The 113825-nt window shown below is 72.0% G+C and carries 107 protein-coding genes and 6 pseudogenes (1 of these 113 running past the window's edge); 36 read left to right on the top strand and 77 right to left on the bottom strand.

The annotated features are described in order from the left end of the window. The 4 genes from hisG to ABGB21_RS20250 all read right to left on the bottom strand — a co-directional run. Positions 1–551: the 5' portion of an ATP phosphoribosyltransferase gene (gene hisG / locus ABGB21_RS20265; RefSeq protein ID WP_347678978.1), read on the bottom strand. It extends 295 nt beyond the left edge of the window; 551 of the gene's 846 nt are visible here — the first part of the coding sequence; the start codon lies at positions 549–551; its stop codon lies beyond the left edge, outside the window. Positions 552–664: 113 nt separating this feature from the next. Next, positions 665–928, bottom strand: a complete 264-nt coding sequence (locus ABGB21_RS20260; RefSeq protein WP_101366712.1) for a phosphoribosyl-ATP diphosphatase — start codon at positions 926–928, stop codon at positions 665–667. Between the two features lie 116 nt (positions 929–1044). Further along, on the bottom strand, positions 1045–2322 hold the full coding sequence (locus ABGB21_RS20255) for a GerMN domain-containing protein (protein WP_347678976.1): 1278 nt from the start codon (positions 2320–2322) through the stop codon (positions 1045–1047). Further along, positions 2319–2906 (bottom strand): SigE family RNA polymerase sigma factor, encoded by a 588-nt coding sequence (locus ABGB21_RS20250; RefSeq protein ID WP_347678974.1) that lies wholly within the window; start codon positions 2904–2906, stop codon positions 2319–2321. The genes ABGB21_RS20255 and ABGB21_RS20250 overlap by 4 nt, the downstream gene beginning before the upstream one ends. Positions 2907–3134: 228 nt before the next feature. On the opposite strand from ABGB21_RS20250, the gene ABGB21_RS20245 reads away from it, so the two are divergent. Genes ABGB21_RS20245 through ABGB21_RS20235 form a run of 3 tightly spaced genes read left to right on the top strand, consistent with a single transcriptional unit; the run spans position 3135 to position 5583 of the window. Beyond that, positions 3135–3995 (top strand): ABC transporter substrate-binding protein, encoded by an 861-nt coding sequence (locus ABGB21_RS20245; protein ID WP_347678972.1) that lies wholly within the window; start codon positions 3135–3137, stop codon positions 3993–3995. Continuing rightward, a complete protein-coding gene (locus ABGB21_RS20240) occupies positions 3992–4837 on the top strand; it encodes an amino acid ABC transporter permease (protein ID WP_347655039.1) in 846 nt (281 codons plus the stop codon). The genes ABGB21_RS20245 and ABGB21_RS20240 overlap by 4 nt, the downstream gene beginning before the upstream one ends. Beyond that, positions 4834–5583 (top strand): amino acid ABC transporter ATP-binding protein, encoded by a 750-nt coding sequence (locus tag ABGB21_RS20235; protein ID WP_347655040.1) that lies wholly within the window; start codon positions 4834–4836, stop codon positions 5581–5583. The genes ABGB21_RS20240 and ABGB21_RS20235 overlap by 4 nt, the downstream gene beginning before the upstream one ends. A gap of 15 nt (positions 5584–5598) precedes the next feature. On the opposite strand, the gene ABGB21_RS20230 is transcribed toward ABGB21_RS20235, so the two are convergent. Next, the gene (locus ABGB21_RS20230) at positions 5599–6075 is read right to left on the bottom strand and encodes a DUF1203 domain-containing protein (protein WP_347678970.1); all 477 of its coding nucleotides are present in this window, start codon (positions 6073–6075) and stop codon (positions 5599–5601) included. An 88-nt stretch (positions 6076–6163) separates the two neighbouring features. On the opposite strand from ABGB21_RS20230, the gene ABGB21_RS20225 reads away from it, so the two are divergent. Further along, the gene (locus ABGB21_RS20225; RefSeq protein WP_347655042.1) at positions 6164–7132 is read left to right on the top strand and encodes a hypothetical protein; all 969 of its coding nucleotides are present in this window, start codon (positions 6164–6166) and stop codon (positions 7130–7132) included. A 26-nt stretch (positions 7133–7158) separates the two neighbouring features. Here ABGB21_RS20225 and ribH read toward each other — a convergent pair whose 3' ends face one another. From ribH to pyrR, 25 genes and pseudogenes are all read right to left on the bottom strand, one after another. After that, entirely contained in the window at positions 7159–7638 is a 480-nt protein-coding gene (gene ribH / locus ABGB21_RS20220) for a 6,7-dimethyl-8-ribityllumazine synthase (RefSeq protein ID WP_347655043.1), read from the bottom strand. 182 nt (positions 7639–7820) lie between these two features. Further along, positions 7821–9020, bottom strand: a pseudogene (locus ABGB21_RS20215) (bifunctional 3,4-dihydroxy-2-butanone-4-phosphate synthase/GTP cyclohydrolase II); the annotation flags it as partial. Beyond that, positions 9017–9646 carry a riboflavin synthase gene (locus ABGB21_RS20210; protein ID WP_347655044.1) on the bottom strand — a complete coding sequence of 210 codons (630 nt, stop codon included), beginning with the start codon at positions 9644–9646 and terminating at the stop codon, positions 9017–9019. The gene ABGB21_RS20210 and the pseudogene ABGB21_RS20215, both read right to left, overlap by 4 nt. A 4-nt stretch (positions 9647–9650) precedes the next feature. Further along, positions 9651–10712 carry a bifunctional diaminohydroxyphosphoribosylaminopyrimidine deaminase/5-amino-6-(5-phosphoribosylamino)uracil reductase RibD gene (ribD, locus tag ABGB21_RS20205; RefSeq protein ID WP_347655045.1) on the bottom strand — a complete coding sequence of 354 codons (1062 nt, stop codon included), beginning with the start codon at positions 10710–10712 and terminating at the stop codon, positions 9651–9653. 468 nt (positions 10713–11180) lie between these two features. Further along, on the bottom strand, positions 11181–12167 hold the full coding sequence (locus ABGB21_RS20200) for a response regulator (protein WP_347678968.1): 987 nt from the start codon (positions 12165–12167) through the stop codon (positions 11181–11183). Between the two features lie 46 nt (positions 12168–12213). Beyond that, the gene (gene rpe / locus ABGB21_RS20195; protein WP_347678966.1) at positions 12214–12894 is read right to left on the bottom strand and encodes a ribulose-phosphate 3-epimerase; all 681 of its coding nucleotides are present in this window, start codon (positions 12892–12894) and stop codon (positions 12214–12216) included. 117 nt (positions 12895–13011) lie between these two features. After that, positions 13012–15126, bottom strand: a complete 2115-nt coding sequence (locus tag ABGB21_RS20190; protein ID WP_347678964.1) for a xanthine dehydrogenase family protein molybdopterin-binding subunit — start codon at positions 15124–15126, stop codon at positions 13012–13014. Positions 15127–15369: 243 nt separating this feature from the next. After that, a complete protein-coding gene (locus tag ABGB21_RS20185) occupies positions 15370–16926 on the bottom strand; it encodes a transcription antitermination factor NusB (protein WP_347655049.1) in 1557 nt (518 codons plus the stop codon). 17 nt (positions 16927–16943) lie between these two features. Beyond that, positions 16944–17870: a methionyl-tRNA formyltransferase gene (gene fmt, locus ABGB21_RS20180; RefSeq protein ID WP_347678962.1), complete on the bottom strand. Its 927-nt coding sequence runs from the start codon at positions 17868–17870 to the stop codon at positions 16944–16946. A 97-nt stretch (positions 17871–17967) separates the two neighbouring features. Beyond that, positions 17968–18495: pseudogene (gene def / locus ABGB21_RS20175) on the bottom strand (peptide deformylase); the annotation flags it as partial. Positions 18496–18689: 194 nt separating this feature from the next. Next, complete coding sequence (locus ABGB21_RS20170; RefSeq protein ID WP_347655051.1) at positions 18690–19679, bottom strand: AAA family ATPase; 990 nt, start codon at positions 19677–19679, stop codon at positions 18690–18692. Positions 19680–19955: 276 nt separating this feature from the next. Then, positions 19956–22034, bottom strand: a complete 2079-nt coding sequence (locus ABGB21_RS20165; protein WP_347678960.1) for a primosomal protein N' — start codon at positions 22032–22034, stop codon at positions 19956–19958. A 59-nt stretch (positions 22035–22093) separates the two neighbouring features. Further along, complete coding sequence (gene metK / locus ABGB21_RS20160; RefSeq protein ID WP_347655053.1) at positions 22094–23287, bottom strand: methionine adenosyltransferase; 1194 nt, start codon at positions 23285–23287, stop codon at positions 22094–22096. Between the two features lie 67 nt (positions 23288–23354). Next, positions 23355–24578, bottom strand: a complete 1224-nt coding sequence (coaBC, locus tag ABGB21_RS20155) for a bifunctional phosphopantothenoylcysteine decarboxylase/phosphopantothenate--cysteine ligase CoaBC (protein WP_347678958.1) — start codon at positions 24576–24578, stop codon at positions 23355–23357. A gap of 20 nt (positions 24579–24598) precedes the next feature. Next, the gene (gene rpoZ, locus ABGB21_RS20150; protein WP_101366725.1) at positions 24599–24862 is read right to left on the bottom strand and encodes a DNA-directed RNA polymerase subunit omega; all 264 of its coding nucleotides are present in this window, start codon (positions 24860–24862) and stop codon (positions 24599–24601) included. Positions 24863–25009: 147 nt separating this feature from the next. Continuing rightward, positions 25010–25522 carry a guanylate kinase gene (locus ABGB21_RS20145; RefSeq protein ID WP_347678956.1) on the bottom strand — a complete coding sequence of 171 codons (513 nt, stop codon included), beginning with the start codon at positions 25520–25522 and terminating at the stop codon, positions 25010–25012. Between the two features lie 26 nt (positions 25523–25548). Further along, entirely contained in the window at positions 25549–25866 is a 318-nt protein-coding gene (gene mihF, locus ABGB21_RS20140; RefSeq protein WP_331216915.1) for an integration host factor, actinobacterial type, read from the bottom strand. A gap of 171 nt (positions 25867–26037) precedes the next feature. Then, positions 26038–26880, bottom strand: coding sequence for an orotidine-5'-phosphate decarboxylase (pyrF, locus tag ABGB21_RS20135; RefSeq protein ID WP_347678954.1), 843 nt, complete (start codon positions 26878–26880; stop codon positions 26038–26040). 40 nt (positions 26881–26920) lie between these two features. Continuing rightward, positions 26921–28201, bottom strand: coding sequence for an adenosylmethionine--8-amino-7-oxononanoate transaminase (locus ABGB21_RS20130; protein WP_347679036.1), 1281 nt, complete (start codon positions 28199–28201; stop codon positions 26921–26923). A 55-nt stretch (positions 28202–28256) separates the two neighbouring features. Continuing rightward, the gene (locus ABGB21_RS20125; protein WP_347655133.1) at positions 28257–29267 is read right to left on the bottom strand and encodes a quinone-dependent dihydroorotate dehydrogenase; all 1011 of its coding nucleotides are present in this window, start codon (positions 29265–29267) and stop codon (positions 28257–28259) included. Positions 29268–29314: 47 nt separating this feature from the next. Continuing rightward, positions 29315–32638 carry a carbamoyl-phosphate synthase large subunit gene (gene carB / locus ABGB21_RS20120; protein WP_347678952.1) on the bottom strand — a complete coding sequence of 1108 codons (3324 nt, stop codon included), beginning with the start codon at positions 32636–32638 and terminating at the stop codon, positions 29315–29317. Then, positions 32631–33815 (bottom strand): glutamine-hydrolyzing carbamoyl-phosphate synthase small subunit, encoded by a 1185-nt coding sequence (gene carA, locus ABGB21_RS20115; protein WP_347655058.1) that lies wholly within the window; start codon positions 33813–33815, stop codon positions 32631–32633. Before carA ends, carB begins: the two co-directional genes overlap by 8 nt. Before the next feature lie 43 nt (positions 33816–33858). After that, positions 33859–35139 (bottom strand): dihydroorotase, encoded by a 1281-nt coding sequence (locus ABGB21_RS20110; RefSeq protein WP_347655059.1) that lies wholly within the window; start codon positions 35137–35139, stop codon positions 33859–33861. Further along, positions 35136–36059, bottom strand: a complete 924-nt coding sequence (locus ABGB21_RS20105; protein ID WP_347655060.1) for an aspartate carbamoyltransferase catalytic subunit — start codon at positions 36057–36059, stop codon at positions 35136–35138. Before ABGB21_RS20105 ends, ABGB21_RS20110 begins: the two co-directional genes overlap by 4 nt. Next, positions 36056–36643: a bifunctional pyr operon transcriptional regulator/uracil phosphoribosyltransferase PyrR gene (gene pyrR / locus ABGB21_RS20100; protein WP_347655061.1), complete on the bottom strand. Its 588-nt coding sequence runs from the start codon at positions 36641–36643 to the stop codon at positions 36056–36058. Before pyrR ends, ABGB21_RS20105 begins: the two co-directional genes overlap by 4 nt. A 290-nt stretch (positions 36644–36933) precedes the next feature. Between pyrR and ABGB21_RS20095 the strand changes: the two genes are divergently transcribed. After that, a complete protein-coding gene (locus tag ABGB21_RS20095) occupies positions 36934–37422 on the top strand; it encodes a transcriptional regulator (protein WP_101366736.1) in 489 nt (162 codons plus the stop codon). A 161-nt stretch (positions 37423–37583) separates the two neighbouring features. Here the strand turns inward: ABGB21_RS20095 and nusB are convergent, their stop codons facing one another. The 5 genes from nusB to ABGB21_RS20070 all read right to left on the bottom strand — a co-directional run bounded on the left by nusB (position 37584) and on the right by ABGB21_RS20070 (position 40706). After that, a complete protein-coding gene (nusB, locus tag ABGB21_RS20090) occupies positions 37584–37994 on the bottom strand; it encodes a transcription antitermination factor NusB (RefSeq protein ID WP_347655134.1) in 411 nt (136 codons plus the stop codon). A gap of 23 nt (positions 37995–38017) precedes the next feature. Then, complete coding sequence (gene efp / locus ABGB21_RS20085; protein WP_347655062.1) at positions 38018–38575, bottom strand: elongation factor P; 558 nt, start codon at positions 38573–38575, stop codon at positions 38018–38020. Positions 38576–38748: 173 nt separating this feature from the next. Further along, positions 38749–39180 carry a type II 3-dehydroquinate dehydratase gene (aroQ, locus tag ABGB21_RS20080; RefSeq protein WP_347655063.1) on the bottom strand — a complete coding sequence of 144 codons (432 nt, stop codon included), beginning with the start codon at positions 39178–39180 and terminating at the stop codon, positions 38749–38751. Beyond that, positions 39177–40265 carry a 3-dehydroquinate synthase gene (aroB, locus tag ABGB21_RS20075; RefSeq protein WP_347655064.1) on the bottom strand — a complete coding sequence of 363 codons (1089 nt, stop codon included), beginning with the start codon at positions 40263–40265 and terminating at the stop codon, positions 39177–39179. The genes aroQ and aroB overlap by 4 nt, the downstream gene beginning before the upstream one ends. Positions 40266–40331: 66 nt before the next feature. Next, entirely contained in the window at positions 40332–40706 is a 375-nt protein-coding gene (locus ABGB21_RS20070) for a helix-turn-helix domain-containing protein (RefSeq protein ID WP_347678949.1), read from the bottom strand. 123 nt (positions 40707–40829) lie between these two features. On the opposite strand from ABGB21_RS20070, the gene ABGB21_RS20065 reads away from it, so the two are divergent. Then, a complete protein-coding gene (locus ABGB21_RS20065) occupies positions 40830–41687 on the top strand; it encodes an SDR family oxidoreductase (RefSeq protein WP_347655066.1) in 858 nt (285 codons plus the stop codon). 158 nt (positions 41688–41845) lie between these two features. On the opposite strand, the gene ABGB21_RS20060 is transcribed toward ABGB21_RS20065, so the two are convergent. Further along, positions 41846–42805 (bottom strand): YafY family protein, encoded by a 960-nt coding sequence (locus tag ABGB21_RS20060; protein ID WP_347655067.1) that lies wholly within the window; start codon positions 42803–42805, stop codon positions 41846–41848. 82 nt (positions 42806–42887) lie between these two features. Between ABGB21_RS20060 and ABGB21_RS20055 the strand changes: the two genes are divergently transcribed. Further along, positions 42888–43631, top strand: coding sequence for an alpha/beta hydrolase (locus ABGB21_RS20055; RefSeq protein WP_347655068.1), 744 nt, complete (start codon positions 42888–42890; stop codon positions 43629–43631). 11 nt (positions 43632–43642) lie between these two features. On the opposite strand, the gene ABGB21_RS20050 is transcribed toward ABGB21_RS20055, so the two are convergent. The 3 genes from ABGB21_RS20050 to ABGB21_RS20040 all read right to left on the bottom strand — a co-directional run bounded on the left by ABGB21_RS20050 (position 43643) and on the right by ABGB21_RS20040 (position 45910). Continuing rightward, a complete protein-coding gene (locus tag ABGB21_RS20050; RefSeq protein WP_347655069.1) occupies positions 43643–44155 on the bottom strand; it encodes a shikimate kinase in 513 nt (170 codons plus the stop codon). Next, positions 44155–45333 carry a chorismate synthase gene (gene aroC, locus ABGB21_RS20045; RefSeq protein ID WP_347655070.1) on the bottom strand — a complete coding sequence of 393 codons (1179 nt, stop codon included), beginning with the start codon at positions 45331–45333 and terminating at the stop codon, positions 44155–44157. Before aroC ends, ABGB21_RS20050 begins: the two co-directional genes overlap by 1 nt. Before the next feature lie 70 nt (positions 45334–45403). Next, positions 45404–45910: a MarR family transcriptional regulator gene (locus tag ABGB21_RS20040; RefSeq protein WP_347655071.1), complete on the bottom strand. Its 507-nt coding sequence runs from the start codon at positions 45908–45910 to the stop codon at positions 45404–45406. A gap of 185 nt (positions 45911–46095) precedes the next feature. On the opposite strand from ABGB21_RS20040, the pseudogene ABGB21_RS20035 reads away from it, so the two are divergent. Further along, positions 46096–47295: pseudogene (locus tag ABGB21_RS20035) on the top strand (multidrug effflux MFS transporter); the annotation flags it as partial. 73 nt (positions 47296–47368) lie between these two features. Here ABGB21_RS20035 and ABGB21_RS20030 read toward each other — a convergent pair. After that, positions 47369–48220 (bottom strand): shikimate dehydrogenase, encoded by an 852-nt coding sequence (locus ABGB21_RS20030; RefSeq protein WP_347678947.1) that lies wholly within the window; start codon positions 48218–48220, stop codon positions 47369–47371. Between the two features lie 93 nt (positions 48221–48313). On the opposite strand from ABGB21_RS20030, the gene ABGB21_RS20025 reads away from it, so the two are divergent. Further along, positions 48314–48712 carry a hypothetical protein gene (locus ABGB21_RS20025; RefSeq protein ID WP_347655073.1) on the top strand — a complete coding sequence of 133 codons (399 nt, stop codon included), beginning with the start codon at positions 48314–48316 and terminating at the stop codon, positions 48710–48712. 52 nt (positions 48713–48764) lie between these two features. Here the strand turns inward: ABGB21_RS20025 and mltG are convergent, their stop codons facing one another. The 15 genes from mltG to ABGB21_RS19950 all read right to left on the bottom strand — a co-directional run bounded on the left by mltG (position 48765) and on the right by ABGB21_RS19950 (position 68777). Next, on the bottom strand, positions 48765–49967 hold the full coding sequence (gene mltG / locus ABGB21_RS20020) for an endolytic transglycosylase MltG (RefSeq protein WP_347655074.1): 1203 nt from the start codon (positions 49965–49967) through the stop codon (positions 48765–48767). Then, entirely contained in the window at positions 49964–50425 is a 462-nt protein-coding gene (gene ruvX / locus ABGB21_RS20015) for a Holliday junction resolvase RuvX (RefSeq protein ID WP_347678945.1), read from the bottom strand. The genes mltG and ruvX overlap by 4 nt, the downstream gene beginning before the upstream one ends. Positions 50426–50594: 169 nt before the next feature. Next, positions 50595–53276, bottom strand: coding sequence for an alanine--tRNA ligase (alaS, locus tag ABGB21_RS20010; RefSeq protein ID WP_347678943.1), 2682 nt, complete (start codon positions 53274–53276; stop codon positions 50595–50597). Further along, entirely contained in the window at positions 53273–53578 is a 306-nt protein-coding gene (locus ABGB21_RS20005) for a hypothetical protein (RefSeq protein ID WP_347655077.1), read from the bottom strand. Before ABGB21_RS20005 ends, alaS begins: the two co-directional genes overlap by 4 nt. Positions 53579–53660: 82 nt before the next feature. Continuing rightward, positions 53661–54131, bottom strand: a complete 471-nt coding sequence (locus ABGB21_RS20000) for a DUF948 domain-containing protein (RefSeq protein WP_347655078.1) — start codon at positions 54129–54131, stop codon at positions 53661–53663. A gap of 143 nt (positions 54132–54274) precedes the next feature. After that, on the bottom strand, positions 54275–54952 hold the full coding sequence (locus ABGB21_RS19995) for a hypothetical protein (protein WP_347655079.1): 678 nt from the start codon (positions 54950–54952) through the stop codon (positions 54275–54277). A gap of 2099 nt (positions 54953–57051) precedes the next feature. Beyond that, positions 57052–58668 carry a replication-associated recombination protein A gene (locus tag ABGB21_RS19990; protein WP_347655080.1) on the bottom strand — a complete coding sequence of 539 codons (1617 nt, stop codon included), beginning with the start codon at positions 58666–58668 and terminating at the stop codon, positions 57052–57054. 75 nt (positions 58669–58743) lie between these two features. Next, positions 58744–58959 carry a hypothetical protein gene (locus tag ABGB21_RS19985; protein WP_347655135.1) on the bottom strand — a complete coding sequence of 72 codons (216 nt, stop codon included), beginning with the start codon at positions 58957–58959 and terminating at the stop codon, positions 58744–58746. Positions 58960–59036: 77 nt separating this feature from the next. After that, positions 59037–60341, bottom strand: a complete 1305-nt coding sequence (locus tag ABGB21_RS19980) for an MFS transporter (RefSeq protein ID WP_347655081.1) — start codon at positions 60339–60341, stop codon at positions 59037–59039. Next, positions 60338–61024, bottom strand: a complete 687-nt coding sequence (locus tag ABGB21_RS19975) for a helix-turn-helix domain-containing protein (protein WP_347655082.1) — start codon at positions 61022–61024, stop codon at positions 60338–60340. Before ABGB21_RS19975 ends, ABGB21_RS19980 begins: the two co-directional genes overlap by 4 nt. Before the next feature lie 172 nt (positions 61025–61196). Beyond that, positions 61197–62222, bottom strand: a complete 1026-nt coding sequence (locus ABGB21_RS19970; RefSeq protein ID WP_347655083.1) for a hypothetical protein — start codon at positions 62220–62222, stop codon at positions 61197–61199. 658 nt (positions 62223–62880) lie between these two features. Next, complete coding sequence (gene aspS / locus ABGB21_RS19965; protein WP_347655084.1) at positions 62881–64689, bottom strand: aspartate--tRNA ligase; 1809 nt, start codon at positions 64687–64689, stop codon at positions 62881–62883. A gap of 175 nt (positions 64690–64864) precedes the next feature. Next, positions 64865–67381 carry an ABC transporter permease gene (locus ABGB21_RS19960; RefSeq protein WP_347655085.1) on the bottom strand — a complete coding sequence of 839 codons (2517 nt, stop codon included), beginning with the start codon at positions 67379–67381 and terminating at the stop codon, positions 64865–64867. Next, the gene (locus tag ABGB21_RS19955) at positions 67378–68100 is read right to left on the bottom strand and encodes an ABC transporter ATP-binding protein (protein ID WP_347655086.1); all 723 of its coding nucleotides are present in this window, start codon (positions 68098–68100) and stop codon (positions 67378–67380) included. The genes ABGB21_RS19960 and ABGB21_RS19955 overlap by 4 nt, the downstream gene beginning before the upstream one ends. After that, positions 68097–68777 carry a PadR family transcriptional regulator gene (locus tag ABGB21_RS19950; protein ID WP_347655087.1) on the bottom strand — a complete coding sequence of 227 codons (681 nt, stop codon included), beginning with the start codon at positions 68775–68777 and terminating at the stop codon, positions 68097–68099. Before ABGB21_RS19950 ends, ABGB21_RS19955 begins: the two co-directional genes overlap by 4 nt. A 99-nt stretch (positions 68778–68876) precedes the next feature. On the opposite strand from ABGB21_RS19950, the gene ABGB21_RS19945 reads away from it, so the two are divergent. After that, a complete protein-coding gene (locus ABGB21_RS19945) occupies positions 68877–69536 on the top strand; it encodes an alpha-ketoglutarate-dependent dioxygenase AlkB (protein ID WP_347655088.1) in 660 nt (219 codons plus the stop codon). Between the two features lie 12 nt (positions 69537–69548). Here ABGB21_RS19945 and ABGB21_RS19940 read toward each other — a convergent pair whose 3' ends face one another. The 3 genes from ABGB21_RS19940 to ABGB21_RS19930 are packed head-to-tail and all read right to left on the bottom strand — an operon-like array spanning position 69549 to position 71238. Further along, entirely contained in the window at positions 69549–69989 is a 441-nt protein-coding gene (locus ABGB21_RS19940) for a hypothetical protein (RefSeq protein ID WP_347655089.1), read from the bottom strand. Beyond that, positions 69986–70492, bottom strand: coding sequence for a hypothetical protein (locus ABGB21_RS19935; RefSeq protein WP_347655090.1), 507 nt, complete (start codon positions 70490–70492; stop codon positions 69986–69988). Before ABGB21_RS19935 ends, ABGB21_RS19940 begins: the two co-directional genes overlap by 4 nt. After that, positions 70489–71238 carry a hypothetical protein gene (locus ABGB21_RS19930; protein ID WP_347655091.1) on the bottom strand — a complete coding sequence of 250 codons (750 nt, stop codon included), beginning with the start codon at positions 71236–71238 and terminating at the stop codon, positions 70489–70491. The genes ABGB21_RS19935 and ABGB21_RS19930 overlap by 4 nt, the downstream gene beginning before the upstream one ends. Positions 71239–71671: 433 nt before the next feature. Between ABGB21_RS19930 and ABGB21_RS19925 the strand changes: the two genes are divergently transcribed. From ABGB21_RS19925 to ABGB21_RS19890, 8 genes and pseudogenes are all read left to right on the top strand, one after another. Next, positions 71672–71974, top strand: coding sequence for an urease subunit gamma (locus tag ABGB21_RS19925; protein ID WP_278062759.1), 303 nt, complete (start codon positions 71672–71674; stop codon positions 71972–71974). A gap of 11 nt (positions 71975–71985) precedes the next feature. Beyond that, entirely contained in the window at positions 71986–72330 is a 345-nt protein-coding gene (locus tag ABGB21_RS19920) for an urease subunit beta (RefSeq protein WP_347655136.1), read from the top strand. Beyond that, on the top strand, positions 72327–74036 hold the full coding sequence (locus ABGB21_RS19915) for an urease subunit alpha (RefSeq protein WP_347678941.1): 1710 nt from the start codon (positions 72327–72329) through the stop codon (positions 74034–74036). The genes ABGB21_RS19920 and ABGB21_RS19915 overlap by 4 nt, the downstream gene beginning before the upstream one ends. 6 nt (positions 74037–74042) lie before the next feature. Next, positions 74043–74744, top strand: a complete 702-nt coding sequence (locus ABGB21_RS19910) for an urease accessory UreF family protein (protein ID WP_347678939.1) — start codon at positions 74043–74045, stop codon at positions 74742–74744. Beyond that, on the top strand, positions 74734–75498 hold the full coding sequence (gene ureG / locus ABGB21_RS19905) for an urease accessory protein UreG (protein ID WP_347678937.1): 765 nt from the start codon (positions 74734–74736) through the stop codon (positions 75496–75498). Before ABGB21_RS19910 ends, ureG begins: the two co-directional genes overlap by 11 nt. After that, a complete protein-coding gene (locus ABGB21_RS19900) occupies positions 75498–76343 on the top strand; it encodes an urease accessory protein UreD (protein WP_347678935.1) in 846 nt (281 codons plus the stop codon). Before ureG ends, ABGB21_RS19900 begins: the two co-directional genes overlap by 1 nt. A 69-nt stretch (positions 76344–76412) precedes the next feature. Further along, the gene (locus ABGB21_RS19895) at positions 76413–77027 is read left to right on the top strand and encodes a transcriptional regulator (RefSeq protein WP_347678933.1); all 615 of its coding nucleotides are present in this window, start codon (positions 76413–76415) and stop codon (positions 77025–77027) included. Next, positions 77024–78436, top strand: a pseudogene (locus tag ABGB21_RS19890) (pyruvate, phosphate dikinase); the annotation flags it as partial. The gene ABGB21_RS19895 and the pseudogene ABGB21_RS19890, both read left to right, overlap by 4 nt. On the opposite strand, the gene ABGB21_RS19885 reads toward ABGB21_RS19890, so the two are convergent. After that, positions 78436–79197, bottom strand: a complete 762-nt coding sequence (locus ABGB21_RS19885) for a hypothetical protein (RefSeq protein WP_347678931.1) — start codon at positions 79195–79197, stop codon at positions 78436–78438. The pseudogene ABGB21_RS19890 and the gene ABGB21_RS19885 overlap by 1 nt on opposite strands. Before the next feature lie 58 nt (positions 79198–79255). Between ABGB21_RS19885 and ABGB21_RS19880 the strand changes: the two genes are divergently transcribed. Then, positions 79256–80062 (top strand): PLP-dependent aminotransferase family protein, encoded by an 807-nt coding sequence (locus ABGB21_RS19880; RefSeq protein ID WP_347678929.1) that lies wholly within the window; start codon positions 79256–79258, stop codon positions 80060–80062. An 89-nt stretch (positions 80063–80151) separates the two neighbouring features. Here ABGB21_RS19880 and ABGB21_RS19875 read toward each other — a convergent pair whose 3' ends face one another. Then, positions 80152–81444: a hypothetical protein gene (locus ABGB21_RS19875; protein ID WP_347678927.1), complete on the bottom strand. Its 1293-nt coding sequence runs from the start codon at positions 81442–81444 to the stop codon at positions 80152–80154. Between the two features lie 314 nt (positions 81445–81758). On the opposite strand from ABGB21_RS19875, the gene ABGB21_RS19870 reads away from it, so the two are divergent. Beyond that, a complete protein-coding gene (locus tag ABGB21_RS19870; protein WP_347678925.1) occupies positions 81759–82076 on the top strand; it encodes a DUF6176 family protein in 318 nt (105 codons plus the stop codon). 198 nt (positions 82077–82274) lie between these two features. Here ABGB21_RS19870 and ABGB21_RS19865 read toward each other — a convergent pair whose 3' ends face one another. Next, positions 82275–83159 (bottom strand): NAD(P)H-binding protein, encoded by an 885-nt coding sequence (locus ABGB21_RS19865; protein WP_347655101.1) that lies wholly within the window; start codon positions 83157–83159, stop codon positions 82275–82277. Positions 83160–83257: 98 nt separating this feature from the next. Here ABGB21_RS19865 and ABGB21_RS19860 point away from each other — a divergent pair, with 98 nt between their 5' ends. After that, positions 83258–84145: a LysR family transcriptional regulator gene (locus tag ABGB21_RS19860; protein WP_347678923.1), complete on the top strand. Its 888-nt coding sequence runs from the start codon at positions 83258–83260 to the stop codon at positions 84143–84145. 9 nt (positions 84146–84154) lie between these two features. Here ABGB21_RS19860 and ABGB21_RS19855 read toward each other — a convergent pair whose 3' ends face one another. Next, positions 84155–84649 (bottom strand): SRPBCC family protein, encoded by a 495-nt coding sequence (locus ABGB21_RS19855; RefSeq protein WP_347678921.1) that lies wholly within the window; start codon positions 84647–84649, stop codon positions 84155–84157. Beyond that, positions 84646–85008 carry a metalloregulator ArsR/SmtB family transcription factor gene (locus ABGB21_RS19850; protein WP_347678919.1) on the bottom strand — a complete coding sequence of 121 codons (363 nt, stop codon included), beginning with the start codon at positions 85006–85008 and terminating at the stop codon, positions 84646–84648. Before ABGB21_RS19850 ends, ABGB21_RS19855 begins: the two co-directional genes overlap by 4 nt. Before the next feature lie 90 nt (positions 85009–85098). On the opposite strand from ABGB21_RS19850, the gene ABGB21_RS19845 reads away from it, so the two are divergent. Together ABGB21_RS19845 and ABGB21_RS19840 are read left to right on the top strand one after the other, a co-directional pair. Continuing rightward, on the top strand, positions 85099–85632 hold the full coding sequence (locus ABGB21_RS19845; protein WP_347678917.1) for a TetR-like C-terminal domain-containing protein: 534 nt from the start codon (positions 85099–85101) through the stop codon (positions 85630–85632). Continuing rightward, positions 85629–86087 (top strand): hypothetical protein, encoded by a 459-nt coding sequence (locus ABGB21_RS19840; RefSeq protein ID WP_347655106.1) that lies wholly within the window; start codon positions 85629–85631, stop codon positions 86085–86087. The genes ABGB21_RS19845 and ABGB21_RS19840 overlap by 4 nt, the downstream gene beginning before the upstream one ends. Before the next feature lie 359 nt (positions 86088–86446). Here ABGB21_RS19840 and ABGB21_RS19835 read toward each other — a convergent pair whose 3' ends face one another. The 3 genes and pseudogenes from ABGB21_RS19835 to ABGB21_RS19825 all read right to left on the bottom strand — a co-directional run. Next, the gene (locus ABGB21_RS19835; RefSeq protein WP_347678915.1) at positions 86447–86635 is read right to left on the bottom strand and encodes a DUF397 domain-containing protein; all 189 of its coding nucleotides are present in this window, start codon (positions 86633–86635) and stop codon (positions 86447–86449) included. Continuing rightward, the gene (locus ABGB21_RS19830) at positions 86626–87189 is read right to left on the bottom strand and encodes a DUF5753 domain-containing protein (protein WP_347679034.1); all 564 of its coding nucleotides are present in this window, start codon (positions 87187–87189) and stop codon (positions 86626–86628) included. The genes ABGB21_RS19835 and ABGB21_RS19830 overlap by 10 nt, the downstream gene beginning before the upstream one ends. A gap of 54 nt (positions 87190–87243) precedes the next feature. Beyond that, positions 87244–87387 (bottom strand): annotated as a pseudogene (locus tag ABGB21_RS19825) (helix-turn-helix transcriptional regulator); the annotation flags it as partial. A 525-nt stretch (positions 87388–87912) separates the two neighbouring features. Here ABGB21_RS19825 and ABGB21_RS19820 point away from each other — a divergent pair. From ABGB21_RS19820 to ABGB21_RS19805, 4 genes are all read left to right on the top strand, one after another. Further along, complete coding sequence (locus ABGB21_RS19820; protein ID WP_347655109.1) at positions 87913–88617, top strand: VOC family protein; 705 nt, start codon at positions 87913–87915, stop codon at positions 88615–88617. Between the two features lie 196 nt (positions 88618–88813). After that, positions 88814–89749 carry a GNAT family N-acetyltransferase gene (locus ABGB21_RS19815; RefSeq protein WP_347678913.1) on the top strand — a complete coding sequence of 312 codons (936 nt, stop codon included), beginning with the start codon at positions 88814–88816 and terminating at the stop codon, positions 89747–89749. 221 nt (positions 89750–89970) lie between these two features. After that, positions 89971–90702: a hypothetical protein gene (locus ABGB21_RS19810; protein WP_347678911.1), complete on the top strand. Its 732-nt coding sequence runs from the start codon at positions 89971–89973 to the stop codon at positions 90700–90702. A 28-nt stretch (positions 90703–90730) separates the two neighbouring features. Then, positions 90731–91630, top strand: a complete 900-nt coding sequence (locus ABGB21_RS19805) for a transporter substrate-binding domain-containing protein (protein WP_347655112.1) — start codon at positions 90731–90733, stop codon at positions 91628–91630. A 112-nt stretch (positions 91631–91742) separates the two neighbouring features. Here ABGB21_RS19805 and ABGB21_RS19800 read toward each other — a convergent pair whose 3' ends face one another. Then, the gene (locus ABGB21_RS19800) at positions 91743–93122 is read right to left on the bottom strand and encodes a cation:dicarboxylase symporter family transporter (RefSeq protein ID WP_347678909.1); all 1380 of its coding nucleotides are present in this window, start codon (positions 93120–93122) and stop codon (positions 91743–91745) included. A gap of 145 nt (positions 93123–93267) precedes the next feature. Here ABGB21_RS19800 and ABGB21_RS19795 point away from each other — a divergent pair, with 145 nt between their 5' ends. The 3 genes from ABGB21_RS19795 to ABGB21_RS19785 are packed head-to-tail and all read left to right on the top strand — an operon-like array spanning position 93268 to position 96394. Then, positions 93268–94980: a sensor histidine kinase gene (locus ABGB21_RS19795; RefSeq protein ID WP_347678907.1), complete on the top strand. Its 1713-nt coding sequence runs from the start codon at positions 93268–93270 to the stop codon at positions 94978–94980. Continuing rightward, entirely contained in the window at positions 94977–95660 is a 684-nt protein-coding gene (locus ABGB21_RS19790; RefSeq protein WP_347678905.1) for a response regulator, read from the top strand. Before ABGB21_RS19795 ends, ABGB21_RS19790 begins: the two co-directional genes overlap by 4 nt. 35 nt (positions 95661–95695) lie before the next feature. Further along, positions 95696–96394, top strand: coding sequence for a DUF998 domain-containing protein (locus tag ABGB21_RS19785; RefSeq protein ID WP_347678903.1), 699 nt, complete (start codon positions 95696–95698; stop codon positions 96392–96394). Here ABGB21_RS19785 and ABGB21_RS19780 read toward each other — a convergent pair. Next, positions 96388–97446, bottom strand: a complete 1059-nt coding sequence (locus ABGB21_RS19780) for a S1 family peptidase (protein ID WP_347678901.1) — start codon at positions 97444–97446, stop codon at positions 96388–96390. The genes ABGB21_RS19785 and ABGB21_RS19780 overlap by 7 nt on opposite strands. Before the next feature lie 235 nt (positions 97447–97681). Here ABGB21_RS19780 and ABGB21_RS19775 point away from each other — a divergent pair, with 235 nt between their 5' ends. Then, the gene (locus ABGB21_RS19775; RefSeq protein WP_347655118.1) at positions 97682–98572 is read left to right on the top strand and encodes an SGNH/GDSL hydrolase family protein; all 891 of its coding nucleotides are present in this window, start codon (positions 97682–97684) and stop codon (positions 98570–98572) included. A gap of 30 nt (positions 98573–98602) precedes the next feature. Here ABGB21_RS19775 and ABGB21_RS19770 read toward each other — a convergent pair whose 3' ends face one another. After that, the gene (locus ABGB21_RS19770) at positions 98603–99091 is read right to left on the bottom strand and encodes a helix-turn-helix domain-containing protein (protein WP_347655119.1); all 489 of its coding nucleotides are present in this window, start codon (positions 99089–99091) and stop codon (positions 98603–98605) included. Between the two features lie 55 nt (positions 99092–99146). Between ABGB21_RS19770 and ABGB21_RS19765 the strand changes: the two genes are divergently transcribed. Both ABGB21_RS19765 and ABGB21_RS19760 read left to right on the top strand, forming a co-directional pair. Next, positions 99147–99695 carry a PaaI family thioesterase gene (locus tag ABGB21_RS19765; protein ID WP_347678899.1) on the top strand — a complete coding sequence of 183 codons (549 nt, stop codon included), beginning with the start codon at positions 99147–99149 and terminating at the stop codon, positions 99693–99695. 25 nt (positions 99696–99720) lie between these two features. Then, complete coding sequence (locus ABGB21_RS19760; RefSeq protein ID WP_347655121.1) at positions 99721–100308, top strand: DUF1684 domain-containing protein; 588 nt, start codon at positions 99721–99723, stop codon at positions 100306–100308. A 24-nt stretch (positions 100309–100332) separates the two neighbouring features. Here ABGB21_RS19760 and ABGB21_RS19755 read toward each other — a convergent pair whose 3' ends face one another. From ABGB21_RS19755 to urtA, 7 genes and pseudogenes are all read right to left on the bottom strand, one after another. Further along, positions 100333–102405 carry a hypothetical protein gene (locus ABGB21_RS19755; RefSeq protein ID WP_347678897.1) on the bottom strand — a complete coding sequence of 691 codons (2073 nt, stop codon included), beginning with the start codon at positions 102403–102405 and terminating at the stop codon, positions 100333–100335. Positions 102406–102475: 70 nt separating this feature from the next. After that, a pseudogene (gene tnpB, locus ABGB21_RS19750) lies at positions 102476–103609 on the bottom strand (IS607 family element RNA-guided endonuclease TnpB); the annotation flags it as partial. A 21-nt stretch (positions 103610–103630) separates the two neighbouring features. Next, a complete protein-coding gene (urtE, locus tag ABGB21_RS19745; RefSeq protein WP_347655123.1) occupies positions 103631–104326 on the bottom strand; it encodes an urea ABC transporter ATP-binding subunit UrtE in 696 nt (231 codons plus the stop codon). Beyond that, positions 104327–105094 carry an urea ABC transporter ATP-binding protein UrtD gene (gene urtD / locus ABGB21_RS19740; protein ID WP_347678895.1) on the bottom strand — a complete coding sequence of 256 codons (768 nt, stop codon included), beginning with the start codon at positions 105092–105094 and terminating at the stop codon, positions 104327–104329. After that, positions 105091–106281, bottom strand: coding sequence for an urea ABC transporter permease subunit UrtC (gene urtC / locus ABGB21_RS19735; RefSeq protein WP_347655125.1), 1191 nt, complete (start codon positions 106279–106281; stop codon positions 105091–105093). The genes urtD and urtC overlap by 4 nt, the downstream gene beginning before the upstream one ends. Then, positions 106278–107159 (bottom strand): urea ABC transporter permease subunit UrtB, encoded by an 882-nt coding sequence (gene urtB / locus ABGB21_RS19730; protein ID WP_347655126.1) that lies wholly within the window; start codon positions 107157–107159, stop codon positions 106278–106280. Before urtB ends, urtC begins: the two co-directional genes overlap by 4 nt. A gap of 27 nt (positions 107160–107186) precedes the next feature. Further along, positions 107187–108383 carry an urea ABC transporter substrate-binding protein gene (gene urtA, locus ABGB21_RS19725; protein ID WP_347655127.1) on the bottom strand — a complete coding sequence of 399 codons (1197 nt, stop codon included), beginning with the start codon at positions 108381–108383 and terminating at the stop codon, positions 107187–107189. 212 nt (positions 108384–108595) lie between these two features. Between urtA and ABGB21_RS19720 the strand changes: the two genes are divergently transcribed. From ABGB21_RS19720 to ABGB21_RS19710, 3 genes are read left to right on the top strand one after another with little or no spacing between them, the layout of a single operon-like run. Further along, complete coding sequence (locus tag ABGB21_RS19720; RefSeq protein ID WP_347655128.1) at positions 108596–109150, top strand: PadR family transcriptional regulator; 555 nt, start codon at positions 108596–108598, stop codon at positions 109148–109150. Then, positions 109147–109851 carry an ABC transporter ATP-binding protein gene (locus ABGB21_RS19715; protein ID WP_347678893.1) on the top strand — a complete coding sequence of 235 codons (705 nt, stop codon included), beginning with the start codon at positions 109147–109149 and terminating at the stop codon, positions 109849–109851. Before ABGB21_RS19720 ends, ABGB21_RS19715 begins: the two co-directional genes overlap by 4 nt. Further along, positions 109848–112199 (top strand): ABC transporter permease, encoded by a 2352-nt coding sequence (locus tag ABGB21_RS19710; RefSeq protein WP_347678891.1) that lies wholly within the window; start codon positions 109848–109850, stop codon positions 112197–112199. The genes ABGB21_RS19715 and ABGB21_RS19710 overlap by 4 nt, the downstream gene beginning before the upstream one ends. Before the next feature lie 52 nt (positions 112200–112251). On the opposite strand, the gene ABGB21_RS19705 is transcribed toward ABGB21_RS19710, so the two are convergent. Further along, the gene (locus ABGB21_RS19705; RefSeq protein WP_347678889.1) at positions 112252–113715 is read right to left on the bottom strand and encodes an RICIN domain-containing protein; all 1464 of its coding nucleotides are present in this window, start codon (positions 113713–113715) and stop codon (positions 112252–112254) included. Positions 113716–113825 lie beyond the last annotated feature (110 nt).

Here is a 113825-nt window from a genome sequence, read left to right as displayed (position 1 = left end):
CGGCGGATCAGCACCGCCGACGAGCGCAGGATCGGCTCACCGATGATCGCCAGGCCGGCCTGGCGCAGGGTGGCCCCGGTGGAGACCACGTCGGCGACCACGTCGGCGACGCCGAGGCGTACGGCGTTCTCCACCGCGCCGTCGAGCCGGATCACGTCGGCGTCGATCCCGTGCTCGGCGAGGTGCCGCTCCACCACCCCGGGGTAGGCGGTGGCGATCCGACGGCCGGCGATCTTGTCGACCGACGCCACCGTCTCCGGCCGGGCGGCGAACCAGAAGGTCGACCCGCCGAAGTCCAGGTCGAGCATCTCCTCGGCCGGGCTGGCCGAGTCGACCAGCAGGTCCCGGCCGGTGATCCCGAGGTCGAGGTCGCCGGAGCCGACGTAGGTGGCGATGTCCCGGGGACGCAGGTAGAAGAACTCGACGTCGTTGGCCTCGTCCCGGCAGACCAGGTCACGGTCGTCGCCGCGTTGGCGGTAGCCCGCCTCACGCAGCATCTGGGCGGCGGGCCCGGAGAGGGTCCCCTTGTTGGGTATGGCGATGCGCAGCATGTCTGGGTGCTCCTCGCGGTCAGCGGAATGGACTGCCGGTCGACTGGTTCGGACTACGGTCAGCGGAATCGGACTGACGCACGCGTTCCCGGCAACGGGAGGCGGCGGGGCACTCACAGATGTCGGTACACGTCCTTGAGCTCCAGACCGGTGGCGAGCATCAGCACCTGAGCCTGGTAGAGCAGTTGGGAGATCTCCTCGGCGGCCCGTTCCGGGCCCTCGTGCTCGGCGGCCATCCACGCTTCGGCCGCCTCCTCGACGACCTTCTTGCCGATCGCGTGCACACCGCGCTCCAGCGCGGCCACCGTCGCCGAGCCGGGGGTGCCGGCCGCGGCCTTGGCCTGCAGCTCGGCGAACAGCTCCTCGAACGTCTTCACGACATCGGATTCTCGCAGCCGGCCGGCCCGGCCCCGGCCGCCGGGTCCGGGTTCCGCCCACCAGGTGGACCGGCGGAGCGGGTCAGGCCCCGTCCACCGGTCCACCGCCGGCCGGCTCAGCGGACCGTCACCAGGTGGTCGTCGTGGTGCTGCTCGCTCCCGTCGGCCAGCGAGGTGGCGTACGCGGTCAGCGTGTAGCGCCCCGGCGGCAGGCTGATCCGCACCCGCTTCTCCCCCTGGGCCGGCCCGGCGACCGACAACGTGACGACCTGCTCGTGGACGGTCCGGCCGTCCTGCGAAACGCGCAGCTGGGCGGTCGCCTCCGGCAGGATGCCCGCCAGGTGCACCTCGAAGCTGCCCGCGACGGTGTCCCCGTGCTGCGGGGAGACCACCCACACCGGGGCGAGTACGTCGACCGCCGGCGCCCGGCGCAGCACCCCGGAGACGTCGACCCGGTTCCAGAGCCGGTCGACCGGGGCGCCGTCGAGTCGCAGCCGTACCCCGGTCACCCCGCGCACCGCGGTGACCGTCCAGACCAGTTGCTGTACGGCGAGCCGCGCCCCGCCCCCGTCGGTCGGGTGCCGGGACGCCCCGGCCAGGTCGACGGTGGCGACGCCGGAGCGGACCGTCACCGCGCGCAGGTCGGTTCCGACCGGCCAGCCCGTGCGGTAGTCCGGGTCGATGCCGGACGGACCGTCGAGCATGTTCCGCACCGCCGCGGTGACCCGGTCCCGGGCCGAACCGTCCCGCACCCAGAGCCGGTGGAACTCCCGGTAGAGCCGGGGCCGGTCGGCGGGGCCGCCCAGGTAGTAGACGGCGAGGTCGGCGCGGCGCTGGCCGGGTGTCGTACCGCTGCTCGGTGGCGCCGACGGCGTGACCGGTTCCACGGTGGCCGGATCCGACGGTGCCGGGGCCGGGTCGGCGGCGCCGGGCGGGCTCGGCGGCGGCTGCGGGGTGGCCGGGCCGGCGACCGGCGCGACGGTCCGCTCCGGCGGGAGCCCGACGGCGAGTCCGACCGCCAGCGCGGCCACGGTCACCACGGCGACCGTCAGCACCCCGGCGGCCAGCGGTGACCAGCGCCGCCCGGCGACCGGTGCCCGCAGCCGGTCCGGTACCGGCCACCAGCCGGCTCGGCCGCCGCGGCGGCCGGCGCGGATCCGACGCTGGATCTCCGGCAGCGCGGCCGGCCCCGGTTCGATCCGCTCGGCGTGTGCCGCGAGGATGCGCCGCAGCACCTCCTCGTCGGCGGGTCGCCAACCGTCGACCGCCGGCCGGTCGCCGGCCGCCAGCCCGTTGTCGGGCCACCGGTTGTCGGCCGGTACTGTCCGGAACCCGTCCACCGGCCGTCCCGCTCCGTCGGCGCCGTCGGTGCCACCACCTGCTCGGATGTTCATCGCTGCGCTCCCAGGCTCTGTTTCAGCGCGGCCAGGCCGCGGAAGGTGTGGCTTTTCACCGCGCCCCGGCTGACCCGCATCAACTCGGCGGTCTCCGCCTCGGAGAGCTCGACGTAGTAGCGCAGGACGACCGCCTCCCGTTGCCGGGGCGGCAGGGCCCGCAACGCGGTGATCACCTCGTCGTGCCGGAGCAGGTCGAGCGCGCCGCTCTCCGCGCTGGGCATGTCGGCCCCGGGCCGGTTCGTCGCGACGTACACGGCGGCGACCCGGCGGTGCCGCAGCGCCGACCGGCACCGGTTGACCACGCTGGTCCGTAGGTAGCCCAGCGCCCGGTCCGGATCCCGCAGCCGGGACCACCGGTCGTGCAGCGCCACGTAGCCGTCCTGCACGATCTCCTCGGCCGCGCCCTGGTCGCGCAGGAGCAGGGTGGCGAGACGTACCAGCGGCCGGTAGTGGGCGACGAAGAGCCGGGTGACGGCCTCGTCCGCCGTCCACCCCGACGGAGGTCCGGGATACGTCATGGTCCTCCCGCCGAGCGGGTCGGAGACCAGGTGGGTTGTCACGCAGAGGTGACGCACGAACACCCGTGGTGGTTTACCGCCCGCCGTGTCGTCTTCCGATCCGCGCTGTCCTTCCGACCGGTGTGCTGCCGCTGTCCTCCGGTGTACCGCCGTCGGGCAGCCGACACCACCACACGGGCCGATACCCGACTAAATCCGGCCTCGTCCGGCAGATCACCCAGGTCCGCGAATATCAGAGGTGAACCGATGAGGATCTATGGATGACCTCGACGTGTGCCTATGCTGTCGGCCATGGCTCGCCGATCTACGTCGCTCGCGTTCGCGACCGCCACCCTCCTGCTCGCGGCCCTCGCCGGCTGCGCGCCCGTGGTCGACCCCGCCCCGCCTCCCGGACAGAACAACGCCTGTACGAAGGAGAACCTGACAACCAAGACCCCCGGCAAACTCACCGTCGCCACCGACGAACCCGCGCACGCGCCCTGGTTCAGCGAGAACATGCCGTCCAACGGCAAGGGCTTCGAGTCCGCGGTCGCCTACGAGGTGGCGGAGCGGCTCGGCTTCGCCCGGATCGACGTGCAGTGGATCCGGGTCAAGTTCAACAACGCGATCGCCCCCGGGCCGAAGGACTTCGACTTCACCGTCAACCAGTTCTCCATCAGCGACGAACGCCAGCAGGCGGTCGACTTCTCCTCGCCGTACTACCTGGTCCGGCAGGCGGTGATCGCGGCCAAGGACTCGCCGATCGCCGGTGCGACCACCCTCGCCGGGCTGAAGGGCGCCAAGCTCGGCGCCCAGGTCGGCAGCACCAGCTACCAGGCGATCACGGACATCATCCAGCCGACCGCGAAGGCCCAGGTCTACGACAACAACGACGACGCGAAGAAGGCCCTGCAGAACGGTCAGATCGACGGTCTGGTGGTCGACCTGCCCACCGCCTTCTACATCACGTCCGCCCAACTCAAGGACGCGGTCATCGTCGGTCAACTGCCCCAGGTGGGGTTGCCGGAGACGTTCGGTCTGGTCCTGGACAAGGACTCGCCGCTGACCGGCTGCGTCAGCAACGCGGTCAACGCGCTCCGCGAGGCCGGCACCCTCGCCGAACTGGAGAAGACCTGGCTCGCCGACGTGGCGGGCGCCCGCGAACTCACGTGAGGTCGACCGACCACCCCCTGTCCCCGGTCGCACTGGAGCGGGCCGCCTACCGGAAACGGCAGACGGTCCGCTCCGTGCTGGTCGCCGCCGCCTCGACCGGCGTGCTCGGCACGCTGCTCGTGGTGACGGTGACCGGCGCCCCCGGCTGGGACCGGGTCCGGCAGTCCTTCCTCGACCTCCGGATCGCCCGGGCGGCGCTGCCGGAGATCGTCACCGGGCTGTGGCTCAACCTCCGGCTGCTGGTCTTCTGCGCCGTCGGCGCACTCGCCGTCGGACTGGTCGTGGCACTGCTGCGTACCCTTCGCGGCCCGGTCTTCTTCCCGCTACGGACGCTGGCCGCCGGCTACACCTACACGTTCCGTGGCCTGCCGCTGATCATCGTGCTCTACGTCTTCACCCTCGGGGTGCCCGGACTGCGGCTGCAGGGCATGCCGTCGGTGTTGGTGCTCGGCGCCGCCGCCCTGGTCCTCACCTACGGCGGCTACCTGGCCGAGGTCTTCCGGGCCGGCATCGAGTCGGTGCACCCGAGCCAGCTCGCCGCCGCCCGGTCACTGGGCCTGACCCACCGGCAGACCATGCGGTACGTCGTCCTGCCCCAGGCGGTCCGCCGGGTCACCCCGCCCATGCTCAACGACGTCGTGGCGCTGCAGAAGGACGTCGGCCTCGTCTCGCTGGCCGGGCCGATCGACGCGGTACGGGCAGCCCAGATCGCGACCGCCGAAACCTTCAACTACACGCCGTACATCGTCGCGGGGGTGCTCTTCGTGCTGCTCGCCGTACCGTTGATCGCCGTCACCGACTGGGTGACGCTGCGCGCCGCCCGTCGGCAGGCGGCCCGATGACACCGCCGGTGCTGAGCTGCCGCAACCTGCGCAAGGTCTACGCCGGCCAGGTGGTGCTCGACGGGCTCGACCTCGACGTCGACGAACACGAGGTGGTGGCGCTGATCGGCGCCTCGGGGTCCGGCAAGTCCACCCTGCTGCGCTGCGTCAACCTGCTGGAGGAACCCGACGACGGCACCGTGCACCTCGACGGCGAGCACATCACCGCGCCCGGCATCGACCCCGACCTGGTACGACGTCGGATCGGCATCGTCTTCCAGGCGTACAACCTGTTTCCGCACCTGCGGGTGCTGGACAACATCACCCTGGCTCCGGTGCGGGTGCACCGGCGGCCCCGCGCCGAGGCCGAGGCGCAGGCCCGGGAACTGCTCGCCCGGGTCGGCCTGGCGGAGCGGGCCGACAGCTACCCGGACCGGCTCTCCGGGGGCCAGCAGCAGCGGGTGGCGATCGTCCGGGCCCTGGTCAACTCGCCCCGGCTGCTGCTGCTCGACGAGGTGACCTCGGCACTCGACCCGGAACTGGTCGGCGAGGTGCTGACAATGATCCGGTCTCTGAAGGCGGAGGGCATGACGATGGTGCTGGCCACCCACGAGATGGGTTTCGCCCGGGAGGTCGCCGACCGGGTCTGCTTCCTCGACGGTGGCCGGGTCCTCGAGCAGGGGCCGCCGGAACAGGTGCTCGGTGAGCCGACGCAGCCGCGAACCCGGCGGTTCCTCCGCCGGATCATCGAGGCCGGCCGGCTCTGACCGGCAGGCCCGAAGCTATCCCGCCCGCTCGACGGTGAAGGTGTAACAGCCCCAGGCGACGTTGCGGCTGTGCAGTTGGACGATCGCCGGGTCGCTGAACAGGTCGGCGATCACCGTCTCCGGGTCGCCGCCGTCGTGCACCCGGGCGGTCCGGATCCAGCCCCGGTTGTCGTACGCGCGCAGGACCTGCTGGCGGCCGCGGAAGGCGGCGGGATAGCCGTCGCCGCCCGGGCCCGGACACGGCTCGGCGTGGGTGTACACCGCTCCGGTTTCCCGGTACGGGCTGGCCGGCATCGGTGGCCGGTAGCCGAACAACAGGATCGGCTCGTCCGGTTCGGCCAGCCGCAGGCAGCAGCGCAACTGTTCGCCGCCCTCGGCGGTCTGCCGCTCGACCGGGTGGCCGGAGGCGTCCCGCCCGCTGGTCCGTACCCGGTCCAGCTCGATTCCGGCGATGGCCCGCACCCTGAACGTGGTGGTGGTCGTGGTGGTCATGTTCCCGATCCTGCTCCGGCCGCCGACCGGATGCTGGCGGGAATCGGTCCTGGCGTCGGCTGTCCGCCCCGGCTGGTAGAACCGTCGCGTGATTCAGGTGACCGACCCGTTGGCTGGACTCGACGAGGTCGGGTGGGATTCGCTGTACCACGCGTACGGGCCGGCGGTCGACGTACCGGACCAGCTGCGGGGGCTGCGCTCGGCGGAGTCGGCGGTCCGGCACGCGGCGCTGTCGGAACTGTACGGCAACGTCTACCACCAGGGCACCCGGTGGGGAGCGAGTCGGTACGTGGTGCCGTTCCTGGTGGCCCTGGTCGACGACCCGGCCACCCCGGACCGGGCGGCGGTGGTCGGCCTGCTCCGTGCGGTGGTCCTCGGCGACCAGCGCGACGACGCGCTGCCGTTCGAGGCCCGCCGGGTCTTCGCCGCCGCCGAGGGGATCACCGACGAGCAGACGGCGCTTGTCGATCGGCATCTGCAGGCGGAGGACCTGTTCGACCACGAGGAGGTGGCGGAACTCGCCGACGGTGTGGCGGTGCGCTGGGCGGCCGACGCCTACGCCGCCGGGGCCCGGCACCTGGACCGGTACGTCGTCTGGCTCACCGACCCGGACGACCTGGTCGCCGCCCTCGCGGCCGAACTGGTCGCCTGGTTTCCGCCCACCGGCCCCGGGCTGGCCGCGCTCCTGGCCGTGCCCGGGACCCGCCGCGACGTGCGGGCCAGCGCGAACCTGACGCTGGCCCGCTGGCCGGCCGGCTCCATACCGGCCGGTCGGCCGCCCGCCGGATCGACGCCGGACACCCGACCCGACGGGTCACCACGGGTCGACTCCGTCCTCGAGGAACTGCTGACGGCCACCGAGCCGGTCGTCCGGGTCACGGCCGCGGTGGCGTTGGCCCTGCGCCTGGCCCGGCGGGACACCGACCGACTGCCCGACCTCGCGCTCGACGCGCTGACCGGAGCCCACGTCGACGACTACGACGCCGACGTACCCGGTTGGGACCGGCCGGTACGCGGCTTCGTCGCGATCGCCCTGCACACGCTCGGCCTCAACTGAGCCACCCCGGTCGACGCGACGGCCGGTCAGGGCCGGACGTTGATCTCCCGGATCGCCACGGCGGCCTCCAGGGCCGCGACGGTCGCGGCCCAACCCTTGTCCTCGGCGGAGCCGGGCAGCCCCGCCCGGTCCCGGGCCTGCTCCAGGTTGTTGACCGTGAGTACGCCGTGCGCGACCGGGGTCGAGGTGTCCAACGCGATCCGGGTGAGCCCCTCGGTCACCGACTGGCAGACGTAGTCGAAGTGCGCGGTCGCGCCCCTGATCACCACGCCGAGCGCCACCACCGCGTCACAACGCCGGGCCAGCGCCTGGGCCACCACCGGCAGCTCCACCGAGCCGGCGACCCGGGCCACCACCACGTCGTCCACGCCGCACGCCTTCGCCGCGGTGACCGCCCGGTCCAGCATGTGGTCGGTGAGTTCACCGTGCCAGCGGGACGCCACCACCCCGATCGTGAGCCCCGACGCGTCCACCGTCGAGGCGTCCGGCTCTCCGAAACCCGCCATCGTCACGCCAACCTTTCCGTAACCTCGGTCAGTCCCGCCAGCCGCGCCGGACCGGCGGCCTGCCCCGCCAACTCCTCCACCGGCCGGGTCGACTGCTCCCCGTGCCGGGTCCGTTCCGCCGGTCGTACCGCGTCGGCCAGCCCGTTGCGCCCCTCCACCCCGACCGGCCCGTCCAGCTCGTCCAGCAGATGCCCCATCCGGTCCCGCTTGGTCCGCAGGTAGCGGAGGTTCTCCGGGGTGGCCCGGACCGGCATCGGCTCCCGACCGGCCACGGTCAGCCCGTACCCCTCCAACCCGGCCCGCTTGGCCGGGTTGTTGGTCAGCAGCCGCATCGACCGGACCCCGAGGTCGTAGAGGATCTGCGCGCCGGTGCCGTAGTCGCGGGCGTCGGCGGGCAGCCCCAGGTCGAGGTTCGCGTCGACGGTGTCCCGGCCCTGGTCCTGCAACTGGTACGCCTGCAGCTTGTGCAGCAGGCCGATGCCGCGTCCCTCGTGTCCGCGCATGTAGAGGACCACGCCGCGCCCCTCGGCGGCGACCCGGGCCAGCGCGGCGTCGAGCTGCGGCCCGCAGTCGCAGCGCAGCGACCCGAAGACGTCACCGGTCAGGCACTCCGAGTGCACCCGGACGAGGATGTCCCGTCCGTCGCCGACCTCGCCGTAGACCATCGCGATGTGCTCGGCGGACTCGAACTCGGCGCGGTAACCGACGGCCCGGAACTCGCCGTACCGGGTTGGCAGCCGGGTCTCCACGACCCGCTCGACCTGCCGCTCGGTCCGGCGGCGGTACGCGATCAGGTCCGCGATGCTGATCAGCGTCAGCCCGTGCTCGGCGGAGAACTTCTCCAGGTCCGGCAGCCGCATCATGGTGCCGTCGTCGTTGACCAGTTCGCAGAGCACGCCGGCCGGCCGGAGCCCGGCGAGCTGGGCGAGGTCGAGGGCGGCCTCGGTGTGCCCGGCCCGGCGCAGCACCCCGCCCGGCTTGGCCCGCAGCGGTACGACGTGTCCCGGCCGGGTCAGGTCGGTCGGGTCGGTGGCCGGGTCGGCGAGCAGCCGGATGGTGTGCGCCCGGTCCGCTGCCGAGATGCCGGTGCTGACCCCCTCCCGGGCGTCCACCGCCACCGTGTACGCCGTACCGCGCCGGTCCTGGTTGGTGTGGTACATCGGCGGCAGTTCGAGCCGGTCCGCCTCCTCCTCGGTGATCGGCGCGCAGATGTAGCCGGAGGTGTGCCGGACCATGAAGGCCAGCAGTTCGGGCGTGGCCTTCTCGGCCGCGAAGATCAGGTCTCCCTCGTTCTCCCGGCTCTCGTCGTCGACGACCACCACCGGGCGGCCGGCCGCGATGTCGGCCAGGGCCTGTTCGATGCTGCCGAATCCCGTTGTCATGCCACGGCCTCCAGTCCGTCGGCCGGCAGTCGTCCACCGGTCGTCAGCAGTCGCTCCACGTACTTGGCGAGCACGTCCACCTCCAGGTTGACCGGCTCGCCGACCTGCTTGGCGCCGAGCGTGGTCGCCTTGAGGGTGGTCGGGATCAGCCCGACCGAGAACGTCTCCGCGTCCAGCGCGGCCACCGTCAACGAGATCCCGTCGACGGTGATCGAACCCTTCTCCACGACGTACCGGGCGAGACCGGCGGGCAGGGTGAAGGTCACCGTCTCCCACTGCTCGGCCGGTTCCCGCCGGACGATCGCGGCCACCCCGTCGACGTGTCCCTGCACCAGGTGTCCACCGAGCCGACTGCCCAGCGTGGCGGCCCGTTCCAGGTTGACCGGGTCGCCCGGACGCAGCGCCCCCAGCGCGGTACGCCGGAACGTCTCACCCATCACGTCGGCGGTGAAGACGTCGCCCTCGACGTCGACCACGGTCAGACAGACCCCGTTGACCGAGATCGAGTCGCCGTGCCGGGCGTCGGAGACGACCAGCGGACCACGGATGGCGACCAGGGCGGAGTCGCCGCCCGTGTCGGTCCGTCGTACCAGTTCGCCCAACTCCTCCACGATTCCGGTGAACATTCGCTCAGCCCTCCGTCTTCCGGGGAAACGCGGTGACCCGCAGATCGGGTCCAACCGGGGTGATGTCGGTGAACTCCAGGTCGATAACCTCGGAGATGGTCGTGGGGCCGGCGTCGGCCAGGGCGGCGGGGCCGGCGCCGAGCAGCTTCGGCGCCAGGTAGCCGACGACCTTGTCGACCAGGCCGGCGGCGAGGAACGCGCCGGCCAGGATCGGCCCGCCCTCCAGCAGGGCCGCGCGGACCCCGCGCTGGTAGAGGGCGGCGAGCAGGGCGGGCAGGTCGACCTTCCCGTCCGCGCCGGCGCCGACCTCGTCGGCGGTCGCCACCCAGGTGGGGGCGGCGGCGTCCCGGACCCGGGCGTCGGCCGGGGTACGTCCCTCGCTGTCCACCACGACCCGCAGCGGCTGGCGGATGGCGAGGCTGCCGTCGCGCAGGTTCCGGACGGTCAGCCGTGGGTCGTCGGCGAGAACCGTGCCGACCCCGACGATCACCGCGTCGACGGTGCCGCGCAGCGCGTGCACGTCGATCCGGGCCGCCTCGGACGTGATCCACATGCTGGTGCCGTCGGCCGCCGCGATCCGCCCGTCCAGGGTCGCCGCGTACTTCCAGATCAGGTAGGGGCGGTTCCGTCGTACCGCGGTCAGCCAGGCCAGGTTGCCGGCCTCCGCCTCGGCGGCCCGGACCCCGAGCTCGACCTCGACCCCGGCGGCCCGGAGCGTCTCGGCGCCGCCGGCGGCGACCGGGTTGGGGTCGGTGACCCCGACCACGACCCGGCGGACACCGGCCCGGATCAGTGCCTCGGTGCAGGGCCCCGTGCGACCGGTGTGGTTGCAGGGCTCCAGGGTGACCACCGCGGTGCCGCCCCGGGCCCGCTCACCGGCCTGGGCGAGCGCCACGATCTCGGCGTGCGGGCCACCGGCGTAGGCGTGGAAGCCCTCTCCCACGATCTCGCCACCCGAGTCGAGCAGCACGCACCCGACCAGCGGATTGGGACTTGTCGTACCCAGACCGCGGGCCGCCAGCACGATCGCCCGGCGCATCGCCTCGTCGGTGGAGACACTCCCCATGCCGATCCTTCTCCCTCTCCCTCGCGCGGTTTCCCGGTGCGCGCGGGCGGGGCGGGGAGGCTGCCGGCCGGTGGGCCGGGCGAACGGAGACGGGCAGGGGACGGCAGCAGCCGACCCCGGCGGACCACGATGGTCGGCGCGGCGAAGCCGCCCGACCGGGCCCGTCCGTCCCGCGCGCTGTCTCCCATCCGGACTGTCTGGGCGTGGGCGGATGCCCGCGCCCAACCGTCGGCCCCGGAGTCTCACCAGGTCCACCGGTCGGCCGTACGGCCGACCGGGTCGCGGGCTTACCGGGAGCTGTCGCCCCGGATCACCGCCGGTTCGGAATTTCACCGAGTCCCGCCAGCGCGTGGTGGGTACCGGTCGAGTGTTACACGAAACGGGGCGGCAAAGGTCAACGAGGCGACGGACTTCACAGCACAGTGACCCCGGTCACGTTCGCCCCGGGGCCGTCCAGGGCGGGACGACTCAGCTGAGTTCGCCACCACCGCGGGTCTTCGGGCCGCGCCGTCGGTCCATCGCGACGAAGGAGCCGGGCTGGCTCTTCGCCACCGTCTTCATCTCGGACGCGGCCGCGATCACCTCGAGCGGGTCGGTGAACCGACGCTCGGGCACCGAGAGCGAGACCCCGATGGAGAGGGTGACCAGGTGGGCCCGCTGGATGTTGCCCCGCCGGTCCTTGAGCTCGACGTAGCCGCGCTTGGCGTCCTCCGGGTCGTACAGTTCGTCGGCGGTCTTCTCGAAGTCGACGACGGCCCGTTCGGTGAGCGGCCGGACCTGCTCCGGGGCGCAGACGATGACAAAGTCGTCGCCGCCGATGTGTCCGAGGAAGGCCGGGGGCAGCCCCACCGAGACGACCGCCCGGTGCAGGCTGCGGGCCAGGGCGCTGATGAACTCGTCGCCCCGGACGAAGCCGTACCGGTCGTTGACGCTCTTGAACCGGTCGATGTCGATGTAACCGACCGCGTAGTCGACGCCGCTGCGTACCCGGTCGCCGATCTCCCGCCGGACCCGGGTGTTGCCGGGCAGCCCGGTCAACGGGGAAACCTCCCGGGCCTCCTTGTTGCGCCGCAGCGTGGAACTGACCCGGGCCACGAGTTCCGCGGTGTCGAAGGGCTTGACCACGTAGTCGTCCGCGCCGGCGGTGAGCCCGTGAACCTTGTCCACGGTCAGCCCCTTGGCAGTCAACATGATCACCGGCAGCGCGGAGGTCATCGGGTTGGCCCGCAGCCGCCGGGTCAGCTCCAGCCCGTCGATCCGGGGCATCCGCAGGTCGACGACGGCGAGGTCGGGACGGCGACGCTCGATCAACTCGAGTGCCTCCTGGCCGTCTCTGGCCTGCATCACCTCGAAACCGTGCAACTTTAGATTGAACGAGACGAACCGGACAATGTCCTCGTCGTCATCGACAACCAGGATCAGGTCGGGCCGCTCCTCGGTCTCGTCGACGCTCATGCCGGCACCCCGACACCGCACCAGCCGATTCGCTCGCTCCGCTCGCTCATGCCCGGGAGGCGGCGGTTTCGGCCAGCTGCCGGAGCCGGGTCACCGCCGCGGCGGGATCCGCGGCGCCGTAGACCGCGGTGCCGGCGACGAACGCGTCCGCGCCGGCCTCCGCCGCCTGCCCGATGGTGTCGGCCGCGATCCCGCCGTCGACCTCGATCCGCAGCTCCAGATGGCCGGCCGCGACGTGGCGGCGGGCGGTCCGGACCTTGTCGAGCAGTTCGGGGATGAACCGCTGCCCCCCGAAACCCGCCTTGATAGTCATGATCAGCAATGTATCGAAGCTGGGCAACAGGTCAAGGTACGGTTCGATCGGAGTGTCCCGGTCGATCGCCAGCCCCGCCTTGGCTCCGGCCGACCGCAGGTCCTTCGCGAGCGCCACCGGGTCGTCGCACGCCTCGGCGTGGAACGTGACGTTGTACGCCCCGGCGTCGGCGTAACTCGGCGCCCAGCGCCGCGGATCCTCGATCATGAGGTGCACGTCGAACGGCAGATCCGTCGCCGCCAGCAGGCTCTGCACCACCGGCAGCCCGATGGTCAGGTTCGGCACGAAGTGGTTGTCCATCACGTCGACGTGCAACCAGTCCGCGGCGGACTCCACCGCCCGGACCTCGTCGGCCAGCCGGGCGAAGTCGGCGGCGAGGATGCTGGGCGCGACGATCGGCGCTGCTACGGTCACCGCGCCAGTGTACGAACGTCGACTGCCCCGACGATCGCCGGATTCACCACCTGACCGAACGGAACCACCCGCTCACCGCACGCCGACCGCGGCTCGTGATGGCCCGCGAGGCCCCGCTCACCGCCCGCTCGGCACCGCCCCGTCGAGGAAGTGGTCCAGGCTCACCGGCAGGTCCCGGACACGTACGCCGGTGGCGTGGTGGGCGGCGTTCGCGATCGCCGCGGCGGTCCCGACGATGCCCAGCTCGCCAATGCCCTTCGAGCCCATCGGGTTGACGTACGGGTCGTCCTCGGGCAACAGGTGCACCTCGACCGAGCCGACGTCGGCGTTGGTGGCGATGTGGTATTCGGCGAGATCGTGGTTGACCACGTGCCCGAACCTCGGGTCGATCACCGCCTGCTCGTGCAACGCCATCGACAACCCCATGGTCATCCCGCCGAGCAGTTGTGAACGGCCGGTCTTCGGGTTGATGATCCGCCCGGCGGCGAAGACCCCGAGCAGCCGGGGCACCCGGATCTCGCCGGTCTCCTCGTGCACCCGCACCTCGGCGAACTGCGCACCGAAGGCGTACATCGACAGGCGCGCCATCTCCGGGTTCTCCGGCATCTCCACGGTGACCTCGAGCCCTGAGGCCGGCACCGTGCCGCCGTACTCGTCGGCGAGCCGACGGGTCAACTGGCGGGCCGCCTCGACCACGGTGGAGCCCCACGAGGTCATCCCGGACGACCCGCCGGCCGCCATCGCCGACGGCAGGTCGGTGTCGCCGATCCGCAGGTCGATCCGGTCGACCGGCACCGCCAACGCGTCGGCGGCGATCTGGGTCAGGCTGGTCCAGGTGCCGGTGCCGAGGTCGGCCGCGCCGATCAGTACCGCGTAGCGGCCGTCCGGCCCCAACCGGATGGTGGCCACCGAACCCGGCAGCCGGTAGACCGGGTACATCGAGGCGGCGACGCCGGTGCCGATCAGCCAGCCCGCCTCCCGCCGGCTGCGCGGCGCCGGGTCGCGCCCGGCCCAGCCGAACCGGCGGGCCCCCTCCTCCAGACAGGCGACCAGGTTGCGGCTGGAGAACGGCCGGTCCAGTTCCGGGTCGACCGCCGGCTCGTTGATGATCCGGAACTCGACCGGATCCCGCCCACAGGCGATCGCCATCTCGTCCATCGCCGACTCCAGGGCGTACATGCCGGGGGTCTTGCCCGGCGCCCGCATGATCGTCGGCGTCGAGACGTCGAGCCTGACCATCCGGTGCGTGGTACGCCGGTTCGACGCCGCGTACATCACCCGGGTCGGCGTCACGGTCTGCTCGGCGAACTCCTTGTTCCGGGCGGTGACCTGGACGGACTCGTGGGTCACCGCGACCAGCCGACCGCTGTCGTCGGCGCCGAGCCGGACCCGCTGGATCGACGGCGTCCGGTAACCGACCTGGGAGAACATCTGCTGCCGGGTCAGTGCCAGTTTCACCGGCCGGCCCGGAACCGCCATCGCGGCCAGCACCGCCAGACTGACGTCGGCGTGCGCGTGCAGCTTCGACCCGAACGCCCCGCCGACGTGCGGCGACATCACCCGGACCCGCTCCTCGGCGAGCCCGAACAGTTCGGCGACCGAGGTACGCAGCCGGTGCACCCCCTGACTGCCGACGTGCAGGGTGAGCCGGTCGTCGGCCCAGAGCGCGGTGGTGGAGTGCGGCTCGATCGGGTTGTGGTGGTAACGCGGGGTGGTGTAGACGGCCTCGTGCCGGACTGCCGCCCCGGCCAGCGCCGCCTCCGGATCGCCGCGTTCACTGTCGGTCGCGAAGCCGCCGTTGACCACCTCCGGGGCGTACCGCTGCGGATGGTCGAAGCGCAGTTCGACGTCGTGCGGCACCGGCAGGTATTCGAACCGGACGAGCGCGGCGGCGTGCCGGGCGACCTCCGAGGTCTCCGCGACGACCGCCCCGACGAGCTGGCCCCGGAACGTCACCTCGTCGGTCTGCAGGAGCGCGATCTCCGGGTCGTCCGAGGAGGCGACCCGGGTCGCGTTCCGGTACGTCAGCACCGCCAGCACGCCGGGCACCGCCTCCGCCTCGTCGGTCCGCACCCCGACGATCCGGCCGGCCGCGATGGTCGACTGCAGCGGGTACACGTAGGCAGGACTCTCCACCGGCTGTTCGAAGGCGTACCGGGCGGTGCCGGTGACCTTCGCCGGCCCGTCGAAGCGGTCCAACGGCGTACCGATGGCCCGCGCCTGCAGCGTCATCGTCGCCCTCCTCCGCCTCGACCGCCCGTCCCATCCCAGCTTTGCGCACGGAAGGGCCCCTTATGAACGTTTTCGGTAGAGGGCGCGCGCCTTCCTCACGTCTGCGCTCAGCCGCGCACCCGCACGCGCGCAGACACGCAGGCGCGCGCACGAACGGGCGGACGGGCGAACAGGCGTACGGACAGCCGTCCGGGCCGGTCGTCGAACCGGGAGTACGGCGACCCGGCTGCGACGGGGGACGGCTCAGTTGCGACGGAGTACGGCGAGGAACATCGCGTCGGTGCCGTGCCGGTGCGGCCACAACTGCACCGTCGGGCCGTCACCCAGACCCGGCATGCCGGCCGGCAGCAGCGGCCGGGCGTCGACGAAGTCGGCCGGTACCCCGGAACGTCGGGCCGCCTCGGTGACCGAGACGTGGGTCTCCACCACGTGCGGCGAGCAGGTCACGTAGCCGACCACCCCGCCGGGGCGTACCGCCCGCAGCGCGGCGCCGAGCAGTTCCCGCTGCAGCCGGGTCAGCGCCGGCAGGTCGGAGGGTTGGCGGCGCCAGCGGGACTCCGGCCGGCGGCGCAGCGCGCCGAGACCGGTGCACGGCGCGTCGACGAGGACCCGGTCGAACGCCTGCTCCGGCAGGTCGGAATCGCTGCCGACGGTCCGGCCGTCGGTGTGCAGCACGGTGACCGGCAGTCCCCGGGTCGCCTGCTCGACCAGCCGGGCCCGGTGCTCGGCGACCTCCACCGCGGTCAGCTTCGCGCCCCGCATCGCCGCCATCGCGCCGAGCAGCCCGGACTTGCCACCCGGGCCGGCGCACAGGTCGAGCCAACGCTCGTCCGGACCGTCCAGCTCGGCGGCGACCAGCGCGGCGGCGACAAGCTGGGACCCCTCGTCCTGGACGTGGGCCCGGCCGTCCTGCACCGCGGTCAGCTCGCCCGGCGCGCCACCGCCGGAGAGGTAGACCGCGTACGGGGAGAACGCCCCCGGGGCGCCGTCCACCTGCTCGGCCACCTTGACCGCGTCGGCCCGCCCGGGCCGGACGCAGAGGTGCACCGACGGGGGCTGGTTGTCCTCGATCAGCAGCCGGGTCGTCTCGCCGAGGTCGCCACCGAGTGCCTCGCTGAACGCCCGCACGATCCACTCGGGATGGCTGTAGGTGACCGCGAGGTGCCCGATCGGGTCGGTGTCGTAGGAGGGCGCCAATTCGGTCAGCCAGGTGTCGGCGTCCTTGCCGGCGACCTCCCGCAGCACCGCGTTGGCGAACCCGGCCGCGCCCGGGGCCAGCGAGCGCACCAGGTCGACGGTCGAGGAGACCGCCGCGTGCGCCGGGACCCTGGTGTACAGCAGTTGGTAGGCGCCGAGCCGCAGGGCGTCCCGGGGTTGCGGGTCGATCCGGGCGACGTCCCGGCCGGCCGCGGCCGACAGGATCGCGTCGAGGGTGCCCCGCAGCCGCAGGGTGCCGTACGTCAGCTCGGTGGCGAACGCCGCGTCCCGGCCGTGCAGCCGTCGGTCCCGCAGGATGCCGGGCAGGACGAGGTTCGCGTACGCGTCGTCCCGGTGCACCGCCTCGATCGCCTCGTACGCCGCGTGCCGGGGCAGGTCGACGGCGAGACGCCCGGGGCGGGGTGCCCGCCCGGCCCGGTCCCGACCGTCCCGACCGTCCCCGCGGCTCCGGTCCCGGCCGTCCCGGTCGGACCGGCCGCGGTCGACGCCGCGACTCCGGTCGGCGCCGCCCCGGGCCGCAGGGCCCCGATCCCGGTCGGACCGGCGCCGGTCGTCGCCCTGGTTACCGCCGACTGTCCGCATCCGTCCGCTGTCCTCGCTCACTCGAATCGCTCTCCGGCCGCCACCCGCAGCCCACGTGCCCAGTCCGGGGCCGGCATGGCTTTCTTGCCGGCAGCCCGGACCTCGCCCAGGACGACCGGGGTGGTCGCCGTCCCGACGAGTACCCGGGTACGTTCCACCAGCAGTTCGCCGGGTTTGAGTTCGGGTCCGTCGGCAACCGGCCGGGCTGGGCCGAGCTTGACCCGGGCATCCCGGAACAGGGTCCACGCCCCTGGTGCCGGCGTCGCCGCCCGGATCCGCCGGTCGACGGCGAAAGCCGGGTCGGTCCAGCGGACCTGACCGTCGGTGGCGGTGAGTTTGGGTGCCACCGACACGCCCTCGGCGGGCTGCGGCACCGCCTCGGCGGTGCCCCGCCCGATCGCGTCGAGGACGGCGACGAGCAGCCCCGCCCCGGCCGCGGCCAGCCGCTCCAGCAGGTCGCCGGAGGTGTCGGTGGGCCGGATCTCCTCGGTCAGGGTGCCGAAAACCGGGCCGGTGTCCAGCCCTTCCTCGAGCTGGAAGACGCTCGCCCCGGTGAGTTGGTCACCGTGCAGCACCGCATGCTGCACGGGTGCCGCCCCGCGCCACGCCGGAAGAAGTGAGAAGTGCAGGTTGACCCAACCGTGGGTGGGGATCGCCAGGGCGACCGGCGGCACCAGGGCCCCGTAGGCGACCACCGGGACGCAGTCCGGTGCGAGGTCACGCAGCCGGTCGAGGAACTCCGGCTCCCGGGGGCGGGCCGGGGTCAGTACCTCGATGCCGCGCTCGTCGGCCCAGGTGCCTACCGGGGAGCGGACCAGTCCCCGCCCCCGCCCCGCCGGCGCGTCGGGTCGGGTGACGACGGCCAGCAGCTCGTGCGACGAGGCGGCGATCGCGTCCAGTGCGGGTAGGGCGACCGCCGGCGTACCGGCGAAGATCAGACGCACTCCGTCGTCACCGACCCAGGCCGAACGGGTTCGCCGAGCGGTCGGAGCCGAGCCCGAACCGGCTGGCCAGCGACTGGCGCCGGCCGGGCGGGGCGTCGTGCGGGCTCACCTTGACCACCGGCGGCGCGGCCTCGTCGTACCAGTCGGCCTGCCGGATGGCCTTCATCGCCTCCTTGCGCGCCTCCGGGTCCAGCCGGTCCAGGAAGAGGACCCCGTCGAGGTGGTCGGTCTCGTGCTGCACACAGCGGGCCATCAGGCCGGTGCCGACGATCTGCAGCGGGTCGCCGTGCTCGTTGAAGCCCTTGGCGATCACGTTGAGCCGGCGTTTGGTGTCGAAGTACAGCCCGGGGATGGAGAGACAGCCTTCCTGGCCGTCCTGTTCCTCCTCGTCCGGGAAGTGCAGTACCGGGTTGACCAGGTGCCCGACCACGTCGTCGACGTCGAAGGTGAAGACCCGCAGGCCGACGCCGAGCTGCGGCGCGGCGAGCCCGGCGCCGTTCTGCTCGCGCATCGTGTCGGTCAGGTCGGCGACCAGCTTGCGCAGCTCAACGTCGAAGTCGACGACCGGTTCGGCCGGGGTGCGCAGCACCGGGTCGCCGAAGAGACGGATGGGCTGGACGGTCACGCGGGGTGGCTCCTTCACGGGTGGCGGAAAACGGCGGTGCCGTACCAGTCTACGGGCGGGACGGCGGTGACCAGGTCACCGCCCGACGCCAGGCGGCGACCGCCGGGACCGCGGCTCCGGGCCGCGCGACCCCGGCCTGGAGATCCGGGTACGACCGCCGGCGCGCCCGGTCACGCCGAGGGAGCGGCTCCGGGCTACGCCGAGGGGCAGCCGGGGTCGCCGGCCAGTACGGTGTCGGTACGGTCCAGGATGTGCTCGGGAAGCGGCAGCTGGGTGCCGTGGGCGGCGTCCCAGTCGTAGATCACGCTCAGCCCGACCTCGGCCCGGAAGTAGTCGATCGCGCTGAGTCCACCGACCACGGTCTCGTCGCACTCGGCGACCAGCCGACCGGGGACCAGTTTGAAGCCGTTGCGGAGCGCCGCGCTGAGCCGTCGGTGGCCGTCGACCACGAAGAACCGCTCGCCGGTGTACCCGATGCTCAGCGGCTCGAGGGCCTCCTCGCCGGCCTGCCCGACCTGGGTGACGAACTCGTCGGAGTCCCAGAGGCCGCGCAGCGACTGGATCTCCACGGTGGGGTAGATCCGGCTTGGGTCGAGCAGCAGCAGCGGGGGCGACTCGCGGAGGATCTCCTGGCCGAAGGTGCCGTCGTACGCGGCGATGACGTGCTCCACCACCTCGAGCGCGGACGCCTTGGTGGTGTCGCAGATCAGGTCGTAGTTGCGCAGCTTCGCCTTGTCGACGCCGTACCGGACGAGGAAGCGGTTCCGTTCGCTGTCGCTGCGCTCCTGGAGTTTGTCCCTCGCCTCCTCGATCGAGGAGTAGCTCTCGGCCGGGCCGGACGGCCGGGCGAGGACCCGGCGGGCCGCCTCGGTCGGCTCGGTGATCATGTGGATCTTGAGAGCGTGTTTGAAGAAGTGCCAGGCGAGCCGGCTGTCGACGATCAACTGTTCACCGGAGTCGGCGATGTCCTGCTGGAGTTGGTCGACGTAGCCGTCGACCGCCTGGTCGAGTTCCGCGTGCAGGTTGAGCTGCAGCGCGGTCATCTGCCGCTGTTGTGCCATTTCCCGGTAGAGATCACCGACACTCACCCGCCGCAGGCCCAGCCGCTTGGCGAGTTCGATCGAAACGGTGCTCTTGCCGCTACCAAGATCGCCATTCAGGACGATCGACTGCCGACCGGTCACGACCTACCCACTCCTGATCCCGGGCTCGTCAAGATCAATAGCTTGAGCGCCGAACCGGCGCGATCACTCACCGTTACGCAACCCCGCGCGCAGCATGAGGGGCGATGGTATCACCCGTATCCTGGCCATCCGGTCGGACACCAAGTCCGTCCCCCCTCGGATACCCCGGATCACCCACAGAGAAAACAACTCTCCGTGAGGGAGATCTCGCAACAGGTGAACCTGATTCGGACCCCGGGGGGTCGGCGACGACGCCGGCTCCGGGATGACAGCCGGTCAGAAGATGGCGTTCGGGTCGACCTGGACGCGTACCGGCTGGTTCGCCTTCCGGGCCGTACGCACCGCCGCCGCGGTGTGCAACGCGGCGGCGAGGGCGGCGGCGCGGGACCGGGGCACCCGGACCAGCATCCGTTCCTGCCCTTCGCCGGCCGGCACCGGACCGAGCAGTTCCGCCCCCTCGGGCAGCCGGGCCGCCTCGAGCAACTCCGCCACCGCCGGTGCCGTACCGGTCAGACTCGCCATCCGGGCCGCTGGCGGGAAGCCCAGCTCACGTCGTTCGGTCAGCTCGCGGGCGGCGAACCAGACCGGATCCCAGCGCAGCAGCGCCTGCACCGGCGCCAGCCCGCCGTCGGCGACCACCACCACCCGGCCACCGGCCGGACCGGGCCGGGCCAGCGCCGCCGCCGCCAGCCAACGCCGCAACGCCTCCTCCCCGGCCCGCAGGTCGGCCCGGGTGAGCAACGCCCAGGAGTCGAGCAGCAGGACGGCACCGAAGCCGCCCGCGGCGACCGGCTCGGCACCCGGGGTGGAGATCACCAGACCGGCGCCGCCGGGTACCGCGTCCAACACCTCCTCCCGGCCCGAGGTCCGCACCGGCACTCCGGGGAACGCCCGGCCGAGTTCCTCGGCGGTACGTCGGGCGCCCACCACCGCCGCCCGCAGCCGCCGACCTCCGCAGTGCGGACAGGCGTACCCGGCGGCGACCCGGGCGCACCACCGGCAGGCGGGGGGCGCACCCGCCGACCGCAGTCCGAGCGGACCGGCGCAGTGCGGACACCGGGCCGGCGCACGGCACTCGGCGCAGGCCACCGACGGCAGGTAACCGCGTCGGGGCACCTGGACCAGGACCGGGGTGTCGGCCTTCAACGCCGTCCGGGCCGCCTCCCAGGCGAGACTGGGCAGACGGGCGGATGCGGCGGCGGGGTCGCGGGCCAGCTGCGGATCGTCCCCGGTCGGCGTCACCCGGGGCGTACGGGACCGCAGGGTCGACCGGTCGGCGACGATCTCCCTCGCCCATCCGGTCTCCACCAGCAGTTGCCCCTCCACCGTCCGGGCGTGCCCGGCCACCAGGGCGGCGGCGTTGCCGAGCTGGGCACGGGTCAGCAGCACCTCCCGGGCGTGCGGGTACGGTGCCCTCGGCTCGGCGTGCAGATCGTCCCCGTCGTCCCAGATCGCCACCAGTCCGAGGTCCGCGACCGGGGCGAACATCGCCGCCCGGGTCCCGATGACCACCGGCACCCCGCCTCGGCAGGCGGCCAGGAAGGCCCGGTACCGCCGGGCCGGGCCGAGCGCCGCGGAGAGCGTGACGTGCCGGCCGGGACCGAGGTGTCGGGTCAGCGCGGCGTCGAGTCGTCCGAGGTCGCGCGCGTCGGCGACCACGGCGACCACGCCCCGCCCGCTGCCCACGGTGGCTGCGGCGGCCTCCGCGAACCGTTCCGCCCACGCCTCGCCGGGCAGGGCGTTCCACACCGCCCGTGGGGCCCGCCCGTCGGCGAGGGCGCGCAGGAACCCCGGGCCGGCCGGATAGTTCCGCCAGCCCGCCCCGTCGCCACCGGACTCCCCGACGCCCACCGGCCCACCCGGCTCCCCGACGCCGGCGGTCACGTCGGCAACCGCCCCGCCCACCGGCCCACCGGGCTCGCTGGCACCGGCATCGACCGCGGCAGCGCCGCCGGACACCGGCCCACCGTCGACCGCCGGCGCGTCAGGAACGTCGGCGACGTCCCCGGCGGCAGCGGCGGGACCGGGATCCGGCGCCTCGCGTTCCACCCGGGCGTGCCGCGGCGGCACCGCCAGTCGTAGGACGTCGGCGAGGTTGCCGGCGTACCGGTCGGCGACCGCCCGGGCCAACCGGGCGACCTCCGGGGTCAGTACCGGCTCCGGGGAGACCAGCCGCTCGAGATAGCTCAGCCGGCCGTCGTGCGCCGACACGTCGGCGCGCTCGATCAGCCAGCCGTCCACCAGCTGGCCGGCGAACCGGACCCGGACCCGGGTGCCGGGCCGGGCCTGCGCGGACAGTTCCTCCGGCACCAGGTAGTCGAAGAGCCGGTCGAGGTGGGCCAGCGGCACATCCACACAGACGCGAGCGACCGGCAGCCCGCTGGCGGGCTGCCGGTCGCTGCGCTTGCCGCTGGTCAGGCTCCCGCGGCCGACTTGAGGTCGGCGGCGCGGTCCGTGCTCTCCCAGGTCAGGTCGGGCAGCTCACGGCCGAAGTGGCCGTACGCCGCGGTCTGCCGGTAGATCGGGCGGAGTAGGTGCAGGTCCCGGATGATCGCGGCGGGGCGCAGGTCGAAGACCTCACGCACGGCGTGCTCGATCCGGTCGACCGGGACGTTCTCGGTGCCGAAGGTCTCGATGAAGAGGCTGACCGGGTGTGCCTTGCCGATCGCGTACGCGACCTGCACCTCGCAGCGCTCGGCGAGCCCGGCCGCGACCACGTTCTTCGCCACCCAGCGGGTCGCGTACGCCGCCGACCGGTCCACCTTCGACGGGTCCTTGCCGGAGAAGGCGCCGCCGCCGTGCCGGGCGTACCCGCCGTAGGTGTCGACAATGATCTTCCGACCGGTCAGCCCGGCGTCGCCCATCGGGCCGCCGATCTCGAACCGGCCGGTCGGGTTCACCAGCAGCCGGTAGCCCTCGACCTGCAGGCCCAGTTCCTCCAGCTCCGGCTCGATGACGTGCTCACGGATGTCCGGGGTGAGCAGCGACTCCAGCGAGATGTCGGCGGCGTGCTGGCTGGAGACCACCACCGTGTCCAGCCGGACCGGGCGCAGGCCGTCGTACTCGATGGTGACCTGGGTCTTGCCGTCCGGGCGCAGGTACGGGATCGTGCCGTCCTTGCGGGTGGCGGCCAGCCGGCGGGCCAGCCGGTGCGCCAGCGCGATCGGCAGCGGCATCAGCTCGGGCGTCTCCGAGCAGGCGAAGCCGAACATCATCCCCTGGTCACCGGCACCCTGCGCGTCCAGCGCACTCTCCGACGAGCCGGAGCGCAGCTCCAGGGCGCTGTCCACACCCTGGGCGATGTCCGGCGACTGGGAGCCGATCGAGACACTGACCCCGCAGGAGGCCCCGTCGAAACCCTTCTTCGACGAGTCGTAGCCGATGCCGAGGATCGTCTCCCGGACGATCGCCGGAATGTCGGCGTACGCCTTTGTGGTCACCTCGCCCGCGACGTGCACCTGGCCGGTGGTGATGAGCGTTTCGACCGCGACCCGGCTACGCGGGTCCTGGTCCAGCAGCGCGTCGAGGATTCCGTCGCTGATCTGGTCAGCGATCTTGTCCGGGTGGCCTTCCGTGACCGACTCGGATGTGAACAGGCGGCGTACCACGGTGCTCCTAAAAGGCTCGAATACACGTTTCGCGGCAGTTTAGTCACCCGCCGCCCTGACCAGTGCACTACAACGTCGCGCCGCGACGTGACGATCCGGTTAAGCGCGTTGTTACCAGATCCCAGACGGCATCGGCGAGATCTTCCTTGGATTGCTCGGAAAAAGCTGTCGTCGACCCGTCAGCGCCCAGTACGACCGCCGTATTGGTGTCGGCCCCGAAGACCTTGTCCGGCCCGACCTCGTTGACGACGATCAGGTCGGCCTTCTTCCGGGCCAGCTTGCCCCGGGCGTTGGCCTCGGCGTCACTGGTCTCGGCGGCGAAGGCGACCAGTACCTGCTCCGGCCGTCGACGCTCGCCGAGCTCGGCGGCGATGTCGGGGTTGGCCACCAGCTCGACGGTGAGCGTGTCGCCCCGGTCCGACTTCTTGATCTTATCGGAGGCGTACGTCGCCGGCCGGAAGTCCGCCGGCGCCGCCGCCATCACCACCGCGTCGGCCGTCTCGGCCGCCTCGAGGGTCGCCTTGCGCAGCTCCTCGGTGGTGCCGACCCGGACCACGTCCGCGCCGGCCGGATCCGGCAGGGAAACGTTCGCGGCGATCAGGGTGACCCGGGCTCCCCGGGCCAGCGCGGTACGGGCGAACGCGTAACCCTGCTTGCCGGACGACCGGTTGCCGAGGAACCGCACCGGGTCCAACGGCTCGCGGGTGCCGCCGGCGGTGACCACCACCCGTCGACCGGCCAGGTCCAGGGGGGCGTCCACTCCCCGGGCCAACACCCGGCGGGCGACCGCGAAGATCTCGGCCGGGTCGGGCAGCCGGCCCTTGCCGGTGTCCACCCCGGTCAGCCGGCCGGTCGCCGGTTCGAGCACCAGAACGCCACGCCGACGCAGGGTCGCCACGTTCTCCACGGTGGCCGGGTGCTCCCACATCTCGGTGTGCATCGCCGGCGCGAGCACCACCGGGCAGCGGGCGGTGAGCAGGGTGTTGGTCAGCAGGTCGTCGGCGAGACCGTGCGCGGCCCGGGCCATCAGGTCGGCCGTGGCCGGGGCCACGACCACCAGGTCGGCGCCCTGACCGAGGCGGACGTGCGGCACCTCCTGCACGTCGGCCCAGACGTCGTCGGCGACCGGCTGCCCGCTCAGCGCCGCCCAGGTCGGGGCCCCGACGAACCGCAGCGCGGCGGCGGTCGGCACGACCCGGACCCGGTGGCCCGACTCGGTGAACAGCCGCAGCAGTTCGCACGCCTTGTAGGCGGCGATCCCACCGCCGACCCCGAGTACGACCGAGGTCATCTCCGACGTCCCGGCCGCCGCTACGGCTGGTCGGTCGGCTCTGCGGTGAGCAGACCCGCGTTGATCTCCCGCATCGCGATCGACAGCGGCTTCTCCTGCGGGGTGGTCTCCACCAGCGGGCCGACGTACTCCAGCAGGCCCTCGCCGAGCTGGCTGTAGTAGGCGTTGACCTGGCGGGCCCGCTTGGCGGCGAAGATCACCAGGGCGTACTTGGAGGTGGTCTTCTCGAGCAGCTCGTCGATCGGCGGGTTGGTGATGCCTTCGGGACTGGCGATGGATCCCACGGGAGAAACCTCTGTGTCTGCGCGACCACCCGAGGGCGGTCAGGTCGGAGTCGTTCTGGAGAGCGGTCGTGCGGGAGTGCGGTCGTTCTGACGTTCGGTGTCCTGAAGTTCGGTGGTGCTGAAGTTCGGGGTCCGTTCAACGTTGCGTCAGCTCGACGTCAAGTGGCACGAACCGAGCAAGCCTACCAGTTCGTCGGCGGCCCGCTCGATGACGTGGTTGACGACCGTTACGTCGAATTCCCGACCAACGGCGCGGACGTCGACTCCCGGCGGGGCGAGGTACACCAACCGGGCCTCCGGCATCGCCGCCCGGACCTGGCGGGCACCTCGGATGTCGATCGTCAGCAGCACCGGGCGGCCGGCGGAGAGCCGCATCCGTACCGGACCGCTCGGCGTACCGTAGCGGTGGACGCCTATTTCCGACCACTCCAGCAACTGTCCGTCATCGAGCAGACGGGCGAATTCCGCCCGGTCGACGAAACGGTGGTGCACGCCGTCGATCTCGTGTTCCCGACGGGGGCGGGTGGTCAGCGGGACCGATCGCCACAGCCCCGGCGATCGCGTCCGGACAAGTTCCGTCACGCTGTCCTTGCCGACCCCGGAGGGGCCGGCAAGGACCGTGAGACGAGCCGACTGGCGGACATCGTCATGCGTACTCACTGCTTGTTTCTACACGGCGACTGGAACTAGTTCGCCGAGAACTCTCCAAGCAGTGCCTTGCGCTGCTGCTCACCGAGGCCACGCAGGCGACGGCTGTCGGCAATCTTGAGCTTCTCCATGATCTGGGTAGCCCGGATCTTGCCGATTCCCGGCATCGCCTGAAGGACGGCGGAGACCTTCAGCTTGCCGACGACATCGTCCGCCTCCGCCCGGTCGAGGACGGCGGCCAGGGTGGTCTTGCCCTGCTTCAGCTCTTCCTTGAGCTTGGCACGGGCTTTGCGGATCTCCGCAGCCTTTTCCAGCGCGGCGGCACGCTGCTCGGGGCTCAGTTGGGGGAGCGGCACCAGTTCTCCTCAGGTCCCTATCGCGACGGGCGGAACGCACCGCCGCATCTGTGAAACGTGGTGTGCCTGGGAACCAAAGGGGTACGTGGTTCCCAGCGCCGGGAAAACTAGCGGTCAACGGAGCTTTCGGCAACGTGGGCGCGCCATGATCATGTCAGCGTGACCACAAGATCACTGACCGGCGGCGGTCAGCGCGGACCGGCAGTCGACCAGAACACGGTCCGCCGCGGCCCGCAACGCGGCCGGATCCGGGCCCGCGCCGAGCACCTCCCGGGAGTACGACGGGAGCACCGTGGAGAGCTCGTCGCCGAAGACCGTACGCAGGTCGGCGGCCCGTCCGCCCTGCGCGCCGAGGCCCGGCGCGAGCAGTGGCCCATTGACCTTGGACAGGTCGTGGCCGGTCTCCCCGATCGTGGCGCCGACCACGAGACCGAAGCTGCCCAGCGGCTGCGCACCCTCGTTGAGCTGGGAAATCTCGTCGATGACGGTCTGCGCCACGGTCCGGCCGTCCGCACTGCGGGCGCGCTGCACGCTCGCGCCCTCCGGGTTCGAGGTGAGCGCGAGCACAAAAACGCCGCCGCCGTGCGCGCGCGCCGCGTCGAACATCGGAGCGAGCGCGCCGACCCCCAGGAACGGGCTCGCGGTCACCGCGTCGACATGGAGAGGACTCGATGGATCAAGGTACGCGTCGGCGTACGCGGCGACCGTCGAGCCGATGTCGCCGCGCTTGACGTCGAGCAGAACGAGGGCACCGGCGGTCCGCAACTGTCGGATAATTGACTCAAGTACCGCGAGTCCCTGCGACCCGAACCGCTCGAAGAACGCGGACTGCGGCTTGACCACCGCGACCCGGTCGCCGAGCGCGTCGACCACGGTCCGGCTGAACCGGGTCAGCCCGGCCAGGTCGTCCGAGAGGCCCCACCGGGCCAACAGGGCCGGGTGGGGATCGATGCCCACGCAGAGTGGTCCCCGCTCCGCCATGGCCCGGTGCAACCGGCTGCCGAAGGTCTCCATCGTCTTCTCCTCTCCCCCGGGCCGCCCGGATGGCGACCCGTCAGCCGGCCGCGGCGGCGGCGCCGATCGCCGTACAGATCCGGGCCAGGTCCTCGTCGTCGGTGACGTACGGCGGCATCGTGTAGATCAGGTCCCGGAACGGCCGCAGCCACACCCCGTGCGCAACCGCAGCGGCGGTCGCCGCCACCATGTCGACCTCGTGGTCGAGCTGCACCACTCCGATCGCGCCCAGCACCCGGACGTCCGCGACCCCGGCAGCGGCCCGCAACGGCGTCAGACCGGCTTCCAGCCCCGCCCGCACCCTGGACACCTCCCCTGCCCAGTTTCCGGCCCGTAGCAGCCCGATGGAGGCGTTTGCGGCCGCGCAGGCGAGCGGGTTGCCCATGAACGTCGGGCCGTGGGCGAGCACGCCGGTCGCCGAGATGCCGTCGGCAATCGCCGGGGTGCAGAGCGTGGCGGCCATGCTCAGATAACCGCCGGTGAGCGCCTTGCCGACGCAGAGGACGTCCGGCGTCACCCCGGCGTGGTCCGCCGCGAAGAGCTCACCGGTCCGGCCGAACCCGGTGGCGATCTCGTCGAAGATCAGCACGATGTCGTGCGCGGCGGTGACCTCGCGCAGCACCCGCAGGTAGGCCGGATTGTGGAAACGCATCCCGCCGGCCCCCTGCACCACCGGCTCGACGATCACCGCGGCGATCTCGTCGGCGTGCCGCCGCACCGCGTCCACCAGGGACGCCGCGTACGCCTCGTCGACCGGGGCGTCGAAGCCGGCGGGGGGCAGGTCGGCGAAGACCTGCCGGGGCAGCACGCCGGTCCAGAGCGAGTGCATCCCGCCCACCGGGTCACAGACGCTCATCGGGTGGAACGTGTCGCCGTGGTAGCCGCCCCGCCAGGTGGCCAGCCGGTGCCGCCCCGGTCGACCCCGGCCCCGCTGGTACTGCAACGCCATCTTGACCGCGACCTCGACCCCGACCGAGCCGGAGTCGCAGAGGAAGACGTGCTCCAGACCGGACGGGGTGATCTCGACCAGGGTCCGGGCCAGTTCGACCGCCGGCTCGTGGGTGAGCCCGCCGAACATGACGTGGCTCATCCGGCCCAGCTGGTCGGTGACCGCCGCGTCCAGCGCCGGATGCCGGTAGCCGTGGATCGCCGCCCACCACGACGACATCCCGTCGACCAGTTCCCGGCCGTCGGCCAGGCGCAGCCGTACCCCGGCCGCGCTGTCCACCACGTACGGGTCGGTACGGGCCGGCATCGGGGCGTACGGGTGCCAGACGTGCGCCCGGTCCGCCGCGACGATGACGATCTCCTCGGGCGTCATGCCCGCCCGGCCCGGCGCCACCGTCTCCACGCCCATCGCCGTCCGCCTTCCGTGGTCAGTTCCGCGCCGCCCTGGCGAGTCCGCGGACCAGCCCCGGCCCGCGGTAGACGAACCCGGTGTAGAGCTGCACCAGCTCGGCGCCGGCGTCCAGCAGGGCGGTGCCGTCGGCCGGGTCGAGGATGCCGCCGACCCCGATCACCGGCAGCCGTCCCCCGGTCTCCCGGTGCACGAACGAGACCACCTGTCGGGCCCGGGCGGTCAGTGGTCGGCCGGAGAGCCCGCCCGCCTCGCCGGCCCGGGGCAGGTCGACCGGGGCCAGCCCGTCCCGTGCCAGCGTGGTGTTGGTGGCGATCACCCCGGCCGCGCCCCGGTCCAGGCAGACCTCCAGCAGCTCGGCGACCGCCGCGTCGGTCAGGTCCGGTGCGATCTTCACCAGCACCGGCTTCTCCCCCACCAGGGCGGTCAGCAGCGCGTCCAGGTGCGACCGGTCCTGCAGGGTCCGCAGCCCCGGCGTGTTCGGCGACGACACGTTGACCGCGAAGTAGTCGCCGTAGGCGTACAGCGCCCGGTAGGAGGCGAGGTAGTCCTCGACCGCCTCCTCGATCGGGGTCACCTTGGACTTGCCGAGCGAGATGCCCAGCGGCACCCCCAGCGGCCGGTCCAGGACGGCCAGCCGGGCGGCCAGCGCCGCCGCGCCGGCGTTGTTGAAACCCATCCGGTTGATCACGGCGCCGCTGCTCGGCAACCGGAACAGCCGGGGCCGGGGGTTTCCCGGTTGCGCGTGCGCGGTGACCGTGCCGACCTCGACGAAACCGAAGCCGAGGGCCGGCCAGGCAGGCAGCGCCCGGCCGTCCTTGTCCATTCCGGCGGCCAACCCGACCGGGTTGGGGAAGTCGAGCCCGAAGACGGTACGCGGGGCGTGCACCGCGTACCGGGCCCGGAGCGCGGCCAACAGCGCCGGCCGCCGGGAGACCCCGGCGAGCCGGCGCAGCGTCCACTCGTGCGCCGCCTCGGCGTCCCCGCCGCCGATCCGGAACAGCGCCGGCCGGACGACCCGGTCGAACAGGGTCGGCGCCGCACCGGCCGGGCCGCCGGGCGTGGTGGTCGGCGCGGTCACTCGCCGGCCCGCAGCACCGCGTGCAGCTGCTGCAGCGGTCGGACCGTCATGTCGCCCCGGATCAGGGCCTCGATCCCCATCACCGCCGCCGCCGCACCCGGCACGGTGGTGATGCACGGGACGTCGGCGCCGACCGCCGCACTGCGGATCTCGTACCCGTCGGACCGGGCGCTGGCCCCCGAACCCTGCGGAGTGTTGATCACCAACCCGACCTCGCCGGCCGCGATCAGCGACACCGCGTCCGGGCCGTCGCCGTCCTCCTCGTAGTGCTTGCGGATCAGCTCGCAGGAGATGCCGTACCGGCGCAGCACCTCACCGGTGCCGACCGTGGCGACGATCTCGAAGCCGAGGTCGGCGAGACGCTTGATCGGGAAGATCATCCCCCGCTTGTCGCGGTTCGCGACGGAGACGAAGACCTTGCCCCGGGTCGGCAGCGAACCGTAGACCGCCGCCTGCGACTTGGCGAAGGCGTGCCCGAAGGCGGTGTCGATCCCCATCACCTCGCCGGTCGACTTCATCTCCGGTCCGAGCAGCGAGTCGATGCCCTTGCCGGTCGGGGTACGGAACCGCTTGAACGGCAGCACCGCCTCCTTCACCGCGACCGGCGCGTCGACCGGCAGTGAACCACCGTCCCCGGTCGGCGGCAGCAACCGCTCGGCCCGCAGCTCGGCGACCGTGGCGCCGAGCATGATCCGGGCCGCCGCCTTGGCCAACGGCACGGCGGTCGCCTTCGAGACGAACGGCACGGTCCGGGAGGCCCGGGGATTGGCCTCCAGGACGTAGAGGACGTCGTCCTTGAGCGCGTACTGGACGTTCAGCAGACCGCGTACCCCGACACCGCGGGCGATCTCCACCGTGTAGCGGCGGACCGCCGCCAGGTGGGAGCTGGCCAGGGTGATCGGCGGCAGCGCGCAGGACGAGTCGCCGGAGTGGATGCCGGCCTCCTCGATGTGCTCCATCACGCCGCCGATGTAGACCTCACCGTCGGCGTCGCAGAGCGCGTCCACGTCGATCTCGATCGCGTCGTCGAGGAACCGGTCGACCAGGACCGGGTGGTCCGGCGAGATGTCGGTGGCCCGGGCGATGTAGTCGCGCAGCGTCGGGTCGTCGTAGACGATCTCCATGCCCCGGCCGCCGAGCACGTACGAGGGCCGGACCAGCACCGGGTAGCCGATCTCCTCGGCGATCGCCCGCGCCTCCTCGTACGAGGTGGCGGTGCCGTGCGCCGGCGAGCGCAGCCCGGCCGCGTCGAGCAGCGCGCCGAACGCGCCCCGGTCCTCGGCCAGGTGGATCGACTCCGGCGAGGTGCCGACGATCGGCACCCCGGCGTCCTTGAGCCGCTGGGCCAGCCCGAGCGGGGTCTGCCCGCCGAGCTGGACGACCACCCCGATCACGCCCGGCCCGCCGGCCGCCTTCCCGGAGCTGTCCTCGGCGTGCCAGACCTCCAGCACGTCCTCGAAGGTGAGCGGCTCGAAGTAGAGCCGGTCGGCGGTGTCGTAGTCGGTGGAGACGGTCTCCGGGTTGCAGTTGACCATCACCGTCTCGTACCCGGCGCTTCGCAGCGCCTGTACGGCGTGCACGCACGAGTAGTCGAACTCGATGCCCTGTCCGATCCGGTTCGGTCCGGAGCCGAGGATCAGCACCTTCGGCCGGTCCGACCCGGTCACCTCGGTCTCGTCGTCGTAGCTGCTGTAGTGGTACGGCGTACCGGCGGCGAACTCGGCGGCGCAGGTGTCCACGGTCTTGTAGACCGGGCGCAGCCCGAGCCGGTGCCGCAGGGTCCGGACCCCGTCCTCGGCGGCGAGTTCCGGGCGGAGCACGGCGAGCTGCCGGTCGGAGATCCCGGCCCGCTTCGCCCGGCGCAGCAGTTCCTCGTCGAGGACGGCCGCGCCGACGATCTCGGCGCGCAACTCGACCAGGCCGGCGATCTGGTCGACGAACCACGGGTCGATGCCGCCGGAGGCGGCCGACACCTCGGCCACCGAGGCGCCGAGCCGCAGTGCCCGCTCCAGCGTGTAGAGCCGCCCGTCGTGCGGGGTGGCCAACGCGGCCAGGGTGCGCTCCAGGGTGACGCCGTCGGGGTCCGGCGTCGTCCAGAAGCCGGCCTCCTTCGTCTCCATCGAGCGCATCGCCTTGTTCAACGCCTCGGTGAAGTTGCGGCCCAGGCTCATCGCCTCACCGACCGACTTCATCGTGGTGGTCAGTTCCCGGTCGGCGGCCGGGAACTTCTCGAAGGCGAACCGGGGGATCTTCACCACCACGTAGTCCAGGGTCGGCTCGAACGCCGCCGGGGTCTGCAGGGTGATGTCGTTCGGGATCTCGTCCAGGGTGTAGCCGATGGCAAGCTTGGCGGCGATCTTCGCGATCGGGAAGCCGGTCGCCTTGGAGGCCAGCGCGGACGACCGGGAGACCCGGGGGTTCATCTCGATCACGACCAGCCGGCCGTCGCGCGGGTTCACCGCGAACTGGATGTTGCAGCCGCCGGTGTCCACGCCGACCTCGCGGAGCACCGCGATGCCGAGGTCACGCAGTCGCTGGTACTCCCGGTCGGTGAGGGTCATCGCCGGGGCGACCGTGACGCTGTCGCCCGTGTGCACACCCATCGGGTCGACGTTCTCGATCGAGCAGACCACCACGACGTTGTCGTTGCGGTCCCGCATCAGCTCGAGCTCGTACTCCTTCCAGCCGAGCACACTCTCCTCGATGAGGACCTCGTGCACCGGGCTCTCGGCCAGACCGGCGCCGGCGATCCGCTCCAGGTCCTCGTCGGTGTGCGCCATCCCGGAACCGAGGCCGCCCATCGTGAACGACGGCCGGATCACCACCGGCAGGCCCAGCTCGGCCACGGTCTCCCGGACCTCGTCCATCGAGTGGCATACCCGGCTGCGCGGGGTCTCGCCGCCGGCCCGGGCGACGATCTCCTTGAACAGCTGGCGGTCCTCGCCCCGGCGGATCGCGTCGATGTCCGCGCCGATCAGCTCCACGCCGTACTTGGCGAGCACCCCGGACTCGTGCAGCGCGACCGCGGTGTTCAGCGCGGTCTGCCCACCGAGCGTGGGCAGCAGCGCGTCCGGGCGTTCCTTGGCGATGACCAGCTCGACGAACTCCGGGGTGATCGGCTCGACGTACGTCGCGTCGGCGAACTCCGGGTCGGTCATGATGGTCGCCGGGTTGGAGTTGACCAGGCTGACCCGCAGCCCCTCGCTGCGCAGCACCCGGCAGGCCTGGGTGCCGGAGTAGTCGAACTCGCAGGCCTGCCCGATGACGATCGGGCCGGAGCCGATCACCATCACGTGCTTCAGGTCGCTCCGCTTAGGCATGCTTGCCGCCTTCGATCAGTTCGGCGCCGCGTTGGCCCCTTCGTTCCACAAGTTCCACGAAACGGTCGAACAGGTAGTCCGCGTCATGCGGGCCGGCCGCCGCCTCGGGGTGGTACTGCACGGTGAACGCCGGCACGTCCTTGGCCCGCAGGCCCTCGACCACGTTGTCGTTGAGGCAGACGTGGCTGACCTCGACCCCGCCGAAGTCGGTGTCGATCACCTGGTCCGGCACCACCAGCCCCGCACCGGCGCCCGGCACCTCGACCGCGAAGCCGTGGTTGTGGCTGGTCACCTCGACCTTGCCGGTGGTCCGGTCCAGCACCGGCTGGTTGATGCCGCGGTGGCCGTACCCCAGCTTGTAGGTGCCGAAGCCGAGCGCGCGGCCGAGGATCTGGCTGCCGAAGCAGATGCCGAAGAGCGGGATCTGCCGCCGCATCACCTCCCGGGCCAGCCCGACCGGGTGGTCGGCGGTGGCCGGGTCACCGGGACCGGGCGAGAAGAAGACCGCGTCCGCGCCGGTGGCGACCAGGTCGTCGATGCTGGAGTTCGCCGGCAGCACGTGGGTCGTGACGCCGCGTGCGGCGAGCCGGCGCGGGACGTTCCGCTTGATGCCGAGGTCCAGGGCGGCGACGGTGAACCGGTGCTCCCCCTCGGCCTCGACCGTGTACGGCTTCGCCGTGCTCACCTCGGCCGACAGGTCCGCGCCGACCATCTTCGGCGCCTCGCGTACCCGGGCCAGCAGCGCCGCCGGGTCGACGTCGAGGCTGGAGACCCCGACCCGCATCGCGCCGCGGTCCCGCAGGTGCCGGGTCAGGGCGCGGGTGTCGACCCCGCTGATCCCGACCACACCCTCGCTGGCGAGCCGGTCCTCCAGACCGCCGGTGGCCCGCCAGTTCGAGCCGACCCGGGCCGGGTCCCGGACCACGTAGCCGGCGACCCAGATCCGGCCGGACTCGTCGTCCTCGTGGTTGACCCCGGTGTTGCCGATGTGCGGCGCGGTCTGCACCACCACCTGCCGGTGGTACGACGGGTCGGTGAGCGTCTCCTGGTAGCCGGTCATCCCGGTGTTGAAGACCGCCTCGCCGAAGGTCTCCCCGACGCTGCCGTACGACTCGCCGCGGAAGGTCCGCCCGTCCTCCAGGACCAGGATCGCTGGTCGCCTTCTGTTGCTCACCACAGGCCTCCGATCCGGGTCGTGGGGTTGCGGAACTCGGTTCGGATCACTTCACGGCCTTTCCGTCCAGCACCGTCGGCTCGCCGCGCAGGAAGGTGGCGACGATCCGACCGGGCAGTGTGATTCCCGCGTACGGGGTGTTGCGGCTGCGGCTGGCCGTCTCGTTCGGGTCGATCGTCCGGCGGGCCGCCGGGTCGACCAGGGTCAGGTTGGCCGCCACGCCCGGCGCCGGGTCCCGACCGTGCTCGGTCAGGCCGGCGATCCGGGCCGGGGTACGGGACATCCGCTCGGCGATCAGGTCCCACCGCTCGCCGACGACGCTGAGCAGCACCGACAGCGCGGTCTCCAGGCCGAGCATGCCGGGCCGGGCGTACGCCCACTCGCACTCCTTGTCCTCCAGCGCGTGCGGGGCGTGGTCGGTGGCGACGATGTCGATGACCCCCTCGACCAGTGCCTCGCGCAGCGCGGTGACGTCGGCGGCGGTACGCAGCGGCGGGTTGACCTTGAAGACCGGGTCGTACGTCTCGGCCCGGGTGTCGGTGAGCAGCAGGTGGTGCGGGGTGACCTCGGCGGTGACCCGTACCCCACGTGCCCTGGCGTGCCGGAGCACCTCGACGCTGCCGGCGGTGGAGACGTGGCAGACGTGCAGCCGGCTGCCGACGTGTTCGGCGAGCAGCACGTCCCGGGCGATGATCGCCTCCTCGGCCACCGCCGGCCAGCCGGTGAGGCCGAGCCGGGTGGAGACCTCACCCTCGTGCATCTGGGCGCCCTCGGTCAGCCGGGGCTCCTCGGCGTGCTGGGCGATGACGCCGTCGAACGCCTTGACGTACTCCAGCGCCCGGCGCATCAGCCGGGGGTCGGCGACGCAGTGCCCGTCGTCGGAGAAGATCCGGACCCGGGCGGCGGAGGAGGCCATCGCGCCGAGTTCGGCGAGTCGCTCGCCAGCCAGTCCGACGGTGACCGCGCCGATCGGCTGCACGTCGACCAGGCCGGCCTCGCGGCCGAGCCGCCACACCTGCTCGACCACGCCTGCGGTGTCGGCGACCGGGGAGGTGTTCGCCATCGCGCAGACGGCGGTGTAGCCGCCGAGCGCGGCGGCCCGGGATCCGGACTCGACGGTCTCGGCGTCCTCCCGGCCCGGTTCGCGCAGGTGGGTGTGGAGGTCGACCAGGCCGGGCAGCGCGACCAGCCCGTCGCCGTCGACCACGGCGGCGCCCCGGGTGTCCAGGCCGCGGCCGACCTCGGCCACCACGCCGTCGCGCAGCAGCAGGTCGGTCGGCTCGGCGCCGAGCACCCGGACCCCCCGGATCAGGTACGACTCGCTCATCGGTTCATTCCCCCCAGCAGCAGGTACAGGCAGGCCATCCGGACGGAGACCCCGTTGGTGACCTGTTCGACGATGGTGGACCGGGGTGAGTCGGCGACCTCCGGAGCGATCTCCATGCCCCGGTTCATCGGCCCGGGGTGCATCACGATCGCGTGGTCCGGCAGCCGGCGCATCCGGGGTCCGTCCAGCCCGTAGCGGCGGGCGTACTCCCGGGCCGACGGGAAGTAGGAGTCGGCCATCCGTTCCCGCTGCACCCGCAGCATCATCACCACGTCGGCGGTCGGCAGCACGGCGTCCAGGTCGTACGAGACCTCGGTGCCCGGGGCCAGTGCCGGCCCGATGTCGACCGGGATCAGGGTCGGCGGCCCGACCAGGGTGACCTTGGCCCCGAGGGTGGCCAGCAGCAGCACGTTCGAGCGGGCCACCCGGCTGTGCAGCACGTCCCCGACGACCGCGACGTGCAGGCCGGCGATCCGGCCGAGCCGGGACCGCATCGTGTACGCGTCGAGCAGCGCCTGGGTCGGGTGCTCGTGGGTGCCGTCGCCGGCGTTGAGCACCGAACCGTCCACCCAGTTGGCGAGCCGGTGCGGGGCCCCGGAGGCGGGGTGGCGGACCACCACCGCGTCGGCCCCCATCGCCTGCAGGGTCAGCGCGGTGTCCTTGAGGCTCTCGCCCTTGGAGACGCTGGAGCCCTTCGCCGAAAAGTTGATCACGTCGGCGGAGAGCCGCTTGGCCGCCGCCTCGAACGAGATCCGGGTCCGGGTGGAGTCCTCGTAGAAGAGGTTGACCACGGTCCGACCGCGCAGCGCGGGAAGCTTCTTCACCTCGCGGCCGGCGACGGTGGCCATCTCGGCCGCGGTGTCGAGGATCCGGGTGGCGGTGGCCGCGTCGAGGTCGGCTCCGGAAAGTAGGTGTTTCATTGGGGTGCGGTACCTCCGATGAGCCGGACCTCGTCGCCGCCGTCAGTCTCGGCGAGGGTCACCTTGACGCTCTCGGAGAGCGCCGTCGGGATGTTCTTGCCCACGTAGTCGGCCCGGATCGGCAGTTCGCGGTGTCCCCGGTCGACGAGGACGGCGAGCTGGACCGAGCTCGGCCGGCCGATGTCGTTCAGCGCGTCCAGGGCGGCCCGGGCGCTGCGGCCGGAGAAGAGGACGTCGTCGACGAGGATGACCCGCTTGCCGTCGATGCCACCGGAGGGCACCTCGGTCGGGCCGACCGCCCGGACGGCGTGCCGCCGGAGGTCGTCACGGTAGAGAGTGATATCGAGCACACCCACCGGTACGTCGATTCCCTCGAAGGCACTGATCCGCGCCGCCAGTCGGCGGGCCAACGGGGCTCCCCGGGTCGGGATACCGAGCAGTACGGTGTCGGCGGCGCCCTGGGTCTTCTCCAGGATCTGGTGGGCGATCCGGTCCACCACCCGGGCCAGCTCGACGCTGGTCAGGATCACCTTCACGGACGGTGGTGGGGCTGGCTGCGGCTGGGCAGCCTGCGGGTACGCCACGGCGGACCCCCTTCCCCGCCTCACGGGACGGGTCGTTAAAGGACGTCGGATTTCCGGCGCTCGCCATGGCGGCACGGGCCGGGGCTCCAGCCACGTTACCACTGGCCACGGGGCCGACCACGACCGGTGGCTGACCGGGCGGTCAGCTGACCGAAACCGGCACTTGGAACAGGATCTTTGGAATAGGTAGGTAACTAGCACTTGACCCCGTGTCGCATTCCCCGTACCGTCACGCTCCGTAGCGATCGCTGGGGAGATCCCCGACCAGCAACCAGCACTGGGAGTGCCGAATGCCCTCTGAATACGCCAAGTCGTTGGGCGCGCGTCTGCGCTCGATCCGTCAGCAGCAGGGACTCTCCCTGCAGGGGGTGGAGGAGAAGTCGAACGGGCGGTGGAAAGCCGTTGTCGTCGGCTCGTACGAGCGGGGCGACCGGGCCGTCACGGTGTCGCGCCTCGCCGAACTTGCCGACTTCTACCGGGTGCCCGTATCGGAGCTGCTGCCCGACGGCAGCGGGGTTCGTCATGAGCCGACGAACAAGATCGTTCTCGACCTGGAGCGGCTGTACGACGAGGCCTCCGAGGACCTCGCCTACGTCGCCCGCTATGCCCGGGCCATCCAGCAGCAGCGGGGTGACTACAACGGGCGGGTGCTGTCGATTCGCGCGGACGACCTGCGGGCGCTCGCGATCGTGTACGACTCGTCCCCCTCCGGTCTGATCGAGCGGCTCACCGAGCACGGTGTGCTCGTCGCCGACCCCCGGGCGCTCTTCGCGTCCTGATCCGCCCCTGACGCGGGGCCCGTACCTTCCGGTACGGGCCCCGCGTTCGTATCCGGAGTCGACCGGTCTGGGCCGACGGTGCCCTGCTGGGCGGGGATGACCGGATCACGGCCGGCCCCGGCTGCGGCGGGCAGCCGGGGCGGAAGAAGGGCCCTGACCCGTCAGCGGGTCGCGTACTCGGCGATCCGGCCCAGGATGCCGTTGAGGAAGCGCGGCGAGTCGTCGGTCGACATCTGCCGGGCCAGCTCGACCGCCTCGCTGATCGCCACCGCGTCGTCGATCTCGTCGACGTGGAGCAGTTCGTAGATGGCGATCCGGGCGAGGTTGCGGTCGACGACCGGCATCCGGTCCAGCGTCCAGCCCTCGGCGTAGCTGTCGATCAGCTCGTCGATCCGGGCCTGGTGTGCCGCGACGCCCTCGACCAGCCCGATCGCGTAGCCCATGTGCTCCGGACGGGGTTGTTCGAGCCGCTGCAGATAGCCGGCCAGCACCTCGACCGCCGGGCGGGACCGCAGGTCCGCCTCGTAGAGGACGTCCAGTGCCCGTTTGCGCGCCTTACGGCGGGCCGGCATCTGCTGCTTGGGGCCCTCGGCCATCAGGCTCGGCCGAGGTAACGACCGTCGCGGGTGTCGACCTTGATCTTCTCACCCGTGGTGATGAAGAGCGGCACCTGTACGGTCGCACCGGTCTCGACGGTCGCCGGCTTGTTGCCGCCGGTGGACCGGTCGCCCTGCAGGCCCGGCTCGGTGTAGGTGACCTCCAGCACGACGCTGGTCGGCAGCTCGATGTAGAGCGGCACGCTCTCGTGGGTGGCGACGATCGCCTCCGCCTCGGGCAGCAGGTAGTTGGCGGCCTCGCCAACGGTGCCGCCGGGGACGGTGATCTGGTCGTACGTCTCCAGGTCCATGAAGACGTAGTCCTCGCCGTCGGCGTAGAGGTACTGCATGTTGCGCTTGTCGACGGTGGCCGTGTCGACCTTGGTGCCCGCGTTGAAGGTCTTGTCGACGACCTTGCCGGAAAGCACGTTCTTGAGCGTGGTACGGACGAACGCGCCACCCTTGCCGGGCTTGACGTGCTGGAACTCGACGACGGCCCAGAGTTCACCGTCGAGGTTGAGAACCAGGCCGTTCTTGAGGTCGTTGGTGGTGGCCATTTCCTGCCTTGATCTTCAGGTCGGCGGACAGACCCGGCAAGTCTACAAGCCGCGTCCAGTTGATCTTGTCCTGGTGCGTCCGACCACCTGATGAGGCAAACCGCGACCGGGCGAAACGCGACCCTCCGTGGCGGCCGAAGATCAGCTCCACCTGGCGGCCCGGCGGCCGGAGATCAGCCCCGCCGGCCCGCCAGGTGGAGCAGGGCCAGCCGGTAGCCGTCCACGCCGAGGCCACAGATCACCCCGGTGGCGATCGCGGAGACCACCGAGTGGTGCCGGAACTCCTCCCGGGCGTGGATGTTGGAGATGTGCACCTCGACCAGCGGGCCGCGCAGCATCGCGCAGGCGTCCCGGACCGCGTACGAGTAGTGCGACCAGGCGCCCGGGTTCAGCACCACCGCCGCCTCCTCGTCGGCGGCGGCGTGCAACCAGCCGAGCATCTCGTGCTCGGCGTCGGTCTGCCGCACCTCGACGTCCAGCCCGAGTTCCCTGCCGGTCGCCTCGCAGCCCGCCACCAGGTCGGCGTAGCTGGTCACCCCGTACACGTCGACCTGGCGGGAGCCGAGGCGGCCCAGGTTGGGCCCGTTCAGCACGTACACCCTCACGCGACGACCTCCTCCGCGACCGCCGCGTACGCCTCGCGCAGCAGGGTGTCGTCCGGGCCGTCCAGGATGGCGGTCCGGGCCAGCCCGTCGAGCACCACGAACCGCAGCCGGTCGCCCCGGGCCTTCTTGTCCACCCGCATCGCGGCCAGCAGGTCCGGCCAGGCGTCCGCCCGGTACGAGGTCGGCAGACCGAGGATCGTCAGCAGGCGGCGGTGCCGATCGGCGGTCGGCTCGTCCAGCCGTCCGGCCCGGCTGGCCAGCGCGGCGGCGTAGACCATCCCGACCGAGATCGCGTGCCCGTGCCGCCAGCGGTAGCCCTCGACCTTCTCGATGGCGTGCCCGAGGGTGTGCCCGTAGTTGAGGATCTCCCGCTGGCCGGCCTCGCGCAGGTCACCGGCGACCACGTCGGCCTTCACCCGGATCGCGCGCTCGACCAGTTCCCGGACCACCGGGCCGGCCGGGTCGACCGCCGCCGTCGGATCCGCCTCGATCAGCTCCAGGATCACCGGGTCGGCGATGAAGCCGCACTTGACCACCTCGGCCAGCCCGGCGGTCAGGTCGACCGCCGGCAGCGAGTCGAGCATCGCCAGGTCGCAGATCACCCCGGCGGGCGGGTGGAAGGCGCCGACCAGGTTCTTGCCGGCGGCGGTGTTGATCCCGGTCTTGCCGCCGACGGCGGCGTCGACCATGCCGAGCAGCGAGGTCGAGACCGGCACCCAGCGGACCCCGCGCAGCCAGCAGGCGGCGACAAAACCGGCCACGTCGGTGACGGCGCCGCCGCCGATCCCGACCACCGCGTCGGTACGGGTGAAGCCGGCCGCGCCGAGCTGCTCCCAGCAGCGGGCGGCGACCTCGACGTTCTTGCCGGCCTCAGCGTCGGGCACCTCGACCGTCAACGGTCGGATGCCGGCGGCGCCGAGCCGTTCGGCCAGGTCCTCGGCGTGCGCCTTGAGCGGCGGGGCGTGCAGCACCGCGACACGGTCGGCGCCGTCCAGCAGCGGCGGCAGGCCGGCCAGCAGGTCACGCCCGACGAGTACGTCGTACGGCCGCTCGCCACCAACGGGAATGCGGGTCAGCTCGGTCATCGATGCAGAGCCTAGAGGATTTCCGGCACGTCCCCGCACACCCGGGCCGGTGATACCGGGGACCGGTCAGGGGCGGCCGGCGTCGACCTCGGCCTGGACCAGGTGGATCAGCTCGACGATCGTGGCGGCGACCCGTTCGCCGAACGGGGTGAGGCTGTACTCCACGTGCGGCGGGATGGTGGTCTGCACGTCGCGGCGGACCAGTCCGTCGCGTTCCAGCCCCTGCAGGGTCTGGGCGAGCATCTTCTCGCTGACCCCGTCGACCCTGCGCCGCAGGGCGTTGAACCGGTACGACCCCTCGTGCAGGGCGGCCAGGGCGAGCATGCCCCACTTGCCGGCGATGTTCTCGACGATCCGACGGGACGAGCAGTCCTTGGCGAAGACGTCCGCGACCATCGTGTCGTCGCCGTCGTACCCGTCTGCCGGGATCCCCTCCGCCATGGCCCTTACGGTATCCGGCACCGCCATACTTACCGTTGTGATGGCACTCACCATAGCGTTGCACTTTCGAAAAGTTAGTGCAGTCTTGGCGGAAAGCGCGGAGAACCGCCGAAGGAGCTGAGCATGATCGTCGTCACCGGAGCGACCGGCCACTACGGGCCGCTGGCCATCGAGGAACTCCTGGCCCGGGGCGTACCCGCCGGTCAGATCGTCGCCATCGCCCGCGACCCGGGCAAGGCCGCCGGCCTCGCCGAGCGGGGTGTCCAGGTGCGCCAGGCCGACTACACCGACCCGGAGAGCCTGGCCGCCGCCTTCGCCGGCGCCGAGAAGCTGCTCTTCGTCTCCGGCAGCGAAGCCGGCCAGCGGATCCCCCAGCACCGCAACGTCGTCGACGCCGCCCGCGCCGCCGGGGTCCGGCTGATCGCCTACACCGGCATCCTCAACGCGGACACCACCACCATGGTCCTGGCCGGCGAGCACAAGGCCACCGAGGCGATGATCCGCGAGTCGGGGCTGCCCTACGTGTTCCTGCGCAACACCTTCTACCTCGAGGTCTACACGGCCAACCTGGGCCAGGCGGTCGAGCACGGCGCGATCGTCGACGCCGTCGGCGACGGCCGGATCTCCGGCGCCACCCGGGCCGACCTCGCCGCCGCCGGCGCGGTCGTGCTGACCACCGAGGGACACGAGAACCAGGCGTACGAGCTGGGCGGCGAGCCGGCCTTCACGCTGACCGAACTGGCCGAGGAGGTGAGCCGGCAGTCCGGCCGGACGGTCGCCTACCGCAACCTCTCCCAGCCCGAGTACACCGACTTCCTCACCAGCGTCGGCCTGCCCCGGCCGGTGGCCGAGATCTTCGCCGACGCCAGTGTCGGGGCAAGCCGGGATGAACTCTTCACCGACAGCGGCGACCTGCCGCGCTTGCTCGGCCGCCCCACCACCCCGCTCGCGGACGCGGTCGCCGCCGCCCTCAAGGGCTGACCGCCGGGTCTGCTGCGTCCCCACGTTGCCCGGTCCGTCCCGGTGCTCGGGACGGACCGAAAACAGGCCGGCCAGACCGGGAACAGGCCAGACCGGGAACAGGCCGTCAGGCGATCGCCTCTCCGGGAGCGGCGTCGCGAACCGCGTCCGGCACCGGGTCAGCGCCGGTCCGCGTAGCCGGCGAGCCGGGCGGCGTACGCGCTGACGGCGTCGCGCAGTTCGCCGGGGCGTACGACGGTGAACGCCCAGCCGAGTCCGGCGAGCATCTGTGCCATCCCGGTCAGCTCCTCGGCCCGGGTCCGCAGCAGGACGCCGTCGGCGGTGCCGGTCAGCTCGGCGACGCTCGGCGGGATCCGCTGCCGGGCCTGGGCGAGATCGGTTTCCAGCAGCACCTCCACCTCCCAGCGGTACGCCACGCCGGCCAGTGACCGGGTGACGTGCCCGACCGGGTCGAAGTCCTCGGGTGCCTCGAAGGTCACCGAGCCGGGCGTGACCGAGGTGATCCGGTCGAGCCGGAAGGTCCGCACCTCGCCTCGCCGGTGGTCGTGGCCGGCGACGTACCACCGGCCGGAGTGGAACACCAGCCCGTACGGGTCGACGTCGCGCACCGACGCCTCACCGGCCCACGATCGGTAGCCGACGGTGACCCGGCGTCGCGCCCGGGTCGCCTCGCCGAGCGCCAGCAGGGTGGCGGTGGCCGGCCGGGGCGCCTCGGCCCGGGGCCGCAGGCTGAACCCGAGGGTCTGCTGTACGGCGGCGAGCCGCTCGGCGAGGGGCGCGGGCAGCACCCGACGGATCTTCGCCTCGGCGAGTCCGGCGGCTGGCGCGGCGGTGCCGAGCCCGAGCTGCTCGGCGGCGACCAGGCCGAGCATCACCGCCACCGCCTCGTCGTCGGTGAGCATCAACGGCGGGAGTTTGTAGCCGGGCTGGAGTCGGTAGCCACCGTACCGGCCCCGGGTGGCGAGCACCGGAATGCCGAGGTCGACCAGGGTGGTCGCGTACCGCCGTACGGTCCGTTCGTCGACGCCGAGCCGGGCGGCGAGGTCGGCGCCGGTGAGCCGGCGGTGGGCCTGCAGCAGTTCGAGCAGACCGAGCACCCGAGTGGCCGGATGTGGCACGGGTCACCATTCCAATCCGGGCGGAAGCTGTCCGGATTCAACCCTACCGTTCACGGCACATCGGCACGACGGAGGAAAACAGATGGCCACGTACGTACTCGTTCCCGGATTCTGGCTCGGCGCCTGGGCCTGGCAGGAGGTGACGGCCGGGCTGCGGGCGGCCGGTCACGAGGTCCACCCGGTCACCCTCACCGGACTCGCCGACCGGGCGCACCTGGCCGGTCCGGACGTCGGCCTGGAAACCCACACCACCGACATCGTGCGGCTGGTCGAGGAGGCGGACCTGCGGGACGTGGTACTGGTCGGACACTCCGGCGGGGCGATGCCGGTCCAGCAGGCGGCGGAGCGGATCCCGGACCGACTGTCCCGGGTGGTCTATCTGGACAGTGGGCCGCTGCCGGACGGCATGGCGCAGTTCGACACCCACCCGCCCGAGGAGCAGGAACGGCTCCGGAAGTTGATCGGTGACGGGCACCTGCTGCCGCCGCCGGCCTGGGATCCGGCCGAGGATCCGGCCAACCTCGCCGGACTGGACGACGAACTGCTCGACGTGCTGCGGACCCGGACCACCGGTCAACCGCTGCGCACCGCCACCGACCCGGTCCGGGTCGGCGGGGGCCGGGCAGTGCCGACCGCACTGGTCGTCTGCACGTTTCCGGTGGAGTTCGTCCGGGACATGGTGGCCCGGGGCAACCCGTTCTTCGCCGGGCTGGCCGGGGCCGAGCTCCACGGCCTGCCGACCGGACACTGGCCGATGCTCAGCGAGCCGAGGGCGCTGACCGACCTGCTGGACCGGCTCGGCCGGAAAGCCGTGCCGGTCGGCTGATCCGGTCGGAGCTATCCCGCGTCGCTGGCGAGACCCGCGAGGATCTCGTCGGCGACCTGCTCGGGGGTCCGGCCGTCGGTGGAGACCGTCCAGGTGGCCACCTCCGCGTAGAGCGGCCGGCGTTGGTCGAGCAACTGCTTGAGGGTGGCCCGGGGGTTGAGCGCGAGCAGTGGGCGTCCGGCGCCGAGGCCGACCCGCCGCACCGCGTCCGACAACTCCACCGACAGGTGGATCACCCGGTGCCCGGCCAGCGCCGCCCGGGTCTCCTCGGCCAGGATCGCACCGCCGCCGAGGGCGAGCACCCCGTCGAACGACGCCAGCGCCGCCGCCACCGCGGTCCGCTCCAGGGTACGGAAGTACGCCTCCCCCTCGTCGATGAAGATCTCGGGGATGCTCTTCCCGGCCGTCGCCTCGATGTCGCCGTCGGTGTCCCGGAAATCGACGCCGAGCCCCTTGGCGACCAGCAGCCCGGTGCTCGTCTTACCGGCCCCCGGAGCACCCACCAGTACGCAGACCGGCGCCATCAGTGGATCACCAGGTTGTCGAGGTAGCCGGCGAGGTTGCGGCGGATCTCGGCGACCGAGTCGCCACCGAACTTCTCCGTCGCCGCCTCGGCCAGCACCAGCGCGACCATCGTCTCGGCGACGATCGCGGCGGCCGGTACGGCACAGACGTCGGACCGCTGGTTGATCGCGGTCGCCGGCTCACCGGTCGTCACGTCCACCGTGGAGAGGGCGCGGTTCAGCGAGGAGATCGGCTTCATCGCGGCCCGGACCCGGAGCGGCTCGCCGGTGGTGATGCCACCCTCGAGGCCACCCGCCCGGTCGGTGACCCGACGCACCCCGGTCGCGGTCGGGACGATCTCGTCGTGCGCGACCGAGCCACGGGACCGGGCCTGCTGCCAGGCGTCACCGATCTCCACACCCTTGATCGCCTGGATCGACATCAGCGCGGCGGCGAGCCGGGCGTCGAGTTTGCGGTCCCACTGGACGTGACTGCCCAGACCCGGCGGAACCCCGTACGCCAGCACCTCGACGATGCCGCCGAGGGTGTCGGCGTCGGACTTGGCGGCGTCGACCTCGGCGACCATCCGGGCGCTCGCCTCCGGGTCGAGGCAGCGCAGCGGGTCGGCGTCGATCCGTTCGGCGTCCTCCGGGCGGGGCTGCAGGCCGGGCTTGGCGGCCACCGACCCGAGTTCGACCACGTGCGAGACGATCTCGATGCCGAGCGCCTGCTGGAGGAACGCCCGGGCGACGGTGCCGACGGCGACCCGGGCGGCGGTCTCCCGCGCGCTGGCCCGTTCCAGGATGGGCCGGGCGTCGGTGTGGCCGTACTTCTGCATGCCGGCGAGGTCGGCGTGCCCGGGTCGGGGCCGGGTCAGCGGGGCGTTGCGGGCCTGTCCGGCCAGCACCTCGGGGTCGACCGGATCGGCGGACATCACCGTCTGCCACTTGGGCCACTCGGAGTTGCCGACCCGGATCGCCACCGGGCTGCCCAGGGTGACGCCGTGCCGGAGCCCGCCGACGATCTCGACCTCGTCCCGTTCGAAGGACATCCGGGCGCCCCGGCCGTAGCCGAGCCGACGCCGGGCCAACTGTCGGACGATCTCCTCGCTGGTCACCTCGATCCCGGCGGGCACCCCCTCCAGGAGCGCGACGAGGGCGGGACCATGGGACTCTCCTGCGGTCAACCAGCGCAACACGAACCTAACCCTCTCCTCGCCGCGGCCGGGTCGGCCGGTCGCGGGTCAAGTTTGGCACGGACCGGGTCGGTCACCCCGCCCCGCCCGCACCGTCCCGCTCTGCGGACCCGGACTGGTCGCCGGGTTCGGGTTCGGCAAGCAGGTCGGCGAGCCGCCGCAGGTGCGGTGCGGCCCCGATGATCTCCCGGCGGGCCGGCCCGTCGAGCCGGTCCAGGGCCCGCAGCAGCAGGTCGCGACGTGCCGCGGTGACCTCGGCGATCCGCTCGTGCGCGGCCGGGGTGAGTCGGAGCCGGACCAGGCGCCGGTTGTCTGGGTCCCGCTCGCGCTCCAGCAGACCGGCGGTGACCAGGTCACCGACGAGGGTGCTGACCGTGTTGGCGGCGGTGCACAACCGCTCGGCCGTCTCCTTGACGCTGATTCCGGGACGCCGCTCGACCAGCCGCAGCACCTCCACCTGCGCGTCGGGCAGCGGCGGACGGCCGAGCCGTCGGCTCATCGAGCGACGCAGAACCCGCTGCACCTCGGCCAGGCCGGTGCCGAGCACGGCGACCGCCTCGGACGTCGCCTCGTCCGCCATCTCGTCTCCCCTGTCCTGTCGACCGCCGGGTCCGCGCTGTCGTGGGTCCCTCACGCTGTCGGTGGTCCGACCGGCGCACCGCCCCGGCTTGCCTTCCCCCGGCGCGACGGCGTCTACTTCACATCGCAATAGCTCTGCCAACAGAGCTAATGTCTCCGTTCGATGACAGAGCCTAGGGGGACGTCGTGGACGCACCACGCCCGGTAGCGCCGACCGGTCGGGCCGCCGTCGGCCTGCTGGTACTGCTCGGCATCCTCACCGCGGTGGGTCCACTCTCGCTGGACATGTACCTGCCGGCGTTTCCCGCGATGACCGGCGCGCTCGACGCCGCCCCGGCACAGGTACAGCTCTCCCTCACCACCTTCCTGCTCGGCCTGGCACTGGGCCAACTCGTCACCGGGCCGGTCAGCGACCGCTGGGGGCGGCGGCGGCCCATCCTGGTGGGGGTCGCCGCCTACACGGTCTGCAGCCTGCTCTGCGCGTTCGCGCCGTCCGCCGGCGCACTCGCGGCGCTGCGGCTGGCCCAGGGCATCGCCAGCGGCATGGGCGTGGTGGTGGCCCGCGCCATCGTCCGGGACCTCTACTCCGGACGGGCCGCCGCCAAGTACTTCTCCCAACTGATCCTGATCTTCGGGGTCGCACCGGCGGTCGCCCCCGCCCTCGGCAACCTGGTACTGCAGTTCGGCGACTGGCGGCTGACCTTCGTCGCCCTGGCCGGCATCGGGGTGCTGCTCCTCGTCGCGGTGGTGTGCTGGCTGCCGGAGACGCTGCCCGCGCCGCACCGCGCCGTCGGAGGCCTGCCGACCACCCTGCGGGTGCTGCGGACCCTGCTCACCGACCGGATCTACCTCGGCTACGTCCTCGCCCAGGGCCTGGCCTTCTCCGCCCTGTTCGCCTACATCTCCGGGTCGTCGTTCGTGCTCCAGGAGGTCTTCGCCGTCTCCGCCGGCTGGTTCAGCCTGCTCTTCGGCCTCAACGCCGTCGGGATGACCGCGGTCGGCCAACTCAACGCCCGACTGCTCGACCGGTTCCCCACCCGCCGGTTGCTCACCGTCGGCCTGCTCGGTGGCATCCTGGCTGGGGCGGTGCTGCTGACCGGCGCGACGACCCGCAACCTGCCGGCCGTCGCGCTGGCGCTGCTCGTCTTCGTCTCCAGCATCGGCATGACCCTGCCGAACGGACTGGCCCTGGCGCTCGACCGGCACCCCGGGTACGCGGGCACCGCCGCCGCCCTGCTCGGCTCCCTTCAGCAGGGCATCGCGTCGGTGATCGCCCCGCTCGCCGGGCTCGGACCGGACAACAGTGCCGTCCCGATGGCCGTGGTGGTGCTCGGGACCACCGTGCTCTCGCTTGTCGCGGTCCGCACTCTCACCCGGGACCGACGTACCGCCGAGCCGGGAGAGCAGGAATCCGGAAATGTCAGTGGGTCGGAGCGTCCCGACAGCGGGGCCGGAAACCTCAGCGGGCCGCCCAGGCCGCGGTCAGCGCGGCACGCATCGCCGACACCGGGGCGGTCACCCCGGTGAACTGCTCGAACTGCCCGACCGCCTGGGCCAGCAGCAGGTCGAGGCCGGAGACGATCCGACAGCCGGCCGCCGAGGCGCCCGCCGCGAGCGGAGTCGGCCACGGGTCGTAGACGACGTCGAAGACCACCGTCCCGGGTTGCCAGGACCGGGCCGCGCCCGCGAAGTGGTCGGCGGCGCCCTTCGGCACCGTGGAGATCAGCACGTCGGTCCAACCGACGTCGGCCGGGTCGGCCCAGTCCTGGACCTCGAACCGCAGCCCGAGCGAGTCGGCCAACCCGGCCAGTTCCTCGCCGGCGGCCCGGCGGCGGACCCGGCAGCTGACCCGGCCGGCCCGCAACCGGGCCGCCGCGGCGAGCGCCGCCCGTGCGGTGCCGCCGGCGCCGAGCAGCGTCACCTCGGCCCCCTCGGTCACCCCCGCCCCGGTCAGCACCTCGACCATGCCCGGCACGTCGGTGTTGTCGGCGTACCAGGAGCCGTCGGCACGACGTACCAGGGTGTTGGCGGCGCCGATCGCGGCGGCGACCGGCGAGACGTCGCCGGCCACCGCGAGCGCCGCCTCTTTCAACGGCATGGTGAGCGACAGGCCGGCCCACTCGGGGCCGAGGCCGGCCACCCGGTCGGGCAGCTCGGCCTCGGCACACTCGATCGCCGTGTACGACCAGCCGATCAAACCGGCGGCGGCGTAGCCGGCATTGTGGATCACCGGTGACAGCGAGTGGGCGATCGGCTTGCCCAGCACCGCTGCGCGGATTCCTTCACTCTGAGGAGCCGTGGAGCCACTCATATACCACCATCACTGTTTATCATCAAGATCTTGTGCGCTACGCAGTCGCCTGGAGGCATTGAGTTATCACCAATTCGTTCGGGGAGGCCACCTTTGCGGCAAATCAAACCAACAATCACTGCGGGGCTCGCACTCGCGGCACTCGCCACCGGGATCGGGGTCGTAGCCGCGACTCCCGCGAGTGCCGACACTCTCTACGCCGGCGCCACCCCGAGGTCCGGCAACTCGGCGGTGAAGGTCCGGACCGGGCCAGGAGCCAGCTACACCGCGGTCGGGCAGGTCGGGACCGGACAGTACGTCCCGTGCTGGTATCCGGTCACGGCCGACTGCAACTCGGGCGGCAGCGGTGTATCCACCGGCAGTTCCTACACCTGTAACGGCGCGACCAGCAACAGGTGGCTGAAGGTCAGCTGGGCCGGCACCATGCGATACGCCGCCCTCGGGTGCCTCAACATCAGGCAGATACCCAACGGCGCGGACATCGTCCCGTGAGCTTGCGGGGGCCGTCCGGTCGGACGGTCCCCCGCAAGCCTCCGCTCAGCGATCAGAGGACGCCGTTCTCGCGGGCCTTGGCCTCGTTGCGCAGCTGATCGTTGTAGTTGTCCGCGAACGCCGAGTTGCCGTCCTTGTCGATGGCGACGAAGTACAGCCAGTTGCCCTTCGGCGGATCCATCGCGCCCTCCAGGGCGTCCTTGCCCGGATTGTCGATCGGCGTCGGGGGCAGCCCGGCATGGGCGTGGGTGCTGTACGGGTTCTTTTCGTCGTACATCTCGTCCCGGTTGAGGTCCCCCGACTTCTTGGTCTCCTCCCCCGTCAGCTCCCAGTAGTAGTTGAGCGTCACGTCGAACTGGAGACAGTTGCAGGGAAAGTCCCCGTAGAGCCGGTTGTAGGCAACCCGGGAGATCTTGCCGAGGTCCTTCTTCACACCAGCCTCGGCCTGAGCCAACGACGCCACGATCAACGCCTCGTACGGGGTGATGCCACCACGCTTGGTCTCGACCGTCTTGACAAAGTCGATCTCCTCGGCGGTGTTGAGGAAGCCCTGCACCATCTTCTTGAGAACACCCTCGGCCGTGGAGTTCGGCGGGAAGTCGTAGGTGTCCGGGAAGAGGAAGCCCTCGATCGACTTGGTGGCCTTCTTGCCGTCGCTGCGCTTGAACCAGAAGTCCGGTACGCCGAGTTCCTCCGGGTCCTTCGCCGCCGCCTCGAAGTCCTTGATCGGAATCTTCGTGTGCTCGGAGAGCTTCTTGAAGATCCACTTGGCGGTGTGACCCTCCGGGATGGTGAGCAGGTTCGTCACCTTGTTCTTCGGGTCGAGCAGGGCGGTCAGCGCCAGGGCCGCACTCATCTCCTTGCGGACCTTGTAGAGACCCGGCTGGATGTTCTGGCTGCGGGAGTTCTCGTCGGCCGCCTCGATGAACGCCTTCGTGCTCTTGACGACACCGGCCTCGACCAGGGTGCCGGCGATCTGGGCCAGGCTCTCGCCCTCGGCGATCTGGATCCGGACCTCACCGCTGCCGTTGCCGTCGTAGTCCGGCGTGATGAAGTAGCCCTGGACCCGGTCGAAGCCGTACCAGCCGACCCCGCCGAGCACGCCCAGCAGGACAAAAGCCATCAGCAGCGCGGCCACCGTCCGGCCACGACTGCTCTTCCGCTTTTTCTTCTTCTTGCCGTTCCGCTTGCGCTGTGCGCCAGGCCGGTGCCGTCCCTTCTCCATGTCCTCGTCGAACGCGAAATCGTCGATCATCCCGTCCGCCTCCGCTGCCTCTCCAGCCAGCTCTGCAGAATCTCCACCGCGGCCGCCTGATCGACCACCGCCCGTTGACGCCGACCTCGGACGCCCCGCTCGGCCAGCCTACGAGACGCCACGACCGTCGACATCCTCTCATCCACGAGTTCCACCGGCACCGGTGCGACCGCCTCGGCCAGCCGCGTGGCGTACGCCTGCGCGTGTGCCGCCGCGGGTCCGTGCCCACCGGCCAGGTTCACCGGCAGACCGACCACCACCGTCACCACCTCGTGAAGTTCGACGAGTCGTGCGACTTCCGAGATATCGGTCGGCACCTGGTCCGTACCGGTCCGTACGTCCCGGGCCAGGGTGACCAGGGGGGTGGCGAGGATGCCGTCCGGATCGGAGAGCGCGATGCCCACCCGCACCTGGCCGACGTCCACGCCGAGTCGCACACCACGGGACCATTCGGTCATCCGAATCCTCCGCGTGGCCCGTCCGTCGGTAGGCCTGCCCCGCTGCGGGGGCGGGCCGTCGTGGCTGGAAATCCAACCACAACGGCCCAACCCCGGGCAACCGAACCCGGCGTGGCGCCACGGTCACCGGAGCACACCGTCACGACCGTCTCTCCCGGCGTATCCGGCATCAGGCCTCGGCCAGCGACTTCTCGACCGCGAGCAGCAACGCGGGCGCCTCGCCGGCCGGCAGTCCGCCGCCCTGCGCCAGGTCCGCGTTGCCGCCGCCCCGACCGGAGAGCGCACCCTTGACCAGGGTCGCCGCCGAGACACCCCGCTCCTTGGCGGCCGGGTTCACCGCGACCACCAACGACGCCTTGCCACCGGACCGGGCGGCCACCGCCACCACCGCCGGACGCGCCGGGTCGATCTTGCCCCGGATCTCCTGGGCGAGGGTACGCACGTCGTTGCCGGCCGCGCCCTCCGGCGCCTCGGTGCCGACGTAGGCGACACCCCGGATGTCCCGGGCCTGCTGGGCCAGGGCCGCCGCGCCGCCGAGCACCAGTTGCGCCCGGAGCTTCTCCAGCTCCCGCTCGGCGTCCCGCAGCTGGGCCACGGTCTGCTCCACCCGGTCCGCAACCTGCTCGCTCGGCACCCGGTACAGCTCGGCGAGCCGGGAGACCAGCAGGTGCTCCTTGGCCAGGAACCGGAACGCGTCGAGGCCGACCAGCGCCTCGACCCGGCGTACCCCGGAGCCGATCGACGACTCGGAGAGGATCTTGACCAGGCCGAGCTGCGCCGAACGGGCCACGTGCGTACCGCCGCACAGCTCACGGGCGTAGTCGCCGACCTCGACGACCCGCACCTCGTCGCCGTACTTCTCGCCGAACAGGGCCATCGCGCCGAGCCGGCGCGCCTCCTCCTGCGAGGTGATGAATGCCCGCACCTCCAGGTCGGCGAGAAGCACCTCGTTGATCTGCTGCTCGACGTCGGTGAGCACACTCGGCGCCACCCCGGTCGGGGTGTTGAAGTCGAACCGCAGCCGGCCCGGCGCGTTCAGCGAACCCGCCTGGGTCGCCGACTCGCCGAGGAAGTTCCGCATCGTCTGGTGCACGAGGTGGGTGGCGGTGTGCGAGCGGGAGATCGCCCGACGCCGGGTGATGTCGATCTCGGCCAGCCCGGCCTCGCCCCGGCGCACCTCGCCCCGGACCACCCGGGCCCGGTGCACGATCAGGCCCGGGATCGGCTGCTGCACGTCGAGCACCTCGACCTGCCCACCACCGACCGTGATCAGGCCGACGTCCGGCTGCTGGCCACCGCCCTCGGCGTAGAACGGGGTGGCGTCCAGCACCAGCTCGATCGTCTCCCCCTCACCGGCCGCCTCGACCGGGGTGCCACCGGTGCCGAGCAGCGCCCGTACCGCCGACTCCCGGGAGACCTCGGTGTAGCCGGTGAACTGGACCGGGCCACCCGCGTCGAGCACCGACCGGTACGCCGACAGGTCCACGTGCCCGGTCTTGCGTGCCTGCGCGTCCGCCTTGGCCCGGGCCCGCTGGTCGGCCATCAGCCGACGGAAGCCGTCCTCGTCGACCTGCAGCCCCTGCTCGGCGGCGATCTCCAGGGTCAGGTCGATCGGGAAGCCGTACGTGTCGTGCAGCTGGAACGCCTTGTCACCGGAGAGCCGGGCACCGCCCGCCGACCGGGTCTGCTCGATCGCGGTGTCCAGGATCGTCGTCCCCGCCCGCAGGGTGGAGAGGAACGCGTCCTCCTCCGCGTACGCGTACGACGAGATCCGGTCGAACTCCTCGGCCAGCTCCGGATAGGACGGGGACATGCAGTCCCGGGCCACCGGCAGCAGCTCGGGCAGGGCCCGCTCCTGCCAGCCGAGCAGCCGGATCGCCCGGATCGCCCGCCGCATGATCCGGCGCAGCACGTAGCCCCGGCCCTCGTTGGACGGGGTCACCCCGTCACCGATCAGCATCAGCGAGGTCCGCACGTGGTCGGCGATCACCCGCAGCCGTACGTCGTCCGGGTGCGACTCCGACGCGGCGTGCCCGGAGTGCGCGCCGTACCGCTTGCCGGTCAGTTCCGCCGCCCGGTCCAGGATCGGCCGCACCTCGTCGATCTCGTACAGGTTGTCGACACCCTGCAGGATCGAGGCCATCCGCTCCAGGCCCATGCCGGTGTCGATGTTCTTCGCCGGCAGCTCGCCGAGGATCCGGAACTCCTCCTTGCTGCGCACGTCGCCGATGTCGTACTGCATGAAGACGAGGTTCCAGAACTCGAGGTAGCGGTCCTCGTCGACCTCCGGGCCACCCTCGCGGCCGTAGGCCGGGCCACGGTCGTAGTAGAGCTCGGAACACGGGCCGGCCGGGCCGGGGATGCCCATCGACCAGAAGTTGTCCTTCTTGCCCCGCCGCACGATCCGCTCGGCCGGCACCCCGGTGCGGAGCCAGATCGCCTCGGCCTCGTCGTCGTCGAGGTAGACCGTCACCCAGATCCGCTCCGGGTCCAGCCCGAAGCCGCCCTGGTCCACCGACTTCGTCACCAGGTCCCAGGCGAACGGGATCGCCCCGGCCTTGAAGTAGTCACCGAAGGAGAAGTTGCCGTTCATCTGGAAGAACGTGCCGTGCCGGGAGGTCTTGCCGACCTCGTCGATGTCCGGCGTACGGATGCACTTCTGCACCGACACCGCCCGCTGGTACGGCGGCGTCTGCTGACCGAGGAAGTACGGTACGAACTGCACCATGCCGGCGTTGACGAACAACAGGTTCGGGTCGTTGATCGCCGGCAGCGGAGCGGACGGCACCACCGTGTGGCCGTTGGCCTCGAAGTGCGCCAGGTAGCGCCGCTTGACTTCCGCCGTTCTCATCTGGTGCCTTCCTCCGGAAATAGCTCACGGTCGCCGAGCCGGGGGTCTTCCCGCAGCTCGGCGAACTGGTCGTCGAACGCCACGCCCTCGGCGAACGCCTCATGGATCTGTTGCTCCCGCTCGGCCATGCCGTCGCGGACGTCGTCCGCGAAGTCCCGCAGCGCCTGGACCAGGCCACCGGCGGACTCGGTCAGCGAGTGGGCTATCCCGCCCGGGGTGTACGCCTGTGCCGTCCGGGTCACCTTGCGGACGACCAGCGCACCGACGGCGAGCCCGATGCCCAACCAGAGCAGTCGCTTCATGGCCCCATCCTCTCTCCGTGCCGGGGTGCCGCACCCGGCGGGTCCACCGCCGGCCACGGCTGGTCCAGGTGCGGGCCCCCGGTCACCGCCCGCCGCGCCGGCTGGCCCGACGCTGCTGCTTCAACGTGGCCCGGACCTCACGCTCGGTCTCGGCGTTGCGGCGGGCGGCGGCGGCCCGGCGCACGCCGTACCCGAACGCCGCGACCTTGACCAGTGGGTTCGCCGCGGCGGCGGAGATCACGGTGGCCAGGTTCGCGACGTTGGCGGTGACGTTCTGGGCGTGCCCGGTCATCGTGTCGATCTTGGCGAGCTGGATGTTGACCCCGTCGAGCGAGGTGTGCACCTGTCCCAGTGCCGTGTTCACGTTCTCGATGGTGACGTTCATGTTCGTGAGCAGTGGCGCCGTACGCTCGTTGATGTCGTTGATCGTCCGGGTCGCCGCGTCGACGGTCCGGCCCAACTTCCAGATCGGCCTGGCCATCACCAGCACCAGCATCAGGAACGCCCCGGCCGCGACGAGCGCGGCGATCTGGCCGATCTCTCCAGCGTCCACCCGTGTCCTCCTCCATGCACCGTCTCGAAACGCGCGACCGTCTCACTCGGACACCGGCGGGTCACCGCTTCACCACGGCCACCCGCCGGAACGCCCATCGGAGTATCAACCGCCAACCCTACCGTCGGTGACGACCGCCGGCCTCACGACGGGGTCGCCGTGGGAATCAGGTCGTCCGGCAACGGCAGGTCGGGGTCGACACCGGGCAGTGACGGCGCCGGGTTCGGCTTCGGGCCGAGCCGGTCGTCCGCGATCGCGTTGCGTACCTTGATCGAGATCCTTGACCCCTGGCAGTCCTCGCCCGTGGTGCCGCCGGCCGCCGGATCGCCGGGCTCGGCGCCCTCCACCGGTGGCACCTCCGGGGACTCGCCCGGCAGCACCTCCGGACAGGCTGGTGGGCGGACCCAGAGGTCGAGGGTCAGCTCGTCCCGCCGCCAGCAGCTGTAGTGCTGGTTCTCCACCGGCTGCTCCGGGCAGAGCGCCACCTTCCAGGGCTGCCAGCCCTCGCCGGTCAACGCGGACTCGTAGGTCCGGGCGGTCTCCTCCCAGGGCCGGTCGGACGCCATGGTCCGTTCCCGGAACCGACACTCGAGCAGGCACCACCGGCTGCCGCTGACCCCGTCCACGATGTCCTGCTCGGCCCAGGTGGGCACGGCCAGGGCGTCCAGGGAGTTGAAGACGGGGTCCCGGGTCGCGGCCCGGACGCCGAAGTACGTCGGCAGTGCGCCGAGCACCAGCAGGCTCGCCAGCAGCAGGGCGATGGTCCGCAACCGACGTTGCTCGCGGATCTGGTTACGCAGCTCCGACCGGGTACCCGGCACCGGCTCCGACGCGTCGGACGTGCTGCCGGACCGATCCTCGGGATGACCGGGCTCGTCCGGCCGCCCGACACTTGGCCCGGTCCGCGGCTCGACAGCGTCCGGTCGGGCGACCCCGGCCACCGGGCCGGGGCCGCCCGACGGAGATTCGCCCGGCGGTACGGCCACACCGGCCCGTGCCGGAGCACCCGGCGGCGGTACCGCCACACCCCCGCGCGCCGGAGCACCCGGCGGCGGTACGGCCGCACCGGCCCGTGCCAGAGCACCCGGCGGCACGGCGGCGCCCCTGGCGGCCGTGGCCGGACCGGGCCGGTCCGACGGCAACGGCGGTTGCGGTGGCCCGACCTGACCCGGTGCCTGCCGGGACTCGGGCCCGGGACGGCCACCTTCCCCCGGTGCTCCCGTGGGCTGTCCGGAAACCGGGCGGGCCCGGCCCGGAGTCATCGGCGCCCGGGCCGCGGCGGCGGGACGGCCAGCCTCCACCGGACCGGTCGGACCGTCAGGACCGCCAGGCCAGGGACCCGCCCCATGCGGAGTGGGCGGAACCGGTGCGGCGCCCGCTCGTACCCCACCGACCGGCGGCGGCCCGTCGACTCGCGGTCCGGCGTCCGCCGGGGTCACCTCCCCCTGTCGGCCCGGCACCACCGGCAGTCCGCCACTGTGCCGGCCGACCGGACCGGGGCCGGCCGGACGGAGGACGGACGGGGGTTCGGCACCGGGCCGGACCCGCGGGCCCCGAGGTGGCGCGACGGCGCCGTCACCCGGCGACGCCTCGTGCCGCCCGCCGCCGTGTCGGATGCCCGGTCGTTCCGCGTCGAGCCCCGGAGCAGCCGTCGACGCATGGGTCGCCGGCGGCACCCCCGGCTCCTGGCTCGCCGGAATGACACCGGTTGCCGGATCACCGAGCGGCGATCCGGGCGGGCCGGCGACACCGGGACCGAAGCCACCGGCCGGAACGATCGGTCGGCCGCGCTCCGGCCGCCCCGCCGGCCGGAACCGGTCCGCCAGTGAAGCGGCGTGGCCAGGTCGGGTCTCGTCAGCGGCACCGGCGGGCCGTAGCGGCGGCGCACCGGGTACGACACCGGACGCTCGGACACCGGGTACGGCCTGCGCGCCCGGTGTCACGGGCGCACCGGGACCAGGCGTGACGCCGGACGGCTGGACACCCGACCTGGGCATGCCTGCCGGGTCGGCCGGCCCTGGGCCGCCGGCGGCCGGGCGGGCGACGCCGGGCCGGGCCGGCGCCGCCGGCGGGCCCGAGACGCCGGGCAGCGGCGGCGCGTTGCCCGACGCGGGGACGACAACGTCGCCGGGCGACGGCGGTTGGCTGTGCCGCCCTCCCCCGGTCGGCGTCGCCGCGGGCGTCGGAGGGTCGTGTCGACCACCGGACCGGTCCTCGGGCCGGGTTCCCGCCGACCGGGGTCCCGGTGGTGGCTCAACCGGTCCGGCCCCGTGGCGGGGCTGGTGGATCCCGCCGGTCGGCGGCTCGGCACCCGGGTCGGTACCCGGTCGACCGTCGGGTCGGGGGCCGGTCGGCGCGGTCCGCTGGTCCGCCGTGCCCCGCTCCACCGGGACCCCCGGCCACGGGCCGGGGCGCACCGGGCCGGCGGAAGGTGGCACGGCCGCCGACGGGGCGCCCGTGATGCCCCCCGGAGGAGGGCCGGCCGGCGGACCGCCCGGGCGGTCCGGATGCTCGGCGGGGCCGATCGGGGAGCCCGGAGGCGCCGGTGGGAAGACCGGGGCGGTCCGGCCACCCGGGGTGGCCGGATCCGACGGATCCATCCGGCCCGGCGGAGGTTCGGTCCCGCCGGCCGCCGGCTCCACCCGACCGGGCGACGGGTCCGAGAGTTCCGCCAGGGCACGGTCCCGGGCACTGTTCGACAACCCCTCCGGCGGCGCGGCGGGGATCCCGTCACCCGGGCCGATCGCCGAACGCTGTTCCTTGGCGGTACGCAGGTCGGCGATCCAGCCGAGCTCCTCGCCGCTCACCTCGGGCTGCTCGGGCGCCTCCTCCGACTTGCCCCGGCCCCAGCGGCGCCCCTTGCCCCGTGGGTCCCGCCGCTCGTCGTGGCCGTCCTCGCCCGGGTCCGAACCGCGCGATCTCACTGGTCTGCCTCCCCGACCGACGTTCCGCCGTTGTCCTGCGCCACTCTGTCGTCCCCGATCCCGTCCACCGGCCGGCCGTTCGAGGTGGTGTCCCCGGTACGCCCGTTCTGGTCCGTCCTCGTCGCGGCCGCATCCGGTCCGCCTGCCGTACCGCCGCCGTTGCCGGGCGCCGGGCCGCCCCCGGATGTCGGACCGCCCCCGCCGCCGTTGCCGGGCGCCGGGCCGCCGGAGGGTGGCGCGGCCTGACCCCGGACGATCCGGCGGAGCAACGGCAGCCGGGTGCTCACCGCGCGCTCGGCACCGTGTCCGGTCGGTTGGTAGTAGTCCACCCCGACCAGGTCGTCCGGCGCGTACTGCTGGGTCACCACACCCCGGTGGTCGTCGTGCGGATAGCGGTAGCCGATGCCGTGCCCGAGCCCCCGCGAACCCGAGTAGTGCGCGTCGCGCAACGCCCGGGGCACCGAACCACCACGGCCGGCCCGTACGTCGGCGATCGCGGCCCCGATCGCGGTGGTCGTCGAGTTCGACTTGGGTGCGGTGGCCATGTGGATCACCGCCTGGGCGAGGTTGAGCTGCGCCTCGGGCAGGCCGACGTACTCCACCGCGTGGGCGGCCGCGGTCGCCACACTCAACGCGCTCGGATCGGCCATGCCGACGTCCTCACTGGCGAAGATCACGATCCGGCGGGCGATGAACCGGGGATCCTCCCCGGCCACCAGCATCCGGGCCAGCCAGTGCACCGCGGCATCCACATCGGAGCCCCGCATGCTCTTGATGAACGCGCTGGTGACGTCGTAGTGGGCGTCGCCGTCCCGGTCGTAGCGCACCGCCGCCACGTCGACCGCCTGTTCGGCGGTGGCCAGGTCGATCACCGTACCGCCGAGTGCCGTCGCCGAGCCCGCGGCCGCCTCCAGCGCGGTCAACGCCTTGCGTACGTCACCGCCGGCCAGGCGTACCAGGTGGTCCTCGGCGTCCGGTGCCAGGGTGAGCGCGCCGGCGAGGCCGCGCTCGTCGGCGGTCGCGCGGCGCAGCAGGCCGCGGACGGCGTCGTCGGTGAGCGGTTGCAGGGTGAGCAGCACACAGCGGGACAACAGCGGCGAGATGACCGAGAAGTACGGGTTCTCGGTGGTGGCCGCCAACAGGGTCACCGTCCGGTCCTCGACCGCCGCCAGCAGCGAGTCCTGCTGGGTCTTGCTGAACCGGTGCACCTCGTCGATGAAGAGCACGGTCGGCGGGCCGCCGGCCCGGCGCTCCCGGCGAGCCGTGTCGATCACCGCACGGACGTCCTTCACCCCGGCGGAGAGCGCGGACATCGCCACGAAACGCCGCTCGGTGGCCCCGGCGACCAGGTGCGCGATCGTCGTCTTGCCGCTGCCCGGCGGCCCCCAGAGAATCACCGACATCGGCGCCGCGCCGGTGACCAGTTGACGCAGCGGCGAACCCGGCGCCAGCAGATGGTCCTGCCCGACCAGCTCGTCGAGGCTGGTCGGACGCATCCGGACCGGCAACGGCGCGTCGACGGCCGGTACGGTGAATCCAGCGACGCCGGTCCCGGTCGACGCGGCAGACCCGCCACCGGGATCGACAAGCGAGAATAGGCCGTCGGACTCCATCACGAAGACACTACCGGCCCGGTTTCCGGTGCCGGAAATGCACCGATGACCGGGCCGGTCGTCACGGGGTACGGATCAGCCGCGACCAGGACGGCGGCCCCGGTACCACCGTCCGCCACCGCCCGCGGCGCCCGGACCCCGGCCCACCCCGGCCAGGTAGAGCGCGAGACAGAGCAGGCCGATCACCAGCAGGGTGTGGACGTTGAACAGGTCCGGCGCGCCGAGGTCGGAGTCGAGAAGGTCGAGCAGCAGGGCAAAGCCGAAGACGCCGGCGGCGACGTAGGCGAGCATGTTTTCCTCCCGGTGGGGGTCCCAGTAGGTCGGCCAGGTTGTACCCACCGCCGTCACCGGCCAATCCCGGCCGGGGGTCAACCGGCCGGACCTGGCGCAACCGCCGGCGTGGGTGTCGAAACGCCGTCCGGGTCGGCAGAGTCGGCGGACCGTCGTCCGGCCAGCCAGGCGGGCAGGTAGAGCGGCGCGGCTACCGCGAGCACCACGGCACCGACCACCATCGCGGTACCGACCGAGGTCGCCGCGGCGAGGGCGGTCAGCAGCACCCCGCCGAGCGCGGCCGCGGGCTGGGCCATCATCGAGTTCAGCGAGATGGCGCTGTTGCGGTACGGTCCGTCCACCTGGCGGTGCAGCAGTCCCATGTGCAGCGGGTTCGACGCCCCGTGGATCGCGTAACAGAGCAGGTAGGCGGCGATGATTCCGGCCGGGCCGGCGAGCAGCGCCATGCCGACCACGGTGGCGCCCTGCAGGACCCGCAGCAGTCCCGCGGCCAACGGCGCCCCCAGCCAGCGGGCGACATAGGTGATCAGTGCCGCCCCGCCGGCCGAGGCCAGCCAGGCCGCCGAACCGGTGGGGCCGAGCAGCGCCGCCGCCCGGTCCGGGTCACCGACCACCTCGGAGAGCCGTACCGGCAGCAGTGTCTCGAAGGTGACCATGCCGAATCCCCAGAACAGTTCCACCGCGACCAGGGCGAGGACGATCCGGGACCGGCGCAGCAGTCCGAACGCGCCGCCGATCGCCGTCGGCACGGCACGTACCGAGGTGCGCAGCGTGGCGGCGCCACCCGGTGGGCGTACCTCGACCAGGAGCAGCAGCAGGGCGACCAGTGCGACGACCTCCAGCAGCACGGCCACCAGCACCGGCACGGTGAGGGCACTGAACGGGCCGATCGGGCCGAGGGCCACCAGGCCACCGGCGAGCAGCGCTCCGGCCGCGATGCAGACGCCGAGCACCACTCCCCCGGCGTGGAGGCCGCGCTCGTACTCGGTCTCCGGATCGGCGGCCAGCATGGCGTCGACGTACCAGGATTCGAGCGGACCACTGTCCAACGCCCGGAAGATCCCCTGCAGTACGAAGAGCAGGAAGAACAGGACGAAGGAGTCGGCGAGGACGAGGAGCACCAGCGAGCCGAGGTTGATCAGGGTCGCGGTGACCAGTACCGGTTTGCGCCCCAGCGCGTCGGCGAAGCCACCGGTCGGCAACTCCAGGGCCAGCACCACCAGGCCCTGGGCGGCGGCGACCAGCCCGACCTGCGGCAGGGTGAGGCCCCGTTCGAGCAGCAGCAGGGTGATCACCGGGATCAGCAGGCCGATCGGCAGCCAGCGCAGGCCGTGCAGAATCAGGTAGCGGCGCCTGACCTGGACGGCGGTCAAGGTGCTCACGGCGCCTCCTCCTCGGCGTGGTGGCCGTCGGGTCGGGGTGCGGTGAGTGGCATCGGGCCACGGACCGGGAAGGCGTGCAGATAGAGCAGTACGCGCTCGGTCCCGTTCGGTTCCCCGGTCCCGTCCTTCTCCGCGAGGTTGTCCGGGTCCATCGAGACGAGGCTGTGCCGGTAGCGGTCCAGGACGGCGTGCAACTCGTCGGAGAGTTGCCGGAACTGCCCAGGGGTGAGCCGGAACAGGAAGTCCGAGAAGCCGGCTGTGTCCCGCCACTCGGTCGGGAAGTCGTGCTGGTTTTCCAGCCAGCGCTCGGTTTGGTCGGCGTGGACCCGCAGGGCGTACCGGAACAGCCAGTCGGCCGCCGCACGGGCGTCCGGATGCTGGTCGAAGTCGCTGTTCCGCCAGTGGCTGACCTGGTGCGCCGCCCGCCACCACCGCTGCCGGCCGGTGCCCCGCTCGGCCTCCTCCTCGACGAGCCCGGCGTCGGCGAGCTGGCGGAGGTGGTAGCTGGTGGCGCCGGTGTTCGTGCCGAGCTCCTGGGCGAGCCGGGTCGCGGTGGCCGGGCCCTCGCTGCGCAACGTGGCGAGGAGTCGGGCCCGGAGCGGATGAGCCAGCACCCGGATCTGGGCGGTGTCGAGGTGGACCTGGGACGGTTCAGGGTCGAGGGGCGGCGGGGAGGCGGACATATGATGCACAGTAATTGTGCACAGAGCTTGTGCACAAGTTCTGTGCAGAGAAATTATGCGAGCGGCTCCCGTGCCGCAGGGCAGCAAAGAGCCCGCCCCGGCCGCACGCGGCGGTCGGGGCGGGCTCGGTGTTCGCTGTGTCCTGGAGCGAACCGGCGCCGGGGCGCGGCGGTCAGCCGGGGAAGTCGCCCGGGTCCACGTCGCTGGTACGGGCGTTGCCGCCCGCCGTCGGTGTCAGCGTGATCGTCCAGATCGTGTACTGCGAGGAGGTGGTACTGAACTTGAAACTGTCCTCGAAGCGCTGGAAGTTGCAGTCCCGCCCGAACGCCTTGGCCTTGCCGTCCCAGTCCTTGCCACCGGTCATGTAGATCCGGTACGTGCCGTCACGGACACCGCCGACCGTGATCTTGCCCTTGGCCCGGACGTAGACGCTGATCGCCGCGCTCTTGGACCCGTTCCGGACGACGTTGATGACCGCGTCGGTGCTGCCACCGTTCTCGATCTTCAGCTCGCCGAGCCCGCTCCGGTTCCGCTTGAGGAACTTGCCGTTGCTGAGCCGCCGGTTGGTGTCCGAGGTCTTCTTCGGTACGAACTTCCCCACCTGGTACGCCTGCGCCGGATCCGCGGTCGCGAGCGCCTGCTGCGCGGCGCGCACGTCCTCCGCGGCGGCCTCACGGCTGAGCCGGGCAAGCGCTGAGTAGCCGAGGCACACCTCACCGGCCCCGGCCGCCGACCCGGTCTCGGCCAGCGAGTCGCTCAGGCCCTCCAGCCCGCTGAGCAGGTCGGCGTGCGCGGTGGCGACGTTCGGCGGCGGCACGACCCGGCTCAACGCCTCGATCTGCTGCTCGATGGCGGACTCGATGCCGTCGACCGCCGACCCGACCGCCTTGGGGTTCTTCGCCCCACCGAGCTTGCCGAAGGCGTCGCCGACCGACTTGTCGACCGACGCCAGCAGGGCCTGGTACTCCGGTGGGCTCATCGGTGCGGCACTGGGCGACGCCCCGCCGGCCGGACCCGAACCCGCCGTGTTCTTGGGGTCGCCGGAGTCACGGTTCAACCAGAGCAGCACCGGCACCGCCAGGACGACCAGCAGCACGACCGCGACCGCCCCGCCGACGATGGCGAGAATCTTCCCCCTGCCCGAGCCGCCCGACGGCGCCGGTACGGGCGGGTACGGCCCGAACGGGGCGGGGCCCATCGGCGGACCGGACGCCGGCGGACCCGACATCGGCGGCCCACCGTACGCCCCAGCCGGCGGACCCGACATCGGCGGCGCGCCATACGGTCCAGCCGGCGGACCCGACATCGGCGGCGCGCCATACGGTCCAGCCGGCGGACCCGACATCGGCGCACCATACGGTCCGGCTGGCGGACCGGACGCCGGCGGAGCCGACATCGGCGGCGCGCCATACGGTCCGGCCGGCGGGCCGGACGCCGGCGGCACCGCGCCGAACGGGGTGGTCGGTGGCACCGGGGTGGGCGGCGGCGCGCCGAACGCGGTGGTCGGCGGCACCGCACCGGCGGGCCCGGGGACGAGCCGGACCTGGAGGTAGGCGTCCCGCGGCGACTCGCCGGGCGCCGTCACCGGGCCGAGCCCCGGCAGCTGCAGAACCGCCCCGTCGGTCATGCCGGCCGGAATCCGGACCGGCACACTCTGTCCCGACCACGGCAGGGTGACGGTCCGGACGGTCTCGGACCCCACCTCACTCGGATCTATATCAATGATCAAATCAGGAGTCGGCGCCATGCTCCGAGTATGCGTGGCGGTGGCAACCCCATTCCCGATGGGTCCCCGGCGATATTCGGCCGGAGACCCATCGGGTGTCGAATCAGTGGAAACCGACCCGAACCACCGGTCAGGAGGGTTCGACCGGAGCCGCGACCCCGGCGGTGCCGCCATGTGCCGGAGCCGTCGGCTTCGGCTTGGCGTCGATCCCGGCCTCGGCCCGCTGCTGCCCGGTGATCGGGGTCGGGGCACCGGTCAGCGGGTCGAAGCCGCCCCGGGTCTTCGGGAACGCGATCACCTCACGGATCGACTCCGCACCGGCGAGCAGCATGCAGACCCGGTCCCAGCCGAAGGCGATACCGCCGTGCGGCGGCGGGCCGTACTTGAACGCCTCCAACAGGAAGCCGAACTTGTCCGTCGCCTCGTCCGGGGTGATCCCGAGCAGGTCGAAGACCCGCCGCTGCACGTCGCCCCGGTGGATACGGATCGAGCCGCCGCCGATCTCGTTCCCGTTGCAGACGATGTCGTACGCGTAGGCGAGCGCCCGGTCCGGCGCCTCCTCGAACCGGTCCACCCACTCGGCGTTCGGTGAGGTGAACGGGTGGTGCACGGCGGTCCAGCCGCCTTCGTCCGTCTTCTCGAACATCGGCGCGTCGACCACCCAGCAGAACGCCCAGGCGCTCTCGTCGACCAGGTCGGCCCGCTTGGCGATCTCGATCCGGGCCGCGCCGAGCAGTTCCTGCGCCTCCCGGGTGTTGGCGCTGGCGGCGAAGAAGATCGCGTCACCGGGCTTGGCCCCGACCACGTCGGCCAGCCCGCCCAGGTGCTCCGCCGACAGGTTCTTCGCCACCGGTCCCCGGGCCTCGCCGGTCTCGGCGTCGAGCACCACGTACGCCAGACCGCGGGCGCCGCGCGCCTTGGCCCAGTCCTGCCAGCCGTCGAGTTCCTTACGGCTCTGCACGGCCCCGCCCGGCATCACCACCGCGCCGACATAGCCGCCGGCGTCGATCGCCCCGGCGAAGACCCGGAACTCGGTGCCGCGCAGGTAGTCGGTCAGCTCGGTCAGCTCGACCCCGTACCGCAGGTCGGGCTTGTCGGAGCCGTACCGGGCCATCGCGTCGTGCCAGGTGATCCGGGGAATCGGCCGGCTGATCTCGTGTCCGGCGAGCTCGCGCCAGAGGGTGGCGACGATCTCCTCACCGAGGTCGATCACGTCGTCCTGGGTGACGAACGACATCTCGATGTCGAGCTGGGTGAACTCCGGCTGCCGGTCGGCCCGGAAGTCCTCGTCCCGGTAGCAGCGGGCGATCTGGTAGTACCGCTCCATGCCGCCGACCATCAGCAACTGCTTGAACAGCTGCGGCGACTGCGGCAGGGCGTACCAGGTGCCGGGCTGCAGACGTACCGGGACCAGGAAGTCGCGGGCACCCTCCGGCGTCGACCGGGTCAGGGTCGGGGTCTCGATCTCGAGGAAGTCGCGGTCGTGCAGCACGGTCCGGGCGAGCTGGTTGGCCTTCGACCGCAGCCGCATCGCCTTCGCCGGCCCGCTGCGCCGCAGGTCCAGGTAGCGGTACTTGAGTCGGACGTCGTCACCGGCCTCGACCTGGTCGTCGACCGGCAGCGGCAGCGGGGCCGCCTCGGAGAGGATCTCCAGTCGGTCGACCGTCACCTCGATCTCGCCGGTGACCAGCTCGGGGTTGTCGTTGCCCTCGGGGCGACGGGTCACCTCACCGGTGACCTGGACGCAGTATTCGTTGCGCAGCGCGTGCGCCGCCGCCATCCCCTCGCGGAACACCACCTGGACCACGCCCGAGGAGTCGCGCAGGTCGACGAAGATCACGCCGCCGTGGTCCCGCCGCCGGGCTACCCAGCCGGCGAGGGTCACCGTGCTGCCGGCATGCGTCGCGCGCAGGGTGCCGGCGTCATGGGTACGGATCACGACAAGTGTCTCCTCACGTGGTACGGGCGTCCGGGAACCGGGCGGTCTGCCCCGACATTCTGTCAGGGCCACCCGATGCTCCCGGCAGCCCACCCGGCCCGCCCTCGGGTGGAGCAGGCCGGCACGGCCGCGCCGGGCCCCGGCGGTTCGGCCCGGCACGGCCGGGTGGGACGGTTCAACCGGCCCGGCGCGGCGGCACCGGCCGACTCCGCGTCAACGTGCCGGCAAGCACGGTCGCCACCAGCGGTGGAACGACCAGGATCAGCAGCAACGACAGCCACGGGGTACGCCAGTGCGCGCCGGTGTGGAACGCGACGTACCCGGCGGCCGGGCCGAGACCGGCGAGCAGCCCGAGCGGCGTACCGAGGCCGACGACCACCGCGGCCTGCGCGGCGGTGATCCCGCGCCGTACCCGGGGACCGGCACCGACCGCGGTCATCGTGGCGAGATCGTCGCGCAGCTCGGACATGGTGAGTCCGACGGCAACCCCGCTCGCCAGCACCGTCACCATCCCACTGACCACCCCGAGCAGCCAGAACATGGTCCGGCTCTCGGTCGGCCCGGTCCGGACCCGGGCCGGCTCGACCAGCATCGGGGTCGCCGGGACCGGTTCGGCGGCGAGCTGCGCGCGGAGCAGCGCGGTGGTCGCGGCGGCGACTTCGTCCGGTCGGGGCATCCGGGTGGTGTCCACCAGCAGGTCTCCGGGCGTCACGGTGAGCCCGGCCCGTCGTGCGGTGGCCTCGGAGACGAGCACCCCGGGCAGGTCCCGGAAGTACTCGCCGCGCACCGCCACCACCGCCGGTACGGTGACCGGCCCCGGTACGCCCAGCGCGATCGCCACCCGTCCGTCGGCGGCGAGGACGTCGTTGAAGAGCACCGCTCCCCCGCCGCCCAGCGCGTCGAGTTCGGCGGGGCTCGGCTCCCGGCCGGTGACCGCCCGGATCGTCTCGGCGCCGCCGACCGCGATCCGGATCTGGTCGCCGGCCACCCCCATCGGCGTCAACCCGGGCAGGGGGTTGAAGACGCTGCCCGGTGGGACGTCCGGGTCGCTGGCCACCCGAAGCGCGACGGCGCTCCGGGTGGGCAGGGTGGCGGCGAGGCGCGCGATCCCGTCCGCGCCGAGTACGGTCGCGGCCTCGGCGGGCAGCAGCACCTGTCCGTCCCGGGCGTCGCGCCAGACCGCCGCCGCCTCGCCGCGGGCGGCGCCGACCAGTCCCAGGGCCACGCTCCCGGCGACCGCGGCACCGACCGCCGCCACCGCCGCCCCGGTGCGCAACCGGTGCCGGGCGGCGTGCCGGAGCGCGAGCCGCCCGGCGACCGGCAGCAGCGGTGCGACCCGACCGACCACCCGGACCAACGCGGGTGCGGCGGCGGCGACCCCGAGCGGCAACAGCAGACCGCCGACCGCGATCAGTTCGCTCCGTCCGTCCGGGTGCGCCGACCGGAGCAGGATCACCGCGCCGACGCCGAGCAGTACCAGGCCGACCGCCAGCCAGCCCAGATCTGCCCGGGACCGGTCCCGTTGACCGCCGAGTTCGGCCCGGACCGGGTTCCGGGAGACGGACCTGGCCGGCAGGTACGCGGCGGCCATGCCGACCAGGATGGTCACCGCCGCCACCCCGACCACAGACCAGACCGGTACGACAATGTTCCGCAGCGGATGGTCGGAGATCCGCTCGATGACCGGCGCGGCCACCAGCAGGGTGCCCAGCCCGAGCAGCGTGGCGGTCCCGGCCGCGACCGTCCCGAGCAGCAACCCGCCGGCCAGCACGACCCGGCCCACCTGTCGGGGGCTGGCGCCGGCCGCCGCGATCAGGGCGAGTTCCCGGCGCTGCCGTCGGGCGCCGACCAGGAACGCCGCGCCGACGAGCAGCCCCACCTGTGTCGCGGCGAAGCTGACCACCAGTGTCGCGGCGGTCGCCTGGATCGCCAGGTACTCCGCGGTCGGTGTCCGGGTGGCGCGGTCGATGATGCTGAACTCGATGCCGAGCGGGACGATCTCCCCGTCCGGCCCGATCTCGTGCCGCGCTCCGGGCGGCGGCCCCGGCCAGCCCACCCCGTCGGGCAGGTCGACCAGCAGGCTCCGGGTGACCCCGCCGGACAGCGGCGCGTCGGCCGGTACGACCAGCGCGGGCAGCCGCAGTGACCGACTCAGGTCGACGATGCCGACCACGGTCAGCGGACGCAGCGGCAGTCCTGCCTCGATCCGGTCGCCGACCGTGACGTCGAGCTGCTCCGCGAGGGTGCGGGTCAGCGCCACCTCGGTGGCCGCCCGGGGCGCGACGCCGGCTCGGACGACGTACCTGCCGTGGTTGAGCGGGTCGGTCGGATCCGTCGCCTCGTACTCGTAGCTGGTCAGTGCACCGTCGGGAGCGGCGACCACGGTCCGGCCGGTGCCGTGCGGGGCGGTCCGGCCACCGGCGGGTACGAGGTCGGCCAGCGTCTCCAGGTCCGGCTGACCCGCCGACAGCACGAGGTCGGCGGTACCCATCTTGAAGCCGGCGTCCCGGTCCAGGGTGCCCAGGTTGGCCCAGCAGGCCAGCAACACGGTCGCGGCGTAGGCGGGCAGGAACAGCATCGACAGGATCAGTACGCTGCGCCCACGGTGGCGGCGTGCCGACCGTCCGGCGATCCGCAGCGCGGTACGCCACGAGCCGGTGAACTCGCCGGTCATGCCCGTCCGCCCGGTCATGCCCGTCCGCCGAGGAGTTGGTCCGGGGTGGCCCGGGGACCGGTGGAGTCGATCAGCCGACCGTCGCGGAGGAAGATGGTGCGGTCGGCCCAGCCGGCGTACCGGGGCTCGTGGGTGACCAGCACTCCGGCGGCGCCCGCGTCGACGTGGGCCCGGAGCACCTCGAGCACCGCCTCACCGGTTTCCGAGTCGAGCGCGCCGGTCGGCTCGTCGGCGAGGACGAGCCGCCGCTGGCCGATCAGTGCCCGGGCGATCGCGATCCGCTGCTGCTGTCCACCGGAGAGCTGGTCGGGAAAACGGTGGGCCAGTTCGCCGAGGCCGACCCGGGCCAGCGCGGCGATCGCCTCCCGACGGGCAGCCCGGGGGCGTACTCCGGCGAGTTCGCGGGGCAGTGCGACGTTCTCGGCGGCGGTGAGGTCGTTGACCAGGTTGTAGTCCTGGAAGACGTAGCCGATGCGGTCCCGGCGCAGTCGGGCCAGCGCGACGGCGGCCAGATCGGTGAGCGCGGTCCCCTCGACCTCCACGGCGCCCCGGGTGGGAGTGTCGAGACCGCCGGCCAGGGCCAGCAGGGTTGACTTGCCGGAGCCGGATGGTCCCATCACCGCGACCAGTTCGCCCGCCTCGACGTCGAAACTCACCCCGTCCAGCGCCCGTACGTCGGAGTCGCCGGAGCGGTAGGTCCGGCTCACTCCGGTGAACCGCAGCACGACGTCGGTCATCGGACCGGCTCGGTTCCGTCGGTGGCGGGCGTTCGGTGCTCGGCGGACGCGGCGCCGCCACCGGTGACCGCCCCGCCGACGGAGCCGGTGGCGGGACCGGTGGCGTCGGGCGTGGCCGGCCGGGCTGCCCTGCCGGCCGTCCGCGTGCGTCGCTGCCGGCGCAGCATGGTGGCCTCCACGTGGTCGAGCCAGCGGATCTCGCTCTCCAGTCCGAAGACCAGGTGGTCGAGCAGGAGCAACCAGGCGATGTCGTCGCCGTCCCGGTCGGCGTTGCGCCGCAGGTCGGTGAAGTCCCGCATCTGCCGCATCGACTCGGTGCGCTGCGCCTGGACGACGGCGGCCACGTCGACGTCCGGGGTGGCCGCCGCCATGGCGAGTTTGATCGCCAGTTCGCTGCGCGGCCGGTCGGTGTCGGTGACCGGGGTGGCGAACCATTCCGCCAGCGCGCTCCGGCCGGCGTCGGTCATGGCGTAGACGGTGCGCCCCTCGTCGTTGGTGCCCACCTCGGCGACCAGGCCGTCCCGGTCGAGCCGTTCGAGGGTGGTGTAGAGCTGGCCGACGTTCAGCGCCCAGGTGCCGCCGGTCCGCGCGTCGAACTCGGTTCTCAGTTGGTAGCCGTACTTGGGACCGTCGGCGAAGAGGGCGAGCAGTCCCCAGCGCACTGCGTTTCGTTGCATGCCGAGGAACTTACTCGACAAGTACTTACTGAGTAAATAACCACCGCCGACGACACAAAAAATCGAACTGGCGTTCGATCACGGGTTAGGATGGCGGGCATGCCACAGGCCGCCTACCAGCCCTCGATGCTGGACTTCGGGGCCGGGGCCGGGGCTGGCGTCGCGGGCGACGGCGCCGCCCTCGGGCCGCTCGCCGGACGGGTCCGCCGCCACGAGCTCACCCGGGGCGCCTGGGTCGACCACCTGCCCGGCTGGGTCCAGGGCTCGGACGCCGTGCTGACCACACTGCTCACCGAGGTCGACTGGCAGGCCGAACGCCGCCGGATGTACGACGACGTGGTCGACGTACCCCGGCTGCTCCGCTGGTACGGCGCCGGGGAGCCGCTGCCGCATCCGCTGCTGACCGCCGCCCGTACGGCCCTGACCCGGCACTACGCCGCCGAGTTGGGTGAGCCGTTCGTCACCGCCGGCATGTGTCTCTACCGCGACGGGCGGGACAGTGTCGCCTGGCACGGTGACACCCTCGGCCGCTCGGCCACCGTCGACACGATGGTCGCGATCGTCTCCTTCGGGTCGCCACGACCGCTGCTGCTCCGGCCACGCGGCGGCGGGTCGAGTCTGCGCTTCCCCCTCGGTCACGGCGATCTGGTGGTGATGGGTGGCTCGTGCCAACGCACCTGGGAGCACACGATCCCGAAGACCTCCCGGCCGGTCGGCCCCCGGGTCAGCGTGCAGTTCCGGCCCGTCGGCGTCGCCTGAGCCCCGGCATCCTCAGCGCGGCCGGGGAACGTCGTCCGCCCACGGCCCGTCGCCAGGCGTGCGCTCCGGCGCGCTGCTGCTGGAGACGAGGACCCGAAGCTGGTCGATGGTCGCGGACGGGGCGAGGATGGCCGCCCGCCACCGTCGGATCATCGCGGTGGCCTCGCGGACCACCGACCGGAGTTCGCTGATCTCCCGGGTCGCCGCCTCGACCTGGCGACGCGCGCGGACCGTCTCCGCCTCCAGCTCGGCGACCCGCGCCTTCAACGGTTGGACCAGGATCAACGCGGTGTCGGTCAGGACGTCGGCGGCGTCGGCCTTGAACTTGCGGCGTTGCACCAGCACGGTGGCGACGGCCGTGATTCCCCCCGCACCGCCGAGCACGCCGATGACGGAAACCAGGATCTCGACCCAGGGCGGACCGGACGGAGGAGGTGGGCTGGGCGTGGTCACGGTGGATCTCTTTCTACGAGTTCTACGAGCACCGGTACGTCGACCGGGACGTCCGCCTGGTCGGGCCGGGCGAGCCGGCCGAGGTCACGGATGATCTGCACGCCGCGCCACCAGGCGGCGACGGCGACGGCGGCGGTGAAGCTGGCCGCGACGATCCCTGGCGTGCCGACGGTGACCGCCAGGGCGATCGCGTACATGCCGGTGACCGCCCCGAGGCCGACGAGCCCGCCGAGTTCCACGCCGAGCGCGGTGCCGAGTCGTCCCGGCCAACCGAGGCCGAGCAGCCCGACGATCCCCACGGCGACGAGTCCGAACTCCCAGAGCGGTTCCAGGTCACCGGGGATGACGGCGGAGACCGACGGCGGGCTGCCCTCGATGACCGCGAGGACGATCCCGCAGAGCAGCGCGGAAGCCAGGGCCATCACCTCGAACGGATGCCGCGCCGGGCCGATCCGGCCAGGCCGGTCCCGCCCCGGACCGGCGCCGACCAGGAACCGGTTCATGGCAGCACCGGTCGACCGGTGTCGCACCAGACGTTGCTGCCGTGCCAGAGGACGCCAGGCTGCGTCGACCGGAGGACAACTCCGAAGCGGTGGCTCCGACCGAAGACGTTGCGCCTGAAGACCACGTTGGACGCGACCAGCCCGGGACGGAACGTGACCGTGTACGCGCCCCCGTCGCAGTAGTTCTCCTCGAACCGCAGGTGGTGTACCGCGCCACCCACCGACAGACAGGAGTTCACCGACGCCCCCGTACCCGGTTGGTAGCGGCCCAGCCGGTTGTGCCGGACCAGGATGTCGGTCGCGTCGGTGACCTGCAGGCAGTCGTTGTGTGAGCCGGCCGCTCCCACCAGGTCATGGATCCAGCAGTCGACCACGCTGGTCCGCGAGCCGAGCCGGAGCCCGTCCTGGACGTGGTGGATGTTGACCCGCCGGAGGGTGTAGTCGTCGAGGTGGAGGCCGGCGGGCGCCCGGCCCCGCCCATCGATCTCGACATCCTCGACCAGCAGGTTGGCTGCGGAGCCGAGGGTACGGATCGCGAAGCCGGGCCCGTTCGACGTGATCTTCGAGCGGCGGATGACAACGTTCCGGGCGTACACGTTGATGTGGCCGGTGACGTGCAGGTTAGTCACCACCTGGCCGTCCTGCTTGAGCTCGAGGGGTCCCGACGGGGTCAGCACACTGCCGGGTGGTACGCCGGTGCTGGTCGGGCCGGGCCACTGGGTGAGTGGAACGAGTGGTGTGGGCATGGGCTCTCCCGTGAAGACCGTGACGGGCAGGGCATGTGCCGGGCGATTGCCCAACGCCGCTCCGCCCGCCCACTGGTCTTCCGGGGCGCCGCCCCGGGGGCCACTGGCCGGTCCGCCAGGCCGATGATCAAGGATCCCGTCTCCCCGGATACCCCAAGTGTTACAGATGTACCGAGTGCGAGACGTGTGTCGATCAGACGGATCCCGGACAGATCAGTGGCCCCACCCGCTCAGCTCACCGGCGAATAGCCGGGCGGGTGGCCGCCGGGGGCGGACATCCGCGGCGACCGACCGCCGCACCGGCCCGCTGCCGTGTCCGAGCCGCTGCCACGCCGGCCCGCCGCCGTGCCGAACCGCCGCGAACCCCGCGTAACCTCATCGAAATATCTGACTGACACGATCCGTTCAGTTCGTCGCCGTCACGGAGGTGTTGATGTTCCTCACCCGTCACGAGCAGGAACGGCTGATGGTCCACGTGGCGGCCGATCTGGCGTGGCGCAGGCGCGAGCGTGGGCTCCGGCTCAACCATCCCGAGGCGGTCGCCGTGATCACGGCGTTCCTGCTGGAGAGCGCCCGGGACGGGCGTACCGTCGCCGAGCTGATGGAGGCGGGACGGACCGTGCTCGGCCGCGACGACGTACTCGACGGGGTGCCGGAGATGATCGCGGAGGTCCAGGTGGAGGCGACCTTCCCCGACGGCACGAAGCTGGTCACCGTGCACGAGCCGATCCCGTGACCGGGGCGGGCATGATCCCCGGCGAGGTGCTGCCCGGATCGGGCGAGGTGGTTCTCAACCCCGGCCGTCCGGTTCGGACCCTCGCCGTGGTCAACACCGGTGACCGGCCGGTCCAGGTCGGCTCGCACTACCACTTCGCCGAGGCCAACCTTGCGCTGCGCTTCGACCGGGCCGCCGCCTGGGGGCACCGGCTCGCGGTGCCGGCCGGCACCTCCGTACGCTTCGAGCCCGGCATCCATCGTGATGTCGACCTGGTGCCGCTCGGCGGCGCCCGGGTGGTCCCCGGGCTACGCGGCGAGTGCGCCGGCCCGCTCGACGGCGCCGACCCGTCCGGCGACCCCGGGGAGCCGGCGTGACCAGTATCGACCGGCGCCGGTACGCGGCGCTCTACGGTCCCACCGTCGGTGACCGGGTCCGGCTCGCCGACACCAACCTGCTGATCGAGGTCGAGCAGGACCACTGCGGGTACGGCGACGAGGCGGTCTTCGGCGGCGGCAAGGTGATCCGCGAGTCGATGGGGCAGTCCCTGGTCACCCGGGCGGACGGCGCTCCCGACACGGTGATCACCGGTGCGCTGGTGCTGGACCACTGGGGTGTGGTCAAGGCCGACGTCGGGATCCGGGACGGCCGGATCGCCGCACTCGGCAAGGCCGGCAACCCGGACACCATGGACGGGGTCCACCCCGACCTGGTGATCGGGCCGGGGACGGAGATCATCTCCGGAAACGGGAAGATCCTGACCGCCGGGGCGGTCGACAGCCACGTGCACCTGATCTGCCCGCAGCTGCTGGAGACCGCACTGGCCAGCGGAATCACCACGATCATCGGCGGTGGCACCGGGCCTGCCGAGGGGACCAAGGCGACCACCGTCACCCCGAACCCGTGGTACCTCGGCCGGATGCTGGAGGCGCTCGACCCCTGGCCGGTCAACGTCCTGCTGCTCGGCAAGGGCAACACGGTCAGCGAGGACTCGCTCTGGGAGCAGCTGCGTGGCGGGGCCGGCGGCTTCAAGCTGCACGAGGACTGGGGCACCACCCCGGCGGCGATCGACGCCTGCCTGCGGGTCGCCGACGCCTCCGGGGTGCAGGTGGCGATCCACACCGACACGCTGAACGAGGCCGGTTTTGTCGAGGACACCCTGCGGGCGATCGGCGGGCGGTCGATCCACGCGTACCACACCGAGGGGGCGGGCGGTGGGCACGCGCCGGACATCATCACCGTCGCCGCCGAACCGAACGTGCTGCCGTCGTCGACGAACCCGACCCGGCCGTACACCCGCAACACCCTGGACGAGCACCTCGACATGCTGATGGTCTGCCACCATCTGAACCCGACGGTGCCGGAGGACCTGGCGTTCGCGGAGAGCCGGATCCGGCCCAGCACGATGGCGGCCGAGGACGTCCTGCACGACCTCGGGGCGATCTCGATGATCGGCTCGGACTCGCAGGCGATGGGCCGGATCGGCGAGGTGATCATCCGTACCTGGCAGACCGCGCACGTGATGAAGGCCCGCCGGGGGGCGCTGCCCGGCGACGGTGCCGCCGACAACCTGCGGGCCCGCCGGTACGTCGCCAAGTACACGATCTGCCCGGCGGTCGCGCACGGCATCGACGGCGAGGTCGGCTCGGTCGAGCCGGGCAAGCTCGCCGACCTTGTCCTCTGGGACCCGGCGTTCTTCGGGGTACGCCCGCACCTGGTGCTCAAGGGCGGCATGATCGCGTGGGCGCAGCTGGGGGACGCGAACGCCTCGATCCCGACCCCGCAGCCGATGCTGCCCCGGCCGATGTTCGGGGCGTACGGCGTGGTGCCGGCCGCGACCAGCCTCGCCTTCGTGGCCCCGGCCGCGATCGACGCGCTGCTCGCCGACCGGATCGGGCTGCGGCGGGCGCTGGCCCCGGTCGCCGACACCCGGTCCCGGGGCAAGGCCGACCTGCCGTTGAACGACGCACTGCCCCGGATCGAGGTCGAGCCGGACACCTTCACGGTCCGGATCGACGGCGAGGTCGTCGCACCGGAGCCGGTCACCGAGCTGCCGATGGCCCAGCGCTACTTCCTGTTCTGAGGCATCGTGACCACCCCTACCGGGTCGCCCGCCCTGGCCACCCTGCTCGTCCTCGCCGACGGGCGGCTGCCGGCCGGCGGGCACGCCCACTCGGGTGGCCTGGAGGCGGCGGTCACCGGCGGCCGGCTCACCGACCTGCCCGGGCTCGCCGGGTTCCTGCACGGCCGGCTCGACACCACCGGCCGGATCGGCGCCGTCTTCGCCGCCGCCGCCTGCACCGCAGCCGTGCCGGGCGGCGCCGTGGCGGGTGCCGTCGACCGGCGTCGGCTGGACGAGTTGGACGACGGGTTGGACGCCCGCACCCCGTCCCCGGCACTGCGCCGGGCGTCCCGGGTGCAGGGTCGGGCACTGCTCCGGGCCGGTCGGGCGATCTGGTCGGTCGACCCGGCACACCGGGACCGGCACCATCCGGTCGCGCTCGGCATCGTGGCGGCGGCGGCCGGGCTCACCCCGGTCGAGGCGGCGGTCACCGCGGCGTACGGCTCGGTCAGTGGTCCGGCCAGTGCCGCCGTACGCCTGCTCGGCCTCGACCCGTACGCGGTGCACGCGTTGCTCGCCGTACTGGCCGGTGACTGTGACCGGCTCGCCGTCGAGGCGGTCGCCCGGGCCACCGAACCGGTCGACCTGCTGCCCGCCGACTCCGCGCCGCTGCTGGAGATCGGTGCCGAGATCCACGCCAGCTGGGAGGTGCGTCTCTTTGCGTCCTGAACCGCACGAGCACGAGCACGGGTCGGCCGCGCCGCACGGGCATCCCGCCGACGAGGTGCCGCACTCGCATCCGGATCCCGGAGTCGCCCCGCATCCGCCGTTGGCCCCGGCGCCGGCCGGCGGCCCCCGGCCGCTGCGGGTCGGCATCGGTGGCCCGGTCGGCTCCGGCAAGACCGCACTGGTCGCGGCGCTGTGCCGGGCACTCGCCGACGAACTGCGGCTCGCCGTGGTCACCAACGACATCTACACCACCGAGGACGCCGACTTCCTGCTCCGCAACGGCGTCCTGCCCGCCGACCGGATCCGGGCGGTGGAGACCGGCTGCTGCCCGCACACCGCGATCCGGGACGACATCTCGGCGAACCTGGACGCGGTCGAGGAGTTGGAGGCGACTCTCGGTCCGCTCGACCTGGTGCTGGTGGAGAGCGGCGGCGACAACCTGACCGCGACGTTCAGCCGGGGCCTGGTCGATCGGCAGATCTTCGTTGTCGACGTCGCCGGTGGGGACAAGGTGCCACGCAAGGGCGGCCCCGGGGTCACCTCGGCCGACCTGCTGGTGGTCAACAAGACCGACCTGGCGCCGCTGGTCGGCGCCGACCTGTCGGTGATGGCCCGGGACGCCGCCGCCCGGCGTGGTGAGCTGCCCACCGTCTTCCTCTCCCTGGTCGGGGACCCGACCGCGACCGAGGTCGCCCGGTGGATCCGGGGACTGGTGGCCGGCCGGCCCGGTGCCCCCGCGAAGCTGCCGGGCTGATGCGGGCCCGGGCCCGGATCGTGGTCGTCGCCGACCCGTCCCGGGGCAGCCGGCTGGCGACGGTCCGGGGCGAACCGCCGCTGCTGCCGCGCCGTACCCTCTCCGCCGACCCGGCGGATGGGGTGCAGCTGCATCTGGTCGGCGGGGCGGCCGGGCCGCTCGGCGGCGACGACCTGGGGTTGGAGATCGAGGTCGGTCCGGGTGCCCGGCTCTGCGTACGCGGTGTCGCGGCGTCACTGGCGCTGCCCGGGAGAACCGGTGGCGCGTCCCGCCTGCACGTGACGGCCCGGGTGGCGGCCGGTGGTGTGCTGCGTTGGCTGCCCGAGCCGCTGATCGGGGCGGCCGGCTGTGACCACGTCACGGTCACCGAGGTCGAGTGTGCCGAGGGCGCCGCCCTGTGCTGGCGGGAGGAACTGGTCTGCGGCCGGTACGCGGAGCCGGGCGGCGACGTACGGATCTCGACGACGCTGCGGTACGGCGGCCGTACCCTGCTCCGCAACGACCTCGCGGTCGGGCCGCGGGCGCCGGGCTGGTCGGGCCCGGCGGTGCTCGGCGGTGCCCGTGTGGTCGGCTCGGTCCTGGTGGTCGACCCCGCCTGGGCGCGGACCGGCCTGCCACCCGCCGCCGGCTGTCCGCCGACGGCCCGGCCGGGTGTCGTCTCGGCGGCCCGGCCCGACGGTGTCCCGGCCGACCTGCCCACCGACGTCTCGGCAGCGGTGCTGCCGCTGGCCGGTGGTCCGGCGGTGCTGGTCAGCGCGGTCGGCTCCGATCCCCGGGCGGTACGCGCACAGCTCGACCTGCTGTCCGCGATCGAGAAGCCGGACAGGTCGGCGGCACTGGCGTAGCGGGAGCCAGCTGCCCGACAGGAGACCCGGATGTTCCTACCATCCGGATGTTGAGAGTATCTTGGCCCGGTGACCGTCCTGACCGACCAGCGGTGGCTGGTGCTGCACGCCCTCCGGTGCATCGGGTTCGCCAACCTCGCCCGGATCGCCACGGCGACCGGGCTCGACGCGGCCGACGTGGAGTCGGAGCTGATCGACCTCGCCGTCGCCGGACTCGTCCGACACGAGGCCGGCGACTTCGGTGGCTGGGGGCTGACCGGGGCCGGCCGGAACGCCGACACCACCCGGACCGCCGACGAGCTGCGGACCACGGGCACCCGGGCCGCCGTCACCGAGGCGTACGACCGCTTCCTGCCGCTCAACACCGAACTGCTCGACCTCTGCACGGCGTGGCAGACCCGACTGGTCGACGGCATCGTGACGGTCAACGACCACCACGATCCCGGGTACGACGCCCGGGTGCTGGACCTGTTCGTCACCTTCGACCGACGGGCCGAGGTGGTCTGCACCGCCCTGTCGACCGTCCTGCCCCGGTACGGCCGCTACCGCGTCCGCCTCGCCGACGCCCTCGCCCGGGTGACGGCGGGCGAACGGGAGTACCTGACAGACCACCTGGAGGCGTACCACACCGTCTGGTTCCAACTGCACGAGGACCTGCTGGCCACCCTCGGCATCCCCCGATGAGCTGGATCCGTCCACTGTCGACGGAGGTCGACGAGCCGGCCGACGTACTCGGGGCCAAGGCCGCCGGCCTGGTGCTGCTCCGGCGACTCGGGTTGCCCGTACCGCCGGGTTTTGTCGTCACCACCTCGGCGTACCGGGCGTTCCGGCAGGCCGGGCGACTGCCTGACGGGTTGGACGGCGAACTCGCCACCGCGATCGCCGACCTCGAACGCACCACCGGACGCACCTTCGGTGGCCCCGGGCGGCCACTGGTGGTCTCGGTACGCTCCGGCGGCGAGGTGTCGATGCCCGGCATGATGTCGACAGTCCTCAACGTCGGCCTCACCACCGGAGCCACCGCCGGGCTGGCGGCCGAGACCGGCGATCCGCGGTTCGCCCTCGACTCGCGGCTGAGCCTGCTCACCAGCTTCGCCGCCGCGATCGCGGAACAGGGCGGCCCGCCGCTGCCCGACGAGGCGGTCGGGCAGCTCAGGCTGGCGGTGACGGCGGTGCTGGACTCCTGGGACACGCCCCGGGCCCGTACCTACCGGCAGCTGCACGACATCCCAGACGATCTCGGCACCGCCGTGGTCGTGCAGGCGATGGTGTTCGGCAACCGCGACCCGGACAGCGGGACCGGGGTCGCGTTCAGCCGCGACCCGGACACCGGCGAACCGGTGCCGTTCGGCGAGGTCCTGTTCGGACGGCAGGGCGACGAGGTCGTCTCGGGACGGTCACTGACCCGGCCGCTGGCCGACCTCGCCGAACGGCTCCCGGCGGTGTGGGCCGCTCTCCGGCAGGCGATGGAGCGAATCGAGCGGCACTACCGCGACGCCTGCTACCTGGAGTTCACCGTCGAGGCCGGGCAACTGTGGCTGTTGCAGGTCCGTCCCGCGCGGTTCGTCGGCGCCGCCGCCGTCCGGCTCGCGGTCGACCTCGCCGACCAGGGCGTCATCGGACGGGACGAGGCCCTGCTACGGATCTCTCCCCGGCAGCTCCGCCAGCCGCGTACGCCCCGGCTCGCGGTGGTCGACGAGGCCGACGTGCTCGCCCGTGGTCGGGGCGCCGGTCCCGGTGTCGCGGTCGGCCGCGTCGCGACCACCGCCGACCAGGCGGCCCGGATGGCGGCGACCGGCCCGGTGATCCTGGTACGCCCGGAGACCTCCCCGCTCGACCTGCACGGGCTCGCCGCGGCGGTCGGGGTCGTCACCGCGCGGGGCGGCCCGGCCAGCCACGCTGCGGTGGTGGCCCGGGCGCTGGGCAAGGCCGCCGTGGTCGGGGTCGCCGACCTCGTCGTCGCCGACGACACCATCCGGGTCGGGGGACGGACCATCGCCGACGGTACGGTGATCGCCGTCGACGGCACTGCCGGGATCGTCGTGCTGGGTGATCCTCCGGTCACCGGGACCGGGGCCGATCCACACCTGCGTCAACTGCTCGACTGGGCCGACGACGTGTCGGGCGACTCCTCGGACCGGCCCGGAGACGTACGCCTCGAAGCGGCCCACGCCGCCCTCGCCCGCCACCGGGATCCGCCACCGGGCCCGGCCTGAGCACGGTAGGCGAACCGGGAGAGGAAGAGCTGTGCGGTCGGGCCGACCGTGACCGCGTACAGCACGGTGCCGACACCGACCGTGCCACCCAGCAGCCAGCCCAGCACGAGCACGCTCAGCTCGATCAGGGTCCGGACGAGTCGGATCGAACGCCCGGTCACGGCGGCGGCGCCGGTCATCAGTCCGTCCCGGGGGCCGGGGCCGAACCGCGCACCGACGTAGACGGCGATGGACAGCCCGTTGAGCAGCACACCCCCGATCAGCAGACCGGTCCTGGCCGGCAGCGCCAGCCCGGCGGGAACGATCAGTAGGCCGAGATCGGACGAGCAGGCCAGCACGACGATGTTGGCGACGGTGCCGAACGTCGGCCGCTGCCGGAGCGGGATCCAGAACAGCAGCACGAACAGACCGACGACGGCGCTGAGCGTGCCGAAGCTCAACGGGGTGTGCCGCTGCAGTCCCTCGTAGAGCACGCTCCACGGGTTGATGCCGAGTTCCGCCCGGACCATCAGCGAGAGGCTGAAGCCGTACAGGGCGAGGCCGACGAGCAGTTGGGCGAGTCGTCGTACCGGACGTTCGGCGAACGGGACGTAGTCGAGCGGTGGCGTGGACGGAAATGGCTGGGAGGACGCGGTCACGGCGACGAGTCTGTAGGGTGATTGGCCCAGACCGCAGGGCCAATCCGGGGAGAATGGCATGGTCGAGCCGATGCCGCCGAAGTCCACGGACCGGAGCGGGCGCGCCGAGCCCAGTCTCGGTAGCCGGCAGCTCGCCGCCCTGCTGCCCGACCCGGCGGGAGTGCGGCCCGCCTACCGGCAGCTCGCCCAGGCGATCGGTGGGCTGATCCTGGACGGGCGGATCGGACTGCACGTCCGGCTGCCGGCCGAGCGGGAACTGGCCGCCGCCCTGCACACCAGCAGGACCACCGTCACCGCCGTCTACGACCTGCTGCGGGAGAGCGGCTACGCGCACAGTCGACAGGGTTCCGGCACTTGGACGGCCCTGCCGCCGGGACGTACGCCACGTGGTGTGAGTCGGATCCTCAGCCCTCCGGACACCGCGATCGACCTGGCCCGGGCCGCTCCCGGCCTACCGGAGCGAACACTCGGCGAGGCGCTCGGCGAGATCACTCCCCGACTGGCCGAGCACCTGCCCACCCCCGGATACCACCCGTACGGCCTGCCGGAACTGCGGGCCGCCGTGGCCGAGCGGTTCACCCGGCGGGGCCTGGCCACCCGGCCCGAGCAGATCCTGGTGACCTCCGGCGCACAGCACGCCCTCACGCTGATCCTCGGCCTGCTCTGCGCGCCCGGCGACCGGGTCGTGGTGGAAAACCCGTCGTACCCGAACGCACTGGAGGCGATCCGCCGCGCCCGGCTGCGTACGGTGTCCGTGCCGGTGACCGACGCCGGCTGGGACATCGAGATCGTCGAGTCGACACTGCGGCAGGTGGTGCCGCAGTTGGCCTACCTGGTGACCGGCCCGAGCCGTTCGAGGAAGTAGGCGTGCAGCGTCTCGAAACCGGGACTGCCAGCCGCCATCGTCCGATCGCCGGGCCCACTGGACCTCGGCGGACCCGTCCCGTCCTCAATTCAGCCAGCCTGGGTCAGCACATCGTTGAGAATCTTCAACACGTCGTCGCGGCTCTCGGCTGGAGACGAGACGTAGACGCCGATCTGCCAGTGCTCCGACCCGCCGCCGGGATCGCGGAAGAAGTGGCTGGCGACCACCTCGTACAGGCCCTGCGGGTTGCGCTTCGTCTCGACGTAGTAGGTGCGCTCCCGGACCACGGTGGCCCGGCCCGGCTGCTTCATCCAGGCCTCGTTCATCGCCCGGCGTTCGGTTGCCGTACAGGTGGTCTCGCACGGGCGCAGCAGCAGTTTGGCCTGCTGCCGGCTGCCGGGGTTCCCCTCGTCGACGCAGACCCATCCCTTGCTGTCCGGAATCTCCGACCGGCCGCCCAGGCAGCCCCAGGTCTCCGGGGTACGAAACGCGAACGGCCAGTCCGGGAACGTCATCGTGTACGTCGGCTCGCCCGGGGCGTAGGACGGGCCGAGCACCCTGACCGGCGGTACGTCGCGCAGACTCGGCTCCCCCGGCGCGGCAGACGGCTCCCCCGTCGTGGGCGGCTCTCCCGGGGTGGCGGAACCCTGCCCCGGCCCGGCGGAGGGTTCACCCGTTCCCGGCGCCCCGGCCGGTTCCGTCGGCGCCGGAACCGTCGTCGGCCCGGCGACCGGCTTCGGGTCCGGCCCCGGAAGCAGACTGACGACGGCGAACACCCCGGCCACGACCACCAGGAGCAGAACCACACCGCCGGCGATCAGCGCCGTCTTCGCACCGGTGGAGATGCCACCCGACGGGCCGGGCGCGGGCGGATGACCCGGACTGGGCGGCTGACCGGGCCCGGACGCCCAGCCCGGGATGCCACCCGGCACTCCCGGGCTCGGAGGTCCGGCCGTCGGCGGTACGGCGAACGGCGCGCCGTGCGGTGGCATGGCCAGCGGTGTGCCGGGCAGGGGCGCGGCGAAGGACGGGGAGCCCGGGACCGAGCCGCCCGGCAGCCCGGACAGCAGCCGTTCGGCGCCGGGTTGATCCGGTCGCTGGAGCACCGCCGCCCACGGTCGCGCCCCCGACAGGTCGGCCGCGTGCACCGGCAGGTCACCGGCGTACGGGGCGTAAGTGCTGCCACCGACCGCCGCCAGGAACCCGGCCCGTACCTGCGGGTCGGCCGCCGCCGTCCCGGTCAGCACCGCCACGCTCACCGGGACGCCGGAGCGGTCACGTCCCACGTACAGCTCGGCGACGGCGGTCCGGCCCGCCAGTCGCAGGCCGGTGAAGTGGACGGACAGGATGCCGAGGGCGTCGGAGCCGGAAGGGTGGGCCACGATCGGTGACCCTATCGCCGTCAGTCAATCCGCGACGTCCCCGCACGCGGCGCGATCACCAACCTGCGGACGCCGGGTGTCGCCCGACGGTTCCTCCCGGTCGGCGGGAACCACTATCTGATTCGGGTATGGAAATGAGGGTAGGTGACGCCACGGGACGTTGCGCGTACCCATTCTGACGTTAACCTGCGTCACAACCCACGAGTAGGGCAATGAACGTGATCTACCCTGGCCGGGGCCGGTCGGGCGCGCTCGTGGACTTTTCCAGCCACCTTCCCGTGTCGGCCCGACACGGACAGCACGGGGAGATGTCGATGATCAAGATCAAGGTGTCGCGGATCCGTCCGGGCAAGGTTGACCAGCTCAAGGCGTGGCTCGCCGAGGGCATGCGCCGCGCCGACGAGATCCGGGAGACGTTTGCCAACGAGGGCGTCACCCACGAACAGGGCTTCATTCTCGAAACTGCGGACGGGCCGCTTTTTGTCTATGTCGTGGAGTCGGCCGACTACGACGCGGCCGTGCGTGCCTTCCAGGAATCGCCGTACCCGATCGACGCCGAACACAAGGCGGTGCTGGCCGAGGTGCTCGACGGCGAGGTGCCGGTACCACTTCTTCTCGACATCCATATCTGACCGATCGGCCCGACGGATCCTGCCCGACCTGCCGCCACAACAGGTCGGCTCCCGTTTCGACGAGTTTCGGCGTACGGTCTGGGCGGCGAACGCCGTCAAGCAGATCATCGACGACGCCGAGTCGATCCGACGGGCCGCGACGGTCGCCGCCGCCACCGGGTAACCTCCGGCGGCGACCGGGCCAGAGCCACCTCGGCGTCAGGCGTCGACGGCCGGCTTCAGCACGTCGACGCACCACTGGTGGAACGTGGTCGGGGTGCTGGATTCCGGCGTACGCGTGACGCCGTTGTCCAGGCCGTTGTTCTTGGCGACAGCCATGTCGAGCAGGGCCTGGGCCATCGGCTCGGAGTACCCGGCCCGCATCATGTTCGCCTTGTACACCTCGCCTGGAATCTGCTGGTAGCGCACCTGCCGACCGAGCACGTCGGAGATGATCGCGGCCATCTCGTCGTAGGTGAGGTCCTGCGGGCCGAGCACCGGCACCTCCGCGAACCCGGTCCAGGTGTCGTCGCGTAGCAGCCGGGCGGCGACCGCGGCGATGTCCCGGGTGGCGACCAGCGGCGCGGACAGGTCGGGCAGGGACGGGCCGTAGAGGACACCCTGGGCCGCGATCGGGCCGACCTGCCACACCGTGTTGTCCATGAAGGACGGCATGGTCAGGGCCCGGTACGGCACGCCGGTGTCGACGATCAGGTCGTCCATGGCCAGGGTCGCGGTGACGTGCCCGGCGCGCCCGGCCACCGGTGTGCCCCGACCCAAAGCCGAGATGCCGACCACCCGCCCGACGCCGGGTGCCATGAACGCTTCGATCACCGGGCGGGTGAAGCCCGAGAACGCGGCGTCGACGCTCTCCGCACGGTGGTCGGCCGCCACGAGCCAGAAGACGGCGTCGGCACCGGCGAACGCCTCGGTCACGACGGCCGGGTCGCGGTGGGAGCCGCGCACGATCTCGACCCGCTCGGCGACGCCCGGCGCGAGCCGCGCCGGATCCCGGACCACAACGCGGACCGGCGCGCCGGCGTCGAGCAGATTCTGCACCAGCCGGCTGCCGATGTTGCCGGTCGGAGCGGTAACCACGATCATTTTTCCTCGATTCGGTGACGAACTTGACGAGGTCCAGTGAACGCGGGCCAGACGCTGGACAGAAGGATCATCTCCGTCCCGATTGATACTCTGGCGGTATGAGTAACCTGGAGACGCGGCAGCTGCGGTACTTCGTGGCGGTGGCCGAGGAGCGGCACTTCGGGCGGGCCGCCGAGCGGCTGGGCATGGCGCAGCCGCCGCTGTCCCGGGCAATCCGTGATCTGGAGCGACAGCTCGGCGTGCAGCTGCTGATCCGCACGACGCGCCAGGTCACGCTCACGTCGGCCGGCGAGACGCTGCTGGCCGACGCCCGGGTGGCGCTGGACGCGGTCGCCGCGGCGGAGCACCGGGCCCGCAACGCCGGGCGGCCGGTGCCGACGCTACGGCTGGCCCTGAAGGCCGACTACGACGCCGGACTGCTGCCGAAGATCATGGACGCGTACCGGACCCCGCCGGTGGAGCTGCTGCTCGGCGGGCACGGCGAACAGGTTCCGGCGCTGCGTGACGGGCGCGCCGACGTGGCACTGCTGCCGACCCCGTTCGACGAGCGCGGACTGGACACGGAACCGCTGGTCACGGGCCCACGCCTGGTGGCGCTGGCGGCCGCCGACCCGCTGGCCGCGCGGACCACCGTACGGCTGTCCGACCTGACCGGGCGGCGACTCCCGGACGGTACGCCGGCCGAGGCGGGCGGCCCGCAGCCGCCGCCCGCGGACCGGCGGAGCAGACTCGACCTCTCCCAGATCTTCAACCTGGTCGAAGTGGGCAACATCGTCTGGTTCCTGCCCGACTGGGTGGCCCGGCGCTTCCCACGGTCGAACATCGCCTATCGACCGGTGGACGGACTCGAGCCGACGACCCTGGCGGTGGCCTGGCCGGCCGAGTCGCGGTCAGCTGCGGTGGCGACCTTCGTCCGTACCGTCAGGGAGCTCGCCGAAGCCACCTTCGACAACGAGTCGCCGACGCCGCTGACCAGCCCGGTGTGACGGAGGGCCTTACTCGACGTTCGTCGGTCGCTGCGCCTCGAAGTGCTCCTTCATCGCCGGGTAGTAGTCGTCGAAGTTCGGCGCCGGCCGGCCGTCGCGCGAGGCGACCAGCGCGTCCAGGTAGTACTCCCAGCCCGGTCCGACCTCACCGACAACCTCCGTACCGGTCAGGTGTTGGGTGAACCGGAGTTCGGTCACGCCCGCACTCTCGACCAGCGTCAGGTCCAGGTGCCAACTGCCGTATTCGTCCACGGCAGAGAGCGCCAGCCGGCGCGGTGGTTCACACGCCTCGATGGTCATGTCCATCCAGGGCTGGTCCTCCTCCTGCGCCATCTGGACCTTGATCGTGTTTCCGGGCGCCGCGTCGCCCTGCCACGGGCCGAACCACCGGGCCGTACGCTCCGAATCGGTGAGACTCGCCCAGACGTCGTCGATCGGCGCGCGGAACGTACGGGTCAGCACGAGGTCGTCGCCGAACAGTCGGCCTGTCGGTGTCGGGCTCATGCAATCTCCTTCTGTGATGGGCGCCGCCCGGCGGCCGTGTGCCGCTCGCGGCGGGTGCGGTAGACCTCGGTCTCCAGCGCGTCGAGGCGGTGCTGCCAGTCGGAGGGGCGCATCAGTCGCCCCAGCCAGCCGACCAGTTCGTCGAGCGGCGCGGTGACGAGTGTGTAGACCCGCCGGCGCCCGTCAGCCGTGTCACGTACCAGGCCGGCTTCCCGCAACACCCGCAGATGACGGCTGATCGCCGGTCGGCTGATCTCGAACCGGTCGGCGATCTGCCCGGCCGAGAGCGGTTCGTCGCGCAGCATCAGCAGGATCTCCCGCCGTACCGGATCGGCGATCGCTCCCGCCACCTCGTCCACATCAGAAAGCGTAACCTATAGGTTACGCTTTTGGCGACGTCGGCTTCTGAGCGGCCGTGCCCGCTCTCCGATACCGGAAGCCGGTAGAGCGTGTCCCGCTCCGAGCGGAAGCGTGGCCAGGTTGATCACGGGTTCGACGAATCGTCACAGCCGACCTCGTCGCAGTCAAAGACCGCAATGTCGTGTGGATGGCCCTCCGCCGTCGAGGTCGGGGCGGGAAGCCGTACGACGCCGGAATCCCGAACGGGTACCAGTCACGTACCAGAGAGCCGCGCCACACGAGGTCAGCAACGCCGGCTGCTGCGGCGCCTCTACGGCGCGATCGAGGACGATCCCGAACTCGCTCAGACCTACCAGAGTCAGTTCGGCAGGCACCGCGACCACACCCGGCGAGACGTGCTCACCAGGGCCCGCGAAGCGGGACAACTGCCCGAGGACACCGACATCAACATCCTGCTCGACCTACTTACCGGCGCGGTCTGGCAGCACCTGGCCGTGTACCCGGATACCAGCACGCCAACCGAGGTCGAGCGGTTCCTGCGCGCCGCACTCCACCAGGCCGGTTACCGACCAGAAGGCGGGCCAGCCGAACGCCACAACCCCACAGACACGGAGCGATCATGACAATCACAAGCATCGAGGCACAGCAACGCACCCGCGCGTTCGCCCGTGTCATCGGCCCCTACGTCGCGGTCTTCACCACTGTCCTCGCGATCCGCCTGCCCGACCTGGGAAAGCTGGTTGGCAACCTGTTCGACCAGCCGTCCATGGTCTGGATGCTTGGCGCGTCAATGCTCGGGGGAGGCCTGATCATCATCGGCGTACACCGCAACTGGCGCGGTCCGCTGGCGATCACCGTGTCGCTGTTCGGTTGGTTCGTGGCCATCCGAGGATTTCTGCTGATCGCTGTTCCTTCGACGGTCCAGTCCAGTGCGGACGCCACTCTGCAGTCGCCGACCGCGACGCTGCTCTTTCGGCTCTTCTTCGGCACCCTGGCCGTGGCCGGCCTGGTGCTCACCTACGCCGGCTGGTTCAGCCGGGCCGACAGGTGCCGCGTTGGCGTCGCGTCGCGCCGGTGACAGCAACGTCGATGATCCCGATCGTGACCACTACCACGCGTGTCGAACTCGGGTCAGGGTTTGAACCGGTTCGAGGAATCCTCGTGGGCCGGAGGTCGTGATGTGGCGAGGTCTCCGGTAGATGGTTCAGCGACCCAGCAAACCCCTGAACCGGAGACCTCGTGGACACCCCGGCGGTGCCGGGCGGTTCGACCTGACCGACGCCCAGTGGGCAACGCTGGGGCCGTTGCTGCCCACGCCGAAGCGGCCAGGTCGACCGTCATTGTCGAACAGACGCCAGTTGATCGGGGGAATCCGGCGGGCCGAAGGCTGCTCTCCGCTGTGGAGCACGAGCCTGACACAAGACGTCGAGGCGTCGACTACCGCGACTTGACGGCGCGGACAAAGGACCGCCAGGCGGTCGGGTCGAAGGTCAGGGCCGGGCCGGTCGGGTCCTTGCTGTCCCGTACCCCAACCACCCCGGTCAGGTTGTCCGCCACCTCGACACAGTTGCCGGCGTTGGCGTTGCTGCGGCTGCTCTTGCGCCAGACCGCGCCGGTCATTTCCACGACTCCGCCGCCTTCACAATCAGCTCGATGGACTGCTGGTAGGACAGTGCCTCTCCGCGGATCGTATCCCAGATCCGGACCGCCACCACGTCGACCTCGCGCTCGACCAGCCGCCCGTCGAGCTGGTCGTCGAGGAAGACGAGCTGACCACTGCTGGGCAGGGTCGCCATCACGAACGGCCCGTTCAGGCCGGCGTACGCCCCGACGCTGGTCGGCACCACCTGGACCCGGATCCGGGGATGCTCCGAGCAGAGCTTGGCGATGTGCAGGAGTTGTTCCCGCATCACCGCCGGTCCACCGACCGGCTGGTGCAGCACCCGCTCGTCGATCACGGCGGTGTACAGCGGCGGCTTGTCCCGGGTCAGGATCTCCTGCCGGGCCAGCCGGGTCGCCACGTGCTGATCCACCTCCTCGGGGGTGAAGAGTCGACCACCGGTGAGCAACGCCCGGGCGTACGCCTCGGTCTGCAGCAGACCGGGGATCACCGACAGTTCGAACGAACGCAGCTCGACCGCCTCCTGCTCGTTGACCGCCCACTGCCGGAACCAGGGCATCACCGGCCCCGGACCGAGCACCTGCTGGATCCGCGCGAGCAGTCCGTCGGAGTCCAACACCAGGTCGCAGCGCTTGGCGAAGTCCAGGGTCGGTCTCCGCTGACACAGCTCGACCTTGGCGACCATCGCGGGCGAGAAGTTGATCCGCTGGGCCAGTCCCTCCTGCGACAGACTGGCGAGACCCCGGAGCCGACGTAACTCGCCGGCGAAGAGGCTGTGGGTGGACGGCTACTCGGTCACGGACAGGCTCCTCACCTCGGGCGTACCGGCTCCGGACATCGACAGCACATCGATGGGACATCGACCCGGTCGCCGCGTGAACACTTCCGACCGTAGCGGTTTCCACACCAGACTGTGAACCGGGAAACGCGCCAAACCGGACCCGATCGGTCGGCGCGTACCGGGTCTCCCCTCGACCCGGTGACCCGCCCCGGGGACCGCTCCCCCACTCGCCCACCGAGCCGGTCCCCGGGGCTCCCCGTCCCCAACCCACCACGTCCGTCGAGCAGGAGTTCCCATGTGGTCACCCTGGCGACCCCGGGTCCAGCCGATCCGGTACGCCCCACAGCACCGTCGCGACGGACGCCGCGATGAACCAGCCGCCGACCGGTCGCGCGGCCCTCCACCTACCGCTGCGTCCGCTCTGGCTCTGCCGGCGGCGTTCCTCGGCTGGGCCCGGCAAAACGCGTTGTCGCCCCGACGGCCTGTATCTACTGTCGGGTGATGCCCTCTCGACTGCTGGCACTGACCCTCGACGCGCACGACCCGGATCGCCTGGCGCGGTTCTGGGCCGACCTGCTCGGCAGGAAGGTCGTCGAGGACGGCGGCGGCGCCCTGCTGCCCGGCGACGACACCCAGGTCGGCCTCCGGTTCGTCCGAAGCGCCACGGAGAAGGTGGGGCTCGACCGCGTGCACCTGCACCTGACCAGCGACCGCGACGACGACCAGGAGCGCACGGTGGCGAGGGTGCTGGAGCTCGGCGGCGCCCACCTCGACGTCGGGCAGCTCCCCGAGGAGGGGCACATCGTCCTGGCCGACCCCGAGGGCAACGAGCTCTGTGTGATCGAGGCGGGCAACAACTACCTCGCCGGGTGCGGCTTCCTCGGGGAACTCGCCTGCGACGGTACCCGGGCGGTCGGCCTCTTCTGGAGTGAGGCGCTGGGCTGGCCGCTGGTGTGGGAGCACGACGAGGAGACCGCGATCCAGTCGCCGCACGGCGGCACGAAGGTCGCCTGGGGAGGCCCGCCAGTGGCGCCGAAGACCGGACGGAACCGGCAGCGCTTCGACCTCGTTCCGGACGGCGGCGACCAGCGGGCCGAGGTCGACCGCCTGGTGTCCCTCGGGGCCACCCGGCTCGAGGTCGACGAGGACGGCACGATCGTGCTCGCCGACCCCGACGGCAACGAGTTCTCCGTGCGGCGGGCCTGACCGCGACCCGAGAGTTAATCGGTTGCAGGTGGACCGGACCGGCACGTAGGTTTCGCGGCCGTACAGATCATCACGGCCGAACACAAGAAAGGAGGGCTGGGCCATGTACGCCACGCACACCGCGTCCACGTCCTCCCGGGGCAGTCAGCAGAGCTGAACCCCGGCACGGACAGGTCGCCCTCCTCCGGAGAATGCCTTGACGACTCAGCACCACACCGACCTGACCCTGCGCCCGATCACCGGGCCCGACGAGCTTGACCTGTTCAACAGCCTGCCGTACGTCCTCAACAAGGAAATCGCCAAAGACCTGGCGGAGGGTCGACGCCGCCCGGAATGGCTGTGGCTCGCCCTGCGCGGCGACCGTCTCGTGGCCCGGGCCGCCTGGTGGTCCCGCCCGAACGACGAGCACCCGCTGGTGCTGGACATCCTCGACATCGTCGACAACACCGACGACGGCGTAGGACTGCTCAGTGCGGCGCTGCCCACGGTGGTACCCGCCGGGGCGACACCACCGGAGTACACCCGTTTCGTCCCGCCGGACTGGCGTGACGACAACACCAGTCGCCGGATCGTCCAGGACCGGATGGAGGTCCTGGAGCGGACGGGTGCCAAGCTCTTCGTCGAACGGCTGCGGCTGGAGTGGCGACCCGGAACCCCGATTCCCGAGCCCACCGGCCGGCTGGTCTTCCGACCGATTCGCGAGCCCGGGGAACTCGTCGACCTGATGACCCTGGTGATGGACGGCAGCCTCGACGCGCACAGCCGGGACGAGCTGACCCGGATGTCCGCCCGGCAGGCCGCCGAGGAGCAGTATCAGACCGAGCTGCTGCGCTATCCCAGCCCCCGTGACTGGTGGCGGATCGCGACGCTGCCGGACGGCGAGCCGGTCGGCTTTGTCATCCCCGCGCACAACGGCTACAACCCGATCATCGCCTACATCGGGGTGGTGCCGGCGCACCGCGGCCACGGCTACATCGACGAGGTGCTGGCGGCGGGGACGCGGCTGCTCGCCGAGCAGGACGTACCGTGGATCCGGGCGGCGACCGACGTCGGCAACGTACCGATGGCGAAGGCCTTCGCCCGGGCCGGTTACGTCACCTTCGAACGCCAGATCGACATGACCTGGAGCTGAGACCGCAGGCGTCGGGTCCGGGCCGCCGGCGGTCCGGACCCGACGCCGACCACAACCTGGCCGACCATCCACGGTGGTGCGTCGCTCCGGTCCCCGCTCGGCCGGCTTGCCGATGTTCGGTGCCAATTTCCGGTCACAGCGAGGTATACCTTGGAATCGGTACGGCCGACATCGCTTGTCGGAGATGTCTCCGCAACCTGACAACTGCTAGCCTCGCTGCCGTGAGCAGCGCTACCGATCGATCCGGACGGCTCCGGACCTTCGTCGTCCGCGAGCTGAAATGGTTTCTGCCGACGCTCCTGATCGGTCTGATCGCCGCCGTTCTGTACACGCTCGGCGAGGAGCGGGCAGGCTGGCTGATCGAGATTCTGGCGCTGATCGCCGCAATCGTCACGCCGTTTCTGGTCGAACATCTCCGGCCCCTCATCGGCTCCCGGACCGGCCGGAGGGGTGGACCATCCGACGAGGCGACAACCCCGCAGGACCAGGTCCACCAGGCCGGCGACCTCGGCCGGGCCCGGTGGATCCGGGGAACCCTGGCGCTGGCGTCCCTCCTCCTGCTCGTCGTACTGCTGAACGCCGTGCAGTGGTGGCACGACAACCGATCCGACCTGCACGTCGAGTTCGGTACGCCCACCCGGCTGAGCCCGGAAGGATCCGCGGCCCTGGTTCCCGTCATCGACGGCGAGCCGCTACGAGGATCGCTGACGTTCACCCCCGAGATCAGGGCGCTCAGCACTGCCGGCAACTGCGTCGTCCCGGCGGTGCTGGACATCAGACCGGTCGTCGACGGCAGGCCCGGCGGGCTCGTCCGGGCTCGACACGACCAGTTTGTCGAGATACCGGTCGGCTCCGACGTACGGAGCGTGGAACTGGAGATCACGTATCGGGGCGTCGTCGATCCGAGCTGTCTCATCGAGGTGACGCTCGCCGACGGCCACCTCGACCGTTGAGTCGTACACCCGAACAGAGGTGGCCGCCATGAAGATCAGCTCCATCCTTCCCCGTCCGGTCCGCCGGCCAGTCTCGGCGGCGCTGGTCGGCGTCCTGGTGACGGGGGCCGCTGTCGCCTGCTCCATCGGAGGCACCGCCCCCGAACCGAACCCGGACGACCCGGCGCGCTACCTCAGCGGCACGGTGGCGATCGGCATCAACCCCGAACAGCCCGGGTTGAGCGAGTACGACAACGGGACGTGGACCGGGTTCGACGTGGCCTTCGCACACTGGCTGGAAAGGGAGATCGGCTTCGAGGCCAGCTTCGTTTCGATACCGCTGGACCAGCGCGAGTCGAGGCTGGTCAACAAGAACGTCAAACTGGTGATCTCGACGTTCTCGATCACAGACACGCGGCGCGAGCAGATCGACTTCGCCGGACCGTACTTCCTGGACAGCCAGGGCATCCTCACCCAGGGAGATCAGGAAATCGAGGACTTCGACAGTCTGCGAGGAAAGAGCGTCTGCGTCCCGAGCGGTTCGACGTCCGCGGAGCGGCTCAGGGAAATGGGAATCGCGCCGGCGGAGGAACCGAGCCTGGAACGCTGTGTGCAACGCGTCGTCGACGGCGAGGTCCTGGCGGTGTCCACCGACCGCGTGGTGCTGGAGGGGGCGGCGGCGGCCCCGCAGTGGGCGGGCTACGACCTCCAGGTGCCGAAGAACTTCCGGTACGGTCGCGACGCGTACGGCATCGGACTGCCGAACAACTTCCCGAAGACCTGCGCCTTCCTCACCGAGAAGATCAAAAAGTTCATCCTCGACGAGTGGCAGCCGAAGTTCGACCAGAACCTCAAATTCGCCTCGGCCGACGATCGTATGCCCGACGTCAACGGCCTCGATCCCTGCGAGCAACCGACGGGTGCGGCCGGGGCCAGCACCCCGAGGTGAGCCATGCCCGCGTCGCCACCGCGCACGTGGTCGCGGCGCCCGGCGGGAAACGGATTCCCACCGGGCGCCCGCCATCCGTGGCTGCCTGACGACGCTGGTTCAGCGGCGTCCGCTACCCGGAGACCTTCGCCAGCCGGGTGTCGTCGGCCGGAGAGTCGGCCGACGGCTCCGCGTCGTCGGCCGACTCGTCCTCGTCCAGCATGGTCGCCTCGTCGAACGGTCGCTGCCCGGCGAGTACGGCCCGCGCCTGCCCCCGGTCGAACTCCCCGGTCCAGGTGCCGATCAGCACCGTCGCCACCGCGTTGCCGGCGAAGTTGGTCAGCGCCCGGGCCTCGGACATGAACCGGTCGATGCCGACGATCAGGCCGACGCCGTCGACCAGGTCGGGGCGGTGGCTCTGCAGACCGCCGGCCAGGGTGGCCAGTCCGGCACCGGTGATCCCGGCGGCACCCTTCGAGGCGATGATCATGAAGACCAGCAGTGAGATCTGCTCGCCGATGGCCAGCGGCTTACCCAGGGCCTCGGCGACGAAGAGCGAGGCCATGGTCAGGTAGATCGCGGTGCCGTCGAGGTTGAACGAGTAGCCGGTCGGAACGGTGATGCCGACGACCGGCTTGCTCACCCCGAAGTGCTCCATCTTGGCGATCAGCCGGGGCAGCGCCGACTCGGAGGAGGAGGTGGAGAGGATCAGCAGGAACTCCCGACCCAGGTACTTCAGCAGGGAGAAGATCGAGATCCGGGCGATCAGCCAGAGCAGCAGACCCAGGAAGACGATCACGAAGATGGCGCAGGTGACATAGAAGCCGACCATGATCTGGGCCAGGCTCTTCAACGCGTCGACACCGGTCGCGCCGACCACCGCCGCGATCGCCCCGAAGGCGCCGAGCGGGGCCAGCCACATCACCATCGCCAGAATCTTGAAGACCAGCCGCTGCGCCACACCGACGGCACGCAGCACCGGCTCGCCCCGGCGGCCCATCGCCTGCACGGCGAAGCCGACCAGGAGCGCGACCAGCAGGGTCTGCAACACCTCACCCTCGGTGAGCGCCGAGAAGAGCGACGTCGGGATGATCCCGAGCAGGAAGTCGACGGTCCCCTCGCTGTCCCCGCTGACCTGGGCCTGACCGGCGGCGGCCTGGGCGGCGCCGAGGTGCAGGCCGGAGCCGGGGTGCACGATGTTGCCGACGACCAGGCCGATGGCGAGCGCCACCGTCGACATGATCAGGAAGTAGCCGAGGGCCAGGCCACCGACCTTGCCGACCTTCGCGGCCTGGCGGACCGACCCGACCCCGAGCACGATCGTGCAGAAGATGACCGGGCTGATCATCATCTTGATCAGCGCGACGAAGCCGGTGCCGATCGGCTTCAGTTCCTTGGCGGCGTCGGGCGCGACGAACCCGACGACGATGCCGGCGACAACGGCGATGATGACGGCGAGATACAGGAAACGGGTCCGGTCCCGTCGCGGCCGGATGCTGGTGGGGGTGTGCATGGGGTCACAGTGACCCGCGACCCGTCCCGAGGCAGCCTTGCGTTCATTGTGTTCACCGGCCAGACTCCGAACGGCCCCCCAATCCGGCCGTGACCTCGTACAACGGCCAGCCGCGCACCCCGGAGAGAGCAGAGCACCGCAGCCCATGTCCAGACGGTGGAGCATCGCCGGGCAACTCTTTGCCCTGCAGGTCCTTGTCGTCACCCTGCTGGTCGTGGCCGGCATGGTCGGCGCGGTGCTGCTCGCCCGCACCGACGTACGGACCGCGGCGCGGGAACGGGTCCTCGCCGTGGCCGAGGCGGTCGCGCACTCCCCCGACGTGGCGACCGCACTGCGCTCCGCCAGCCCGGCCAGCCGCCTCCAGCCGTACGCGGAGGCCACCCGGCAGGCCACCGGGACCGACTTCGTGGTGGTGATGGCGCCGGACCGGACCCGCTACTCGCACCCGAACCCGGACCGGATCGGCCAGCCCTTCGTCGGCGAGATCGGCCCGGCGCTCGCCGGTCGGGCGTTCACCACGGTCAACGTCGGCACCCTCGGCGAGTCGGTGCGGGCGGTGGCGCCGGTACGGGACGCGGACGGCGAGGTCGTCGGCCTGGTCTCGGTCGGCATCACCACCGAGGCGATCAACCGGAAGCTGCTGGCGCAGGCACCGGCGCTGCTCGCCGCCACCGCCGCCGCGCTCGCCCTGGCCGCCGCCGGCTCGTGGCTGCTCAGCCGCCGCCTGCGCCGCCAGACGCACGGCCTGGGACCGGCCCAGATCACCCGGATGTACGAGTACTACGACGCCGTCCTGCACTCGGTCCGGGAAGGGCTGGTGGTGCTGACCCCGGACCGCCGGGTCGCCCTGGTCAACGACGAGGCCCGACGGCTGCTCGGGCTGGCCGGGACCAGCCTCGCCCAGGACCGGCGGGTGACCGAGCTCGGGCTGCCGCCGGCGGTCACCGAACTGATCGTCTCCGGTCGCCCGGCCCACGACGAACCGGTCATCGCCGGTGATCGCATGCTGGTGGCCAACCAGCGGGAGACCACCTTCCACGGCCGGGCCGCCGGGACCGTGCTGACCCTGCGCGACCACACCGAGCTGCGGACGCTGGCCAGTGAACTCGACTCGGTACGCGGACTCACCGAGGCGTTGCAGGCCCAGGCACACGAGTCGGCGAACCGGCTGCACACCGTACTGACCATGGTCGAGTTGGGGCGTACCGAGGAGGCGGTCCGGCTGGCCACCGCCGAGCTGAGTCTGGCCCAGCAGCTCACCGACCGGGTCGTCGGCGCGGTCACCGAACCGGCACTGGCCGCCCTGCTGCTCGGCAAGTCCGCCCGGGCCGGCGAACGTGGCGTGGACCTGACCGTCGACCCCGGTTCCCGGCTCGACGGGCACCCGCTGCCCATCGGCGACCTGCTCACCGTCGTCGGCAACCTGGTCGACAACGCCCTGGAGGCGGTCGCCGGCACCACGCCGCCCCGCCGGGTCCGGGTCCACCTCGGGGCGACGGAGGCGGAGGTGACGGTCCAGGTCACCGACAACGGGCCCGGGCTCGACCCGAGCCAGGTCACCGAGGCGTTCCGCCGGGGCTGGTCGACGAAGAGCCCCGGACGCGGGCTCGGCCTGGCCCTGGTCGGCCAGGTGGTCGCCCGGTACGGCGGCACCGTCGAGGTGACCCGTCCCGCCGAGGGCGGCACCCTGTTCAGCGTCCGGCTGCCGATCCCCGGCCGGTCCACCGTTCCCGGACAGCCGGCGGACCAGGGACGGGCGGCGGACCAGGGACAGGCGGCGGACCAGGGACAGGCGGCGGAACCGGGCGACCCGACCGGCCCGGAGCAGGCTGCCGCCGCACCGGAGGTCGGCCGGTGAGCGCCATCCGGGTGCTCGTCGTCGAGGACGAGCCGCTGCTCGCCGACGCGCACCGGGCGTACACCGAACGGGTGCCCGGGTTCCGTGTGGTCGGCGTCGCGCACACCGCCCGGGAGGCGATGGCGGCGCTGCGCGCCGACGGCGGGGCGGGCGTGGACCTCGTACTCCTGGATTTCCGGCTGCCCGACCTGCACGGCCTGGACGTCTGCCGGGCGTTGCGGGCCGCCGGCAGCGTCACCGACGTGCTCGCGGTGACCTCGGCCCGGGACCTCGCCGTGGTGCGGGCCGCGGTCGCCCTCGGGGTGACCCACTACCTGCTGAAACCCTTCACCTTCGCGGCGTTCCGCGACAAACTGGAACGGTACGCCGAGTACCGTCGGCAGGCGTTGGTCGACGGTACGGTCGACGCCCAGCACGAGGTGGACCGGATGTTCGCCACGCTGCGCGGCGCGGACGCCGACACCCTGCCGAAGGGTCTCGGCACCCAGACCCTGGACGCGGTACTCGCCGCACTGCGGGCCGAACCGGGGCTGTCCGCCACCGAGGTCTCGGCCCGGACCGGCATCTCCCGGGTGACCGCCCGGCGCTACCTGGAACACCTGGTCGACGTCGGTCGGGTGGCCCGCAGCCCCCGGTACGGCGCACCGGGCCGACCGGAGATGGAGTACCGGCCGACCTGACCTGTCGCGACCAGCTGGACACGTAGGGTCAGGTCATGCCTGTGGTGCCCTGGTGGGGGGTGCTCTCCTCGGTGGCCGCCCCGGCGCTCCTGGCCGTCGGGTGGACCCTGGCGGCGGTCCGCGAGCCGGACGGCTACGACCCGGTCGCCGACACCATCAGTCTGCTCTCCTCCTACGGGCCGGTCGACAAGCTGATCCTGGTCACCTGCCTGGCCGGGCTCGGGCTGGCGCACCTGGTGACCGCAGTCGGCCTGCGTTTCGTGTCGCTCGCCGGACGGCTGGTGTACGGGCTCGGCGGCGTCGCGACCATCGTGGTGGCGGCGGTACCGAAGGTCGACTCGGTCACCCCGCCCGCGCACGGGATCGCGGCGGTGGTCGCCTTCGTCGCGCTGGCCGCCTGGCCGGCGGTGGCCGCCCTGACACCCGGCCCCCGACGCACCGCCCCGTCCCCCGGCTCCCGACGCACCGACCGGTCGGACCGCCCGTGGGTGCTCCGCCGGCCGGCGGGGCTCGTCGCGAGCGGGGTGATGCTCGGGGCCGGACTGTGGCTGGCGCGACAACTGCCGGACGGGCCGACGGCCGGCCTCGCCGAGCGGGTGGCCGCCGGGACGGAGGCGGTCTGGCCCCTCGTCGTGGTGCTGGTCGGTCTGCGCTGGTACCGCCACCGTCGAGCAAACCGGGCCGCCGTCCCGGACGGGGACGGCGGCCCGGTCAGGGGACGCGCGGTTCAGTAGACGCTGACGCCGTACGCGTTGAGCGCCTCGACGACCGGCTGGAAGAAGGTGACCCCGCCGGTGGAGCAGTTGCCGCTGCCGCCGGAGGTCAGCCCGAGCGCGGTGGTGCCGGCAAAGAGCGGACCGCCGCTGTCACCCGGCTGGGCACAGACGGTGGTCCGGATCAGGCCCGAGACCGTACCGCTGCCCTGGTAGGTGACGGTGGCGTTGAGCGCGGTCACCCGGCCGCTGCGCACCTGGGTGGTGCTGCCGCTGCGCTGCACCGACTGGTTGACGCTCGGGTTCGCCGCCCCGGTGATGTCCCGGAAGCTGCCGTTGTAGAGCGTGACGTCGCCGGGCTGCTGGGCGACGCCGCTGGCGTACCGGACGATGCCGTAGTCGTTGCCCGGGAAGCTGCTGCCGGCCCGGGTGCCGATCACCGAACCGCCGGAACTGGCCGACCAGTTCGCCCCGGCGTTGGTGCAGTGCCCGGCGGTCAGGAAGTAGTAGGTGTTGCCGCTGCGGACGTTGAAGCCGAGCGAGCAGCGGCTGCCGCCGGTGTAGATCGCGTTGCCGCCGGAGATGGTGGTGCTCAGCATGCCGGGGATCGCCTGGACCCGTACCGCGCCGCCGAACGGGGCGACGACCGATTTGATCTTCGCCAGTTTGGCGCCGGCGACGGTGCTGTCCACGTCGACGACCACCTGGTTGCTGACCGGGTCGACGTACCACGCGGTGCCGGGGATCCGGGCCGACCGGTCCAGTTCGGCGGTCACCCCGGCGAGTTCGGCGGCACCGCGGGCGACGATCCGGGGGGTGGCTCCGGAGGCCCGGACCTCACGGGCGGCGGCCTCGTCGGTGACGGTGACGATCATCTTTCCGGTGGCCTCGTCCAGGTACGTGCCGGCCGAACGGGCGCCGAGCCGGTCGGAGAGCGCCGTCGCGGCGTCCGGGGACGCGGGGGCCACCGGCGCGGCGGCGTACGCCGGCGCACCGGACATCATCCCGGCGACAAGGGTGCCGGCGCTGAGGACGACCGCGGCACGACGGATCGGGGACCTCGTGGGTCGCATGGAGCCTCCCAAGGGGGGTTTGGAGGGTTCTGCGCCGCCTTGCGGCACATCTTCCACGAGTATTCAGACATATAAGATCATGAACAAGACTCGTAACATATCGACTACAGCAGGACGTACGCCTTATGGATGAGCCTTGGCAACCGGCCGGTAACCACCGTTGTCCACACTGAGGTCTGTCTATATGCTCTGGCGCACCCCCACTGGCCCAGGCACCGTGATCCGGAGGCCGTCGATGTCCCGTACCACCGCCCCCCGCCCGATCCGGAAGACCCGCTCCCCGATCCGGAGAGCCCGTTCCGTCCTACTCGCCGCCGCCGCGCTCGTCACCGCCGCCAGCCTCGGCGCCGCCAGCCTCGCCGTCCCGGCGAGCGCCGACCCCGGACCCCCGCCCGCCTCGATGGCCAGCATGGGTGACTCGATCACCCGCGGCTTCAACGCCTGCGGCTGGTACGTCGACTGCCCGTCCCGCTCGTTCAGCACCGGCACCGACTCCTCGGTCAACAGCCACTACCTGCGGATCCGTACGACGAATCCGGCGATCAACGGCAACAACCACAACGTCTCGGAGTCCGGGGCGGAGTCCGCGGACATGCCCGGCCAGGCCGACGCCGCCGTCGCCCGCACCGTCGGGTACGTCACCATGCTGATCGGCGCCAACGACGCCTGCGCCAGCTCGGAGTCGGGGATGACCCCGGTGGCCACCTTCCGGGCCAACATCGACACCGCGCTGGGCCGGTTGAAGGCCGGACTGCCGAACGCCCGGGTGTTCGTGATCAGCATCCCGGACATCCAGCGACTCTGGTCGGTCGGACGCGGTGACCTCGCCGCCCGGACCGCCTGGTCGCTGTTCGGCATCTGCCAGTCGATGCTGGCCAGCCCGACCTCCAACGCCCAGGCCGACGTCGACCGCCGCACCCGGGTGCGGCAACGGGTGATCGACTACAACACCCAGCTCGCCCAGGCCTGTTCGGCGTACGGCGCCAACTGCGCCTTCGACGGCAACGCGATCTTCAACTACCCGTTCAGCCTCAACCAGCTGTCCGGCTGGGACTACTTCCACCCGAACACCGCTGGCCAGCAGGTCCTCGCGAACGTCTCGTACAACGCCGGTTTCGGCTGGTAGCGGCGCCCGCGACGGCACCGGGTCCGGGCGTCAGCCGGCGATGTCCCGTCGGCGGGCGCCCGGGCCCGGACGCGGCACGACCTCCCGGGGGTTGGTCACCTCGTGGCCGGCCGCGCAGTGCAGCACCGCCCGCACCTCGGCTCCGCAGTCCCGGTGCACCGTGGTCAGCGGTGAGCCCTCGGGGTCGGCCAGGTGGCGGTCACCCCACTCCAGGATCGCCACCAGCACCGGCCACAGCTCCAGCCCCATCGTGGTGAGCCGGTACTCGTGACGCACCCGGGCGCCCGGTTCCCGGTACGGCTCCCGCCGCAGCACGCCCCGCTGCACCAGCATCGCCAGCCGGGCGGTGAGCACCTGGCGGGGGATGCCGGTCCGCTTGCGCATGTCGTCGAAGCGCCGGATGCCGCTGAAGACCTCCCGCAGCACCACCAGGGTCCACCGTTCGCCGAGCACCGACATGGCCCGGGCGATCGTGCAGTTCTCCACGGACCAGTCGAGCGCCTCGGGTGCTGTTGTCATGCCGCCAGGCTAAGTCTCATTGACAGACCCAGCAAGCGCCTGCCAGGCTGCATCCATGACCCAGACGCAGCCCGTCACGCGCCATCGCTCGTTCTCCTGGTCCGACCCGGCCGAGAGCGCCGCCCAGCTCGGCCGACGTGACGGGCTCGGCCTGCTCCGCGCGATGATCGCCGGTGAGGTGCCGGCACCGCCGGTGATGCAGATGGTCGGGCTGGACCGGATCACCGCCGACCCCGGCCGGGTGACGCTGGAGATGACCGCCCAGGAGTTCCACTACAACCCGCTGGGCAGCGTGCACGGCGGGGTGCTCTCCATCCTGCTGGACACCGCCGCCGCGTGCGCCGTACACAGCACGCTGCCGGCCGGGACCGGTTACACGTCACTGGACCTCAACGTGAAGTTCCTCCGGCCGGCCACCGTCGCCACCGGCGTGCTGCGCTGTGAGGGCACGGTCATCCAGCGGGGACGCCGCACCGCGCTCGCCAAGGCGAAACTCACCGACGACCAGGGCCGGCTGATCGCGTACGCCACCTCGTCGTGCCTGCTCTTCGACTCCGAGGCGAGCCTCGCCGAGCGGCCGTCCGCCCGATCCGCGCCCGCCTGACCACCCGCGCGCTAGCCTGGGCCGGGTGGATCAACTGGACCTGGCCGACTGGCGCGAGCAGGTTGCCCGCCTCTACCTCGGCCCGGGCGACCTGGCCGCATTCCGGGCCGCCCGCGACGACCTGTTCGCCCGACACCCGCAGTCACCCATCCCGGTCGAGCGGCGGGCCGGGTTCACCGGGCTGCGTTACTTCCCGCCGAACCCGGACGCCGTGGTCGAGGTGCCGGTGGAGCCAGCCGAGGGCGATCACCAGATCGACACCGGCGGCCCGGACGGGGTGCTCCGGTACCGGCGGGTCGGCATCGCCCGTACGCCCTGGGGTCCGCTGACCCTGTGGTGGCTGAACGCCTACGGCGGCGGGCTGTTCCTGCCGTACCGGGACGGCTCCTGCGGGCCCGAGTCCTACGGTGGTGGCCGTTATCTCACCGACACGGTGAAGGGCACCTTCGGACGTGGCGTGACCGTCCTGCCCGGCAACCGGCTGCGACTCGACTTCAACTACGGCTACAACCCCTCCTGCGCGTACGACGACCGCTGGGCCTGTCCCCTGGCCCCCCAGGAGAACCGGGTGGCCGAGCCGATCCGGGCCGGAGAACTGCGGTACGAGCCGTAGACCGGCGCCCGGCACCCGCCGGAGTCAGCCTCGTAGCGGGCCGGGGACGCCCAACCGGTAGCCGACCAGGCCGTCTGCGGTCGCCACGACCAGCGCCTCCGGCAGCGCCAGCAGGTCGGCCACCGGCGTGCCGAGCCCGGTCGTGCGCCGAGGTGTGTCGTCGTCGCCGAGGGAGGTCCAGAGCAGCGTCGCACCGTCGGCCGCCACCAGCCACGACCGCGTACCTGACCGGACCACCGCGAGCGACCGCACGGGTCCGGTCGCGGTCAGCACGACGACCGGTTCGGGCAACCCCGGCCCCACCCCGCCGTCCGGCCCCACATCCTCCGGTGCCCGGTCCGGTGGCCGCACCGCGGCCAGTTCCGCCTGGACCAAACCGGTCACGTCGACGCTGCGGACCGCTCCGCTCCGGTCAGCGCCGAACAGCAGTGTCCGCCCGTCGACGGTCGCCGCCGTCACGGCGGAGGCGGTCCCGCCGTGGCCGGTCAGCACGACGCCGAGACCTCGCCCGGAGCGCAGGCTCCAGAGGCGTACGGTGTCGTCCCCGGCGACGGTCAGCGCGACCGGCAGATCGGCCAGTTCGGCGGTGACCACCGTGTGCACCGGTCCGGAGTGCCCGGTCCACGACCCGACGACGGCCCCGGTCGCGCCGTCGACGACGAGCACCTGCTCCCCCACCGCCACCAGCAGAGTCCACACCCCGCCCAGCAGTGTCGAGGCGAGCGGCGGATCGGGCGGCCCCGGGGCCCCGGGCGGGCGGGGCACGGTCCCGACCCGGTCCCCCGTCGCCGGCTCCCGGAGGGTGAGCCCGTCCGGTCCGACCTCGGCGAGTACCGGCCGGTCGCCCGGCACCAGCAGCGGGACCGCCCCGCGCCCGTCGACCGGCACCTCCACCTCGCTCCCGTCCGTCGGGTCCACCGCCCGGACCGCCCGACCGGGTTGTCCCACCAGTACGACCGGCCGGCCCGCGAACTCCACGGTGGCCAACCGGACCGGACCGGGCCCGGCGGGTGGCTCGTCCCGTCCCGACGGCGCCGCACCACGTCGGAAGGGGTACGGCCACTCCGGCTCCCACACCCACACCATGCCGGCGGTGTCCCCGCTGACCACCATCGGCCGTCGGTTGATCCGCACCACGGTCAGGCTGGTGAGGGCCGCCTCGTACGGGTACCGGAAAGGCTCGCCCAGTTGCTCACCGGTCTCCGGGAGCCACGCCCGGACGGCCACGTTGTCGCTGCTCCAGATCGCCGGCCGGGCCTCGAACCGACCCGACGCGACCGAGTTGACCGGGCCGGCGTGCCCGACGAACGACGGCCCGAGCGGCTCGCCGCCGACCGCGTCCCAGACCCGGGCCAGCCGGCCGGCCGCGCCGAGCAACACCTGCCGTCCCCGCCAGGTCGCGAACCGCAGGAAGCTCACCAGGCCCGGTTCCTCGAACCGGAACTCACCCACCGGCTCGACCCGCACCCGGCCGGGGGCGACACCGGTCAGCCGCCAGGTGGTGACGCGGCCAGCGGTACCGCCGAGGGCCACCAGGACGTCGTCGTGCCGCTCCGCCGCGGCCAGCGCGGCGATCCGACCGTCGTCCACCCGTACCGTCGCCAGCCGTTCCCCCTGTTCGGCCGCGAGCGACCAGACCTGCAGCGGGGACGACCCGCCGGCCAGCACCGCGACCGGGTGTCCACCGAGCACGGCGGTGGCCAGCACCCGCACGTCACCGCACCACCGCCGCCACCGCAGGCGTCCGCTGGCCAGGTCGCTCACCTGCAGGTGACCGGTCCCGCCGCCGGACACGATCACGGGTTCGCCGTCGATCCGGACAAGCGCGCAGACGCTCGCGTAGGGCCGGTCCTCCGGCGGGCCGATCAGCCGCCCGTCCGCGAGGTCGAGGAGGGCACGCGTTCCGGCATAGCTGGTGACCAGCACCCGGGGCCGGCCGTCGCGTTCGTCGGAGTGGTCGACCAGCCCGGTCACCCAGGCCGGCACCGGGTGGTGCGGTCCGAGTCTGGTCGGCGACGCCCCGAGTCGTCCCTGGGACCACGCGGGCCGCCACCCCCGGTCACCCAGCTCATCGAACCTCGTCGCATCGACGGCCATGTCCAGCCATGCTAGTCGGGGTCATTCCCGCCGCAGTGCCCTCGGCAAGGAGCGGCATCCGTTACCTCTCTCAGTGCGCTTTGGTGGGCGCACGGTTGGTAGTCCCGCCTTGCGGTGGGACGGTCCCGGTCTGACCCGTTGACACGGTGCCGGGTTCACGTTTCACTGCCACCTGCCCGCCGGGGCGGGTCTTCTGGTCGGCTCCACGTGCTGCCACCGGGCCACTCCCGGCGGTGTCACACTCGGCCGCGAGGGCGGCCAGGTTCACGGCGGCGTTGCGGTCGCGGTCGATGACCAGACCGCACGCCTCGCACTCGTACACACGCTCGGACAGGGCGAGCTTGGTTTTCACCGTGCCGCAGCCCGAGCAGGTCTTCGAGGACGGATACCAGCGGTCGGCCACGAGCAGCCGGCCGCCGTTCCACACCGTCTTGTACGCCAGTTGGCGGCGGATCTCGGCGAACCCGGCGTCGGCGATGTGCCTGGCCAGCCGTCGATTACGCAGCATGCCGGTGACGTTGAGGTCTTCGACCACGACGGTGCCGTGCTCGCGGGCGAGGCGGGTGGTGAGCTTGTGTAGCCCGTAACGGCGCAGGTTCGCCACCCGGGCGTGCGCCCGGCCGAGGCGGGCCGCTGCCCGCTCCCAGCGTTTCGACGCACGCTGGCCGGTCCGTCGGTCCGGTCCGGTCTTACCCGACAGCGCCCGGCCGAGTGCCCGCATGCGTTGCCGCGCGGCGGTCAGGTGGCGCGGGTTGTCGACCAGCTCGCCGGTGGACAGTACGGCGAGGTGCGTGATCCCGACATCGACGCCGACCACCGACTGCGGCCGGGTCGGGCGACGTTCGACCCGCGAGATCTCGACGGTGAACGCTACGTGCCAGCGTCCGCCGTCGCGGCGCACGGTGGCGGACATGATCCGCGCCGTGCCCGCCTCCAGACGCCGGGCCAGTTTGCGGGCGGACTCGTGCAGCTTCAACCGGCCCAGCCGGGGCAGCACCACATGCATCCGGTCAGGCTCGACCCGGATCGCCCCGGTCGTGAACCGCACCCTGGGCGTGGTGCGGCGGCGGGACTTGAACCGGGGGAAACCGACCGGACGTCCGGCCCGTTTCCCGGTGCGGGAGTCGGCCCAGTTCCTCAACCCGCGCGCGAGTGCGTCCAGGCCGGTGTTGAACGCCTCCTTGGACACCTCGCCCCACCACGGCGCAACCTTGGATGACGGTCGTCAGACCGACAACAGGGTGTGCACCGACGGGTCCTGCAGTTCGGTCCGGTCGCCGGAGCGGACCACCTCACCGGCGTCCAGGATCACGAACCGGTCCGCCAGCCTCAGCGCCAGCTCCAGGTACTGCTCGACAAGCAGGATCGCCAGGCCGAGGTCACGGTGCAGCCGCTGCACCGCCTCCTCGATCTCCAGGATGATCGACGGTTGGATGCCCTCGGTCGGCTCGTCCAGCAGCAGCATCTTCGGTCGGCTGACCAGGGCGCGGGCGATGGCGAGCTGCTGTTGCTGGCCGCCGGAGAGGAAACCGGCCCGGCGTCGCAGCAGGCCACGCAGCGCCGGGAAGAGGTCGAGCGACTCGTCGACCGCTCCCCGGCTGGCCGGGCCCGCCGCCTCGGCCGCCACCTGGAGGTTCTCCGCCACGGTGAGCTGCGGGAAGGTCGGATGTCCGGGCGGCACGTAGCCGAGACCGAGGCTGACCCGCTGGTGGGTCTTCAGTGTGGTGATGTCGCGGCCGTTGAACAGCACCCGGCCGGACCGGACCGGCAGCACACCCATGATCGCCTTGAGCAGGGTCGTCTTGCCGACCCCGTTGCGGCCCATCACGCAGACCAGGTCGCCGGCCGGGGCCACCAGGTCGACCCCGAAGAGCACCTGCGCCCGGCCGTACGCCACGTCGAGGTTCCGCACCGTCAACATCTAGGACGCCTCCTTGACCAGTTCGGCGGTCTCCCTGCGGGTCCGACCGAGGTACACCTCCTGCACCCGGGGGTCGGCCTGCACCTGCGCGACCGTCCCCTCACAGAGCAGCCGCCCCTCGTGCAGCACGGTGACGGTGCTGGCGAACCGGCGAAGGAAGTCCATGTCGTGTTCGACCACGATCACGGTGTGGTCCCGGGCCACCTGGCGCAGCAGTTCGCCGGTCCGGGCCCGTTCGTCGCGGCTCATCCCGGCCACCGGTTCGTCGAGCAGCAGCAGCCGGGGCTGCTGGGCCAGCAGCATGCCGATCTCCAACCACTGCCGCTGGCCGTGCGAGAGCACCCCCGCCGGGCGGTACGCCAGGTCTGCGAGCCCGGTGGTCTCCAGTGCGGCGGCGACCTGGTCCGAGACGTCCCGACGGCGGCGAAGTCGGGCGGCGAGCGGTCGGCGGAAACTCGCCGCCAGGTCCAGGTTCTCCAGCACGGTCAACTGCTCGAAGACGACCGAGGTCTGGAAGGTGCGGCCGATGCCCAGCCGCACGATCCGGTGTTCCCGCCGGCCGACGAGTTCCTCGCCGGCGAACCGTACCGACCCGGAGGTGGGCCGGGTCAGGCCGGTGATCACGTCGATCAGGGTGGTCTTGCCGGCACCGTTCGGACCGATCAGGAACCGCAGTTCTCCGGCGGCGACGGTGAGGTCGAGGTCGGTGATGGCCCGGAAGCCGGAGAAGGCGACGTTCAGGCCGCGGATCTGGAGCAGCCCGGTCACGCCCGTACCTCCTCGCGTTGCGCCCCGGCCGGCGGCGGGTCGGTCGCTGACGGGTCGGCGGCCGGCGTGGCGTCGGTCGGCCGGGTGGCCGCCGGTGCCGGGCGGGGTCGCCACCGGTGCCCCAGCGCGGCCCGGACGTCGGTGAACACCCCGGCGAGGCCCCGGGGCGCCCAGAGCATCACCACCACGAACATCGCGCCCTGCAGGTAGACCCAGTTGTCGGCGGACTGCTCGCTGAAGATGGTCTTGGCGTAGTTGACCAGCAGCGCCCCGCCGACCGCGCCGGCCAGCGAGAACCGACCGCCGACCGCCACCCCGATCAGCAGCTCCAGCGAGGCGACGATGCCGAGGTTGGCCGGGCTGAGCAGGCCGACCATCGGCACGAAGAGCGCACCGGCGATCCCGGCCATTCCGGCGGAGACGGCGAACGCGATGGTCTTGACCACGGCCGGGTCGTAGCCGAGGAACCGTACCCGGTCCTCGCCGTCCCGGACCGCGACCAGCAGCTGGCCGAAGCGGCTGCGGGCGAGCTGCCAGGCGACCAGGAAGACGACCCCGAGCACCCCGGCCACGACCAGGTACAGGATCCGTTTGTCGCCCGGCTGGTAGAGGTCGAGCCCGAAGAACGTCTGGAAGTTGGTCAGGCCGTTGGTGCCGCCGGTCAGCCCCTGCTGGCCGACCAGCAGGATGACGAACGCGGCGGCGAGCGCCTGGGAGAGCACCGCGAAGTAGGCGCCCCGGACCCGCTGCCGGAAGACCAGCAGGCCGAGCAGGACGGCCACGGTCACCGGCAGCAGCACCACCATGGCCAGCGCGAAGACCGGGTTGGCGAACGGTCGCCACAGCGCCGGCAGGCTCTCCACCCCGCTCCAGACCATGAAGTCCGGCAGCCCGCCGGGCCCGGCCTCGCGGAGCTTGAGGTGCATGCCCATCGCGTAGCCGCCGAGGCCGAAGAAGACGCCCTGGCCGAGGGTGAGCATGCCGCCCCGGCCCCAGGCCAGGCCGATGCCGACGGCGACGATGGCGAAGCAGAGGTACTTGCCGAGCAGGTCGAGCCGGAACGGCGAGAGCACCGCCGGCGCGATCAGCAGCAGCACCGCCGCACCGGTGAAGAGCGCCGGCCCGGCCAGCCGCCACCGCCGTGCCGCGCCGGCCCCCTTTCCGGGTACGTCCACGGCGGCGCTCACGACAGCGCCCGGGTACGGACGACGAACATGCCCTGCGGACGGAGCTGGAGGAATCCGATGATCACGGCGAACACCACCACCTTGGCGAAACTGGCTCCGTTGTCGACCCAGAACTCGACGAAGCTGTTCAGGATGCCGAGGGCGAAGGCGGCGATGACCGCGCCCCGTAGCTGTCCGAGACCGCCGGCGACCACCACCAGGAAGGCGTCGACGATGTAGTTGGTGCCCAGGGTCGGACCGACCGGGCCGATCAGGGTGAGCGCCACCCCGGCCACCCCGGCCAGCCCCGACCCGATGAAGAAGGTGAGCTGGTCGACCCGTTCGGTGGCGACCCCGCTGGCCGCGGCGAGCTGCCGGTTCTGCATCACCGCGCGCATCCGGCGGCCGTGCTTGAGCCGGGTCAGGTAGACCCAGATCGCCAGCACGCAGCCGACCGCGAGCAGCATGATGAAGATCCGGTTGTACGGCAGTCGTACACCGCCGAGGTCGAGTCCGCCGGTCAGCCAGCCCGGCGCCCGGACCTGCACGTTCGGCGCGCCGAAGATGTCCCGGGCGACCTGTTGCAGGATGAGGCTGATCCCCCAGGTGAGCAGCAGGGTGTCCAGTGGTCGACCGTAGAAGTGCCGGATGGCCAGCCGTTCGAGGATCAGGCCGAGCAGTCCGGCGACGCCGAAGGCGATGGGCAGGGCGACCAGCACCGACTGGCTGCCGACCAGCGGCTGCAGCAGGTACGCGGTGTACGCCCCGGCCATGATGAACTCGCCGTGGGCCATGTTGATCACGCCCATCTGACCGAACGTGAAGGTCAGCCCGAGCGCGATCAGGAGCAGCACCGCTCCGATGCTCGCGCCGATGACCAGTTGGTTGAGCGTCGCCATGCCCGCCTCACCTCCGTCCGGCGCCGGTCAGGACAGGCCGGTGGCCCACGGGTACCCCTTGAGGTACGGGTCCGGCTTGATCGGCTGGCCGGAGTTCCAGACCTCCTTGATCTGGCCGTCCGGCTGGACGAGGCCGATCCTGGCGGTCTTGTAGACGTGCTGGTTCTCACCGTCGATGATGACGGTCCCCTCGGGTGCCTCCAGGGTGATGCCGCCGGCCGCCTTCTTCACCGCCTCGACCTCCACGGTGCCGGCCTTCCTGACGGCCGCCGCCCAGAGGTGGACCGCGTTGTAGCCGGCCTCCATCGGGTCGGAGGTGACCTTTGTGGTGCCGTACTTGGCCTTGAAGGCCTTCACGAAGGCGTCGTTACGGGCGCCGGTGGTGGTCTGGTAGTAGTTCCAGGCGACCAGGTGGCCGGCGACGTTCTCCGGGCCGATGCCGACGACCTCCTCCTCGGCGACGCTGACCGAGACGGTCGGCATCAGCTCGGCGGTGATTCCGCTGCTGCGCAACTGCTTGAAGAAGGCGACGTTGCTGTCCCCGTTGAGGGTGTTGAAGACCGCGTCGGGCTGGGCCTGCTGGAGCTTGTTCACCACGGTGCTGTACTCGGTGTGGCCGAGTGGGGTGTACTCCTCGCCGAGGATGGTCATGCCGTTCGCCGCCGCGTACGCCTTGATGATTTTGTTTGCGGTACGCGGGAAGACGTAGTCGCTGCCGACCAGGAAGAGGCTCTTCGCGCCCTGCTGCTTGAGGTAGTCCAGACCGGGCACGATCTGCTGGTTCGTGGTCGCCCCGGTGTAGAAGATGTACGGCGAGCTCTCCAGCCCCTCGTACTGCACCGGGTACCAGAGCAGCGCCTTGTTGCGTTCGAAGACCGGCAGCATCGCCTTGCGGCTGGCCGAGGTCCACCCGCCGAAGACGGTGGCGACCCGGTCGGCGGAGATGAGCTTCTGCGCCTTCTCGGCGAAGGTGGGCCAGTCGGAGGCGCCGTCCTCGACCACCGGTTCGATCTGCTTGCCGAGCAGTCCGCCGGCCGCGTTGATCTCCTCGATGGCGAGCAGTTCGGCGTCTCGTACCGTGACCTCGCTGATCGCCATGGTGCCGCTCAGTGAGTGCAGGATGCCGACCTTGATGGTGTCCCCGCCGCCCGCACCCGACGCCGCCGTCGGATCCTTGGCACAGCCGCCGGTAGCCAGCAGCACCGCCGCCGCCGCGGCCAGCATGACCGACCGTCTTCTCGCGCCTCGTGGCATCCAACTACCCCTTTCGACGAGGGCCGCTGCGTAGTGCCACGAACCGTAGGAATGAAGGATTTCATGAATCTGAGTTCCTCGATGTCTGTCGTGTTAACGAAACCTCACAGATAGATCGATCTCCATCAACTACACACCCCAGCTATACACGCCATGTATACGCGTCATGTAGAGTCCGATTCATGGCGATCGGACAGACTTTCCTGGGCCTGCTCGAGAGCAGCCCCCGGCACGGCTACGAGCTGAAACGGCTCTACGACGAACGCTTCGGCCAGTCCCGGCCACTGCACTACGGGCAGGTCTACTCGACCCTCGCCCGGCTGCTGCGCGGCGGCCTGGTCGAGGTCGACGGGGTCGAGCCGGGCGCCGGCCCGGAGCGCAAGCGCTACGCGATCACCACCGCCGGGGTGACCGACGTCGAACGCTGGCTGGCCCAGCCGGAGAAACCGGACACCTACCTGCAGAACACCCTCTACACCAAGGTGGTGCTCGGCCTGCTGACCGGCCGCGACGCCGCCGACATCCTCGACATCCAACGCACCGAGCACCTGCGGGTGATGCGCGAACTGACCCGGCGAAAGGCCGACGGCGACCTCGCCGACCACCTGATCTGCGACTTCGCCCTCTTCCACCTCGAGGCCGACCTGCGGTGGCTGGAACTGACCGCCGCCCGGCTCGACCAGCTTGCCGCGACGCTGCGGATCCCGGCGCCCCGGCTCGACAGGAGCACGCCATGACCAACACCCCCGGCCCCGACGACCGTCCGCTGCTCTCGGCGGTCGACCTGCACAAAACGTACGGGACGACCTCGGCGCTCGACGGCGCCAGCCTGCACGTCCGGGCCGGTGAGATCGTCGCGGTGATGGGCTCCTCCGGCTCCGGAAAGTCGACCCTGCTGCACTGCATGGCCGGCATCGTCCGGGCCGACGCCGGCCAGGTGCGCTACCGCGACCGGGACCTCACCACCATGTCCGACGCCGAACGCAGCGCGCTGCGCCGCAGCGACTTCGGGTTCGTCTTCCAGTTCGGCCAACTCGTACCGGAGCTGACCTGCCTGGAGAACGTCGCGCTGCCGCTGCGGCTCGGCGGCGTCCGGCGCCGCGAGGCGGAACGCCGGGCCGCCGAGTGGCTGGGCCGGCTCGAGGTCACCGACGTGTCGGGCCAGCGTCCCGGCGAGGTCTCCGGCGGGCAGGGACAGCGGGTCGCGGTGGCCCGGGCCCTGGTCACCGCCCCCCGGGTGGTCTTCGCCGACGAGCCGACCGGCGCCCTCGACTCGCTCAACGGCGAACAGGTGATGCGGCTGCTGACCGAGGCGGCCCGGCACACCGGCGCGGCGGTGGTACTCGTCACCCACGAGGCCCGGGTCGCCGCGTACGCCGACCGGGAGGTCGTGGTGCGCGACGGCCGCACCCGCGAGACCGTCCTGGCACAGCGGTGAGCGCCGCTCGGCGCGGCCCGGGCTGGGCCGCGGACCTCGCCCTCGGCGCCCGGCTGGTCTTCGCCGGCGGGCGCAACGGGCTGCTCCGGACCCTGATGACCGCCGTCGGTGTCGGTCTCGGCGTGGCCCTGCTGCTGACCAGCTCCTCGATCTCCACCATGCTCGACGGGCGGTCGGAGCGGACCGCCGCCCGCGACGACCAGTTCTTCGGCGGCGGGCAGCCGCCGCCCGGCGACCAGACCCTGCTGGTCACCTCGGCCGACACGGCCTATCGCGGCATCCAGATCCGGGGTCGGCTGCTCCAGCCGGACGGGACACACCCACCGGTCCCGCCGGGGCTGACCCGCCTGCCGGGCGCTGGCGAGATGGTCGTCTCCCCCGCCCTGGCCGACCTGCTCGCCTCCCCGGAGGGGACGCTGCTCCGACCCCGGCTCGACCACCCGGTCGTCGGCACCATCGCCGACCCGGGTCTCTCCGGCCCGAGCGACTACGCCTACTACCTCGGCACCGACCAGCTTCGCGCGGGTGGCGGCACAGTCCGGATCGACCACTTCGGCAGTGAGTCGACCAGCGAGGGCCTAGACCCGGTGCTGCTGCTGCTCGTACTGATCATCTTTGTGGTGCTGCTGCTGCCGATCGGGGTTTTCATCGCCGCCGCGGTCCGGTTCGGCGGCGAGGCCCGGGACCGGCGACTCGCCGCGCTGCGGCTCGTCGGCGCCGACGCGGTGACGACCCGCCGGGTCGCGGCCGGCGAGGCGTTGGTCGGCGCGCTGTTCGGCCTGCTCGCCGGCGCGGTCTTCTTCCTCGTCGGTCGGCAACTCGTCGAACTGGTCACGCTGCAGGGAATCAGCGTCTTCGCCTCCGACGTCAAGCCCAGCCCGGTGCTCGCGATACTGATCGCGCTGGCGGTGCCGGCGGTCGCGGTCGCCGTCGCCCAACTCGCGCTCCGCCGCATCGTCGTCGAACCGCTCGGCGTGGTCCGCCGCTCCGCCGCCCGTCGACGCCGCCTCTGGTGGCGGCTGGTCCTGCCGGTCGTCGGCGCCCTGCTGCTCGCCCCGCTGCTCGGCGGAATCGACCAGACCAGCGGCGCCTTCAACCAGGTCCAGGTGATCATCGGGGTGATGCTGCTGCTGATCGGGGTCGCCGCGCTGCTGCCCTGGGTGGTCGAGGCGGTGGTCCGACGGCTGCGCGGCGGCACGGTCTCCTGGCAGCTCGCCATCCGCCGGCTCCAGCTCGACACCGAGTCGTCGGCCCGGATGGTCGGCGGCGTCGCGGTCGCGGTCGCCGGCGGCATCGCCCTGCAGATGCTCTTCGCCGGCGTGCAGCACAACTACGTGCAGTCCACCGGCCAGGACGTGAGCCGGGCCCAGGCGATGGTGCTGGTCCACGACAACCTCGCCGGAGCCGCCCTCGGACCGCTGACCGAGCGGTTCCGCGCCGTACCCGGGGTCGACGGCGTGATCACCACCCTCGACGTCAGCATGACCGCCGCCGACTCGAAACCCGACGAGTACGGCGAACGCCCCGCCGTCCTGCTCCGGATCGGCGACTGCGCCGCGCTGCGAGAACTCGCCACCCTGGACCGGTGCGCGGACGGCGACGTCTTCCGGGCCGTCGACCAGGACTTCCCGGACCAGACCACACCGAACCTGCCCGACCCGGGACAGCGGATGGAAGTCGGTTTCCGGGATCCGGCCACCGCCACCCGGTGGGCCCTGCCGACCGACCTGCCGACGGTACCGGTCCGCGACGACCCCGGAGCGGGTCGGGTGACCGGTGTCCTCGCCACCCCTGGCGCCGTCGACCTGGCCGCGCTGCGCGGGCTGGACGGTCGGGTCTTCCTCACCGCCGACCTCACCCGACCCGACACCATCGAGCTGGTCCGCAACGCGGCGGCCGAGGTAACCCCGACGGCGGTGGTCCAGCCGTTGCGTGCCACCGCGGAGGCCAACCGGTTCGCGCAGATCCGGCGCGGCCTGTTCATCGGCGTGGTGGCGACCCTGCTGCTGCTCGGCGCCAGCCTGCTGGTCGGCATCCTGGAGCAGTTGCGGGAACGGCGCCGGATGCTCGCCGTACTGGTCGCGTTCGGCACCCGACGCAGCACGTTGAGCTGGTCGGTGCTCTGGCAGACCGCCGTACCGGTGCTGCTCGGCCTGGTCCTCGCGATCGTTCTCGGTACGGCCCTCGGCGGCACCCTGCTCGCCATGGTCAACGAGCCGCTACGCCTCGACTGGCCGAGCATCGCCGGCATGTCCGGCCTCGCCACCGGAGTGGTCCTGCTGGTGACGGCGTTCAGCCTGCCGGCGCTCTGGCGCCTGCTCCGCCCCTCCGGCCTCCGCACCGAGTGAAAGGACGGGGCCCTTCTGTGGGAAGGGCCCCGTCCTCACCTCTACAGTCAGCTCACCCCGGCAGCGCCGGCAGGTCGACGGCGGTGAAAAGGTCGTCGTCCCCGGCGCCACGGGCGAGGCCCTCGAACAGGGTCCGGACGTACATCCGGGGGTTGCCCTGCTGCGGACGCAGCAGGAACCCCCAGGTCGGTCCGCCGTCCCGGGAGAACGTGACCACGCTCGGGTCTGCGGCGGCGAGCCCGGTGGTGTTGCTGACCTGTTGCCAAACTCCCCAGACACCCGATGCCTGGGCGGTCTCGGTCACGTAGTGGATAGATCCGTCGGCAGTCCGCGCCACCACTTCGGTCAGACCGTTGTTGGGGTTGAGCACGGCACCGGGCGAACCGACGGCCACCAGGTCACCGATCTGCTCCCAGGTCGCGCCGAACGCCCCGCTCCCGTCCTGCACCTTGCTGACGATGGTGCCGTCGGCGGAACGAGCGAAGACCCGCAGCCGGAACCCCGGATAGACGACAACTGCCGGGATGCCGTTCAGGCCCGTCCCGCCGAGACTGGTCCAGTCCGACAGGGCACCACCCCGGTAGGTCGCCGTGTGTAGCGCACCGTTCGCATCCGCGGCGAAAAGCTGGAGACCGTCGCGGATCGTCACCGCGACCGGTCGGCCAACCAGGCCGCTGCCGCCGACAAACCGCCAACCGAGGTACGGCGCCTGGACGCCGTCCTGCGGCAGGTGCCACAGTCCCCCACCGGCCAGGGTGAAGACGACGAGCTTGCCGTCCGGCAGGCGGCCCACCGTCGGGTGCGTCAGATTGGAGCCGCCCACGTCCTGGAAGGGGTTCCACTGCGGTTGCCCAGCGGTGGTCTGGGTACGCAGCCAGGTGTCGCCGTCGGCCGTGTTGTGCGCCACCACCTGAACGCGGCTGTCCGCCTGGTACGAGAGAACCGGTTGGCCGGAGAAGGCCTCACCCTCGCCGATGGCCGTCCACTGCACGCCGTTGAAGTTGTCGGCGTCCTCCTGGTGGCCGTGCCACAGGTTGCCGAGGTTGTCCACGTAGGCGTAGGTCAACGGGGGCTCTGTCGCACCCGGTCGCGGCGCCTGGATGACAGAGATCGGGGTGAAGGACTCGTGCGGCAGGGGTGTCGCCGCCGCGCCTGCCGGTGGGAAGTACCACCGCTCGTTGGTCCCAGCCACAGCGTTGCAGTTCCATTGGACGACAGGAGCACTCGTCTCGAGCGAGTTCCGGGAGACGTGCAGGCACTTGCCGCTGTGTTCGGCAACGATCTGGAAGGTGTGCGACCCGGGCACCGGCCGGAACCGGAAGTTGTCGTGCTTGTTGGTGGCATCGCAGGTGTACTGGATGATGTTGATGTCGACTTCCGTCGAGGCACCCTGGACGTTCAGACACTTGTTGCTGTGAATGGCGACGATGTGATAGGTGCCGTCGCCCTGCGAAACGGCCTTCCAGTCGTCGTTCGTATTTGTGGCGCTGCACGGATACTGACGTGATCTCAGCATGGATTCGGTAGGTATCGGTATTCGAAGTGGGTGAGGTGGAGAGCGGCGCGGACGATGTCGCCGATCTGCCGTGGGCTGGCGGTGGTGTGACGAAGGGTCCGCCAGCGGCC

Origin of the sequence: Plantactinospora sp. B24E8, from assembly GCF_039871735.1 — a bacterium.
Classification (GTDB): Bacteria; Actinomycetota; Actinomycetes; order Mycobacteriales; family Micromonosporaceae; genus Plantactinospora.
Note: the sequence above shows the minus strand (reverse complement) of the source record. Positions and strands in the feature narration are given on the sequence as shown.

Bases quoted from the DNA above. Each gene is read 5' to 3' on its own strand.
- ABGB21_RS20255 (WP_347678976.1), bottom strand. From the start codon at position 2,322: ATGAACATCCGAGCAGGTGGTGGCACCGACGGCGCCGACGGAGCGGGA.
- ABGB21_RS20245 (WP_347678972.1), top strand. From the start codon at position 3,135: ATGGCTCGCCGATCTACGTCGCTCGCGTTCGCGACCGCCACCCTCCTG.
- ABGB21_RS20235 (WP_347655040.1), top strand. From the start codon at position 4,834: ATGACACCGCCGGTGCTGAGCTGCCGCAACCTGCGCAAGGTCTACGCC.
- ABGB21_RS20230 (WP_347678970.1), bottom strand. From the start codon at position 6,075: ATGACCACCACGACCACCACCACGTTCAGGGTGCGGGCCATCGCCGGA.
- ribH (WP_347655043.1), bottom strand. From the start codon at position 7,638: ATGGCGGGTTTCGGAGAGCCGGACGCCTCGACGGTGGACGCGTCGGGG.
- ABGB21_RS20210 (WP_347655044.1), bottom strand. From the start codon at position 9,646: ATGTTCACCGGAATCGTGGAGGAGTTGGGCGAACTGGTACGACGGACC.
- ribD (WP_347655045.1), bottom strand. From the start codon at position 10,712: ATGGGGAGTGTCTCCACCGACGAGGCGATGCGCCGGGCGATCGTGCTG.
- ABGB21_RS20200 (WP_347678968.1), bottom strand. From the start codon at position 12,167: ATGAGCGTCGACGAGACCGAGGAGCGGCCCGACCTGATCCTGGTTGTC.
- ABGB21_RS20190 (WP_347678964.1), bottom strand. From the start codon at position 15,126: ATGACGCTGCAGGCGCGGGCCATCGGTACGCCGTTGGACCGCTTCGAC.
- ABGB21_RS20185 (WP_347655049.1), bottom strand. From the start codon at position 16,926: ATGCGGACAGTCGGCGGTAACCAGGGCGACGACCGGCGCCGGTCCGAC.
- coaBC (WP_347678958.1), bottom strand. From the start codon at position 24,578: ATGACCTCGGTCGTACTCGGGGTCGGCGGTGGGATCGCCGCCTACAAG.
- pyrF (WP_347678954.1), bottom strand. From the start codon at position 26,880: ATGGAGACCTTCGGCAGCCGGTTGCACCGGGCCATGGCGGAGCGGGGA.
- ABGB21_RS20130 (WP_347679036.1), bottom strand. From the start codon at position 28,201: ATGACGCCCGAGGAGATCGTCATCGTCGCGGCGGACCGGGCGCACGTC.
- carB (WP_347678952.1), bottom strand. From the start codon at position 32,638: ATGCCTAAGCGGAGCGACCTGAAGCACGTGATGGTGATCGGCTCCGGC.
- ABGB21_RS20110 (WP_347655059.1), bottom strand. From the start codon at position 35,139: ATGAGCGAGTCGTACCTGATCCGGGGGGTCCGGGTGCTCGGCGCCGAG.
- ABGB21_RS20105 (WP_347655060.1), bottom strand. From the start codon at position 36,059: ATGAAACACCTACTTTCCGGAGCCGACCTCGACGCGGCCACCGCCACC.
- ABGB21_RS20095 (WP_101366736.1), top strand. From the start codon at position 36,934: ATGCCCTCTGAATACGCCAAGTCGTTGGGCGCGCGTCTGCGCTCGATC.
- nusB (WP_347655134.1), bottom strand. From the start codon at position 37,994: ATGCCGGCCCGCCGTAAGGCGCGCAAACGGGCACTGGACGTCCTCTAC.
- efp (WP_347655062.1), bottom strand. From the start codon at position 38,575: ATGGCCACCACCAACGACCTCAAGAACGGCCTGGTTCTCAACCTCGAC.
- aroB (WP_347655064.1), bottom strand. From the start codon at position 40,265: ATGACCGAGCTGACCCGCATTCCCGTTGGTGGCGAGCGGCCGTACGAC.
- ABGB21_RS20070 (WP_347678949.1), bottom strand. From the start codon at position 40,706: ATGGCGGAGGGGATCCCGGCAGACGGGTACGACGGCGACGACACGATG.
- ABGB21_RS20065 (WP_347655066.1), top strand. From the start codon at position 40,830: ATGATCGTCGTCACCGGAGCGACCGGCCACTACGGGCCGCTGGCCATC.
- ABGB21_RS20055 (WP_347655068.1), top strand. From the start codon at position 42,888: ATGGCCACGTACGTACTCGTTCCCGGATTCTGGCTCGGCGCCTGGGCC.
- ABGB21_RS20050 (WP_347655069.1), bottom strand. From the start codon at position 44,155: ATGGCGCCGGTCTGCGTACTGGTGGGTGCTCCGGGGGCCGGTAAGACG.
- ABGB21_RS20040 (WP_347655071.1), bottom strand. From the start codon at position 45,910: ATGGCGGACGAGGCGACGTCCGAGGCGGTCGCCGTGCTCGGCACCGGC.
- ABGB21_RS20030 (WP_347678947.1), bottom strand. From the start codon at position 48,220: ATGAGTGGCTCCACGGCTCCTCAGAGTGAAGGAATCCGCGCAGCGGTG.
- mltG (WP_347655074.1), bottom strand. From the start codon at position 49,967: ATGATCGACGATTTCGCGTTCGACGAGGACATGGAGAAGGGACGGCAC.
- ruvX (WP_347678945.1), bottom strand. From the start codon at position 50,425: ATGACCGAATGGTCCCGTGGTGTGCGACTCGGCGTGGACGTCGGCCAG.
- alaS (WP_347678943.1), bottom strand. From the start codon at position 53,276: ATGAGAACGGCGGAAGTCAAGCGGCGCTACCTGGCGCACTTCGAGGCC.
- ABGB21_RS20005 (WP_347655077.1), bottom strand. From the start codon at position 53,578: ATGAAGCGACTGCTCTGGTTGGGCATCGGGCTCGCCGTCGGTGCGCTG.
- ABGB21_RS19990 (WP_347655080.1), bottom strand. From the start codon at position 58,668: ATGGAGTCCGACGGCCTATTCTCGCTTGTCGATCCCGGTGGCGGGTCT.
- ABGB21_RS19985 (WP_347655135.1), bottom strand. From the start codon at position 58,959: ATGCTCGCCTACGTCGCCGCCGGCGTCTTCGGCTTTGCCCTGCTGCTC.
- ABGB21_RS19975 (WP_347655082.1), bottom strand. From the start codon at position 61,024: ATGTCCGCCTCCCCGCCGCCCCTCGACCCTGAACCGTCCCAGGTCCAC.
- ABGB21_RS19970 (WP_347655083.1), bottom strand. From the start codon at position 62,222: ATGGGCCCCGCCCCGTTCGGGCCGTACCCGCCCGTACCGGCGCCGTCG.
- ABGB21_RS19960 (WP_347655085.1), bottom strand. From the start codon at position 67,381: ATGACCGGGCGGACGGGCATGACCGGCGAGTTCACCGGCTCGTGGCGT.
- ABGB21_RS19955 (WP_347655086.1), bottom strand. From the start codon at position 68,100: ATGACCGACGTCGTGCTGCGGTTCACCGGAGTGAGCCGGACCTACCGC.
- ABGB21_RS19950 (WP_347655087.1), bottom strand. From the start codon at position 68,777: ATGCAACGAAACGCAGTGCGCTGGGGACTGCTCGCCCTCTTCGCCGAC.
- ABGB21_RS19945 (WP_347655088.1), top strand. From the start codon at position 68,877: ATGCCACAGGCCGCCTACCAGCCCTCGATGCTGGACTTCGGGGCCGGG.
- ABGB21_RS19935 (WP_347655090.1), bottom strand. From the start codon at position 70,492: ATGAACCGGTTCCTGGTCGGCGCCGGTCCGGGGCGGGACCGGCCTGGC.
- ABGB21_RS19930 (WP_347655091.1), bottom strand. From the start codon at position 71,238: ATGCCCACACCACTCGTTCCACTCACCCAGTGGCCCGGCCCGACCAGC.
- ABGB21_RS19925 (WP_278062759.1), top strand. From the start codon at position 71,672: ATGTTCCTCACCCGTCACGAGCAGGAACGGCTGATGGTCCACGTGGCG.
- ABGB21_RS19920 (WP_347655136.1), top strand. From the start codon at position 71,986: ATGATCCCCGGCGAGGTGCTGCCCGGATCGGGCGAGGTGGTTCTCAAC.
- ABGB21_RS19900 (WP_347678935.1), top strand. From the start codon at position 75,498: ATGCGGGCCCGGGCCCGGATCGTGGTCGTCGCCGACCCGTCCCGGGGC.
- ABGB21_RS19880 (WP_347678929.1), top strand. From the start codon at position 79,256: ATGGTCGAGCCGATGCCGCCGAAGTCCACGGACCGGAGCGGGCGCGCC.
- ABGB21_RS19870 (WP_347678925.1), top strand. From the start codon at position 81,759: ATGATCAAGATCAAGGTGTCGCGGATCCGTCCGGGCAAGGTTGACCAG.
- ABGB21_RS19865 (WP_347655101.1), bottom strand. From the start codon at position 83,159: ATGATCGTGGTTACCGCTCCGACCGGCAACATCGGCAGCCGGCTGGTG.
- ABGB21_RS19860 (WP_347678923.1), top strand. From the start codon at position 83,258: ATGAGTAACCTGGAGACGCGGCAGCTGCGGTACTTCGTGGCGGTGGCC.
- ABGB21_RS19855 (WP_347678921.1), bottom strand. From the start codon at position 84,649: ATGAGCCCGACACCGACAGGCCGACTGTTCGGCGACGACCTCGTGCTG.
- ABGB21_RS19840 (WP_347655106.1), top strand. From the start codon at position 85,629: ATGACAATCACAAGCATCGAGGCACAGCAACGCACCCGCGCGTTCGCC.
- ABGB21_RS19830 (WP_347679034.1), bottom strand. From the start codon at position 87,189: ATGCCCTGGTTCCGGCAGTGGGCGGTCAACGAGCAGGAGGCGGTCGAG.
- ABGB21_RS19820 (WP_347655109.1), top strand. From the start codon at position 87,913: ATGCCCTCTCGACTGCTGGCACTGACCCTCGACGCGCACGACCCGGAT.
- ABGB21_RS19805 (WP_347655112.1), top strand. From the start codon at position 90,731: ATGAAGATCAGCTCCATCCTTCCCCGTCCGGTCCGCCGGCCAGTCTCG.
- ABGB21_RS19800 (WP_347678909.1), bottom strand. From the start codon at position 93,122: ATGCACACCCCCACCAGCATCCGGCCGCGACGGGACCGGACCCGTTTC.
- ABGB21_RS19795 (WP_347678907.1), top strand. From the start codon at position 93,268: ATGTCCAGACGGTGGAGCATCGCCGGGCAACTCTTTGCCCTGCAGGTC.
- ABGB21_RS19785 (WP_347678903.1), top strand. From the start codon at position 95,696: ATGCCTGTGGTGCCCTGGTGGGGGGTGCTCTCCTCGGTGGCCGCCCCG.
- ABGB21_RS19780 (WP_347678901.1), bottom strand. From the start codon at position 97,446: ATGCGACCCACGAGGTCCCCGATCCGTCGTGCCGCGGTCGTCCTCAGC.
- ABGB21_RS19775 (WP_347655118.1), top strand. From the start codon at position 97,682: ATGTCCCGTACCACCGCCCCCCGCCCGATCCGGAAGACCCGCTCCCCG.
- ABGB21_RS19770 (WP_347655119.1), bottom strand. From the start codon at position 99,091: ATGACAACAGCACCCGAGGCGCTCGACTGGTCCGTGGAGAACTGCACG.
- ABGB21_RS19765 (WP_347678899.1), top strand. From the start codon at position 99,147: ATGACCCAGACGCAGCCCGTCACGCGCCATCGCTCGTTCTCCTGGTCC.
- ABGB21_RS19755 (WP_347678897.1), bottom strand. From the start codon at position 102,405: ATGGCCGTCGATGCGACGAGGTTCGATGAGCTGGGTGACCGGGGGTGG.
- urtE (WP_347655123.1), bottom strand. From the start codon at position 104,326: ATGTTGACGGTGCGGAACCTCGACGTGGCGTACGGCCGGGCGCAGGTG.
- urtB (WP_347655126.1), bottom strand. From the start codon at position 107,159: ATGGCGACGCTCAACCAACTGGTCATCGGCGCGAGCATCGGAGCGGTG.
- urtA (WP_347655127.1), bottom strand. From the start codon at position 108,383: ATGCTGGCCGCGGCGGCGGCGGTGCTGCTGGCTACCGGCGGCTGTGCC.
- ABGB21_RS19720 (WP_347655128.1), top strand. From the start codon at position 108,596: ATGGCGATCGGACAGACTTTCCTGGGCCTGCTCGAGAGCAGCCCCCGG.
- ABGB21_RS19715 (WP_347678893.1), top strand. From the start codon at position 109,147: ATGACCAACACCCCCGGCCCCGACGACCGTCCGCTGCTCTCGGCGGTC.
- ABGB21_RS19705 (WP_347678889.1), bottom strand. From the start codon at position 113,715: ATGCTGAGATCACGTCAGTATCCGTGCAGCGCCACAAATACGAACGAC.